The 115,343-nt window shown below is 49.4% G+C and carries 97 protein-coding genes, 2 tRNA genes, 3 pseudogenes and 1 riboswitch (1 of these 103 running past the window's edge); of the genes and pseudogenes, 52 read left to right on the top strand and 50 right to left on the bottom strand.

What is annotated here, in order from left to right:
* On the top strand, positions 1 to 701 hold the 3' portion of the coding sequence (gene ftsZ / locus ACTHTJ_RS02005) for a cell division protein FtsZ (protein WP_070585169.1). It extends 499 nt beyond the left edge of the window; 701 of the gene's 1,200 nt are visible here — the last part of the coding sequence; its start codon lies off the left edge, out of view; its stop codon occupies positions 699 to 701.
* 119 nt (positions 702 to 820) lie between these two features.
* On the opposite strand, the gene ispH is transcribed toward ftsZ, so the two are convergent.
* The 16 genes from ispH to carA all read right to left on the bottom strand — a co-directional run bounded on the left by ispH (position 821) and on the right by carA (position 17,332).
* Entirely contained in the window at positions 821 to 1,789 is a 969-nt protein-coding gene (gene ispH, locus ACTHTJ_RS02000) for a 4-hydroxy-3-methylbut-2-enyl diphosphate reductase (RefSeq protein WP_070585166.1), read from the bottom strand.
* A gap of 13 nt (positions 1,790 to 1,802) precedes the next feature.
* Positions 1,803 to 2,309: a signal peptidase II gene (gene lspA / locus ACTHTJ_RS01995; protein ID WP_039861846.1), complete on the bottom strand. Its 507-nt coding sequence runs from the start codon at positions 2,307 to 2,309 to the stop codon at positions 1,803 to 1,805.
* 148 nt (positions 2,310 to 2,457) lie between these two features.
* Positions 2,458 to 3,357 (bottom strand): glycine--tRNA ligase subunit alpha, encoded by a 900-nt coding sequence (glyQ, locus tag ACTHTJ_RS01990; protein WP_003685919.1) that lies wholly within the window; start codon positions 3,355 to 3,357, stop codon positions 2,458 to 2,460.
* 81 nt (positions 3,358 to 3,438) lie between these two features.
* A complete protein-coding gene (gene yacG / locus ACTHTJ_RS01985) occupies positions 3,439 to 3,621 on the bottom strand; it encodes a DNA gyrase inhibitor YacG (RefSeq protein WP_070459526.1) in 183 nt (60 codons plus the stop codon).
* Positions 3,618 to 4,238 (bottom strand): dephospho-CoA kinase, encoded by a 621-nt coding sequence (coaE, locus tag ACTHTJ_RS01980; RefSeq protein WP_070585164.1) that lies wholly within the window; start codon positions 4,236 to 4,238, stop codon positions 3,618 to 3,620. Before coaE ends, yacG begins: the two co-directional genes overlap by 4 nt.
* Complete coding sequence (locus ACTHTJ_RS01975) at positions 4,238 to 5,125, bottom strand: prepilin peptidase (RefSeq protein WP_070585163.1); 888 nt, start codon at positions 5,123 to 5,125, stop codon at positions 4,238 to 4,240. The genes coaE and ACTHTJ_RS01975 overlap by 1 nt, the downstream gene beginning before the upstream one ends.
* Position 5,126: 1 nt before the next feature.
* The gene (locus tag ACTHTJ_RS01970) at positions 5,127 to 6,368 is read right to left on the bottom strand and encodes a type II secretion system F family protein (RefSeq protein ID WP_070585161.1); all 1,242 of its coding nucleotides are present in this window, start codon (positions 6,366 to 6,368) and stop codon (positions 5,127 to 5,129) included.
* Positions 6,369 to 6,446: 78 nt separating this feature from the next.
* A complete protein-coding gene (gene pilB, locus ACTHTJ_RS01965) occupies positions 6,447 to 8,126 on the bottom strand; it encodes a type IV-A pilus assembly ATPase PilB (RefSeq protein ID WP_293203799.1) in 1,680 nt (559 codons plus the stop codon).
* Between the two features lie 392 nt (positions 8,127 to 8,518).
* Complete coding sequence (locus ACTHTJ_RS01960; protein ID WP_070585157.1) at positions 8,519 to 9,580, bottom strand: nucleotidyltransferase domain-containing protein; 1,062 nt, start codon at positions 9,578 to 9,580, stop codon at positions 8,519 to 8,521.
* Between the two features lie 14 nt (positions 9,581 to 9,594).
* On the bottom strand, positions 9,595 to 10,353 hold the full coding sequence (locus ACTHTJ_RS01955; RefSeq protein ID WP_070585155.1) for a nucleotidyltransferase domain-containing protein: 759 nt from the start codon (positions 10,351 to 10,353) through the stop codon (positions 9,595 to 9,597).
* 91 nt (positions 10,354 to 10,444) lie between these two features.
* Positions 10,445 to 13,660 carry a carbamoyl-phosphate synthase large subunit gene (carB, locus tag ACTHTJ_RS01950; protein ID WP_070585153.1) on the bottom strand — a complete coding sequence of 1,072 codons (3,216 nt, stop codon included), beginning with the start codon at positions 13,658 to 13,660 and terminating at the stop codon, positions 10,445 to 10,447.
* 8 nt (positions 13,661 to 13,668) lie between these two features.
* Positions 13,669 to 14,319, bottom strand: a complete 651-nt coding sequence (locus ACTHTJ_RS01945) for a hypothetical protein (RefSeq protein WP_070585150.1) — start codon at positions 14,317 to 14,319, stop codon at positions 13,669 to 13,671.
* 123 nt (positions 14,320 to 14,442) lie between these two features.
* Positions 14,443 to 14,601 carry a hypothetical protein gene (locus tag ACTHTJ_RS01940; protein WP_168162034.1) on the bottom strand — a complete coding sequence of 53 codons (159 nt, stop codon included), beginning with the start codon at positions 14,599 to 14,601 and terminating at the stop codon, positions 14,443 to 14,445.
* A 643-nt stretch (positions 14,602 to 15,244) separates the two neighbouring features.
* Complete coding sequence (locus ACTHTJ_RS01935; RefSeq protein ID WP_070585148.1) at positions 15,245 to 15,634, bottom strand: endonuclease domain-containing protein; 390 nt, start codon at positions 15,632 to 15,634, stop codon at positions 15,245 to 15,247.
* Positions 15,635 to 15,807: 173 nt separating this feature from the next.
* Complete coding sequence (locus ACTHTJ_RS01930) at positions 15,808 to 16,065, bottom strand: SemiSWEET family transporter (protein WP_049331825.1); 258 nt, start codon at positions 16,063 to 16,065, stop codon at positions 15,808 to 15,810.
* Between the two features lie 136 nt (positions 16,066 to 16,201).
* Positions 16,202 to 17,332: a glutamine-hydrolyzing carbamoyl-phosphate synthase small subunit gene (carA, locus tag ACTHTJ_RS01925; RefSeq protein ID WP_070585147.1), complete on the bottom strand. Its 1,131-nt coding sequence runs from the start codon at positions 17,330 to 17,332 to the stop codon at positions 16,202 to 16,204.
* Positions 17,333 to 17,814: 482 nt separating this feature from the next.
* Here carA and pilC point away from each other — a divergent pair, with 482 nt between their 5' ends.
* Positions 17,815 to 21,399 carry a PilC family type IV pilus tip adhesin gene (gene pilC / locus ACTHTJ_RS01920; RefSeq protein WP_440360822.1) on the top strand — a complete coding sequence of 1,195 codons (3,585 nt, stop codon included), beginning with the start codon at positions 17,815 to 17,817 and terminating at the stop codon, positions 21,397 to 21,399.
* 277 nt (positions 21,400 to 21,676) lie between these two features.
* Here pilC and ACTHTJ_RS01915 read toward each other — a convergent pair whose 3' ends face one another.
* The 3 genes from ACTHTJ_RS01915 to tal form a co-directional block, all read right to left on the bottom strand.
* Complete coding sequence (locus ACTHTJ_RS01915; RefSeq protein WP_070459495.1) at positions 21,677 to 22,411, bottom strand: LytR/AlgR family response regulator transcription factor; 735 nt, start codon at positions 22,409 to 22,411, stop codon at positions 21,677 to 21,679.
* 238 nt (positions 22,412 to 22,649) lie between these two features.
* Positions 22,650 to 23,537 (bottom strand): tRNA glutamyl-Q(34) synthetase GluQRS, encoded by an 888-nt coding sequence (gene gluQRS, locus ACTHTJ_RS01910; RefSeq protein ID WP_070712129.1) that lies wholly within the window; start codon positions 23,535 to 23,537, stop codon positions 22,650 to 22,652.
* 152 nt (positions 23,538 to 23,689) lie between these two features.
* Positions 23,690 to 24,745, bottom strand: coding sequence for a transaldolase (tal, locus tag ACTHTJ_RS01905; protein ID WP_440360823.1), 1,056 nt, complete (start codon positions 24,743 to 24,745; stop codon positions 23,690 to 23,692).
* 134 nt (positions 24,746 to 24,879) lie between these two features.
* Here tal and ACTHTJ_RS01900 point away from each other — a divergent pair, with 134 nt between their 5' ends.
* The 7 genes from ACTHTJ_RS01900 to hpf all read left to right on the top strand — a co-directional run bounded on the left by ACTHTJ_RS01900 (position 24,880) and on the right by hpf (position 30,255).
* A complete protein-coding gene (locus ACTHTJ_RS01900; RefSeq protein WP_107723725.1) occupies positions 24,880 to 25,854 on the top strand; it encodes a KpsF/GutQ family sugar-phosphate isomerase in 975 nt (324 codons plus the stop codon).
* A gap of 66 nt (positions 25,855 to 25,920) precedes the next feature.
* A complete protein-coding gene (locus ACTHTJ_RS01895) occupies positions 25,921 to 26,457 on the top strand; it encodes a KdsC family phosphatase (RefSeq protein WP_308882103.1) in 537 nt (178 codons plus the stop codon).
* Positions 26,454 to 27,035 carry an LPS export ABC transporter periplasmic protein LptC gene (gene lptC, locus ACTHTJ_RS01890; protein WP_004518853.1) on the top strand — a complete coding sequence of 194 codons (582 nt, stop codon included), beginning with the start codon at positions 26,454 to 26,456 and terminating at the stop codon, positions 27,033 to 27,035. Before ACTHTJ_RS01895 ends, lptC begins: the two co-directional genes overlap by 4 nt.
* Complete coding sequence (gene lptA / locus ACTHTJ_RS01885) at positions 27,016 to 27,546, top strand: lipopolysaccharide transport periplasmic protein LptA (RefSeq protein WP_049328829.1); 531 nt, start codon at positions 27,016 to 27,018, stop codon at positions 27,544 to 27,546. Before lptC ends, lptA begins: the two co-directional genes overlap by 20 nt.
* A gap of 70 nt (positions 27,547 to 27,616) precedes the next feature.
* Positions 27,617 to 28,351, top strand: coding sequence for an LPS export ABC transporter ATP-binding protein (gene lptB / locus ACTHTJ_RS01880; protein ID WP_003679854.1), 735 nt, complete (start codon positions 27,617 to 27,619; stop codon positions 28,349 to 28,351).
* 184 nt (positions 28,352 to 28,535) lie between these two features.
* A complete protein-coding gene (gene rpoN / locus ACTHTJ_RS01875) occupies positions 28,536 to 29,891 on the top strand; it encodes an RNA polymerase factor sigma-54 (protein ID WP_440360824.1) in 1,356 nt (451 codons plus the stop codon).
* A 49-nt stretch (positions 29,892 to 29,940) separates the two neighbouring features.
* On the top strand, positions 29,941 to 30,255 hold the full coding sequence (hpf, locus tag ACTHTJ_RS01870; protein ID WP_285071246.1) for a ribosome hibernation-promoting factor, HPF/YfiA family: 315 nt from the start codon (positions 29,941 to 29,943) through the stop codon (positions 30,253 to 30,255).
* Positions 30,256 to 30,315: 60 nt separating this feature from the next.
* Here hpf and ACTHTJ_RS01865 read toward each other — a convergent pair whose 3' ends face one another.
* Together ACTHTJ_RS01865 and pgi are read right to left on the bottom strand one after the other, a co-directional pair.
* Entirely contained in the window at positions 30,316 to 31,605 is a 1,290-nt protein-coding gene (locus ACTHTJ_RS01865; protein WP_283122339.1) for an AmpG family muropeptide MFS transporter, read from the bottom strand.
* Between the two features lie 205 nt (positions 31,606 to 31,810).
* Complete coding sequence (gene pgi, locus ACTHTJ_RS01860; RefSeq protein WP_440360825.1) at positions 31,811 to 33,451, bottom strand: glucose-6-phosphate isomerase; 1,641 nt, start codon at positions 33,449 to 33,451, stop codon at positions 31,811 to 31,813.
* Between the two features lie 251 nt (positions 33,452 to 33,702).
* Between pgi and ACTHTJ_RS01855 the strand changes: the two genes are divergently transcribed.
* The 7 genes from ACTHTJ_RS01855 to ACTHTJ_RS01825 all read left to right on the top strand — a co-directional run bounded on the left by ACTHTJ_RS01855 (position 33,703) and on the right by ACTHTJ_RS01825 (position 43,641).
* Entirely contained in the window at positions 33,703 to 34,746 is a 1,044-nt protein-coding gene (locus ACTHTJ_RS01855; protein ID WP_070645886.1) for a LacI family DNA-binding transcriptional regulator, read from the top strand.
* Positions 34,747 to 34,941: 195 nt separating this feature from the next.
* Positions 34,942 to 36,264, top strand: coding sequence for an MFS transporter (locus ACTHTJ_RS01850; protein WP_070712138.1), 1,323 nt, complete (start codon positions 34,942 to 34,944; stop codon positions 36,262 to 36,264).
* A 208-nt stretch (positions 36,265 to 36,472) separates the two neighbouring features.
* A complete protein-coding gene (gene parC / locus ACTHTJ_RS01845; protein WP_440360826.1) occupies positions 36,473 to 38,776 on the top strand; it encodes a DNA topoisomerase IV subunit A in 2,304 nt (767 codons plus the stop codon).
* 70 nt (positions 38,777 to 38,846) lie between these two features.
* Complete coding sequence (locus tag ACTHTJ_RS01840) at positions 38,847 to 40,433, top strand: two-component system sensor histidine kinase NtrB (protein ID WP_070712140.1); 1,587 nt, start codon at positions 38,847 to 38,849, stop codon at positions 40,431 to 40,433.
* A complete protein-coding gene (locus tag ACTHTJ_RS01835) occupies positions 40,426 to 42,054 on the top strand; it encodes a sigma-54-dependent transcriptional regulator (protein WP_440360827.1) in 1,629 nt (542 codons plus the stop codon). The genes ACTHTJ_RS01840 and ACTHTJ_RS01835 overlap by 8 nt, the downstream gene beginning before the upstream one ends.
* Positions 42,055 to 42,102: 48 nt before the next feature.
* Positions 42,103 to 42,855, top strand: a complete 753-nt coding sequence (locus tag ACTHTJ_RS01830) for a class I SAM-dependent methyltransferase (RefSeq protein ID WP_070585113.1) — start codon at positions 42,103 to 42,105, stop codon at positions 42,853 to 42,855.
* Between the two features lie 102 nt (positions 42,856 to 42,957).
* A complete protein-coding gene (locus tag ACTHTJ_RS01825; RefSeq protein WP_003679823.1) occupies positions 42,958 to 43,641 on the top strand; it encodes a 2,3-diphosphoglycerate-dependent phosphoglycerate mutase in 684 nt (227 codons plus the stop codon).
* 141 nt (positions 43,642 to 43,782) lie between these two features.
* Here ACTHTJ_RS01825 and ACTHTJ_RS01820 read toward each other — a convergent pair whose 3' ends face one another.
* A complete protein-coding gene (locus ACTHTJ_RS01820) occupies positions 43,783 to 44,574 on the bottom strand; it encodes a DsbC family protein (RefSeq protein WP_070585111.1) in 792 nt (263 codons plus the stop codon).
* 134 nt (positions 44,575 to 44,708) lie between these two features.
* On the opposite strand from ACTHTJ_RS01820, the gene ACTHTJ_RS01815 reads away from it, so the two are divergent.
* A complete protein-coding gene (locus ACTHTJ_RS01815) occupies positions 44,709 to 46,898 on the top strand; it encodes a primosomal protein N' (RefSeq protein ID WP_440360828.1) in 2,190 nt (729 codons plus the stop codon).
* A gap of 79 nt (positions 46,899 to 46,977) precedes the next feature.
* Here ACTHTJ_RS01815 and ACTHTJ_RS01810 read toward each other — a convergent pair whose 3' ends face one another.
* The 3 genes from ACTHTJ_RS01810 to ACTHTJ_RS01800 all read right to left on the bottom strand — a co-directional run bounded on the left by ACTHTJ_RS01810 (position 46,978) and on the right by ACTHTJ_RS01800 (position 49,145).
* The gene (locus ACTHTJ_RS01810) at positions 46,978 to 47,652 is read right to left on the bottom strand and encodes a hypothetical protein (protein WP_070585107.1); all 675 of its coding nucleotides are present in this window, start codon (positions 47,650 to 47,652) and stop codon (positions 46,978 to 46,980) included.
* 335 nt (positions 47,653 to 47,987) lie between these two features.
* A complete protein-coding gene (erpA, locus tag ACTHTJ_RS01805; RefSeq protein ID WP_003680162.1) occupies positions 47,988 to 48,326 on the bottom strand; it encodes an iron-sulfur cluster insertion protein ErpA in 339 nt (112 codons plus the stop codon).
* Between the two features lie 132 nt (positions 48,327 to 48,458).
* Positions 48,459 to 49,145, bottom strand: a complete 687-nt coding sequence (locus ACTHTJ_RS01800) for a S24 family peptidase (RefSeq protein ID WP_003680158.1) — start codon at positions 49,143 to 49,145, stop codon at positions 48,459 to 48,461.
* Positions 49,146 to 49,406: 261 nt separating this feature from the next.
* Between ACTHTJ_RS01800 and ACTHTJ_RS01795 the strand changes: the two genes are divergently transcribed.
* Positions 49,407 to 49,682: a hypothetical protein gene (locus ACTHTJ_RS01795; protein ID WP_003748371.1), complete on the top strand. Its 276-nt coding sequence runs from the start codon at positions 49,407 to 49,409 to the stop codon at positions 49,680 to 49,682.
* 76 nt (positions 49,683 to 49,758) lie between these two features.
* Here ACTHTJ_RS01795 and argC read toward each other — a convergent pair whose 3' ends face one another.
* The gene (gene argC / locus ACTHTJ_RS01790; protein WP_070585105.1) at positions 49,759 to 50,805 is read right to left on the bottom strand and encodes an N-acetyl-gamma-glutamyl-phosphate reductase; all 1,047 of its coding nucleotides are present in this window, start codon (positions 50,803 to 50,805) and stop codon (positions 49,759 to 49,761) included.
* A gap of 383 nt (positions 50,806 to 51,188) precedes the next feature.
* Positions 51,189 to 52,892, bottom strand: a complete 1,704-nt coding sequence (locus ACTHTJ_RS01785) for an ABC transporter ATP-binding protein/permease (RefSeq protein ID WP_070585102.1) — start codon at positions 52,890 to 52,892, stop codon at positions 51,189 to 51,191.
* A gap of 59 nt (positions 52,893 to 52,951) precedes the next feature.
* Here ACTHTJ_RS01785 and ACTHTJ_RS01780 point away from each other — a divergent pair.
* Positions 52,952 to 53,074, top strand: a pseudogene (locus tag ACTHTJ_RS01780) (IS5/IS1182 family transposase); the annotation flags it as partial.
* A 160-nt stretch (positions 53,075 to 53,234) separates the two neighbouring features.
* On the opposite strand, the gene ACTHTJ_RS01775 reads toward ACTHTJ_RS01780, so the two are convergent.
* A complete protein-coding gene (locus ACTHTJ_RS01775) occupies positions 53,235 to 55,454 on the bottom strand; it encodes a TonB-dependent siderophore receptor (protein ID WP_440360829.1) in 2,220 nt (739 codons plus the stop codon).
* Between the two features lie 193 nt (positions 55,455 to 55,647).
* Positions 55,648 to 57,855 (bottom strand): TonB-dependent siderophore receptor, encoded by a 2,208-nt coding sequence (locus ACTHTJ_RS01770; RefSeq protein WP_440360830.1) that lies wholly within the window; start codon positions 57,853 to 57,855, stop codon positions 55,648 to 55,650.
* Between the two features lie 557 nt (positions 57,856 to 58,412).
* Here ACTHTJ_RS01770 and serB point away from each other — a divergent pair.
* Positions 58,413 to 59,243, top strand: a complete 831-nt coding sequence (serB, locus tag ACTHTJ_RS01765) for a phosphoserine phosphatase SerB (RefSeq protein ID WP_070585243.1) — start codon at positions 58,413 to 58,415, stop codon at positions 59,241 to 59,243.
* A 71-nt stretch (positions 59,244 to 59,314) separates the two neighbouring features.
* Here the strand turns inward: serB and lpxH are convergent, their stop codons facing one another.
* From lpxH to rpsT, 6 genes are all read right to left on the bottom strand, one after another.
* Positions 59,315 to 60,025: a UDP-2,3-diacylglucosamine diphosphatase gene (gene lpxH, locus ACTHTJ_RS01760; RefSeq protein WP_440360847.1), complete on the bottom strand. Its 711-nt coding sequence runs from the start codon at positions 60,023 to 60,025 to the stop codon at positions 59,315 to 59,317.
* A gap of 153 nt (positions 60,026 to 60,178) precedes the next feature.
* Positions 60,179 to 61,564, bottom strand: a complete 1,386-nt coding sequence (locus ACTHTJ_RS01755; protein ID WP_440360831.1) for a PIG-L deacetylase family protein — start codon at positions 61,562 to 61,564, stop codon at positions 60,179 to 60,181.
* 239 nt (positions 61,565 to 61,803) lie between these two features.
* Positions 61,804 to 63,612 carry an aspartate--tRNA ligase gene (gene aspS, locus ACTHTJ_RS01750; RefSeq protein ID WP_070585093.1) on the bottom strand — a complete coding sequence of 603 codons (1,809 nt, stop codon included), beginning with the start codon at positions 63,610 to 63,612 and terminating at the stop codon, positions 61,804 to 61,806.
* Between the two features lie 66 nt (positions 63,613 to 63,678).
* On the bottom strand, positions 63,679 to 64,380 hold the full coding sequence (locus ACTHTJ_RS01745; protein ID WP_070585241.1) for a DUF502 domain-containing protein: 702 nt from the start codon (positions 64,378 to 64,380) through the stop codon (positions 63,679 to 63,681).
* Between the two features lie 150 nt (positions 64,381 to 64,530).
* Positions 64,531 to 65,670: a phospholipase A gene (locus ACTHTJ_RS01740; RefSeq protein WP_070585091.1), complete on the bottom strand. Its 1,140-nt coding sequence runs from the start codon at positions 65,668 to 65,670 to the stop codon at positions 64,531 to 64,533.
* A 169-nt stretch (positions 65,671 to 65,839) separates the two neighbouring features.
* Positions 65,840 to 66,103 (bottom strand): 30S ribosomal protein S20, encoded by a 264-nt coding sequence (gene rpsT, locus ACTHTJ_RS01735; RefSeq protein ID WP_002212556.1) that lies wholly within the window; start codon positions 66,101 to 66,103, stop codon positions 65,840 to 65,842.
* A 308-nt stretch (positions 66,104 to 66,411) separates the two neighbouring features.
* On the opposite strand from rpsT, the gene ACTHTJ_RS01730 reads away from it, so the two are divergent.
* Positions 66,412 to 67,554, top strand: a complete 1,143-nt coding sequence (locus ACTHTJ_RS01730; protein WP_070585088.1) for an extracellular solute-binding protein — start codon at positions 66,412 to 66,414, stop codon at positions 67,552 to 67,554.
* A 74-nt stretch (positions 67,555 to 67,628) separates the two neighbouring features.
* Here the strand turns inward: ACTHTJ_RS01730 and ACTHTJ_RS01725 are convergent, their stop codons facing one another.
* The 3 genes from ACTHTJ_RS01725 to ACTHTJ_RS01715 all read right to left on the bottom strand — a co-directional run bounded on the left by ACTHTJ_RS01725 (position 67,629) and on the right by ACTHTJ_RS01715 (position 69,622).
* Positions 67,629 to 68,222, bottom strand: coding sequence for a hypothetical protein (locus ACTHTJ_RS01725; protein WP_070585087.1), 594 nt, complete (start codon positions 68,220 to 68,222; stop codon positions 67,629 to 67,631).
* A gap of 34 nt (positions 68,223 to 68,256) precedes the next feature.
* A complete protein-coding gene (locus tag ACTHTJ_RS01720) occupies positions 68,257 to 69,060 on the bottom strand; it encodes a hypothetical protein (RefSeq protein ID WP_070585085.1) in 804 nt (267 codons plus the stop codon).
* A 130-nt stretch (positions 69,061 to 69,190) separates the two neighbouring features.
* Complete coding sequence (locus ACTHTJ_RS01715; RefSeq protein ID WP_003680126.1) at positions 69,191 to 69,622, bottom strand: EamA family transporter; 432 nt, start codon at positions 69,620 to 69,622, stop codon at positions 69,191 to 69,193.
* 178 nt (positions 69,623 to 69,800) lie between these two features.
* On the opposite strand from ACTHTJ_RS01715, the gene ACTHTJ_RS01710 reads away from it, so the two are divergent.
* A complete protein-coding gene (locus tag ACTHTJ_RS01710) occupies positions 69,801 to 71,477 on the top strand; it encodes a formate--tetrahydrofolate ligase (RefSeq protein ID WP_070585084.1) in 1,677 nt (558 codons plus the stop codon).
* Between the two features lie 65 nt (positions 71,478 to 71,542).
* Here ACTHTJ_RS01710 and ACTHTJ_RS01705 read toward each other — a convergent pair whose 3' ends face one another.
* Positions 71,543 to 72,472 carry a glycosyltransferase family 2 protein gene (locus ACTHTJ_RS01705; RefSeq protein ID WP_440360832.1) on the bottom strand — a complete coding sequence of 310 codons (930 nt, stop codon included), beginning with the start codon at positions 72,470 to 72,472 and terminating at the stop codon, positions 71,543 to 71,545.
* A 127-nt stretch (positions 72,473 to 72,599) separates the two neighbouring features.
* Positions 72,600 to 73,664 carry a class II fructose-bisphosphate aldolase gene (fba, locus tag ACTHTJ_RS01700; protein WP_070608533.1) on the bottom strand — a complete coding sequence of 355 codons (1,065 nt, stop codon included), beginning with the start codon at positions 73,662 to 73,664 and terminating at the stop codon, positions 72,600 to 72,602.
* 150 nt (positions 73,665 to 73,814) lie between these two features.
* Here fba and ACTHTJ_RS01695 point away from each other — a divergent pair, with 150 nt between their 5' ends.
* The 8 genes from ACTHTJ_RS01695 (at position 73,815) to ACTHTJ_RS01660 (ending at position 80,522) form a co-directional block, all read left to right on the top strand.
* Complete coding sequence (locus ACTHTJ_RS01695) at positions 73,815 to 74,243, top strand: acyl-CoA thioesterase (protein WP_440360833.1); 429 nt, start codon at positions 73,815 to 73,817, stop codon at positions 74,241 to 74,243.
* 1 nt (position 74,244) lies between these two features.
* Entirely contained in the window at positions 74,245 to 75,141 is an 897-nt protein-coding gene (locus tag ACTHTJ_RS01690) for a tyrosine recombinase XerC (protein ID WP_377072512.1), read from the top strand.
* A 352-nt stretch (positions 75,142 to 75,493) separates the two neighbouring features.
* Positions 75,494 to 76,423, top strand: a complete 930-nt coding sequence (locus tag ACTHTJ_RS01685; protein WP_070588025.1) for an energy transducer TonB — start codon at positions 75,494 to 75,496, stop codon at positions 76,421 to 76,423.
* A 102-nt stretch (positions 76,424 to 76,525) separates the two neighbouring features.
* Positions 76,526 to 77,185 (top strand): MotA/TolQ/ExbB proton channel family protein, encoded by a 660-nt coding sequence (locus ACTHTJ_RS01680; protein WP_440360834.1) that lies wholly within the window; start codon positions 76,526 to 76,528, stop codon positions 77,183 to 77,185.
* Positions 77,186 to 77,188: 3 nt separating this feature from the next.
* Positions 77,189 to 77,623, top strand: a complete 435-nt coding sequence (locus tag ACTHTJ_RS01675; RefSeq protein ID WP_049328855.1) for an ExbD/TolR family protein — start codon at positions 77,189 to 77,191, stop codon at positions 77,621 to 77,623.
* Between the two features lie 132 nt (positions 77,624 to 77,755).
* Positions 77,756 to 79,417 carry an electron transfer flavoprotein-ubiquinone oxidoreductase gene (locus tag ACTHTJ_RS01670; protein ID WP_440360835.1) on the top strand — a complete coding sequence of 554 codons (1,662 nt, stop codon included), beginning with the start codon at positions 77,756 to 77,758 and terminating at the stop codon, positions 79,415 to 79,417.
* Between the two features lie 84 nt (positions 79,418 to 79,501).
* Positions 79,502 to 80,353: a dihydropteroate synthase gene (folP, locus tag ACTHTJ_RS01665; RefSeq protein WP_440360836.1), complete on the top strand. Its 852-nt coding sequence runs from the start codon at positions 79,502 to 79,504 to the stop codon at positions 80,351 to 80,353.
* A 93-nt stretch (positions 80,354 to 80,446) separates the two neighbouring features.
* A tRNA-Ile gene (locus ACTHTJ_RS01660) sits at positions 80,447 to 80,522 on the top strand.
* A 465-nt stretch (positions 80,523 to 80,987) separates the two neighbouring features.
* On the opposite strand, the gene ACTHTJ_RS01655 is transcribed toward ACTHTJ_RS01660, so the two are convergent.
* A complete protein-coding gene (locus tag ACTHTJ_RS01655; protein ID WP_296186551.1) occupies positions 80,988 to 81,446 on the bottom strand; it encodes an RrF2 family transcriptional regulator in 459 nt (152 codons plus the stop codon).
* Positions 81,447 to 81,592: 146 nt separating this feature from the next.
* Between ACTHTJ_RS01655 and ACTHTJ_RS01650 the strand changes: the two genes are divergently transcribed.
* Both ACTHTJ_RS01650 and ACTHTJ_RS01645 read left to right on the top strand, forming a co-directional pair.
* Positions 81,593 to 81,973, top strand: coding sequence for a hemerythrin domain-containing protein (locus ACTHTJ_RS01650; protein ID WP_070459407.1), 381 nt, complete (start codon positions 81,593 to 81,595; stop codon positions 81,971 to 81,973).
* Positions 81,974 to 82,059: 86 nt separating this feature from the next.
* On the top strand, positions 82,060 to 83,217 hold the full coding sequence (locus ACTHTJ_RS01645) for an NnrS family protein (protein WP_440360837.1): 1,158 nt from the start codon (positions 82,060 to 82,062) through the stop codon (positions 83,215 to 83,217).
* Between the two features lie 101 nt (positions 83,218 to 83,318).
* Here ACTHTJ_RS01645 and ACTHTJ_RS01640 read toward each other — a convergent pair.
* From ACTHTJ_RS01640 to ispB, 3 genes are all read right to left on the bottom strand, one after another.
* Positions 83,319 to 83,393 (bottom strand) — tRNA-Arg (locus ACTHTJ_RS01640).
* An 18-nt stretch (positions 83,394 to 83,411) separates the two neighbouring features.
* Complete coding sequence (locus ACTHTJ_RS01635; RefSeq protein ID WP_377072503.1) at positions 83,412 to 83,858, bottom strand: DUF441 domain-containing protein; 447 nt, start codon at positions 83,856 to 83,858, stop codon at positions 83,412 to 83,414.
* A 4-nt stretch (positions 83,859 to 83,862) separates the two neighbouring features.
* Positions 83,863 to 84,837, bottom strand: coding sequence for an octaprenyl diphosphate synthase (gene ispB / locus ACTHTJ_RS01630; RefSeq protein ID WP_440360838.1), 975 nt, complete (start codon positions 84,835 to 84,837; stop codon positions 83,863 to 83,865).
* A 262-nt stretch (positions 84,838 to 85,099) separates the two neighbouring features.
* Between ispB and rplU the strand changes: the two genes are divergently transcribed.
* The 3 genes from rplU to ubiM all read left to right on the top strand — a co-directional run bounded on the left by rplU (position 85,100) and on the right by ubiM (position 87,167).
* Positions 85,100 to 85,408: a 50S ribosomal protein L21 gene (gene rplU, locus ACTHTJ_RS01625; RefSeq protein ID WP_002216394.1), complete on the top strand. Its 309-nt coding sequence runs from the start codon at positions 85,100 to 85,102 to the stop codon at positions 85,406 to 85,408.
* Positions 85,409 to 85,435: 27 nt separating this feature from the next.
* On the top strand, positions 85,436 to 85,708 hold the full coding sequence (gene rpmA / locus ACTHTJ_RS01620) for a 50S ribosomal protein L27 (RefSeq protein WP_002212328.1): 273 nt from the start codon (positions 85,436 to 85,438) through the stop codon (positions 85,706 to 85,708).
* Positions 85,709 to 85,982: 274 nt separating this feature from the next.
* Positions 85,983 to 87,167 carry a 5-demethoxyubiquinol-8 5-hydroxylase UbiM gene (ubiM, locus tag ACTHTJ_RS01615; RefSeq protein WP_070829906.1) on the top strand — a complete coding sequence of 395 codons (1,185 nt, stop codon included), beginning with the start codon at positions 85,983 to 85,985 and terminating at the stop codon, positions 87,165 to 87,167.
* 67 nt (positions 87,168 to 87,234) lie between these two features.
* On the opposite strand, the gene ACTHTJ_RS01610 is transcribed toward ubiM, so the two are convergent.
* Both ACTHTJ_RS01610 and queF read right to left on the bottom strand, forming a co-directional pair.
* Positions 87,235 to 87,912: a 7-cyano-7-deazaguanine/7-aminomethyl-7-deazaguanine transporter gene (locus ACTHTJ_RS01610; RefSeq protein ID WP_070829908.1), complete on the bottom strand. Its 678-nt coding sequence runs from the start codon at positions 87,910 to 87,912 to the stop codon at positions 87,235 to 87,237.
* A gap of 101 nt (positions 87,913 to 88,013) precedes the next feature.
* On the bottom strand, positions 88,014 to 88,487 hold the full coding sequence (queF, locus tag ACTHTJ_RS01605; protein WP_070829910.1) for a preQ(1) synthase: 474 nt from the start codon (positions 88,485 to 88,487) through the stop codon (positions 88,014 to 88,016).
* 3 nt (positions 88,488 to 88,490) lie between these two features.
* Positions 88,491 to 88,535: riboswitch (PreQ1 riboswitch) on the bottom strand.
* Between the two features lie 147 nt (positions 88,536 to 88,682).
* On the opposite strand from queF, the gene rfaQ reads away from it, so the two are divergent.
* Complete coding sequence (gene rfaQ, locus ACTHTJ_RS01600; RefSeq protein WP_440360839.1) at positions 88,683 to 89,765, top strand: putative lipopolysaccharide heptosyltransferase III; 1,083 nt, start codon at positions 88,683 to 88,685, stop codon at positions 89,763 to 89,765.
* Positions 89,766 to 89,771: 6 nt separating this feature from the next.
* Here the strand turns inward: rfaQ and ACTHTJ_RS01595 are convergent, their stop codons facing one another.
* Complete coding sequence (locus ACTHTJ_RS01595) at positions 89,772 to 90,752, bottom strand: hypothetical protein (protein WP_440360840.1); 981 nt, start codon at positions 90,750 to 90,752, stop codon at positions 89,772 to 89,774.
* Between the two features lie 363 nt (positions 90,753 to 91,115).
* Between ACTHTJ_RS01595 and ACTHTJ_RS01590 the strand changes: the two genes are divergently transcribed.
* Together ACTHTJ_RS01590 and pncB are read left to right on the top strand one after the other, a co-directional pair.
* Positions 91,116 to 92,411: a M23 family metallopeptidase gene (locus tag ACTHTJ_RS01590; RefSeq protein ID WP_440360841.1), complete on the top strand. Its 1,296-nt coding sequence runs from the start codon at positions 91,116 to 91,118 to the stop codon at positions 92,409 to 92,411.
* Positions 92,412 to 92,503: 92 nt separating this feature from the next.
* Positions 92,504 to 93,724, top strand: coding sequence for a nicotinate phosphoribosyltransferase (gene pncB, locus ACTHTJ_RS01585; protein ID WP_070585041.1), 1,221 nt, complete (start codon positions 92,504 to 92,506; stop codon positions 93,722 to 93,724).
* 39 nt (positions 93,725 to 93,763) lie between these two features.
* Here the strand turns inward: pncB and mtgA are convergent, their stop codons facing one another.
* A complete protein-coding gene (mtgA, locus tag ACTHTJ_RS01580) occupies positions 93,764 to 94,465 on the bottom strand; it encodes a monofunctional biosynthetic peptidoglycan transglycosylase (RefSeq protein ID WP_003684244.1) in 702 nt (233 codons plus the stop codon).
* Positions 94,466 to 94,467: 2 nt separating this feature from the next.
* Positions 94,468 to 95,277 (bottom strand): shikimate dehydrogenase, encoded by an 810-nt coding sequence (aroE, locus tag ACTHTJ_RS01575; RefSeq protein WP_070585039.1) that lies wholly within the window; start codon positions 95,275 to 95,277, stop codon positions 94,468 to 94,470.
* Between the two features lie 198 nt (positions 95,278 to 95,475).
* On the opposite strand from aroE, the gene glnA reads away from it, so the two are divergent.
* The 10 genes from glnA (at position 95,476) to ACTHTJ_RS01525 (ending at position 109,507) form a co-directional block, all read left to right on the top strand.
* On the top strand, positions 95,476 to 96,894 hold the full coding sequence (glnA, locus tag ACTHTJ_RS01570; RefSeq protein WP_049328869.1) for a type I glutamate--ammonia ligase: 1,419 nt from the start codon (positions 95,476 to 95,478) through the stop codon (positions 96,892 to 96,894).
* 210 nt (positions 96,895 to 97,104) lie between these two features.
* Entirely contained in the window at positions 97,105 to 98,349 is a 1,245-nt protein-coding gene (locus ACTHTJ_RS01565) for a hypothetical protein (RefSeq protein WP_070585037.1), read from the top strand.
* Between the two features lie 71 nt (positions 98,350 to 98,420).
* Positions 98,421 to 99,071, top strand: a complete 651-nt coding sequence (locus ACTHTJ_RS01560) for a site-2 protease family protein (protein WP_070585035.1) — start codon at positions 98,421 to 98,423, stop codon at positions 99,069 to 99,071.
* 131 nt (positions 99,072 to 99,202) lie between these two features.
* Positions 99,203 to 100,207 carry a tRNA dihydrouridine synthase DusB gene (dusB, locus tag ACTHTJ_RS01555; protein WP_440360842.1) on the top strand — a complete coding sequence of 335 codons (1,005 nt, stop codon included), beginning with the start codon at positions 99,203 to 99,205 and terminating at the stop codon, positions 100,205 to 100,207.
* Between the two features lie 70 nt (positions 100,208 to 100,277).
* On the top strand, positions 100,278 to 100,517 hold the full coding sequence (locus ACTHTJ_RS01550) for a Fis family transcriptional regulator (RefSeq protein ID WP_070459344.1): 240 nt from the start codon (positions 100,278 to 100,280) through the stop codon (positions 100,515 to 100,517).
* A gap of 180 nt (positions 100,518 to 100,697) precedes the next feature.
* Positions 100,698 to 101,573 carry a DMT family transporter gene (locus ACTHTJ_RS01545; RefSeq protein WP_219089427.1) on the top strand — a complete coding sequence of 292 codons (876 nt, stop codon included), beginning with the start codon at positions 100,698 to 100,700 and terminating at the stop codon, positions 101,571 to 101,573.
* A 65-nt stretch (positions 101,574 to 101,638) separates the two neighbouring features.
* On the top strand, positions 101,639 to 101,809 hold the full coding sequence (locus ACTHTJ_RS01540) for a hypothetical protein (RefSeq protein WP_219089735.1): 171 nt from the start codon (positions 101,639 to 101,641) through the stop codon (positions 101,807 to 101,809).
* Between the two features lie 217 nt (positions 101,810 to 102,026).
* Complete coding sequence (gene purH / locus ACTHTJ_RS01535) at positions 102,027 to 103,607, top strand: bifunctional phosphoribosylaminoimidazolecarboxamide formyltransferase/IMP cyclohydrolase (RefSeq protein ID WP_440360843.1); 1,581 nt, start codon at positions 102,027 to 102,029, stop codon at positions 103,605 to 103,607.
* Between the two features lie 201 nt (positions 103,608 to 103,808).
* Positions 103,809 to 103,937: a hypothetical protein gene (locus ACTHTJ_RS01530; protein ID WP_273620690.1), complete on the top strand. Its 129-nt coding sequence runs from the start codon at positions 103,809 to 103,811 to the stop codon at positions 103,935 to 103,937.
* Positions 103,938 to 104,704: 767 nt separating this feature from the next.
* Positions 104,705 to 109,507 (top strand): collagen-flanked surface repeat-containing protein, encoded by a 4,803-nt coding sequence (locus ACTHTJ_RS01525; protein ID WP_440362658.1) that lies wholly within the window; start codon positions 104,705 to 104,707, stop codon positions 109,505 to 109,507.
* Between the two features lie 237 nt (positions 109,508 to 109,744).
* Here ACTHTJ_RS01525 and dusA read toward each other — a convergent pair whose 3' ends face one another.
* Positions 109,745 to 110,749, bottom strand: a complete 1,005-nt coding sequence (gene dusA, locus ACTHTJ_RS01520) for a tRNA dihydrouridine(20/20a) synthase DusA (RefSeq protein ID WP_070460248.1) — start codon at positions 110,747 to 110,749, stop codon at positions 109,745 to 109,747.
* A gap of 215 nt (positions 110,750 to 110,964) precedes the next feature.
* Here dusA and ACTHTJ_RS01515 point away from each other — a divergent pair, with 215 nt between their 5' ends.
* The 4 genes and pseudogenes from ACTHTJ_RS01515 to ACTHTJ_RS01500 all read left to right on the top strand — a co-directional run.
* Complete coding sequence (locus ACTHTJ_RS01515; protein WP_070583532.1) at positions 110,965 to 111,585, top strand: L-threonylcarbamoyladenylate synthase; 621 nt, start codon at positions 110,965 to 110,967, stop codon at positions 111,583 to 111,585.
* Positions 111,586 to 112,144: 559 nt separating this feature from the next.
* Positions 112,145 to 113,326 carry an ESPR-type extended signal peptide-containing protein gene (locus ACTHTJ_RS01510; RefSeq protein ID WP_440360846.1) on the top strand — a complete coding sequence of 394 codons (1,182 nt, stop codon included), beginning with the start codon at positions 112,145 to 112,147 and terminating at the stop codon, positions 113,324 to 113,326.
* Positions 113,248 to 113,619 (top strand): annotated as a pseudogene (locus ACTHTJ_RS01505) (hypothetical protein); the annotation flags it as partial. The gene ACTHTJ_RS01510 and the pseudogene ACTHTJ_RS01505, both read left to right, overlap by 79 nt.
* Before the next feature lie 81 nt (positions 113,620 to 113,700).
* Positions 113,701 to 115,343 (top strand): annotated as a pseudogene (locus tag ACTHTJ_RS01500) (hypothetical protein); the annotation flags it as partial.

The raw sequence follows: 115,343 nt of genomic DNA, 5'->3' as shown, positions 1-115,343 counted from the left end.
CGAACGACAAATTGATGACTGCCTTGGGCGAAGACGTGACCATGCGTGAAGCTTTCCGTGCGGCAGACAATGTACTGCGTGACGCGGTTGCCGGTATTTCCGAAGTGGTTACTTGCCCGAGCGACATGATCAACTTGGACTTCGCCGACGTGAAAACCGTGATGAGCAATCGCGGTATCGCCATGATGGGTTCAGGTTTCGCGCAAGGTATCGACCGTGCCCGTTTGGCTACCGATCAAGCTATCTCCAGCCCGCTCTTGGATAACGTTACTTTAGATGGCGCACGCGGTGTATTGGTAAACATTACCACTGCTCCTGGCTGCCTGAAAATGTCTGAGTTTAACGAGATTATGCGTATCGTCAACCAAAATGCACACCCTGAAGTGGAATGCAAATTTGGTGCTGCCGAAGACGAGAGTATGAGCGAAGATGCTATCCGTATTACCATCATTGCTACCGGCTTGAAAGAAAACGGTACTGACAACCAACTGCGTGCTGCTGCCCGTACCCAACAATTGGTACGCGGTGCGGAAGAAGCGCCCCAAGCTCAAAGCCAAAGCAATGCTGAAAGCCTGGTTCGTACTAACCGCAATATCCGTTCTATGAACCTGACTGCGGCTGATTTCAGCAACCAGTCTGTGCTGGATGACTTTGAAATTCCTGCTATCTTGCGCCGTCAGCAACATACTTCTGATAAATAATCAGGATCATGTATGAAAAGACCTGCCTTTAAGGCGGGTCTTTTTTATTAGTAAAATATACTTAAGGCCGTCTGAAAATTTTCAGACGGCCTTAAGTTCAAATAAAGCAAATAACAAACTTACCCTTTATTGAGAATTTGTTTGTTTTCGCCCTCACGACGCAATTCTTTGGGCAAGACAAATACAATGCTTTCTTCTGCGCCTTCACCTTCGCGTATGGTCTCGTGTCCCCAGTCTTGAATAGTTTGTAATACTTCTCTGACCAAGACTTCAGGCGCAGATGCCCCGGCAGTGACACCGACCTTGGTTTTGTTTTCAAACCATTCTTTTTTCAGATAGGTAGCATTATCGACCATATAGGCATCAACTCCGCGCAATGCGGCTACTTCACGCAAGCGGTTGCTGTTGGAAGAATTGGGCGAGCCGACAACAATCACGAGATCGCATTCTTCGGCTAATTCTTTAACAGCAGTTTGGCGATTGGTTGTAGCGTAGCAAATGTCTTCTTTGTGCGGATTGCGGATATTGGGGAAGCGTTGATTCAAAGCTGCAATAATGTCTTTGGTTTCGTCTACCGATAAAGTGGTTTGGCTGACGTAGGCCAGTTTGTCAGGATTTTTGACGTTCAGTCCGGCTACATCTTCCACTGTCTCAACCAGAAACATTTTGCCCGGAGGCAATTGTCCCATCGTACCTTCCACTTCGACGTGGCCTTTGTGGCCGATCATAATGATTTCGTAATCTTGCTCATCGAGGCGGGCTACTTCTTTATGGACTTTGGTTACCAAAGGGCAGGTGGCATCAAAAACGCGGAAACCACGTTGTGCCGCTTCTTCCTGTACGGCTTTGGATACGCCGTGAGCCGAGTAAATCAGCGTTGCACCCTTTGGGACATCTGCCAAATTATCGACAAATACGGCACCTTTTGCCCGAAGATTGTCCACGACGAATTTGTTGTGAACAACCTCATGGCGGACGTAAATGGGCGCACCGAATTCTTCGAGTGCACGTTCAACAATGCTGATGGCACGGTCAACACCGGCACAGAAGCCGCGTGGATTGGCAAGGATAATGGTTTTTTGAGTCATGTGTGTTCCGTTTTCAGACGGCCTTTGTATCGTTTGAAGGTGTTTTTTTGTGCAGCAAACCATCTATTACCAAGCAAACTGCACCAACGCAGATAAAGCTGTCGGCAATGTTAAATGCGGGGTAAAACCAGTTTTGCCAATAGAAAAGCAGAAAATCGACAACGTGGCCGTGAATCAGACGGTCAACCACATTGCCAATCGCGCCGCCGATAATCATGGCAGCCCCCAGTTTACCCCAGCGGCCAAACTCATCGCGCCAGATGGCACGGGCCAAATACAGGCTGATAACGACGGCCAGACCTAAAAAGAAGAATTTTTGCCAGCCGCCTTGGTCGGCCAAAAAGCTGAAAGCCGCGCCTGGATTATAGGCAAGCGTCAGGTCAAAAAAGTCTGGAATGATATTGAGGCGTTCGCCTTCGGTAAAGTGTTTCAAGATTTCCCATTTGCTCAGTTGGTCAAGAATGATGGCAACGAGGGAAAGTAAGAAAAAGGGCGTTTTTGCAGAAGAGGATGAACTCATGTTTTCAGACGGTTTATGTAATAAAGGGCTTATTTTACCTGAAAGCAGGCAGGAAGTGTTTGCGATGGCATCGACGTTAAGGCCGTCTGAAAATAGAAACGCCGCCACTTGAATGTATCAAAGGGCGGCGTGGTAAGTATATGCAGGCTTATTGGTTTTTAAGCAATGGGAAGCCCAGTTTCTCGCGGCTTTCAACGAATTTTTGAGCAACGATACGGCTCAGTGCACGAATGCGGCCGATGTAGGTTGCGCGTTCGGTAACGGAAATGGCGCCGCGTGCATCCAATAGGTTGAACGTGTGGCCGGCTTTGAGTACAAGTTCGTAAGCAGGCAGGGCAAGACTGGTGTCTTCAACGGCAAGCAGGCGTTTGGCTTGTTCTTCATAGTCGTTGAATTGGCGCAAGAGCCAATCGGCATCGCTGTATTCGAAGTTGTAGGTGGATTGTTCGACTTCGTTTTGATGATAAACGTCGCCGTAAGTGACGATGTTGCCATCAAGGGTTTTTGCCCAAACGAGATCATACACATTTTCCACGCCTTGCAGATACATGGCGAGACGCTCGATACCGTAGGTGATTTCACCAAGTACAGGGGAGCAGTCGATACCGCCGACTTGTTGGAAGTAGGTGAATTGGGTTACTTCCATGCCGTTGAGCCAAACTTCCCAACCCAAACCCCAAGCGCCGAGAGTAGGGTTTTCCCAGTCGTCTTCGACAAAACGGATGTCGTGTACTTTAGGGTCGATACCCAATTCGCGCAGTGAGTCGAGGTAGAGGTCTTGAATATTGGCGGGAGCTGGTTTGAGCGCAACTTGGAATTGATAGTAGTGTTGCAAGCGGTTGGGGTTGTCGCCGTAGCGGCCGTCTTTGGGGCGGCGGCTGGGTTGAACGTAAGCGGCAAACCAAGGCTCTGGGCCTAACGCGCGCAGACAAGTGGCAGGATGGGAAGTACCGGCACCGACTTCCATATCGAAAGGTTGGATAACGGTGCAGCCTTTGTCTGCCCAGTAGTTTTGTAATTTGAAAATAATTTGTTGGAAGGTGAGCATGGTGGATGGAATAGGTTGGAATAAAGAGGGTATTTTACTGTTTTGAGCTTGTTTTGGATAGGCTGAAGGAAGCGGCGTAGGTTATTTACCGTTCAATAGGTCTGAAAAAGGGTCGTCTTCTGAAGAAACAGTGTATTTTTCTTGTGCCCATTCGCCTAAATCAATGAGTTTACACCGTTTGCTGCAGAAAGGGCGGTAGGGGCTGTCGGTGTTCCAAACGACTTCTTTGTGGCAGGTCGGACATTTTACAACAGGAGCAGTCATGCAGTTTCTTTCAGAGTTTGTGCAATGGATTGATAGTATTGATGCAAGCGGGCAACCTTGATTTTTGCTTCTTCCATGCTATGCGCATTGTCCAATACATCGTTGGCATGAAGCAGTCTGTCAGATCGAGAAGCTTGAGTGGCCATGATTTGACGCGTTTGTTCTTCTGAAAAACCATTGCGTTGGTGTACGCGTTCGATTTGGACGGACTCCGGAACATCTACAACCAAAATGCGGTCAGTCTCCGCTTTAAATGCCGGATTCTCAATTAAAAGCGGTACATCGACAATGCCGTAGGCAGAGGAAGCAAGTTTTTGTTTCTGCTGTTGGATTTTGTTTAAGATTAACGGCAGAAGCAGATTTTCCAGTTGTTTTTTTGATTGAGGCCGTCTGAAAACTTCTTCCCGTAAAGCCATACGATTCAGACGGCCTTCACTGTCAAAAACCTCATCGCCGAAAAGTTGGCGGATGGCTGGAAGGGCTTCGCCGTTTTCAGCAGTCAGTGAACGGCTGATGGCATCGGCATCAATAATGGGTACGCCAAGCTCGGCAAACATTTGGGCAATAGATGATTTGCCGCTGCCAATACCGCCGGTCAAGCCTATCCATAATGTCATTATCGGAATCCTGATTGTATGAGCCACCATTGTACCAGTTGGGTAATAGGTGTATTGGCAACCAAAATAATCCATCCTGCCACAGCAAGGCTGGGACCAAAAGCAAAATATTGACCTTTGCCGACGCGGGCAATGAGTGCGCCCACCAGTCCGACCAAGGCAGCCATGAAGATCAGAACAGGCAAGATACCTACGCCCAGCCATGCACCGAGCGCGGCCAAAAGTTTGAAGTCGCCATTGCCCATGCCGATTTTACCGGTCAGAAGTTTATAGACGGCGCATAAAGTATAAAGGCTCATATAGCCTGCGATTGCGCCTAAAACGGCTGAATGCAGGGGAACGAATGTGTCATTCAGATTAAACAGCAGGCCGATCCAGATTAGGGGCTGAGTCAGGCTGTCGGGCAAATATTGCGTATCGGCATCGATAAAGGTCAGTGCAATCAGTATGGCAGTCAGAATTAATCCGCCAATAGTTGCCCATGACCAGCCGTATTGCCACGCGACAATACCGAATAAGACGCCTGTCAGCAGCTCAATCAGTGGATAGCGTATGCCGATAGCGGTTTTGCAGGAGTGGCATTTCCCACCCAGTAAAACATAGCTGAGGATAGGGATGTTTTGCCAAAATTTAACTGGGCTTTTGCATTTTGGGCAGCGTGAATCCGGTTTGCGCAGATTAAATGGCTGTTTTTCTTCGTCTGTCAGCTCGATGCCCAAATGCTCTTTAGAAAATTGTGTCCATTCGCGTTCCATCATTATCGGCGTGCGATAAATGACAACGTTCAGAAAGCTGCCAATCAGTAATCCCAAAATAACGGCTAAAGGAATGGCGAATGGCGCAAGAACGGAGAGGGTGTCAATGGCAGAGTAAATACTATTAAGCATATCAACCTACGACATTACCCAAGTTAAACAACGGCAGATACATGGCAATCAGCAAGATACCGATGAGCGAACCCAATACCACCATGATGATAGGCTCCATCAAGTGAGACAATCGGGAGACGGAGTTGTCTACTTCATCTTCATAGAATTCGGCTGCTTTGTTCAGCATATCGTCCAAAGAGCCTGACTCTTCGCCGATGGCCGCCATTTGGATCACCATATTGGGGAACATATCTGTACTTTGCATACTGGATGTCAGCGACAGACCTTGGGTTACCTTGGCGCGGATGTCTTGAGTGGCTTCTTCATAGAGAATATTGCCGGATGCGCCTGCAACTGAATCTAATACTTCCACCAAAGGAACGCCGGCGGCGAAGAGTGTGGAAGTCGTACGCGCCCAACGGGCGATGGTCGCTTTTCGGACAATGGTGCCAAAAACAGGCAGTCTCAAAATCAAAGCATCGATTCGTTTTTGGAAGGTAGGCGATTTTTCATGGAGTTTGTACAGGCCGAAGGCGGAAACAATCAAGAGGATGATCATAATCCAGCCGTAGTCGACGAATAAATCAGACAAGTTCATGACAAGTTGGGTGAGACGTGGCAGCTCTGCACCCATATTGGCATAAACTTCTTTAAAGGCAGGCAGTACAAACATCATCATGATGAAGATAAGAGCAATCGCCACCACGATAATGGCAATCGGGTAGGTTAGTGCGGTTTTAACTTTTTTCTTAATGGCCTGGGTTTTTTCTTTATAGACAGCCAGTTTGTCCAATAGGCTTTCCAATACGCCTCCGGACTCGCCTGCGCTGACCAGATTGCAATAGAAACGGTCGAAATATTTTGGATATTTGGAGAACGATTTACCCAATGCGCTGCCTTGTTCGACATCGGAGCGAACCTGCATTAGCATTTCAGTCATGCTCGGATTGGAGTGGCCGCGCGCAACGATTTCAAAAGCCTGCATCAGCGGTAAGCCTGCCTTCATCATTGTTGCTAGTTGGCGGGTGAACACTGTAATGTCTTCTTGGGTAATACGGCGTTTTCGTGCGGTTTTGACTTTGCTGATACGCAAAGGGCGAATGCCTCTGCGTTGGAGTTTTTTGCGTGCTTCTTCTTCGTCTTTGGCAACTACTTCACCACGGACAAGACGTTCGGTCTCGGTATTTTTTCCTTCAAATGTAAAACGCTTGCCTTTGCTTCTTGAGCCGAACAGACTTCTTTTTTGCTCTGCTTGAGCCATGAGTTATCCCTTGTTAGTAAGAAATAAAGCGGACTGTTTCCCCGTGCCGCTTTATTTTAATTTTGAAAATATGGCAGTTTAGTCATTGGTATGAGCAGTTACTTCTTCCAACGAGGTCAGACCTTGCATGACTTTCATGAGACCGGCACGACGCAAGTCTACCATGCCTTCCTGATAGGCCATGTTCATGATATCAACTTCTGTACCGTTGTTCATAATGACTTTTTGCATTTCATCGCTGACCGGCATGACTTCATAAATACCGACGCGGCCTTTAAATCCTTTACCGCGGCAGCTGTCGCAACCAACCGGGCGGTAGAGCTTCCAATCTTGAGCCAAGTCCGAATCGGTAAAGCCGGCTTTTTTCAATGCCGGAACCGGAGGGCGTTCAACTTCGCGTTTGCAGTTTGGACACAGTCTGCGCAACAGCCTTTGCGCCATAATCAGGCTGACCGAGCTGGCGATGTTGAAAGGCGCTACGCCCATGTTCAAAAGGCGGGACAGCGTGGCCGGTGCATTATTGGTATGCAGGGTTGAGAAAACCATGTGGCCGGTTTGGGCAGCTTTAATGGCGATGTCGGCGGTTTCTAAGTCACGAATCTCACCGACCATAATAATATCAGGATCTTGACGTAAGAAGGATCGGAGTGCGGCAGCAAACGTCAGGCCTTGTTTTTCATTGACGTTGACTTGGTTGACGCCCGGCAAGTTAATCTCAGCCGGGTCCTCTGCCGTTGAAATATTCACATCTTCCGTGTTCAAAATACTCAGGCAGGTATAGAGTGAAACAGTTTTGCCCGAACCTGTCGGACCGGTAACCAATACCATGCCGTAAGGGCGGTTGATGGCTTCCAACAGCATTTCTTTTTGGAAAGGCTCTAAACCGAGCTGGTCGATATTGAGCGATGTACCATCGGAATTTAGGATACGCATCACCACTTTTTCGCCAAACAATGTCGGCAAAGTGCTGACACGGAAGTCAATCGGACGGCCGTGTTTATGGAAGGCAATTTGAATTCTGCCGTCTTGCGGAATACGTTTTTCAGAAATATCCAAACGCGCCATCACTTTGATACGCGATGCCAACTGGCCGCGTACGGCGACAGGCGGCTGTACGACTTCACGCAATTGTCCGTCCACGCGGAAACGGACGCGCGCCATTTGCTCGTAGAATTCAAAGTGGATGTCCGATGCGCCAGCGTTCAGGGCATCGGATAAGGTTTTATGGATGAAGCGGGGGATAGGGCCGTCTTCAGCTTCTTCGTTATCGATATAAAGCGACTGAGATTGCTGCGTTGCTTCATGTTCGTCGTTGATTTCTTTCAGAATGGTGGTCGAACGTTGACCCAGCCATTCCAGCAATGAGCTGAGCTGGTCGTCGGGAACCACTACCAAGTCGACACTTAAACCTGAAGCAAAAGCGATTTTTTGAAAGTTTTGGATTTGGGTCGGATCAGATACGGCGAAATAAACCTTGCGTCCGCGTTTGAAAATCGGAATGCAACGGTTTTGCACCATTTGCTCTTCCGTCAGGATGTCGCTGACTACATTATTGCGTGGGTAGTAGCGCAAATCCAAAAGAGGATAGCTGAATACGCGCGCGACTAATTCTCCCAAAGCTTTAGGGGAGATGATGCCGTCTGAAAACAGGTTGGGCAGGATTTCTTTGCCCGATTGTAAAAGGTTGTTGTAATGTTCCGCTTGTTGATTTGAGATGGTCTGGCTTTGAACCAAAACACGCAATAATCCGACACTCATTTTATTTTCCGTTTCTTGTGCAGTTTTCCCTTTAATTTAGAGGAAAGCCGTATTATTTTATCATTATTAGATTAAAGCATATATTCAATTATGCAAATCTGCTTAAGTTGCAAAGACAATGCTTTTGCTTTAATTGTATTTTTATTTTGGACGGCCATTATAAAGCAAGGAGAATAGGCGTTAAACTCGATATTTTTAGATTATGATGAAAAAACAACAATTTTGTCGTATGAATCCGATCAATAACGAAATTATATTTCATGTTGTTATTGCTTGTTTGGAGATGGCAGAAAAGGTTGTTTTGATGGACAGACGGTTAGAATTTGAAATATGAAAAGGCCGTCTGAAAAGAGGAAACACATAATTTCAGACGGCCTCTGTTTTTGATTCTCTTATCCGTAAATCTTGGTTCGGATTTCAACGAGGGCATTGATTGCCAAACTGCCGTTTACAGCTTCCGGTAAATCGGACTGGGCAAACAAATTTTCTACTTCGTTAATCAAGGTTTCTGCACGCACCAACAGTTCATCGTAAGGAAAAGAGCCGCGCTTGATGGCCAGCAATTCGTCACGATTGGGACGGCGTGGACGGATTTCGCCATGAAGGGCAATATCGCGCGCGGTTTCAAGCAGGCGGAAAGTGTGCATCATATTTTTTGCATCGTAACCGTGACCGTGCGCCTGCGTGCCTTGATAGCGTGTTTCGTTGCGTTCTGCCAGCCATTGTTGATAAGAGGCATATTCGCGGCAGTAGCTGCTGTATCCGTCTTGGTTGAAGGACAGATGGGCAAGCGGTGATTCGCCTTCTGGAATGGTGCTGAGTGAAAGCGTTGAGGCTTCGGGTTTGGGTGCAATACCATGGTAGCCAAGTGTGCCGTCGGCATCGTAAAACAGCGCATAAAGTTCTCGGGCGTGGGCTATTTTGATTAAGCCTACACGCCTTTGCTCCATTCCGCGTTGTGCAAGCCAGTACTGTAACGGTACGGTTTGCCTGCCTTCTATGATGTGGCAGAAATCAAGGATGCTTTTCTTTTCAGACGGCATCGGATTGCTGATTTTTTTATTCAATCCCCGTGCTTTTTTAATTTGTCCGTAGGCATAGCCTGCAAAACTTTGCTGGCAGGTTTTGGAGATAAACCATTCGGTTTTGAACGCATCCATCAATGGCGAACGGTATCGTACACAGTCGGAAGGGGAAGCCAGCAGCTCCAGCGTGTTCGGATTGCTTTGCAGCAGCAATTTGATAAACCGTCCCAGTTCGTAATACACAATATCGTTGGTTTCATTGCTGATTTGCGGGATGTATTCCATGCCGTAAAACATGGATTTGGGCAGGTAAAACACGCCTTTGATGTCGGTATCGGACTCGGGCGTTGCCAAACCGTAGGCACGGCTGCCGGACACGGCTTCGAGCAGAATCAGGTTTTGCGTATGCAAGTCTTCGAGGGTCAGCATATTCAGACGGCCTTTTACGGATAAATGGTTGCCAAGGTGGAACGGAACAATTCGTTCAAAGGCTCGTTATCGGCAGGTTCGGCAGAAGGGGCAGACAAGGCAGAAACTTCGTTATATAGGTCAATAGTCAGCTTTTGCAGCTCTGGCGATAATGTGTGCAGATAACTTTCGTTCTGCTCCGCTTTTAATGCAACCAGATCAGTAATTTGGGTAGCACAATCTGTCTGCCACTCATTCATCAACTCAACCAAAGTCATTGGCGGAATACCGCCTTGTTTCACTGCCCAGCGTGCCGCCAATAAAGGGCGTAAGACGTAAAACCATTTCTTCAATTTAATCGGCTGCGCCAAATCCATGGCTTTCAAAGCATTGCCGGCGATACCGCGATAATGGTGCAACAACGCGGCGGCTTGGACGTATTGGGGCGCAAGTTCGTTCAGACGGCCTATGAATGCCTCATCTTGTGTATAAACAATCGGAGAACGCAACCATTCCAGCAATACGGCATTGCTTTTTCTCAATAGGCGCAAAGCCTTGCGGATGTCCCAGCCGCCTACGTCAAACCATTGGTTTTCAATAAATTCAAACGTATCTTTTGTTTCATCAATTTGCAGATAATGTTCCTGCGGACGGATATAAATGGCGCGAACATCATAATCGCTGTCGGGCGAAGCAAAGCCCCATGCGCGGCTTCCGCTCTCCGCCGCCAGCAGAAAATGCAGTGGTTCGGCAAGTGAAATTTGAGTCAGTTTTTCTTGAATAGTTTGTTTCATTACGTTTTCCTTATTTTTGCAGAAAGGCCGTCTGAAACTGAGCAATCAGGTTTCAGACGGCCTTTTAACTATTTAAATCCGATAGGACTGATTAGGCTTTGTTTTTCAGACGGCCATGCAATTCCTGTACGCTGTATACGCCCAAGTGTTCGCGGCTTTTTGCGCCTTCGCTCATGGCTTCGCCGCCGGCGATGGTGGTGTATTGCGGTACGCGTTGGGTGAGGGAGGTGCGGCGGATGCTGTGGCTGTCGGTAACAGATTGTACTGTGCTGCCGACGGTGTTGACCACCAGTGCGATTTCGCCGTTTTTAATGGCGTCCACGATGTGTGGGCGGCCTTCCTGCACTTTGTTGACCGCTTGCACGATGATGCCGTGTTCTTTCAAGTATTCGGCGGTACCGCGAGTAGCGCAGACACCGTAGCCGAGTGCTTGGAAGTTTTGTGCGGTTTTGACGATGAGCGGTTTGTCTTCGTCGCGTACGGCGAGGAACACTTTGCCTGTTGTGCTCAAGCGTTCGCCTGCGCCGAGTTGGGCTTTGAAGTAGGCTTCGCCGAAGCTTGCGCCTACGCCCATGACTTCGCCGGTAGAGCGCATTTCAGGGCCGAGAATGGTGTCCACACCCGGGAATTTGATGAATGGGAACACGGCTTCTTTAACGGCGTAGAAGTCCGGGATGACTTCTTTTTCTACGGCTTGCTCTTTCAGTGAAATGCCTGCCATCACGCGTGCGCCGACTTTTGCGAGCGGTACGCCGGTGGCTTTGGATACGAACGGTACGGTACGGCTGGCGCGTGGGTTCACTTCCAGTACGAAGACCACGCCGTCTTGTACGGCAAACTGTACGTTCATCAAGCCGACCACGCCCAGTGCGTATGCCATGGCTTTGGTTTGACGGCGGATTTCGTCTTGAATTTCTTCGTCCAATGAGTATGGAGGCAATGAGCAGCCGGAGTCGCCGGAGTGGATACCTGCTTGTTCGACGTGTTGCATGATGCCGCCGATCACGACATCTTGGCCGTCTGAAACGCAGTCTACGTCCACTTCGATGGCGTTGTTCAAGAAGAAGTCGAGCAATACGGGGCTGTCTTCGGAAACTTGTACGGCTTCGCGCATGTATTTTTGCAACTCTTCGGCAGAGTGAACAATCTGCATGGCGCGGCCGCCGAGTACGTAAGAAGGACGTACAACCAACGGATAACCGATTTCTTCGGCTTTAACGAGGGCTTCTTCTTCGTTGTGGGCGATGCGGTTGGGCGGTTGACGCAGGCCTAAGTCGTTCAATACTTTTTGGAAGCGTTCGCGGTCTTCGGCAGCGTCGATGCTGTCGGCAGATGTGCCGATGATGTTCACGCCGTTTGCCACCAAGGCATTGGCCAATTTGAGCGGGGTTTGGCCGCCGTAATGCACAATCACGCCCCATGGGTTTTCGGTGCGGACGATTTCCAATACGTCTTCCAATGTCAGCGGCTCGAAGTACAGGCGGTCGCTGGTGTCGAAGTCGGTGGATACGGTTTCAGGGTTGCAGTTGACCATGATGGTTTCAAAACCGGATTCGCGCAGGGCAAGCGCGGCGTGAACGCAGCAGTAGTCAAATTCGATACCTTGGCCGATACGGTTTGGACCACCGCCGAGAATCATCACTTTTTTACGGTCGGAAGGACGGGATTCGCATTCTTCTTCGTAAGTAGAGTAGAGGTAGGCGGTTTCGGTGGCAAACTCGGCGGCACAGGTGTCGACGCGTTTGTAAACCGGATGCAGTTTCAGCGCGTAGCGGTGTTCGCGGACTTCTTTTTCGCTTACGTTCAATAATTGTGCCAAACGTTTGTCAGAGAAGCCTTTGCGTTTCAGACGGCGTAAAGCGGCATAATCCAAGTCTTGCAACTGGCCGTCTGAAACCGATTTTTCTTCTTTCACCAAGTCTTCGATTTGTGCCAAGAACCAAGGGTCGATGGCGCAGATTTCGTGGATTTCTTCCAGCGTGAAGCCTGCACGGAACGCGTCTGCCACAAACAGCATACGCTCAGGGCCCGGGTTGGCCAGTTCGCGACGGATTTCCGCTTTATCTTCACTGCGAGGGTTGAAGCCGCACAAGCCGGTTTCCAAACCGCGCAAGGCTTTTTGGAAGCTTTCTTGAATGGTACGGCCCATCGCCATTACTTCGCCTACTGATTTCATCTGCGTGGTCAGGCGGTCGTCTGCGGCGGGGAATTTTTCAAACGCGAAACGCGGGATTTTGGTCACGACATAGTCGATGGAAGGCTCGAACGACGCAGGCGTGCGGCCGCCGGTGATGTCGTTGCGCAACTCGTCCAGCGTAAAGCCGACCGCTAGTTTCGCCGCCACCTTCGCAATCGGGAAACCCGTCGCTTTGGAAGCCAGCGCGGAAGAGCGGCTCACGCGCGGGTTCATCTCAATCACAATCATCTCGCCGTTTTCAGGGTTTACCGCAAACTGAACGTTTGAGCCGCCCGTGTCCACGCCGATTTCGCGCAATACTGCCAACGAAGCATTACGCATGATTTGGTATTCTTTGTCGGTCAATGTTTGTGCAGGCGCAACAGTGATGGAGTCGCCGGTATGCACGCCCATTGGGTCGAAGTTTTCAATCGAGCAAATGATGATGCAGTTGTCGTTTTTATCGCGTACAACTTCCATCTCGTACTCTTTCCAGCCGAGAACAGACTGCTCAATCAGCAGCTCATGCGTAGGCGACGCATCAAAACCGCGTTCGCAAATAGCCAAGAACTCATCTTTGTTGTAGGCAATACCGCCACCCGAACCGCCCATCGTGAAAGACGGACGAATCAGGGTAGGGAAGCCAACCTGTTCTTGCGCTGCCAAAGCTTCGTTCATGGTATGGCAGACAAAAGATTTCGGGCAAGACAAGCCGATTTTTTCCATCGCTTCTTTAAAGCGACCGCGGTCTTCTGCCTTGTCGATCGCGTCTTCCGTCGCACCGATCAGCTCGACGTTGTATTTCGCCAGCACGCCATTGCGCGCCAAATCCAGCGCACAGTTCAGCGCAGTCTGACCGCCCATGGTAGGCAGAATCGCGTCAGGACGCTCTTTGGCAATAATTTTTTCCACTGTCTGCCACATAATAGGCTCGATGTAGGTAACATCGGCCATTTCAGGGTCGGTCATGATCGTGGCAGGGTTGGAATTCACCAGAATGACTTTATAGCCTTCTTCACGCAAGGCTTTGCAGGCCTGTGCGCCCGAATAGTCAAATTCGCAGGCCTGACCGATAACGATAGGGCCGGCGCCGATGATAAGGATAGATTTTAGGTCGGTACGTTTGGGCATGGTTCTTCCTAGCTGGATGATTTATAAAATAAATGTTTGATGCGTAATAACCAATGATTAAATTTAGCTGCCAAAGTTTTTGTGGAGTCGTTTTCATTTAAAACAGCATAGTAAGCAGTAAAATGAAAAGTGAAATAACCAAATACACCTAAATAACCCATTATTGGAATAATTTCAGGTACTATGTTTTTAATCAGTTGAATTGTTGGAATATCTTCCAAAGATAATATTTTATTTAGAGTTGGTATCCAATTTGCAATAAAAAATATTAAAATAAAACCTGATATAATTAAATAAAAAAGTATTGTATGAATTAAAATAAATAACCGTGAAATTAATTTTATATATTTTTTGATTTTCTCAATAAGATTTATGTTGTTGCTTGTTTTTATTTCTTTTAGTTTTTTGTAATCTTCTCCTATATAAGAGCCAAACATTTCGGTAATTAACAAGAATGCCATTCCGCCCATTATTTTGACAGCAGCTCCTCCAATAAATGTATCAGGCGTAAGATATTTCCCAGTAAGCATGGGATATAGAAAAAGCATAATAAAGCAAAATAATCCAAATAGAACAATTACTATTGATGCGGAATCAAGAAATAGTAGTACTTTTCCTTTTTTAAAACAATTGTAGTATTTTAATTTAATAAATTTCATAAATTTTAGCCTCTAAGTAATATATGATAAACTGTAGCTTCATGACTCAGCACAAAATCGCCAAATCATCCGCTAAACCTACCTGAGGCATGCCTCGTTTTCAAATCTCCTGTAACCCAAAACTTAGCAAGCTGTAGCCTGCATGTAGGGCGTGTGCGGTACGCACGCACGCGTTCTCCATTTTCCTTGTAACTCCAACCCACCGCGTGCGTGCCTTGCGGCACACATCCTGCCGATGGGTTCAAAGGCCGTCTGAAAAAACGCTCGCGGCGTTTGTTCCATCTACCTTGCGATAAAGGCTACCTGAAAAATTTCTGCCGTTGATATTTCGGGCATTCTTTTTCAGACGACCTGTAACGCCTGAATCTGCTGCAACCTGCTCCCTCTCCCGTGGGAGAGGGCATTCTCCGAATTGCGGAACCTTTCCCAACACACTACCGCCCAAATACAAGCCTTGCGGCTTGTTGCCCTCTCTCTAACTCTCTCTCACGGGAGAGAGGACTAGGCGGACTGTTCGGGTTAAGGGTTCTGCAAGGAAACAGGTTGTGTAGGCTGCTTTTTGCTTTTCAGACGGCCTGCAATCAACGGCTGGAAACCCAATCTGCTTTTTAAACTGCCTGAAACCGCAAAATCTGCTGCAACCTTCTCCCTCCCCTCGTGGGGGAGGGCTGGGGAGAGGGTATTCTCCCAATTGCAGCAATCTTTCCCAACACCTAAATCTCCCAAATACAAGCCTTGCGGCTTGTCGCCCTCTCTCTAGCTCTCTCCCACGGGAGAGAGGACGGGGTGGCTGTTGGAATTAAGGGTTCTATAAGGAAAATGGGTTGAGCATACTGTTTTTTGTTTTTCAGACGGCCTTTAAAACGTCTAATCTAGGTAGCCTGCACCCTATAATTTTTAAAATCTAATCAAAATCAGCCATCTGCTACCGTGCAGGCTGCTTTTCTAATTCCTGTAACACGCGCAGGATTTCCGCGAGCACATCGTTTGTCTGCTGCAAAATTTCGTGATTCCAAAAACGCAGCACGGTAAAGCCCAGGCTGTTGAGATATGCCGTCCGCGCGTGGTCGTATGCGGCTTGTTCCGCGTGCTGCCCGCCGTCTGCTTCGATAATCAGCTTGGGCGTTACGCACATGAAATCAACAATATAATTTCCCATCGGTTGCTGGCGGCGGAATTTATAGCCGTTCAGACGACCTGCCCGCAGGTGCTGCCACAATTTTGCTTCCGCCTCGCTCATTTCTCGACGCATGGCTTTGGCGCGTTGGCGCAGGGCGGGGTTGTCGGCGGTCAATAGTTTTTCGGGCGTACTCATTTTTGTTGTCGGGTTGCTGTTTGTGCAAGCCTTGCGGCTTGTTGCCCTCTCTCTAACTCTCTCCCAGGGGAGAGGGGATGGGGTTGCTGATTGAATTAAATGTTGCGGCAAGACAATCTTTTTTTAGACGACCTTTTGCGTTTTTATGTTGCACAGGCCGTCTGAAAACTTCCTTAAAAACTAGTGACAAATGTAATCAAACCTAAAATGATACCCGGGGCGTTTGCCAGCATGACGGGGTAGTCGCGTTTTTCTTTTAAAAAGCCGTAGGCAACCCATAATGTGCAGTTGATGGCGGCGACGAGGGGTTGCAATGGCGAGCCGGGGTTGCCGGCGAGGTTGTTTTGGATTTGTGGGATATAGGAAACGTACATACCGACGGCGGTCAGGGTGGCTACGACGGAAAGAATGCGCATTTGCTTTTCTGTCATGGGTTTTCCTTTCTGATTAGAGGGTTGGATTTCAGACTGTGTAGATGTTGAGAGTGTGCCTGAATTTATATTTTTGAAGTTTGGTTTTCAGACGGCCTGTTGTTGAGTTGAGTGTGGCCGTCTGAAAAAATCAGCTTTATTGTTTTGCTGCTTTGATATTGTCAATGAATTTGTCGAACAGATAACCGACATCTTGCGGGCCTGGGCTGGCTTCGGGGTGGCCTTGGAAGCAGAATACGGGTTTGTCGGTCAGCTCGATGCCTTGCAAGGTATTGTCAAACAAGGATTTGTGGGTAATGCGTGCGTTGGTAGGCAAAGTGTCGGCATCGACGGCGAAACCGTGGTTTTGACTGGTGATGACGACTTTGCCGCTGTCCAAATCTTGTACAGGGTGGTTGGCACCGTGATGGCTGAAGCGCATTTTCAGGGTTTTTGCGCCGATGGCGAGGCTGATGAGCTGGTGTCCCAAGCAAATGCCGAAAATCGGTTTGCCGCTTTCCATCAGTTTTTGTACGGCTTTGATGGCGTAGTCGCAAGGCTCGGGATCGCCGGGGCCGTTGGACAGGAATACGCCGTCAGGATTGAGTGCCAAGACGTCTTCCGCGCTAGTTTGAGCAGGAACGACGGTCAGGCGGCAGCCGCGTGAGGCGAGCATGCGCAGGATGTTGGTTTTAACGCCGAAATCGTAGGCGACAACGTGGTAAGGCTGTTCGGAAGGGGTAACGAAACCTTTGCCTAATTCCCATTCGCCTTCGGTCCATTCGTAAGTTTCTGTGCAGGAAACTTCTTTTGCCAAATCTTTGCCGACCATGCTGCCGAATGCGGCGATGAGTTCTTGTGCTTTTTCAACGGTAGCATCTGCACCGGTCAAGATTGCACCGCCTTGTGAGCCTTTTTCACGCAACAGGGTGGTCAGGCGGCGGGTATCGATATCGGCTATGGCGACGGTTTGGTTGCGCACCAAATAGTCGTGCAGGCTTTCGGATGCGCGGAAGTTGCTGTGCAAGAGCGGTAGGTCACGGATAATCAAACCGGCGGCGTAAACGCTGCGGCTTTCTTCATCTTCGGCGTTGGTGCCGGTGTTACCGATGTGTGGATAGGTGAGGGTAACGATTTGTTTGCAGTAGGAAGGGTCGGTCAGGATTTCCTGATAGCCGGTCATGGAAGTGTTGAACACGACTTCGCCGGAAGTCGAACCTTCGTAACCGATTGATGTGCCGTGAAATACGCTGCCGTCAGCGAGAACGAGAAGAGCCGGAGTGGTCATGATGGAATCCTGTTTGCCTGATGATGGTCGGTTCGAAAAAAATGGGTCAGGCCGTCTGAAAAATAAAAATTGTTTACAAAAAAGACAGCCTTCGGAAATCTCGGCTAAAAAAAAACACGCTCCGCAGCTTTGATTTTGCTGTGTAACGTGCTTTTTCAGACATAGCGGTCTATGCCGTAGAAGCAGTGTATTTTAAGTCAAAGTAATAGGAATTTCAAGCGTAGAGCCAATAATCGATAATTTAAAAACGTTTTATCTTTACGGTACAGTCCCTTGCTTTTGGAATGCCTGATGAATAAGGTTGAACTAAATATTCAGTCAGGCCGTCTTAAAACTGAGCAGGCGGATTGTTTCATTTTTGTTGTGCTTGAAATGCGCGCTTAGGGAAATTCAGCCGAATCAAACATGAAACAGGCTGTTTATGCTAAAATCGTAGCCCCATAAAAAATAAAAACAACGTCATTTTTAACTGAGATTATCCGATGAAAAAAGAACACATTATGCAAAACGCTCCATCAGGCCGCCATCGCCTCATTCATGCAAGCATCGCTTCCGCTTTAGCCCTCATTAGCTTTTCCGTTCAGGCAAATCCCCAGCAATCTAAAGAAAAGAATGGTTTTGCCGAAATTCCGTTTTATCTGAAAAACGTAAACGAGCCTATTGGCCAGCCCAGAGTCAAACACAATATTATGTTTTTGATTGATGACTCGGGCAGTATGTTGGCTGATGCTAAGGGTGAATATCATGTAGATGATAAGAATAGAAAAATCAATATTGCAAAATCGGCATTAAAGAAGATTTTGGAGCGGTATAAAGATCAGTTTAACTGGGGCTTGCAGACTTTACATAATAATCCTCGGTATTGGAAATGGGATGAGGAAAAAAGGAAAAAGGATAATGCTCTTTACGCATATGCAGAATTGTCTAGCCCCGACGATGACAAAGGCGATATGAAGGATTCTGATGGCTTTACGGATGGTTCTGCCGGTCGAAACTGGGAATATGTCAGGAAAAAGGTAGACGAGATGTTGGCTTACCAAGCTACGCCGACAACGCGCCGTTATTATGAAGTTGTCAAAAATTTCGTTATTCCAAATATTAAATACCGTTGTCAAAAATCCTATGTTGTCGTGGTTTCTGATGGCGATGCCAATATGAGTTGTAGCAATCAGGCCTCTGGAGAAGACCCACGTAAATCTCCCAATACTAACTTCAATTATGACCGAAAATATTATTATTCAAACTATTACCGTGCTATTGATCGTAGCTCGGATGAGGTCTATGAATATTTTGGGCCGTCTGAAGTAAAAGCTTATGAAAATAAACATGGGCAAGGTAAGGAATTTTCAGGAATCGGCCTTAAAGGTGAAGTATATTTTGATCTGCCAAATTATGATCCGAGATTGGATACTCCTGAAGGGAAGAAAAAGTTTCAATGCCAATATACTGATTATGCAAAAGATGATGATTCAGGGGATTGGGTGCTTTTAGGTGAAAAAGATGGTAAACGAGAAGTCAAAGGCATTGGCGAAATTATTGTTCCTTATTGGGATAGGAACTATGAGGATGAAAAACGCGGTATGCGTTTCTTTAGCCAGACTTTGGCAGAAAAAGATATTAAACCTGCGATTAAGTCAGAAAATCGTCTAGATGCTGCGATTAAGCCAGAGGATCGTCGAGATGCTGCAGGCAAGAGCTGGGATGGTGATCCAAGCGATCCTAAGGGCGTAGATTATAGCAAGCAATTGGTTCAGACTTTTACCGTGGGCTTTGGTGAGGGAATCTCTAAAGTCGGGAGAGATTATCTGGAAAAGGGTGCCAGTCGCCCAGACTGGTATTTTAATGCCGCAAAACCTGAAAAGTTGCTTGAGGCCTTTAAAACCATTATCGACAATATTGAAACTGACAGCAAAATAATGAAATTTGAAGGGGCAGCTTCAACTGCGCCGGTGACGACCAGTACAGGTATTCCCAATATGGCTGCAACGGTTCATTTGAATACCGGCTCTTGGAGCAGTCAGTTGCGGTTTTATAAATTAAACCGCAATGGTACGCCTATCAATACGACAGAGTTTGACCAGCCATCATTTAATAACCGCCTCACTTTGGTTAATGATGGCAGGAAAACCTATTTCATCGATAGCGTTGCAGATAATGAGGCTGAAAATTCTGATTTTGGCATTTCAGACGGCAGTGCAGAAGATAAGTTGGAATGGAAAAATGCATTGCTGAAATGGACTGGCCGAGTAGGTACTGATGAAGCCATTAAAGCGGATGCAGGAGCAAAAGATTATAGCCAGTCTTATCGTGTCCGTCCGACTGACCCTAATGATCCAAATAAAGATGAACGTAATTTGGGCGATATTTTAGACGGTTCGGTTGCAGCTATTGGGAATAAGGATAAAGGCCGTCAAGAGTTTTTGGTCGCCGCTGCCAATGATGGCATGGTACATATTTTCCGTCGTAATGATACGTCAAGCAATCCTTATGACCTGAAACTCAGCTATATCCCGGCAAGCATGGAGCGCGAGGACGAGAAAGGTCAAGCGACAACTTTGGGTAAAGTCCTGAAGGATATTGCTCGTGAGGGCTATGGTTCCACAAAAGGACAACCACACCGCTATATGGTCAATGGTGGTTTTGTTCTCCGTCAAACGCCTGATAAGAAGCAAACCTTTATGTTTGGTGCGATGGGTCAGGGTGGACGCGGTGCGTATGCGTTGAATATTGGTGCAGTGGCTGACAGTGTTCGTAGTAGTAGTTGGAATACGACTGTACCTTTGTTTGAAACTGCAAAAGGCACTGGCAATAAGCTGGGTTATACCATTGGTTCGACACAAATCGGCCGTGTTTCCATCAAGCGCGATACTACTCCGGTTAATCTGGAATCGAATGTGCGTTATGCGGGCTTTTTGGCCAGCGGTTATCGTACTGAAGACGTGAATAGTGAGGATAATGACACGGCTTTATATGTCTATGATATGACAGGGAAAGAGGCAGGGACGAAAAATACTGGCACTAATGTTTCTTTTTCTAAAGAAGCCGGCAAGCTCTTGCGCAGAATTCCTGTTCACAATGGCAAAGGGGGCCTCTCTACCCCCACTTTGGTAGACACCGATTTTGACGGTATTGTCGATATTGCTTATGCAGGTGACCGTTACGGTAATATGTTCCGCTTCGACTTGAGTGGTGAAACACCGTCTGAATGGTCGGCACAAATGATTTTCCAAGGCTCGGGTAATCAACCGATTACGTCTGCGCCTGCGGTCTCCCGTCGCGGTAAAGACAAGTATGTCGTTATTTTTGGTACGGGTAGCGAGATTTATCAGAATGAACTAGAAGGTACCAACGGACAAATCAATGCCGTTTATGGTATTTACGACGATGTGTCTACTGATGAATCTAAAAAAGCGGTTTTGGCAAACAGCAGTGAGTTGGAACAGCAAACCAGAGAAAGTGACGGCGAACACATTTATGTCAGCAATAATAAGGTTGGTGAAGGCAAAAAAGGCTGGAGTCTGACTTTAGGTCCGAATGAACGTGTGACTGTCAAACCGACGATGATTTTGCGTACAGCTGTTCTGACCATCCGTAAGTATGAAACCAAAACAATTCATCCCGATTCTTCCGGTACCGATGTTTGTTTGCCGGACAGTAAGTCCGAACAAACGACTGCGAAAACGATTATTCTGGGCGTAAATGCCGAAAACGGCGGACGTTTAGGCTTGCGTGATGCGCGTATCTCCAGTAAGGATAAGGATCGCACATTTTTCAAACGTGAAAATAATGGTCAGATTTATTACGCCAACGGTATGACTTTTGATGGCGTTATCAATTTTACTTATCTGAATTCCAGCAAAGCCGACGATTCTCCGGTAACTGCCGATGGCGATAGCGGCGGCACGGGTACGGATAAGGAGCTGAACGCTACGCCGAGCGTGCCAAACAATAAATGTTTCGCAACCAAGGGTGATCGCAGTCTCTTGTCTAACCAACTGGTCAGCCTGAAAGTAGAAGGCCGTACATGCGGACTCAAACGCATCAGCTGGCGTGAATTGTTCTTTTAATTGGTAAGGCTTAAGCATCGAGGCCGTCTGAATTTTTTCAGACGGCCTTTTCTGTTGAGTAGTAGTAATTCAAAAATGTTGGATTGGTGGATAGAAAAGCTTGTTTGAGGGCAAAACAAGCTTTGATCAAATTGAAAGCTTGGATAGAGCTAAACGACAGATTTGGACTATTCTTTTTTTAAATTTCTACCATTTGGCTGATAAGTTAAAAGGCCGTCTGAAAAGTATCTTTTCAGACGGCCTTTGATTTAAAGAGAACGAGTCAAGGAGCGCATTGTTAGATGCTGTTTTTAATGATTTTCCGCAGGGTGGAGAGTTGCCGGCGGCTGACGGGCAACGGGGTCGGAATATCGAGAATTTTAGCGCTCCACGTGGATGCGGATTCATCGTTTTCGTCATCGTCCAGTCGAATCAGACTGTCTAGGGTGTGGCGGAAGACGAGGGCATTGCGGTGGATGCGGATGACTTTATCGCCCAGCAATTCTTCCCAGTAAACCAATGTTTTCGGTAATTCGTAGCTTTGGCCGTCACCGGTAAACAGATAGACGGTTTTGTGTTCCGCCATCAGGTAGCGCGCCTGTTGCCATGGGATTTCAACCATGCGTTCGCGGTTGTACACTTTGAAATGGGTGAAACTGTCTGCTTTTTCGCGGTTTTTCTCGATGATGCGGTCAAGCGCGGTTTGCAGGCGGGTCATTTTGATTGGTTTGAGCAGATAGTCTGCGGCAGCCAGCTCAAACGCGCGCAGGGCGTGTTCTTCGTAGGCTGTGGTGAATACAATTTCCGGCTGGCGTTTGGCGGTACGCTTAATGCGTTCGACAAACTCGAGACCGTCGATTTCCGGCATGCCGATGTCGGCAAAGACGATGTCGACTTCGTGGACGCTCAGCCACTCCAATGCTGGCATGGCATGGTGAAAGACGTTGAGCAGTACGACATTGCACTCTTCCAATAATACACGTAAGCGTTCTGCTGCTAATACTTCGTCTTCTACAATAATGGCACTTGGCATAGCGGTATTCTTTTTGTTGTATCGTGGGAGAACTGCCGCGCTTTATCGTCCTTAATAACGCGTCAGCCGTATGTTGTTGTAAGCTTGAAATTATCAGTTTGTGACAATTTTAGGAAATTTTTAAAATATACATGATTTTTCGCTTCTTGGGCATGGTTTGGGATGAATCGGAAGATTACTTACATAATTTTATGAAATATTGTAATACCTAGAGTAATTTTGTTGTAATCATGCTAATTCAGTCCGTGATAATGGACGATTTTGGGATTTTGTCCATTTGCCAGTGCACCACCGCCCAATCGAGCAATTCTTGAGGACGGTTCACTGTAGGTGCATCGGGTAGGTTGAGGTAGGTTAGGACTTGGCGGAGAAGCTGTTCTTTTTGATTCAAATCCAAAGCCGGAGCAAGGGTTTGTTTCGACCATTTTTGCCCTTGGTTGTTGGTCAGTAGGGGAAGGTGGGCGTAGGCCGGGGTGGGAACGCCTAGGCATTGTTGCAGATAGATTTGGCGCGGCGTGGAAACGAGCAAGTCCTGACCGCGGACAATATGGGTTATTCCTTGATCGGCATCGTCGGCAACCACTGCAAGCTGATATGCCCAATAGCCGTCGGCACGAAGCAGGACAAAATCGCCGATGTCGTGTACCAGATTTTGTGCGTAATATCCGACAATGCCGTCTGAAAAACCGATTACGCGATCGGGAACTTGAATGCGCCATGCCGGAGTTTTGTTTTGCGTGTCGGGTCTTTGCTGAGGATTGCGGCAACGGCCGTTATATACAAATCCGTCTGCGCCATGTGTTGCCGCCGCCTGCCAGTCTTTTCGGCTGCAATAGCAGGGATACACCAGCCCGGCCGCTTTGAGGCGGTCGAGGGTGTCTTGATACAGGTCGTAACGGCGGCTTTGATAGGCGACTTCGCCATCCCACTCAAAACCGAAAGCTTCGAGCGTGCGCAAAATATCGGCAGCGGCGCCGGGCATTTCGCGCGGTGGGTCAAGGTCTTCAATGCGGACCAGCCATTTGCCCTGATGAGCGCGCGCGTCGGCATAGGAGGCGACGGCAGTCAGTAGGGAGCCGACATGAAGCAGGCCGGTAGGGCTGGGGGCGAAACGTCCTATATACATGGCAGGGTGGTTTTGTAGGGCAGGGGCAGTATGCCTGCACGGTATTCAAATCGTGATAGAAAAGGGCGTGCCGTACACGCCCGAATTTGGGTTTCAGACGGCCTGAGACTTTTCAAAATGATTTAAGTTTCTCGGCCGTCCGTTCAATCCGCTTAAGCCAAGGGAGCAAGCAGTTTGGCGAAAGCGTCTTCAAATTGTTTCAAACCGTCTTCCTGCAAACGCGTTGCCAAAGTTTCGACATCAATGCCGAGTTTGGCGGTTTCGGCAAGCTGCGCTTGGGCTTCGTCCACACCTTCGGTCAAAGTGGCTTTAGCGGTACCGTGGTCGATAAAGGCTTTGAGTGTGGCATCGGGAACGGTGTTGACGGTATGGGCGCCAATCAGGCTGTCAACGTACAAAGTGTCAGGATAGGCAGGGTTTTTCACGCCGGTAGATGCCCACAGAAGTTGGACGCGGTTGGCACCTTTTTCGGCAAGTGCGGCAAATTCGTTGCTGCCGAAGTATTGCGCCCAATCTTGATAGGCGGCTTTGGCCAGTGCAATGGCGATTTTGCCTTTGAGGTGGTCGGGCAGGGTAGCGTCCAATGCGGCATCGACACGGGAAATAAAGAAGCTGGCGACAACTTGGATATGGGAAACGTCGTGTCCTGCTTCCAAACGTTTGGCAATGCCGCGCGTGTAGGCCGCATAGGCTTTGAGGGTTTGGGCGCGGGAGAAAAGCAGAGTCAGGTTGACGCTGATGCCGTCTGAAACAAGGGTTTCGAGTGCTTCGATGCCTTCGTCGGTTGCCGGTACTTTAATCATGGCATTTTTGCGGCCGATGGCGGCGTGCAGGCGGCGCGCTTCTTCAACCGTGCCTTGTGCGTCTTTCGATAATTCAGGTGAAACTTCGAGGCTGACGAAGCCGGTTTTACCGCCGGTGGATTCGTGTTCTTCAAGGCACACGTCGCAAGCGGCTTGCACATCAGCAACCGCCATGGTTTCGTAGCGTTGTTTCGGGGTCAGGTCCTGCTGTTTGAGCGCGGCTACTTCATCGGCGTACAGGGCATCTCCGGCAAAGGCTTTTTGGAAAATGGCAGGATTGGAAGTTACGCCACATACACCTTGCTTCAGCATTTCTGCCAATTCGCCGCTTTGTACCAGCGAACGTGAGAGATTGTCCAACCAGATTTGTTGTCCTAATGCTTTAACGTCCGATAAAATAGTCATCTCTGATTCCTTTTACATAATAGGTTTGTTTGTGAAGTGGTGGTAATGCTACGCCGATTCGATGAATTTGAACAGTTTACGGCTGATTAAGTTGGGCAAAACAAACCTAAATTCAAGCACGAAAGGTAGCTTTGATGGCGGAAAACACACTTTATCTCGACTGGGCGCGCGATGTATTAGATACGGAAGCCGAAGGTTTGCGTGAAATTGCGGCGGCTTTGGATCATGATTTTGTCCGTGCGGCGGAAGCGTTGTTGCACTGCAAGGGCAGGGTCGTCATTACCGGCATGGGCAAGTCCGGACACATCGGCCGCAAAATGGCGGCAACCATGGCTTCTACCGGCACACCTGCGTTTTTCGTCCATCCTGCCGAAGCGGCGCACGGCGATTTGGGCATGATTGTGGACCACGATGTCGTGGTTGCCATTTCCAATTCCGGCGAAAGTGATGAAATTGCGGCGATTATTCCGGCGTTGAAACGTAAAAACATCACGCTTATTTGTATCACTGCCCATCCGACTTCGACCATGGCGCGTCATGCCGATATCCATATTACCGCGGCGGTTTCCAAAGAAGCCTGCCCGCTCGGCCTTGCGCCGACTTCCAGTACGACCGCCGTGATGGCGTTGGGTGATGCGCTGGCAGTGGTATTGCTGCAGGCGCGTGCGTTTACGCCGGATGATTTTGCTTTAAGCCATCCAGCCGGCAGCTTGGGCAAACGCCTGTTGCTGCGCGTGGCGGATATCATGCACAAAGAAGAAGCTCTGCCTGCCGTTTTGTTGGGCACGCCGTTGAAAGAGGCCATTGTCCGCATGAGTGAAAAAGGCTTGGGTATGTTGGCGGTAACCGATGCCGAAGGCCGTCTGAAAGGCGTATTTACCGATGGCGATTTGCGCCGTCTGTTTCAAGAACGCGACAGCTTTGCCGGGTTGAAAGTGGACGACATCATGCACGCTTCGCCGAAAACCATTTCAGCCGACCGCCTTGCCACTGAAGCTTTGAAAGCCATGCAAAGCGGCCATGTGAACGGTTTGCTGGTGGTCGAAGAAAACGGCGTACTGATTGGCGCACTGAACATGCACGATTTATTGATGGCACGAATTGTCTGAAACGACGGCAAAAACGTTTTCAGACGGCCTTATGCTAGAATAGGCCGTCTGAAATAAGGAAACCTTATGCAAAACCTCTCTTCCGACCTGCAACAACGCGCTTCAGGCATCAAACTGCTGATACTGGATGTGGACGGCGTTTTGACCGACGGCCGCATTTTTATCCGTGATAATGGAGAAGAAATCAAATCGTTCCACACTTTGGACGGACACGGTTTGAAAATGCTTCAGGCCAGCGGCGTGCAAACGGCGATTATTACCGGCCGCGATGCGCCTTCCGTCGGTATCCGCGTGAAGCAGCTCGGTATCAGCTATTACTTCAAAGGCATTCACGACAAACGTGCCGCCTACGCCCAATTGTGCGAACAGGCAGGTGTGGAGGAGCATGAGTGCGCCTTTGTCGGCGACGATGTTGTCGATTTGCCCGTGATGGTGCGTTGCGGATTGGCGGTTGCCGTCCCCGAAGCGCATTGGTTTACTTTGCAATACGCCCATTATGTAACCCGACGATCCGGCGGCGCAGGCGCGGTGCGTGAAGTGTGCGATTTGATTATGCAGGCGCAAGGTACGCTTGAACCTGCTTTGAAAGAGTATGTACGATGAAAATCAGATGGCGTTACGGAATCGCCTTTCCGCTGGTGTTGGCCGTTTCACTCGGCGCATTGGCAGCGTGGCTCGGCCGCATCAGCGAAGTGCAGGTCGAAGAAGTCGTCCTCAATCCGAATGAGCCGCAATATTCGATGAAAGGCATCAACGGCAAACGTTTTGACCAAGAAGGCCGTCTGAAAGAAAACCTGAGCGCGGTCGATGCCGTCCAATATCCGAATAGCGCAGATGTGCATTTGGATAAACCGCATCTTTCGTTTTACCGTGACGGCAGCCTGCTGTACGAAGTCGGCAGCGACAAGGCCGCGTACAATATTCAAAATAAGAAAGTCGTTTTTGAACAGAATGTCGTCTTAAACAAAGCGGCAGATGCCAAGCGTTTGGCCGGCATCGTCAAAACCGAACGTTTGAATGTCGATACTGAAGCGCAATACGCCCATACCGACAGCCCTGTTACTTTCCAATACGGACAGTCCAGCGGTCAGGCAAACGGCATGACTTATGACCACAAAACCGGTTTGCTGAATTTCCCTTCCAAAGTGAAAGCCACAATTTATGATACAAAAAATTTGTAAAACCTTAGCCCTTGTTGCCGTTTTTGCCGCCAGCCCGGCCTTTGCCCTGCAAAGCGACAGCAAGCAGCCGATTCAAATCGAAGCCGACCAAGGCTCGCTTGACCAAAACAACCAAAGCACCACCTTTTCCGGCAACGTCATCATCAAACAAGGCACGCTCAATATCCGTGCCGGCAGCGTGACCGTTTCGCGCAACGACAAAAGCGAGCAGTTGATGAAAGCCACCGGCTCTCCCGTCAAATTCAGCCAAGAGTTGGACGGCGGTAAAGGCGTGGTCAACGGCCAAGCCAATACCGTCACGTATTCTTCCGCAGCCAGTCTGGTTACCCTGACCGGCAATGCCAAAGTACAGCGAGGCGGCGATGTAGCCGAAGGTGCGGTCATCACTTACAACACCAAAACCGAGGTTTACACCATTAACGGCAGTGCCAAATCCGGTGTGAAATCCGCTGCGAAATCCGGCCGCGTCAGCGTTGTCATCCAGCCGTCCAGCACGCAGAAAAACAAATAAGAAAACACACAAAAAGGCCGTCTGAAAAAGGTTCAGACGGCCTGAGGTCAATATCGAAAGTCAATAGAATATGAGCGCAAACAACAGCCGTCTTGTGGTTCAAAACCTGCAAAAAAGTTTCAAAAAACGCCAAGTCGTCAAAAGCTTCTCCCTTGAAATCGAAAGCGGCGAAGTCATCGGCCTGCTCGGCCCCAACGGCGCGGGTAAGACCACCAGCTTTTACATGATAGTCGGCCTGATTGCCGCCGATGCAGGCAGCGTGATGCTGGACGGCCAAGAGTTGCGCCACCTGCCTATCCACGAACGCGCCCGCCTCGGCGTCGGCTATCTGCCGCAGGAGGCCTCGATTTTCCGCAAAATGACCGTGGAACAAAATATCCGCGCCATTTTGGAAATCAGCATGAAGGACAAAAGCCGCATCGATGCTGAACTTGAAAAACTGTTGGCAGATTTGAATATCGAGCGCCTGCGCAACAACCCTGCGCCGTCCTTGTCCGGTGGCGAACGCCGCCGTGTCGAAATCGCACGCGTGCTGGCCATGCAGCCGCGTTTCATTTTGTTGGACGAACCTTTTGCCGGCGTTGACCCGATTGCCGTCATCGATATTCAGAAAATCATCGAGTTCCTCAAATCACGCGGTATCGGCGTATTGATTACCGACCACAACGTGCGCGAAACCCTCAGCATCTGCGACCGTGCCTACATCATCAGTGACGGCACGGTATTGGCTTCTGGCAAGCCGGATGATTTGGTCAATAATGAACAAGTCCGTTCGGTTTACTTGGGTGAAAATTTCAAATATTGAATGCATATTTGACGGCAATCGTAAAACCGGTTTCACACGAGGCTCTCATTTCAATTGAGGGTATCTGTAAATATTGAAATAATTACTAAGAATACAAATATAATACCGATAACCTAGTTTTTCAGACGGCCCTCCGTACAAAGGCCGTCTGAAAAACTATCTATACACTTCGAAAAAAAACACTATGTCTTCACTCGTCCTTAAACTCAAACAGACCCAGCAGCTCAACCAGCGGCTGCAGCAGTCTTTGCGCATCTTGCAGATGTCGGGTCTTGAGCTTGAGCGCGAAGTGGAAGACTGGTTGTCAGACAATCCTCTGCTTGAGCGTCCGGAAACCGATGAGTTTGCCGATAGCGGGCTCAACCGTGCGGTAACCATGCCGCGCGCAGGTCAGCAGTTGAGTGGCGACGATGCCGAAGATATTTGGAGCAACATCGCCGAAGAAGAGGATTTCAAACACTATCTGCATGCCCAAGTGTGCGAGCATCCGCTTTCGCAAGTGGAAGCAGCCTATGTTCACGTCTTGATTGATTTTTTGGACGAACAAGGCTACCTCACCGACAGTCTCGAAGAAATCATCGACCACACGCCGTTAGAATGGATGCTGGACGAAGAGGCCCTGCAAAACGCGCTGGATGTATTGCAAACCTTTGAGCCGCCCGGCGTGGCGGCGGCCGACTTGACCGAGTCGCTCATGCTGCAGCTGATGCGTTTGCCGGCTTCTCCGGCTAGACAAATGGCCGCGCATTTGGTGCAAAGTTCGCTTCAAGAGTTAGGCAAAAACCGCAAACAAAACGTTCTGCGTTTCCGCAAACTCTATCCCGATACCGACAGCGAAACCATAGAAGCTGCGCTCGATATGATTGCCGAGCTCAATCCCTATCCGGCCTACGGCTTCGCCTCTGCCACGCCTACGCCTTATATTCAGCCTGACGTTTGGGTCAAAGAGGGCAAGGATGGCTGGGAAGTCATCAGCAACGAGGCGGCTTGGCCGAAGCTGCAGCTCAATCAGGAATATTGCGACCTGATGAAATCAGCGGAAGAGGGCGCACCGGAGTGGAAGGAAAAAATCAGCGAAGCCAAGCAGCGCATTGATTCTTTGGAGCTGCGTAAAAGCACGGTCCTCCGCCTTGCCGAGTATATCGTCAAAAATCAGGAAGATTTTTTCATTTTCGGAGAAATCGGCCTGTCGCCCATGCTGATGAAAGATGCCGCCGCCGAATTGGGTTTGGCGGAAAGCACCATTTCGCGCGCCGCCAACCAGAAATATTTGTCTTGCCCGCGCGGCCTGTTTGCGTTACGCTATTTCTTCACACAGGCAGTCAATGCCGACGATGATGGCGAAGGGTTCAGCCAAGGCGCAATCAAAGCCGTATTAAGCCAGCTGATTGAAAGCGAAGACAGCAGCAAACCCTATTCGGACGAGACCCTCGTCAAATTATTAAAACAACGCGGCATTGAAATCGCCAGACGTACAGTTGCTAAATATAGAGAATCATTAGACATACCACCGGCACACAAACGAAAATTTACCGAGTAGATATATTCCGATCCGTTTTGACGGACTAATCAACCGAAGGAGCTGTATCATGAATCTGAAAATCACCGGTCTGAATTTTGATGTTACCGAAGCCATCAAAAACTATGTTTCCGACAAGTTGGCACGAATCAGTCGCCACGCCGACAACATCATTTCCGTGACCATCACGCTCTCGGTGGAAAAAGTCAATCAAAAAGCCGAAGCCGATGCGCATCTGGCAGGCAAAGATTTGCACGTTGAAGCGATTGAGCAGGATATGTACGCCGCGATTGATGTTTTGATGGATAAGCTCGACCGCGCTGTTTTGAAACATAAAGAAAAAAGCGGCGATGTCCGCAGTACTGTCAAACCTGAAGCAGAATAAAATTTTTGTATGATAAAGGCCGTCTGAACATTCAGACGGCCTTTTGTTTGTTAAGGAGATTTAGCCTTGCAAACGGGTATTCGCTTTGTCGCCATTCCATGGTGCCACTTTAAACAGCAGCAACATGCCGGGTATGCCCAAAGCAAAACACAGCCAGTAGAAATTGAAGTAACCCATCGCTTCAATCAGATAGCCTGCCGAAGCATTGATAAATGTACGGGGAACAGCTGACAGGCTGGTAAAGAGGGCCAATTGTGTGGCCGTGAAAGCAGGATTGGTTTCACGGGCCATATAGGCGACAAATGCCGCTGTACCCAGACCTACGCCCGCTGCTTCTGCACCAATCACGGCCGCAAGCATCATTTGCTCTGTCAGTGTGATGGTTTCAAACTTGCCAAAATTTGCCAACCAGGCAAAGCCTAGAATCGTTACCCATTGGGCTACGCCGAAAACCCACAAAGCCCTGTTGATACCGAGCTTTATCATCCAAATACCGCCTACAATACCGGCAATGACAGCAGGCCATAAGCCGGCATTTTTGGCAATGAGGCCGATGTCGGTTTTGCTGAAGCCTATGTCCAGATAAAACGGTGTAGCCAAAGAAGTGGCCATGCTGTCGCCCAGTTTGTAGAGAAAGATAAACAGCAATACCAATATGGCCTGTTTGATTCCTTTGCGGGAGAAGAACTCACTAAAAGGGTCGGAAACCGTTTGGGCAAATGTACGCGACACAGATGGTGGAATGTCAGGCTCTTTGGCTAAAAACAGGGTCATCAGCAGACCGGGCAGCATAAATAGTGCAGTAATGATGAATACGTTGTGCCAAGGCATCAAGTCGGCCAAGATCAAGCTGAGCGAGCCGGGTACCAAAGCGGCGATACGGTAGGCATTGACGTGGATAGAGTTGCCTAAGCCTAATTCTTCATCTGACAAAATTTCGCGGCGAAATGCATCCAATACAATATCTTGGCTGGCAGAAAAAAAGGCGACCACCAACGATAAGCCCATAATTACATATAAATGCTGAGCAGGATTTAGGAAGGCGTAAACGAGCAAGGTCAGCAGCAAACCAACTTGCGTAACCAGCATCCAACCGCGTCGCCGTCCTAAAAAAGGTAATCTGACCAAATCAATGACGGGAGACCAGATAAATTTCCAAGTGAAAGGCAGTCCGATAAGTGCCATCAGGCCGATGGTTTTCAAATCAACATGTTCGCTGCGCAACCATGCCGGAATCAGGTTGATCAGAAAATAAAGCGGCAACCCCGAAGTGAAGCCTGTAAAGATACAAATCAGCATTTTGCGCGAAAAAATCTTGCGCCAAGTGCTGGGTTGGGGTGCGGTTGTCATAGTGGAATCAATAAAAAAGAAAAGGGATATTGTAGCAAAGATGGGGGATATGGCGAATCAACTTCTGCTATCTTTATTGAATAATAAAAGGTCGTCTGAAACTGAATGGATAAAGTTTCAGACGGCCTTTTGTTGGAACAAGCCGATAGGGTTTTGAAATGTCCGTAAGACAAGCAGATATGTTTGTTTTACGGATATTTTATTTTCAGACGGCCTTCGATGCTGCGTTGCAGTTGCGGTAGAAGGCAATCAGACCGTTGGTGGAGTTGTCGTGTGCCGGCGTGCCGCGTTCGAGTTCGGGCTCGATGGTTTTGGCCAGTTCTTTACCGTATTCCACGCCCCATTGGTCGAAGGGGTTGATACGCCAAATCACGCCCTGAACAAAGGTGCGATGTTCGTAGGCTGCCATCAGCATGCCGAGGTTGAAAGGCGTCAGGCTGTCGATGAGCAGGCTGTTGCTCGGACGGTTGCCGGGGAATTCTTTTTGCGGCGCAAGACGGTCGCGTTCGTCTTGGGGCAGGGCGGCTAATTCGACTTGTACTTCGTCTAAGGTCTTGCCTTTCATCAGCGCTTCGGCTTGGGCAAAGGCGTTGGCAACGGTAAAGCGGTGTTGGCGGTGGTTGCCGTAGATTGTGGTCATGGGGACGATAAAGTCGACGGGGATCAGACGCGTACCTTGGTGTAGAAGCTGGAAGTAGGCATGTTGGCAGTTGACACCTTCATCACCAAAGACAATGCCGCCGGTGGTGCAGGAAACGGGTTGGCCGTCTGATGTACGCTGTTTGCCGAGGCTTTCCATATCGAGTTGGTTGAGCCATGGGGTAAAGAGGCGCATGTTGTGGCTGTATGGGACAACGGTTTGGCCGTCTGAATATTGGAAGTTGTTGTACCAAACATTGATGAGCGCCATCAGGAAGGGAATGTTGCGGCGGAATGGTGTTTCGAAGAAATGGGTATCCATCGCGTGTGCGCCGGCCAGCATTTTGCGGAACGCTTTTTCGCCGACGGCAACCATCAGAGGCAGGCCGATGGGCGACCAGACGGAATAGCGGCCGCCGACCCAGTCGGACATGGCGAAGACTTTGTCGGGGGAGATACCGAAGTTTTGGGCAGCGGCCACATCGGCGGAAATGGCGCAGAAGTGGCGGTAGATGCCGGAATCAGGCAAACCTGCATCGCGGTACCAAGTACGCGCCGCATAGGCATTGAGCAGGGTTTCCGGTGTGCGGAACGATTTGCTGGCAATGCTGAATACGGTGGTTTCGGGGTTGAGGCCGAGAAGGGTTTGGGTCAGGTCGGCATCATCGGAGTTGCTGACAAAGTGGACACGGATGTTTTGCCAATAAGGTTGCAGCGCCTGTGTGGCCATGCGCGGACCCAAATCGGAGCCGCCGATACCGATGTGAACCAAGTCGGTAATGGGTTTGCCGGTAATGCCTGCGTGGGTGCCGTCTAGGAGTTGGCGTGCGAATTCGAGGGTGCGGTTGAGTTCGTGATGAACTTTGGACACGATGTTTTCGCCGTCGACGTAAATGGGTTGGGCATTGGCCGGCAGGCGCAGGGCGGTGTGGAGGACGGCGCGGTGTTCGCTGGTGTTGATTTTTTCGCCGCTGCTCATGGCCTGCATATATTGTGGCAAATCGGCTGCTTCGGCCAGTTGGCACAATAAATCAAGGGTATTTTCATCTAGGCGGTTTTTACTGTAATCAAATAACAAACCATACAGAATTTCGTGCATATTATTGAAACGTTCGGCATCTGCGGCGAAGCGTTCGCGCAGGGTAATGTGTTGCGTATCGGCATGATGGGTTTCCAAGGCCTGCCATGCGTCTGAGTATGAGGACATCTCGTTTCCTTAGTATGTAACGGTAAACAAGCAGGGTATCTATTTTCTGCTTTTTATAGTTGTTTGTAGTTTAACAAATTTGCACAACTTTTGGGAGGTGGTAGGGTCGGTTTTGCTTAAGAAATGTATGCAAAATGCAATAGAAATGGTTGATTATCATCAAGTTTCTGTAAAAAAGGGGGTATGACACCGATGTCTGCTGTGTTATCCTATGTAACATTATTGAAATCCTGTCGGGGCGGGTTCGTAAGATGGCTACAATTTATGATGTCGCTGCTTATGCCGGGGTGTCTCCCAAGACGGTCAGCCGGGTAATTAACGGCGATGCGCCGGTCAGCGATAAAACCCGTTCCAAAGTAGAAACAGCGATTGCCGCTTTGGGCTATATCCCGTCTTCTGTGGCGCGGATTATGCGGTCCCACCGTTCTGGCTTGGTCGGCCTGATTACCGGCGCCATTTCGCGGACGGGTGAGAATACGGGCGGACACGGCATTCCGGATATGTTCTTGATTAAGGGCATTCAGCAGCAGATTCGCGCACAAGGCAAGATTTTGATGATTGCCGACATCGACAACAAGTCGGGGCAGCCCGGTCAGATGGAGCCGCTGATTCGTACCTTTATGGAGCATCGTGCCGAGGGGATTTTATATGTGGCAGGTTTCCATCAGGAAGTATTGCTACCGGAAGTGCCCAACCGTTGTCCGATGGTGTTGGTCAACTGTTTTGATTTGGCAGGTACGCCGTCGGTTTTGCCGGATGACGAAGCAGGGCAGTATGGCTTGGTGCGCCGAATTATTCAAAGCGGACACAAACGGATTGCTTATGTGACTTTGCAGCCGGGCGTAGAAGCAACGAGATTGAGATTGGCCGGATACCACCGGGCTTTGGCAGATGCGGATATTGTCTTCGATCCTGATTTGGTGCAAACTGGTTATCCTGACTTCAGCAACGACAGCGGGTCTTTGATTTCGGCTATTTTGAAGCTGCTGTCTTTGCCGCTTCCGCCGACGGTAATTTGCTGCGGTAACGATGAAATGGCAGTGCGCGTGTACGGGATTTTGAGGACGCGCGGCGTGCGGGTTCCCGAGCAAGTTTCGGTTGCCGGATATGATAACCACAGCGCGATTGCGGAAACGCTGTTTCCGCCGTTGACCAGCACCGAGCTGCCTTATCTGCGTATGGGTGAAATGGCGGCGGATTTGCTGTTCCAATACATCGAACATCCGGCCGGTACGGCTCAGCCCGTCAAGGTTGTTGGGGAAACCATCTGGCGTCAGTCTGTGATGAATAAATAGTTTCAGACGGCCTAAAAATAAGCTTCAAACAACACAAACACACATCAAAACAAGATTATATAAACGGTCAAAATAAAGGCCGTCTGAAAACAGGGTTGCCTCATTGAAAAAGGCGGCCCAATACAATAAGAGCGTCATACCGCTGAAATTGGAGTTTGTTGTTTCCATAGTTTATTATCCAGGAGTAGCCTTCCTATGAAAATCTCCCCACAAGTGGCGATGACACTTCGCCAGATTATGCTGATGAACTTCGGTTTCTTCGGCATTCAATACAGCTTCGGGTTGCAGCAGACTGCGATTAACCCGATTTTCAGCTTTCTTCATGCCGACCCGAGCCAATTGCCGATTTTGAATATGGCAGGCCCGATTACCGGTTTGCTGGTGCAGCCGATGATTGGTGCGATGAGTGACCGCACTTGGGTGCCGGGATTGGGTCGCCGCCGTCCGTATTTCTTGATCGGCGCCATCGGTTGCAGCCTCTGCCTCTTTATTTATCCGCACGTTACCGCCTTGTGGGTGGCCGTATTGCTGCTGTGGCTCTTGGACATCAGCAACAACACGGCAATGGAACCTTTCCGTGCCTTTATTGCCGATACCGTTCCTGAACAACAGCAATCCACCGGTTTCTTGATGCAGTCCGTGTTTACCGGCTTGGGCATTACCCTGGCCAACGTTTCCCTCTACATCTTCCAACAAATCGGCTGGTTGCAACAAACTTCCGAAGCAGGCATTCCGTATTGGGTATTCGGTTCGTTTTATATTGGTGCGGTCTGCTCCATCGGTTCGGTTTTGGTTACCGTTTTATCAACAGCCGAACGCGAGCCCAGCCCTGAAGAAATGGCGGCCATTAAAGCCCAGCCGAGCGGTCCGGCCCATGCTGTTAAAGATATTGTCGTTGCCGTGCGCGAAATGCCGACTGCCCTGTGGCAACTGGCTTTGGTGTATCTCTTTCAATGGTACGCGCTCTTCATCTACTGGCAATATATTTCCCACAGTATCGTCCAATCTGTCTGGGACTCGACCGTTGAAAATACCGAAGCGTATAGCCAAGCGGTTGCATGGACCGGCCTGGTAAACGGTTTCTACAACGTGGTAACCTTTATCTCCGCCTTCGGCCTGATGTGGATGGCGCGCAAATACGCCGCCAAATATGTTCACGCCTTTGCCGTAACCCTTGCCGCGCTGGCCTTGCTCACCATTCCGCACATCGGCAACAAATACCTGATGTTTGCGCCGATGATTGGTTTCGGTGTCGGTTGGGCAAGTATGATGGGCGTGCCGTTTATGATTGTGGTCGGTTCTATTCCGAAAGAACGTTACGGCGTGTACATGGGTATTGTGAACATGATGATTGTGATTCCAATGCTGATTGAAACCGTATCTTTCGGCTGGGTGTACAAAACCTTCTTGGGTTCAAACCCTGCCAACGCGATGACTTTTGCCGGTGTTTCCCTGGCCATCGCCGCCGCGTTGACCTTAACCATTAAAACTGCGGCCAAATCGGCTACTGCAGAATAACGAAGTTTTGATTTAAAACCAAAATAAAAAGGCCGTCTGAAACATGAAATGGTTTCAGACGGCCTTTTTTGTCGAAACAGATTTCATTTGCTGACCTGATTCGGGAAGCCTTATTGTCGCTGCGCTACCGTTCATCACTCAAATTGGCTATGACTACCGATTTTGCTTTACAATATCCTTCTTTAATTTATTTCGTTTTACCATCCTGATGACAGAACACATTTCCGCTCCAAGTCCATCTCCTATCGGCGAAGACTACCTGCTGTTAGGTCAATATGCCGAACGCGCCTATCTCGAATACGCCATGAGCGTGGTCAAAGGCCGCGCGCTGCCTGAAGTTTCAGACGGTCAAAAGCCTGTACAACGACGTATTTTGTTTGCCATGCGCGATATGGGTTTGACGGCGGGGGCGAAGCCGGTGAAATCGGCGCGCGTGGTCGGCGAAATTTTGGGTAAATACCATCCGCACGGCGATAGTTCCGCCTATGAGGCGATGGTGCGCATGGCGCAGGATTTTACCTTGCGCTACCCCTTAATCGACGGCATCGGCAACTTCGGTTCGCGCGACGGCGACGGGGCGGCGGCGATGCGTTACACCGAAGCGCGGCTGACGCCGATTGCGGAATTGCTGTTGTCCGAAATCAATCAGGGTACGGTAGATTTTGTGCCGAACTACGACGGTGCGTTTGACGAACCTGTACACCTGCCAGCCCGTCTGCCTATGGTCTTGCTCAACGGCGCATCAGGCATTGCGGTGGGCATGGCGACTGAAATCCCATCACACAATTTAAACGAAGTCACGCAGGCGGCGATTGCGCTGTTGAAAAAGCCGACGCTGGAAACCGCCGACCTGATGCAATACATTCCTGCGCCCGATTTTGCCGGCGGTGGTCAAATCATCACGCCGGCGGATGAATTACGCCGCATTTACGAAACCGGCAAAGGCAGCGTGCGCGTGCGTGCGCGTTATGAAATCGAGAAGCTGGCGCGCGGACAGTGGCGCGTGATTGTGACCGAGCTGCCGCCGAACGCCAATTCCGCCAAAATCCTTGCTGAAATCGAAGAACAAACCAACCCGAAACCGAAAGCAGGCAAGAAGCAGCTCAACCAAGACCAGCTCAACACCAAAAAGCTGATGCTGGATTTAATCGACCGCGTGCGCGACGAATCAGACGGCGAACATCCTGTGCGCCTTGTATTTGAACCAAAATCCAGCCGCATCGATACCGATACATTCATCAACACGCTGATGGCGCAGACTTCGCTGGAAGGCAATGTCTCCATGAACTTGGTGATGATGGGTTTGGACAACCGTCCCGCGCAGAAAAACCTGAAAACGATTTTGCAGGAATGGCTAGATTTCCGCATCGTAACCGTAACACGCCGTCTGAAATTCCGTTTGAACCAAGTGGAAAAACGGCTGCACATCCTTGAAGGCCGTCTGAAAGTCTTTCTGCACATTGACGAAGTGATTAAAGTCATCCGCGAATCAGACGATCCGAAAGCCGACCTGATGGCGGCGTTCGGATTGACCGAAATCCAAACCGAAGACATTTTGGAAATCCGCCTGCGCCAGTTGGCGCGTTTGGAAGGTTTCAAACTCGAAAAAGAATTGAACGAATTGCGCGAAGAACAAGGTCGTCTGAATATCCTTTTGGGCGACGAAAACGAAAAACGCAAGCTGATTATCAAAGAGATGCAGGCGGACATGAAGCAGTTTGGCGACGCGCGCCGCACGCTGGTGGAAGAAGCCGGACGCGCCGTGCTGACGCAAACCACCGCCGACGAACCCATCACGCTGATCCTGTCGGAAAAAGGCTGGATACGCAGCCGCGCCGGACACAACCTCGATTTGAGCCAAACCGCGTTCAAAGAAGGCGATCGTCTCAAACAAACCCTTGAAGGCCGCACTGTTTTACCCGTCGTCATCCTGGATTCATTGGGCAGAACCTACACGCTCGATGCCGCCGAAATCCCCGGAGGACGCGGCGACGGCGTACCGGTTTCATCCTTAATCGAGCTGCAAAACGGCGCGAAACCCGTCGCCATGCTCACCGGCCAGCCCGAACAGCATTACTTGCTTTCAGGCAGCGGCGGCTACGGCTTTATCACCAAGTTGGCCGATATGGTCGGACGCGTGAAAGCGGGTAAAGTGGTGATGACCGTGGACAGCGGCGAAACCGTCCTGCCGCCGGTTGCCGTCTATGCTTCTTCGCTGATCAATCCCGACTGCAAAGTCGTACTGGCCAGCAGCGACCACCGCCTCTTGGCGTTTTCCATCGGCGAGCTTAAAGTCATGCCTAAAGGCCGCGGTTTGCAGCTGATGTCGTTGGCTGATGGTGCATCTTTGGAACACATTATGGTGACGACTTCTCCTGAATTTACCGTTGTATCGGTCGGCCGACGCGGTGCAGAACATCAGGAAAAACTGCGTATTGCCGATATTGACGGCAAACGCGGTAAAAAAGGCAAGGTATTGGAAATATCAGGCCGTCTGAAAAGTTTGTCCTGAAACAAGAACAAATATATCTAAATAAATTAAATTTATACGACATTGCATGATAATAAAAAAAGGTTCATTTATGAACAGAGCCAATCTTCAAGAACTGGGTAATCTGAGGGAGCGGATTCCCGGTGTAATCAACATTGCCCGAATAGCCATCGTCTTACCGCTTTTGGTTTTGCACGCTTTCGGCAGCTACACGGGTGGCAACCTGATTGGCATTTCGTTGCCGGACGTTGAGTTTTATATCTGGGTAACGCTGTATTTCCTCCTGATTATGCTCTCCGTGTTCCGCCCGGGCTGGCAGTGGCAGTCTTTGGATTTGCCCAATGCCAGTGCCGTGGTCGACATCACCATGATGATGGTTTTGGTGTATATCTCCGGCGGTACGGCTTCCGGTTTCGGGATTTTGGTTTTGCCGTTTGTTGCTACGTCGTGTCTGCTCAGTTATGGCCACTACCCTATGCTGTATGCAGGCTATACGGCCATGCTGTTTATTTTGAACCTGTTTTTAGACGGCAGCATGCGTTTCGATTCGTTTAATTGGGACGCGAAATCAATGGTGAATTCTTCGATGCTGATCGGCGCAGGCTATCTGGTGGCGATGCTGACATCGTTTGCTGCCCGTTATCTGGAGCAGGCCACAGAGTCCGCCAGCCGTCATCAACTGGCCTACCGCCGTATTAGCGGCTTGAACCATTTGGTTTTGAACCGCGTACAGGAAGCGGTTGTGGTGATTGATGCGACCCAACGCGTGTGGCTGTTTAACAAACAGGCAAAAATCTATTTCCCCAGCCTGATTATCGATCAGCAGGAAATCGTGTTTGGCGAACTGGTGGCACGTTGGCAGCGCCAACCCGACAAACCTTTTGAAACCGATATCCATATTTTCCAACACGCCATGCACGTTCGAGCCGTTCCGCTGATTCAGGAGCAGACCGAGCTGCTGATGCTGTATGTCCGCTCATTGCGTGAAGTGGCTGCGGAGGCCATGTCCACCAAGCTGACTTCGCTCGGACAGTTGACTGCCAACCTTGCCCACGAAATCCGCAACCCGATGTCCGCCATCCGTCATGCCAGCGATTTGTTGCAAGAGGGTGATGAGGCAGATCCGCTCAAGGCCAAGCTCTACAACATCATCGACAGCAATATCCAACGCATCGACAAGATGTTGGAAGACGTATCCCTGCTTAACAAACGAGACAACATCAGCCGCCAGCCGATTAATCTGATGAAATTTTGGTTGGAATTCAAGCAGGAATTTACCTTAAACAATCCCGATGCCATCGGCTGTCTGCGTATGAATATGGACGGCAACAACCTGACCGTATTGGTTGACTCCATGCACTTGCAGCAAGTGATGTGGAACTTGTGCAACAACGCTTGGCGACACAGCCGTCAGGACGAAAACGCCATTACCGTTCTTATCCGCTCTAGCGGCAGGATGCATATTTCCATCGTAGTGGCGGACAACGGCAAAGGCGTGCCGCCCGATGTACGAAATCATCTGTTCGAGCCGTTTTACACCACCGAAAAACAAGGTACCGGTTTGGGGCTTTACGTCGCACGCGAGTTGGCACACGCCAATATGGGGCAGCTGCATTATCACCCTGAAATGAACGGGTTTGAACTGATTTTACCGAAGGAGCAAGCGCAGGATGAATAAATTGCAAGAGCCGGTTTTGGTTGTCGATGACGAGGCAGACATCCGCGACCTGATGGAAATGACCCTGATGAAAATGGGTCTGCGCGTCGATACTGCGGCTGGTGTTGAAGAAGCCAAAGACAGGCTAGACAACAACGATTATTCGCTGGTGTTGACCGATATGCGTATGCCCGACGGCTCCGGCCTCGAGGTGGTTCAATACATCGACGAATTGATGCTCGACACGCCCGTCGCCGTGATTACGGCTTTCGGCAATGCCGACCAAGCCGTTGAAGCCTTGAAAGCGGGGGCGTTTGATTATCTGCAAAAACCGATTACGCTGTCGCAGTTGCGTTCATTGGTTAAATCGGCAGTATCGGTTTCCGATAATACTGCCGAACCCACGCCGTCTGAAAAAGTCAAATTGCAGCCTGCGCCTGTTTCTGCCGCCCTGTATAAACCCGAACCTCAGCCGGCCAAGCCTGTCGTTACGCCGCCTAAGAGCGTACAGAGCGAATTTAACCGGCCTTTGACTGTTCCGGAAGGGCTCAATTCCTTAAAAGAGCGTTTTTCGGCCGGTAACATCAATCCTGCTTTGCAACAAGACGCACCTATATTGGAAGGCGACGACGATATGCCGCGCCTGTTGGGTACTTCGCCGCAAATGGTCGAAGTACGCCACCTGATTCGCAGATTGGCCCGCAGCCTTGTTCCCGTTTATATCTCCGGCGAGTCCGGTACGGGTAAAGAGCAAGCGGCACGTACCATTCATGAGTTGTCCGACCGCGCCGACAAACCGTTTATTGCTGTCAACTGCGGAGCTATTCCTGAAAACCTGATGGAAAGCGAATTTTTCGGTTACAAAAAAGGCAGCTTTACCGGCGCAGATCAAGACCGTTTAGGTTTTTTCCAACACGCCGACGGCGGCACTTTGTTCCTTGATGAAGTTGCCGATTTGCCGCTTGCCATGCAGGTCAAACTCCTGCGCGCCATTCAAGAAAAAGCCGTGCGCCGTATCGGCGATGCGCGGGAAACCTCTGTGGATGTGCGCATTATTTGTGCAACCCATAAAAACCTCGAAGCTTTGATTGAAAGCGGTGCATTCCGTCAGGACTTGTATTACCGCCTCAACGTAGTCTCCCTGCACATGCCGCCTTTGCGCGAAATGCGCGAAGACTTGGGCGCACTGATTCTGTATCTGTTGTATAAACACCGTCACGGCAATCAAACCTACAAACTCAGCCCGAAAGCCCAAGAAGCCCTGTTGCATTACAGCTACCCCGGCAACTTCCGCGAGTTGGAAAATATCCTTGAACGCGCCGTTGCGTTGACGGTAGGCCAAGTGATACAAGTGGACGACTTGCAGATTCAAAACGCCCCACAGGTTAAGGCTGAACGCAGCGGCTTTTCCTTTGACGATATTGCCGAACCTGACGCGCGCGAAACCACGCTCAATCACAGCCCCATTCCGCCGTTTGATCCGCGTACCATGCAGATACAGGATTACCTCGACCAAGTGGAACGCAGTATCATCGAGCAGGCTTTGCAGCAAACCCGTTACAACCGTACCCAAGCCGCCAAACTTTTGGGCATCAGCTTCCGCTCTATGCGCTACCGCATGGAACGCTTGGACATCAATTAAAACGTTCAGACGGCCTGAGTTTTCAAGGCCGTCTGAAACATAAGCCTTATGTACAAGATTTATTTTGACGAAACCGCATCTGCCGAACTTCGCAGCCTTACCGAGCCGTTCGGGTTGACCGTTATCGACCGGCAGCCTGAAGAAGGCAGTTTCCTTATCGCTGACGAAAGCGGCATCAGTTTGTGCCGCGCCGGTGAAAAAGGCCGTGTCCGCGTTGATTTTGATGGCGGTGCCGCCCATTATCGGCGCACTAAAGGCGGAGGCGAGTTGATTGCCAAAGCAGTCAACCACACTGTACAACCGACTGTCTGGGACGCTACCGGCGGACTGGGGCGCGACAGTTTTGTGCTTGCCTCGTTGGGTTTGAATGTACACACTTTTGAACAAAATCCTGCGGTTGCCTGTCTACTTTCAGACGGCCTCAATAGGGTGGGGCAAAGTGAAGAGACACGGGAGATTGCCCAACGCATTACTTTGCATTTCGGCAATTCCGTTGATTTAATGCAGGAATTGGCAATGGAAAACGGTATGCCCGATGTAGTGTACCTCGACCCGATGTATCCGGAGCGTCGCAAAACCGCAGCTGTGAAAAAAGAAATGGCTTACTTTCACGACTTGGTCGGCTCGGCACAAGATGAAGCCGAGTTATTGGATGCGGCATTGAATACCGCCAAAAAACGCATTGTCGTCAAACGCCCGCGCTTGGGCGAATTTCTCGACGGGCGCAAACCTGCTTATCAATACACAGGCAAAAGCACGCGGTTTGATGTTTACCTTCCGACAAGGCCGTCTGAAGACTAGAAGCAAACTTGCAACATATCAAAAGAAACCGCCGACGTTATCAGCGCGGCGGCAAAGTGTGCTATAAATACCTTTTCCCAAACTTCATTGGAGCAAACTATCATGGAATTAGTATTCATCCGTCACGGACAAAGCGAATGGAACGCGAAAAACCTTTTCACCGGCTGGCGCGACGTTAAGCTGAGCGAGCAAGGTTTGGCAGAAGCCGCAGCAGCAGGTAAAAAGCTGAAAGAGAAGGGCTACGAGTTCGACATCGCCTTTACCTCCGTTCTGACCCGTGCCATCAAAACCTGTAACATCGTTTTGGAAGAATCCGACCAACTGTTTGTTCCACAAATCAAATCATGGCGTTTGAACGAGCGCCACTACGGCCAGCTGCAAGGTATGGATAAAAAACAAACCGCAGAAAAATACGGCGACGAGCAAGTCCACATCTGGCGCCGCAGCTACGACACCCTGCCTCCGCTGCTCGATCCTAAAGACCCTCACTCCGCCCACAACGACCGCCGCTATGCTAACCTGCCTAGCGATGTCGTACCTGATGGCGAAAACCTCAAAGTGACCCTCGAGCGCGTTCTGCCTTTCTGGGAAGATCAAATCGCTCCGGCCATCTTGAGCGGCAAACGTGTATTGGTTGCGGCACACGGCAATTCCCTGCGCGCGTTGGCCAAACACATCGAAGGCATTTCCGACGAAGACATCATGGGTTTGGAAATCCCAACCGGTCAGCCGCTGGTGTACAAATTGGATGAAAACCTGAAAGTAATTGAAAAATTCTACCTGTAAGGTAAAGGGAAAAAAGGACGTGTTGGACACGTCCTTTTTTATATTTGTCTGTATTGAGGCCGTCTGAAGGCAGTTGATGGCGGGCGACATGAAAAAAGGACGCGTAAAGCGTCCTTTATGGAGATTAAAACCTGAAAAGTATTACTGGTTTTTCTCGATGATTTCTTTGAGGTGAGGCATAGGGCTGTAACCGCTTTGGCTGCGGCCGTTAGGGAAGACTACGGTCGGCGTGCCGTTGAAGCCGAATTGTTCGCCCAATGAAGTGGTTTCTGCAACAGGGTTTTCGCAGTTTGCTTTGCCGCTTGGGAATTTGCCTTTGCGCATCCAGTCGATCCATGCCTGGGTCGGATTAGGTTGACACCACAACAGCTCGGCTTTGCGCGCGGCATCAGGGTGCAGGCTTGGAATCGGCATCATGAAGGTATAAATCGTGATGTCGGTCATTTTTTCAAACTCATGCTCCAAGCGTTTGCAGTACGGGCAGTCCGGATCGGAGAAAACAGCGACTTTCAGTTTGCCGTTGCCGCGTACTTCTTTGATGGCTTTATCCAAAGGCAGGGAAGCGAAGTCGATTTTGTTCAAATCGGCGGCGCGTTCTTCAGTCATGCTTTGGCGCGTATTGACGTTGATGAGGTCGCCAACGAGCATATAGTCGCCTTTAGCATCGGTATAGATGATTTGTTTGCCGCTGACGACAACTTCATAAATGCCTTTAATCGGTGTTTCACTGACGCTCAAAACTTTCAAATCCTGGGCGGCATAGACTTTTTCCAGACGCGCTTTCAAAGAAGTGGCAACGGATTTGTCGGCAGGCGCTTCCGCTTTGGCAGCCGGTGCAGGCGCCGCGTTGGCATTGGATACGGCAGGTTGACCGCATGCCAACAAAGGAAGAACGGCAAACGGCGTTAAGATTTTGATTAACTTGGTTTTCATGCGAGAGACTTGCGTGTGTTGAAATAAAGCATTGTATCAAACCTCCGTCATGTCTGCATTGTACTCAGGCTCAAATTATCGTCTGAAAATAGCTTTCGGCTGTTAAAATACGAAAAAATGATTTGATTGTTTGTATGTTCTACCACCGTATTGCCGTAAACGTGCCGCTTTCAGACGGCCTTTTGACGTATTCCCATTCCGAGCCGCTTCCTCTGGGAACGCGGGTGCTTGTGCCTTTTCGTAATAAAACCGTTGTCGGGGTTGTGTGGGAAACGGATATCGCGCCCGATATGGATGCGGCGCGGATTTTGAGCGTTCAGACGGCCTTTATGGAAGAAAAGCCGTTGCCTCAAAGCTGGCGTGATTTGTTGGCATTTACGTCGCGTTATTACCACTATCCGATGGGGCAGGCGGTGTTTGCCGCACTGCCGCAGGGTTTGAAGGAAACGCGCGCGGTGGAAATGCCGCAGCCGCCGTTGTTTTACGCGCTGAACGAAGCGGGCAGGGCGCAAATGCCGCCGCCGGCACGGTTCAACAAAAAAGCCGCTTTGTGGGACGCGCTGCTGTCGGGCGGGATGACGATGGCGGCGTTGAAGCAGGTGAATGCGCAGGCGGCGAAGTTAATCGAAGATTGGGCGGAACAGGGTTGGATTGAAACAACGGAAGCGGCGAAGCCCGTTTTAAGGTCGTGCAATGGCCAGGCTTCGCACTCTGAATTTGTATTAAATGCCGACCAGCAGAAGGCTTCCGATGAAATTCAGACGGCCTTTGGTAAATTTCAACCGTTTTTGCTGTACGGCATCACCGGCAGCGGCAAGACCGAAGTGTATTTCGATGCGATGGCGAAAGTGTTGGCGCAGGGGCGGCAAGTGTTGTTTTTGTTGCCGGAAATCAACCTCACGCCGCAGCTTTTGAAGCGGGTGGAAAACCGTTTTGCCGATGTGCCGACCGCCGTGTTGCACAGCCAGATGGCTGCAGGCAAGCGCACGCAGGATTATTTGCGCGCTATGTTGGGGCAGGCGAAGCTGGTGATTGGCACACGGTTGGCGGTGTTCACACCTTTGCCTGATGTCGGGCTAATTGTGGTCGATGAGGAACACGACGGCTCGTTCAAACAAGACAACGAATTGCGCTACCACGCCCGCGATTTGGCGGTGTGGCGGGCGAAGCAGAGCGGCTGTCCCGTCGTGTTGGGCAGTGCCACGCCCAGCTTGGAGAGCTGGCACAAGGCGCAAAGCGGCGCGTACCGCCTGCTGCAACTGACCGAGCGCGCCCATGCCGCCGCGCAACTGCCGCAAGTAGAAATTCTCAACGTAGGCCGTCTGAAACTTGACAACGGCTTCTCGCCGCAAGCCTTGCAGCTTTTAAAACAGAATTTTGAAGCAGGTGGCATGTCGCTGGTGTACCTCAACCGGCGCGGTTTCGCGCCCGCGCTGTTTTGCGGCGACTGCGGCCATACCTTCGGCTGTCCAAACTGCTCCGCTAAAATGGTGCTGCACCAACGCGCCCGCCAACTGCGCTGCCACCATTGCGACCACCGCGAACCCATCCCATTCAAATGCCCCGACTGCGGCAACCAAGACCTGACCGCCGTCGGCCACGGCACGCAGCGCGTCGAAGAAACCCTGCGCGCCTTCCTGCCCAAGGCTGCCGTCGTCCGTGTTGACAGGGACAGCACTGCGCACAAAAACGACTGGGCAGATTTGTACCGCCGCATCGCCGACAACGAAATCGACATTCTGGTCGGTACGCAGATGCTCGCCAAAGGTCATGATTTCGCGCGGCTTAACCTCGTTATCGTATTGAACGCCGACGGCAGCCTGTATAGCGCGGACTTTCGTGCGCCGGAAAGGCTGTTTGCAGAGCTGATGCAGGTGTCCGGAAGGGCGGGGCGCGCCGACAAACCCGGCAAGGTGTTGATACAAACCCAACTGCCCGAACATCCCGTCTTCGCCGCCGTCAAAGCGCAGGACTACGCCGTGTTTGCCGAAAACGAATTGAACGAGCGGCAAATGTTCGCCATGCCGCCTTTCGGTTTCCAGACCGCCGTCCGTGCCGATGCGCCGCATGTTGCCGATGCGATGGAATTTCTCAACGCCGCCAAAGAAACCCTTGCCCCGCTTTTGCCCGAAAGCGTCTCCCAGTTTGGTGCCGCTCCGATGCTGATGGTGCGCCTCGCTGAACGCGAACGCGCGCAAATCTTCCTTGAATCAACATCCCGACAGGATTTGCACCGCGCCGTAAGTTTGTGGGTGCAGGTGTTGCAGCAAAACCGCGACGGCAAAATCAGATGGTCGGTGGACGTTGATGTGCAAGAGGCTTGATTGAAATGGCTCAATCAATAAGGAAATAAAAGGCCGTCTGAAAATCTGTTTTCAGACGGCCTTAAGTTTTTGAATCGGTTTAGAAGAATTTTGCAGCTATATAGCCGAGTGCAAGCAGGCTCAAAACGGCGAATACGATAGCCATTGTAAGCAGGAACTGTGTTTTCTTCCTCGCTGCAAGTGCTGCCAGCTCAGGATTTTGGTCTAACTCTTCGCGTAGTTGGGATTCCAACTCGGCACGGATTTTCTTGCGCAGCTTTTTCTCTTCCTGCTCGCGCTCGTATTTGAGCTTGTGGGCGATTTCGGTTTGTTTTTTATGCTCGAAAGAGATTTTTTCCTGCCATTCAATGCGCTTACGCTGGATGGCCAGCTCATTTTTTTCTGTCAAATCAAAGTGGCAGGTTTTACATTCCTGTGCATCTAGTTCGTCAATAATCGTCATGCAGACGGGGCATTGGATAGGGTCGGGAGTATTGGCTGCCGACATAGTTTCTTCTTCAACTGCTTCCAATTCCATAGACTGACGGACGATCACGTCCAAACCCAAATAGCTGAAGTAATGCTGCGCATTTTCGCGCTCATCTTGGGTACATTTTTCGGCCACAATCGCTTGCGGACGCTCAGCCAAGGCTTGAATCAGGCTCTCGACTTCGTTTTCGGGCAGGTTCTCATACAGGCAGGCGTGGATGAGCTCCCTATCCGTGTTCGGCGGATAGGAAACGTATACGTCGAAAAATTTTTCTTGTTTGCTCATTGATATCCCATGAGTATTTCGACTGCGTCAACCAAATGGGTTTAGCCTAAGGTTTTGTTATTGTGTTTGAGCTGTTTTGGCTTATGATACGAGCCAAAACAGAGGCTGCAGTCTCAGGCAGACCAGGTACGGTTTGCCTTTGTGTCGTTAATCGGCTGGACAATAATTTTTTATTTATATGGAAACATACATGTCCAATGTTATGTCTATTGTAGAGTAAATATTTACGCCCGATATTATTATTATAAAGTAAATCTAAAATTGTTTAAAATAAATTCACACAAAAGGCCGTCTGAAGATACAGACGGCCTGTTTTTGTGGCAAAAACGGATTGTTTATACGGAGAAGGACGAACCGCAACCGCAAGTTGTCTCTGCATTCGGATTGCGGATGACGAATTGAGAACCTTGCAGGCTTTCGGTGTAGTCGATTTCCGCACCAACCAAATATTGGTAGCTCATCGGGTCAACCAAGAACGTCAGGCCGTTTTTCTGGATTTCAAAATCGTCGTCATTTTTGATTTCGTCAAAGGTAAAACCGTATTGGAAGCCGGAGCAACCGCCGCCGTTGACGAATACGCGCAATTTCAGGTCGGGATTGTTCTCTTCGGCAATCAGGTCGGCAACTTTGGTGCAGCAGCTGTCAGTAAAGATAATAGGGCTTTCGTCTGACATGATGTGATTCCTTTTATATGAATATTTTTACTATTGTCGCGCAAACCGTTAGTCAAGGCAAGTTTGTGCAGACAGGGTCTGCCAGCTTACATGGAGGGCATGGCAGAAATTTCAAGCACCAGTATGTCAGATTTAGATGCTTCTGCCAAACCATTCTACACGGCCGATGATGGCAACGTCGTCGGTCGGGTTTTTCAAGTCGATTTCAAAAGTAGGGTAGGCCTCGTTGGCAGAAATGACGTTGACGATGCCGCCGGGTATCAGTTGCAAGCGTTTGACCAAAAGGTTTTCGTTAAGGCGTAAAACATAGAGGCCGTCGCGCGGCGTGGTTTGGCCGTGGTTGATGAGGATGGTGTCGCCATCATTCAGCACGCCTTCCATCGAGTCGCCTTTGACTGAGATAACGGAAAGGTTTTTGATGTCGCGCGTCACATAATTTTCTATCCAATAGCGTCGGAACGCCATGGCGAACATGGGCTGTTCATCGCCGACGAGCTGGCCGTGTCCGGCCGCTGCTTGGATGTCGTAACGCGGTACGAAGACAAATTCGTCTATATCGACAGGGTTGCCCAGTGTGTCGGTTGCTGTGGCTTTTGGGGCTTCGGAATCGGGGAAGGGAGAACCTTCGCCTGTCAAAAGCCAGTCTATGCTACAGCCTTTAAGTTGTTTGATTTTTTTTAGCGTTTCCGATTTCGGCAGGCCGCCTTCGTTCCAGATACGGCTGAATCCGGCGATGGTCATATCAATGTCGGCGGCGATCTTGGCTTGGCGGGCTTCATCTTTCCATAAGAAAGCCAGGCGGTCTTTAAAGGTATCCATGTTTATGCCTTTATGGAGGTATGTTTTTTATATGGTTTGGACGATTTGAGTGTATTTTACCTTAGTTTTTATAAAATTGTAAGAAAAAAATTACCTAACCTAAGAAAAAGTATTGCACATTCTATTTTTTCTTAGTATTATTCGTTTTGTCTTAGATGAATCGATATTTCTAATTTTTTGTTCGATTTTTCTTAGTTTAGTTTTATTTGGTTTAGTTTTTCTGACTTAAACCTGCTATGTGATTATGATGAGAGGTGTGAAATGACTCGTTCGCGTAAAAATATTTTTTGGGTGCTACTGGCGTTGGTACTGGGTTTTTTTGCCCTGCCTTTCGGATCTTCGGAAGCACATGAAGCGGACGGTAATTTGACGGCTTCGGAATGCGAACGTTTGGGCAGCTTGAGTTTGGATCAGATGGACGGCAGGCTGCTTGCCTTCGCCAAAGAATGTGATATGGTGGAGGCCACCCACGATTGGGAGCAACAGTACGGTAACTTGAATGAAGAAGAAATGCTTGCCGGCGTGGTGTATGAGTGATGTTTGCGTATGAATTAATAAAGGCCGTCTGAAAACCATTGTTTCAGACGGCCTTGTATTTTTAATAAGAATGATATTAAGGCATTAATGGTGCATTAGTCAGGCCGGTGGTTTCGGGCAGGCCGAACATAATGTTCATATTCTGCACGGCTTGACCGGCTGCGCCTTTAACCAAGTTGTCGATGACGGAAAGAACAATCCACACATCGTCTTGATTGGGCGCTCTTTGAACGCTGATACGGCAAAGGTTGGCGCCGCGCACGCTGCGGGTTTCAGGTGTCGAACCTGAAGGCAAAATATCAACAAAAGGACTGTCGCGGTAGTATTCGTGCAGCAAGGCTTCAGGATCGGTATGTTCTTGCAGGTGCAGATACAGAGTGGCATGCATACCGCGTATCATCGGAACAAGGTGTGGCACGAAAATCAGGCCGTCTGAAACATGGTCTTGCAGTCTGGACAGGGTTTGTTGGATTTCAGGCAAATGGCGGTGGCCGCTGACTCCGTAGGCTTTGAAGTTTTCACCTGCTTCGCACAATAGGGCGTGGGTGCTGGCTTTGCGACCCGCACCGGAAACACCGGATTTACAGTCGGCAATCAGCGGCGCATTGGCCTTCAGACGGCCAGCTTGAAGCAGTGGCAATAAGGGCAGAGAAACGCAGGTAGGGTAGCAACCCGGATTGGCCACCAGCATGGCTTTGGCGATGTCGTCTTTGTGAAGTTCGCACAAACCATACACTGCTTGGGAAACGAGTTGCGGCGCGGCATGGGTCATTTTGTACCATTGTTCCCATGTTGGGATGTCGCGGATGCGGAAGTCGGCAGACAGGTCAATCACGCGTACGCCTTTTTCGATAAGGGACGGTGCTTCTTTCATGGCTACGCCGTTGGGCGTAGCGAAGAATACGAGGTCGCAGAGGTCAAGCCCGGCCTCTTCGGGCGTTTGGAATGCAAGGTCGTAAATGCCGCGCAGGCTGGGGAAGTAGTCGGCAACCGCAATACCGGCTTCGCTTCGGCTGGTGACGGCAGTAACCTCTGCGTTGGGGTGGCTGCTGAGCAGGCGCAACAATTCAACGCCTGTGTAACCGGTTGCACCGACGATACCAATTTTAATTTTTGTGGTCATGGTGTGGCTCCTTTGTAGGGGTAACAATGCGTTTGATTATATAGTAATTAATTGCCGTCAGTCAGCGCTGCTTGTGCCAAGCTTTGCAATAGAGGGTTAAACAGGCCGTCTGAAATATGGGATTAACGATATTGGAGAGAGGATTTCAGACGGCCTGAGCGTTTGGAAAACGCAGTTTGCGGTTTGATTTGCCTGTTGATTTGTGGTGGGTGTTTCGTCTTTATCCTATCCATACGAACACAAAATAAAAACGCAAAAAAATGCCCCCGGGTTGGAGAACCGGAGGCAAGTATCCAAGGAGTAGCTCTCATCAATAAGAACTAGTTACTTAGTACTATATCTCTTGTTAGGATTGAAAGCAAGCGTTTTGCACATTTTAACATTTAAATAATTTTTTCATTCAAATTCAGAGAGCTATCAAACAGGGCTTGAATTTTGGGTTGGTGGCTGATGCCGATGACCAAAGTATCGGGCAAATGTTGCTTGAGGGTCTGCATCAACATCAGGGCGGATTCATCATCGAGCTGGTTGGTGGCTTCATCTAGGAACAGGATTTGCGGTTTGTGCAGCAGTGCGCGTGCAAGGCTGAGGCGTTGTTGTTCGCCGCCGGAAAGGATGCCGTGCCATTCGTGTGAGGTGTCCAAATCGTTCATCAACGTGTGCAACCTACCCGTGGGGCTGCTTAAGCCGACTTGTTCCAAAACAGTTTGAATCAAATGGTCGTCTTGGCAGGCAGTATAGGGATAGCTGACAGTTTGACGCAATGTGTCCGCAGGCAGGTAAGGGCGTTGCGGGAAAAACAGGCGGCTGCCTTCAAGGGAAAAACTGCCGTGATAATACGGCCATAAACCGGCAAGCACGCGAAGCAGCGTAGATTTGCCGATGCCGCTTCGTCCTTCAAGCAATACCCATTCCGGAGAACGGGCTTGGAGGTGAATATCAGTAAGCAGGGGGCTGCCGGTTTGGGTGTGGATGGTAAGGTTTTGCAAGACGACCTTGCCGCTATGATGCGGCAAATCTGTTTGGTGTGACTGAAGGGAGGGGCTTTTTTGTTCTGCTTGTTCCAAGGCCGTCTGAAAACCGGAAAGCCGTTCGATGACTGCCGCCCATTCAATCAGGCGGCGGTATGCGTCAGTAAACCAGCCGAAGCTGTCTTGGATGCGGGCAAACGATGTGCGGGTCTGCATCATGTCGCCGAAGGTCATGGTTTTGGCGAGGTACATGGGCAGGGTGGCGAGGATGGGGATGAAGATGCTGATGCGCACGTAGGTCGCCCAAAAGGTTTCTTGGCGGAATTCGCAGTTGGTGAGCCGCCGCCAGTTGTCGCGGATGCGGAGGTAGCGTTGTTTCAGACGGCCTGTTTCGGCTTCGCCTCCGTTGTAGAAGGCGATTTGTTCGGCGTGGTCGCGCACGCGCAGGAGGGCGGCGCGGTAGTCGGCTTCGCGGTGCTGGCGGTCGATGTTGAGATTTTTGAGTTTGCGGCCGACGAGGTGGGCAATCAGGGTGCTGATGACGGAATAAATCAGGGCAACCCAGACGAGGTAGCCGTGTATGGTGATGTCGCGTCCGCCGATGTTGAAGGTCTGCACGCCGGAGAGCTTCCACAATACGGCGACGAACGCGCTGAATTTGGCAATATTATTGATGAAGGAACGGAACAGCCCGATGCTTTGGTCGGCGAGCAGGTAGACGTCTTCGGCGATGCGCTGGTCGGGGTTGTCGGGTTCGCCGGTCAGGCGCAGGCGGTAGTGTTTGTGGCCTTCGAGCCAGTTTTGCTGGAATTGTTCGGTCAGGTGGGTGCGCCAGCGGAAGATGAGGCGTTTTTGCAGCCAGTCGCCGCAGACGATGCAGCCGATAATCATCGCCATGTAGCCGAGGTATTCGACGATGAGCGCGGGCATGGACGCGCCGTCAAACGCGGCGAGCGCATCGTAGAAGCGTTTGTCCCATGCGGCAATCCAAACGCTGATGGTAATAGAGAATAGGGTAAACCCTATCAAAACGGCAAGCATCAGCCATTGGAGGCGACCGTGTACCCCCGTCCAGAAAGGGCGGGCGAGTCGGGAGAATTTTTTGAGGATGTTCATGGGGGTGTGTTGGTACAAATAACGGGAGGTCGTCTGAAAATTTGCATCGGCTGGGGTAGCTGTATCAGACACACTATAGTGGATTAAATTTAAATCAGGACAAGGCGACGAAGCCGCAGACAGTACAGATAGTACGACAAGGCGAGGCAACGCCGTACTGGTTTAAAGTTAATCCACTATATCCGACGCTTTTGTTTCCTGCTGGGTTTCAGACGACTGCTTGCAGATGTTCAAATAAAAATACCGATGCCGTCATGTCGGTATGAACGGGCATGACGGCAGGGGCAAGAGGTCGTCTGAAAGCCGGCTTGTGTTTTCAGACGACCTCACTTCATACAACGGCTACATCTTCCACTTGAAGTTCAAGGTTACATTGCGCGGCTGTCCGTAGTAATGTCCTTGATTGGTATCGCGGTGGGCATAGCTTTCGTAATAGCGTTTGTCGGTCAGGTTGTCGACTTTCAGGCTGAGCTTGGTGTGTTTGGAGGGCTCGTATTGTACAGCTGCATGCCAAACGGCGTAACCGCCCAAATATTGTTTCTCTCCGTTCACCATAATCGGGCTGGATTTGCTTTGGACGTTCACACCGCCGCCCACCGTCCATTTGCGCGCCACACCGGGCACGCGGTACATGGTATTAAGGCGGAAGATATGTCGGGGCGTGTGCTGGCTGAAATCGACCCCTCGACCGTTGCGCTCTGCGGTACGTTCGGCAGCGGTGGAGGTATAACGCCTTTTGTTGAAGGTATAGCCCGCAAAAATCTGCCAGTCGTCGGTGATGTTGCCGGCAATTTCGGCATCAATGCCGCGGCTTTCCATGCGGACAGGCGTGTAGATGGCGCGGTCGCCGCGTACGAATGGTCGGACATTGCCTGTTGCGGGGTCTCTACCCAACCATGTGTATGTGGGCTGGTTGTGTTTTTCGGTTTGGAACAGGGCGATGCTGGTGTTCAGCCTGTTGTTGTTCCACGCGCCTTTCCAGCCGATTTCATAGCTGTTGCCCATCACAGGCGACATAGACTTGCCGTTGATGTCGTAATACTCACCCGGATAAAGGAAAATGCTGGTGTAGCTGGCATATAGGTTTTGTTGCGGGGTGAGGTCGTAGGTAATGCCTGCGTAGGGGATGAAGCGACCTTTTTTATAGTTTCTGTCAGGGTTGTTCATCCATGACAAGTGTTGGGACATCCGCCAGCGGCTGTAACTCGTACCAAGCAGGATGTGCCATTTGTCGGTAAGGTTCAGGCGGGTGGCGATGGTCGCCGTGTGCGTATTCGGGACGGTTTGACGCGTTTCGAGCATGCGTGAATTGTTCCAATCGGGTTTGGCGATTTCATCTCCCTTCCACGACAAGACAGAGTAGTTGCCATTATCAAAGCGCGTACCGCGCCAAATATTGTCAAATTTCTCTTTGGAGTATCTGTAGCCTGCGTACAAATCGTGTTCGCGGCCGAACAAGTCGAATTTACCTTTTAAGTTGCTTTGGAATGTCCATTGGCGGTTGTTTCGGTCGCTTCTGCCGGTAAAGCTGTCGCTCACCGTGCCTGCGGGCGAGAGGTCTTGCCTATGCGGGACATAGGCGTATTCGGTAACAGATTTGTTGCGGCGGTAATCAGCGGAAGTAGTCAAATTCCAACGATCGCTGAAATCATGCTTCCATTCGGCAAATACATTGGCCTTTTTGTAATCCGTACGGTTCCAGTTTGCGCCCAAATAGGTATCGCGCGGTAAGCGAGAGTCGCTGCCATCGGCGTTGATGGGCAGACCATACAGGATGGGAACATCTTTCTCACGGTGATACATCGCCCCCAATGTCAGCATATCGTTTTGCCCGATTTGCTTGTCGATAACGCCGTAAATGATCCCTTTATTGCCGTCGCTGTTTTTACGCCAGCTTTTGTTTTTTTCAAGTACGGCAACCGCGCGCCCGCGCAAGCCATTGTCGCGGCTGAGGAATCCCGATACATCGGCAGACGTACGCAGCGTGCCGAAGCGGTTGGCAGTTGCATCAAGTTCGAGCAGGGGCGTGGCGGTCGGGCGTTTGCGGATGGCGTTGATGGTGCCGCCCGGCTCGCTTTGCGCCTTATGCATACCTGTCGCTCCGCGCACGACTTCGATGCGGTCGTAAAGTGCGGTATCGGTCAGTTGCTTGGTATCGTGCGGATTGTTGCCGCACATGGTGCAGACGGTCGAATTGACGCCGTCTTCGCTGATTTGAGCGATACTGAAGCCCCTGGATTGAAAGCGGGTTTGGAAACCCTGTTTGTACATGTGCAGTCCTGTGGTGGTTTTCAATGCTTCTTCCAGCGTGGTCGCGCCCGAATCATCCATCTGTTTGCGTGTGATAACGCTGACGGATTGCGGTGTGTCTTTGGGCGCAAGCGGCAGGCCGGTAGCAGTCGACATGGTAGGTACGGTGTAGCCGTCGCGCGAGGCGATACTGCTTTGCTCGGTTACGGTAACGGCAGACTGTTCGACATGTTCCGTCTGATCGGCGGTTTGGGCGGAAAGTTGCAGCGGGACGGCGGCAAGCAGATAGGCATAACGAATCGGATGGTTCATCGCAGCTCCTTTAGGTGGGGGTTAAGAGGTTTTTATGTAAAAAAGGGGTCGTCTGAAAACTCAAACGGCAGTTTTCAGACGACCCCTTACTTTTACAACAACGGCAATTGTTCCCTGACTGTCAGGAGCAGGTCGGGTAGATTGCCGAATATGACTTAATTATTGTTTTTTTAATTTTGCTACCGCAGACGGACTACATCTTCCACTTCAGGCTGAACACGGCATTGCGCGGTTCGCCGTAGAAGTTGCCGCTGTTGGCGGCACGGCTGTATTGGTTTTCGTAGTAGCGTTTGTCGGTCAGGTTGTTGACCGCCAGCCCCAGTTGCAGGTTTTTGCTCGGGCGGTATTGGACGTTGGTGTTCCAAACCGTGTAGCCGCCTTGCTTGATGGAGCCGTAGGAATTGGCGGTTTTGCTGCTGCTCTTTAAGCCCAGTCCGACCGTCCATTTGCCGTCATCCACCGGCAGGATATAGCTGGTGTAGAGGCGGAACATATGTTTCGGCGTATGGCTGCTGAAGTTGTAGCCTTTTCGGCGCGATTCAACATTGTCACCGACGCTGTTGCGGTTGGTGCTGCGGTTGAAGGTGTAGCCTGCGTAAACCTGCCAACGGTCGGTCAGGCTGCCGGAGATTTCGGCATCCAAGCCGCGGCTGCTTTGGTTGAGCGGTTCCCAGTAGGCGTGCGGTTTCGCATTAACGCGTTGGTTGTTGTTGTCTTTGTCGGTGCGGTAGAGGGCGACGGAAGTATTCAGACGGCCTTCGTTCCATTCGCCTTTCCAACCGAGTTCGTAGTTGCGACCCATAATCGGCGGCAGTAGGTTGTCGTTGTAGTCGCGGTTCATCGTTTGTTTGAAGATGGACGTATAGGCGGCGTAAATACTTTGTTTAGGCGTGATGTCGTAAGTGATGCCGGCATAAGGAACGAAGCGGTTGCGTTTGAGCGAGTCTGATGAACCTGCTGCCCCGTCTTTGAGGTCGCGATCCCAATAGTAGTCGCGTTTCCAGCTGGTGTAGCGTCCGCCTGCGATGATGTGTAGTTTGTCGGTAGGATTGATGCGCGCGCCCAAACCGAAGGCATGGGTAGTATAACGGCCGTCGCCGCCACGGGCTTTGGCTGTGGCAGAATCCCAATCGGGTTTGGCTTTCTCGCTGCCGTTAAAGGCATCTGCGTCATAGTTGCTGCTGTCGTTGAGCCAGCGGTTGCTTGAATTCACGTTCTCTTTGGAATAACTGTGCATGAAGAAGAGGTCGTGATTTTGGCCGAAAGCGAAGATGCGGCCGGTCAGGTTGTTTTGGAAAGTGAACTGGCGGTTGCCTGCATCGTAACGGTCGAAGCTGTATGTGGTTCCCAGGCCGTCTGTACCGATACCGTTACCTGTGCCGCCCAGCGTGTAATATTCTTTTGAACTGGTGTTTTTACGCCAGTCCAACTTGCTGCTCAGTTTCCAGTTGTCGTTGAAATAATGTTCAAACTCGGCAAAAAGATTGTATTTTTTCAGGCGAGCTTCGTTCCAATCCGCACCTAGATAGCGGCTGCGTTTCCACTCTTTGCCGTCTGCACGCATAGGCAGGCCGTCAGGATCAGGTGTTTCAGTTTGGTTGAGATAGCTTGCGCCCCAGGTAAGTTTGCTGTTGTCGCCGATGTCTTTGTCCATCACGCCATACAGAAGGGTGTCACGGCCGCCGGATTGGTCTTTGAAGGTTTTGTTGCTGCCAACCGAGCCGACAAAGCGTCCGCGCAGGCCGTGTTCTTGGCTTAAAGTGCCGGATGCATCAAAGACGCTGTTTACTTTACCCCATGAGTTTGCCATCAAATCGGCGGAAAGCTGGCGTTTTGCAGTCGGCTTTTTGCGGACGGCGTTTACCGTGCCGCCGGGTTCGTTGTTTGCCTGTGTCAAACCTGCCGCACCGCGCACTACTTCAATGTGGTCGTACATTGCCATATCGGTTGCACTGGTCGGGTCGCCGGCCGGGCCGCCTAAGCCGAATCCTCCGGGAGAGCCGAGTTGCGTGGCAATGCCGTCTTCTTCAAATTGTTCGATAAAATAGCCGCGCGACATGAAATGCGTGCGTCCGCCGCTTTTGAAAACATTGATGCCGGTAGCGTTTTGCAACGCACCTTCTAAGTCGGTGATGCCTTGGTCTTCAATTTGTTTTTTAGTAATGACGCTGACGGATTGGGGGATTTCCCGCGGAGAGAGGACCAGCCCCGTGGTTGAGCGCAGGGCGGATACTGTGTAGCTGTTTTGACTTTCAGTGCGCAAGCTTTTGTTTTTGCCGACAACGGTAACTTGTTCCACTTCAGCCTGCCGTACCTCTTCGGCAGCTTGTGCGGCTTGGGGCAATGCGGCAAGGCAGAGGGCAAGTGTGCTCAGTTTGAATAGTTTTTCAGAATGATGCATTTGATGAGGTCCTTGATAAAGAAAGATCTGTTTGTTTTTAAATATTGGCGGCAATATCTGTTTAAATTGAGCAGTTATTTTTTATAATCCATTTTGTTTTAAAAATTAAATTTAAATCTCCGAATCATTTTATTTGATTCAATTTCGATTTTGCCAAACCATCGGGTCAAAAAAAGTTGCCGCCGGAAAGGGAGCCGTTGGCAACGAATGGAGGTGGTAATGCAATGAAAACTAGATACAAAGGGTGGTATCAAACTAGCCATAAAGAACTATATCGAAATTGTAAGAAAAATCAACAGAAGTTGCCTGTTACTGGCAAAAATTTTAGTCGGCTTGCCTAAAATCAAATTTTTGAGTAATTGCTTGGTTAGTTGATGCAGGGATTGGCATTGGTAGCTCTAGCTGAATTGTTTACAGGCCGTCTGAAAATTGCCGGGGTTGTTCGGCTATAATGTTGTTTTGGTTTTTTAAGGCCTTTGCAAAAATACGGTTTGGGGTTTTAAGCTGAATGTGTACCCGATATGTTTGTAAAGGTTTTGGGGTATGAGGAGAATGAGATGAAGAAAGTTTTGGTGTTGCAGCATGGGGATTTAGGCGTTTGCGACTGGTCGGCGTTTGGCGGTTTGGTGTCTGCGCCATCAGGGAAGTCAGTGTTGCGTGTGCCGGTTGATGATGATTTTGAATTGACGGACGAGATGCGTGCGGCGTTGATTGCGCAGCAGATAGATGGTGCGGTATTGCCGGATGTGGCTTTTGCTGATTTGGGACTGATTGTCAGCGATATGGATTCGACGCTGATTACGATTGAGTGCGTGGATGAGATTGCGGCCGGTGTTGGGCTGAAGGATGAGGTGGCTGCAATTACGGAGCAGTCGATGCGTGGCGAGCTGGACTTTGAGCAGTCTTTGCGTAAGCGTGTGGCTTTGCTGTCCGGTTTGGACGAGCACGTGTTGGAAGAGGTGTACGAGAATGTGTTGCAGCTCTCGCCGGGCGCGGAATTTTTGTTGGAAGAGTGCAAACGGAATGATGTGAAGTTTATGCTGGTGTCGGGCGGGTTTACGTTCTTTACGGAACGCCTGCAACAGCGTTTAGGCTTGGATTTCCATTTTGCGAATGTGTTGGAAGTGGAAAACGGCAAGCTGACAGGCCGTCTGAAAGGGCGGATTATCGATGCGCAGGCTAAGACGGATTTGCTGCGTGAATACCGTGAGCTTCTGGGTTTGGCTCCGTGGCAGGTAGTGGCGATGGGTGATGGTGCGAACGATATTCCGATGATACGGGAGGCGGGATTCGGCATTGCTTATCGGGCGAAACCGAAAACTGAAGCGAATGCGGATGCGTGCGTGCGCTTTGGTGGTTTGGAACGGATACGCGGTTGGTTTGCGTAAACGGTTTGAGGATGTTTGTCAGTCAGGCCGTCTGAATAATCGGGAAACCGGTTTTCAGACGGCCTGATGTTTTATAAGGCGATAAAACGGTAGCCTTCGGCATTGACTTCGAGAATGGAGGCGTAATTGTCGCGCCAGTCGCCGAGTACGATGCGGGTGTAATCGGCGTTGCGGTGGATATTTTCGCGGTGGGTATGGCCGTGAATGAGCAGGGGCGTGTGGAAGCGTTGGACGGTTTCGTGGGTAAAGGCCGGATTGACGTCCATGATGTCGGCGGTTTTGTGTTGTTTGTCCTGTTTGCTCTGCTTGCGGATTTTGGTGGCGATGTTTAGCCGGAGTGTGAGCGGCAGGAGCAGGAACAGGCGTTGCAGCCATTTTTGATGGACGGTACGGCGGAATTTTTGATAAGAATGGTCGTCGGTGCAGAGAGTGTCGCCGTGACAGAGCAGGGTGGGTGTGCCGAACAGGTCGATAACGGCGTACTCGGGTAGTAAGGTCATGCCGGTGTCGCGGGCAAAGGTTTTGCCGATGAGGAAGTCGCGGTTGCCGTGGATAAAATAGCAGGCAATGCCGCGCTCGGTCAGGCTGCGGATGGTTTGTTTGATGGTTTGAACCAAAGGGCTGTTTTCGTCATCGCCGATCCAAAAATCGAAAAGGTCGCCAAGAATGTATACGGCTTGGGCGTGGACGGCTTTTTCTTGCATAAATTTCTGGAAGAGTGCGGTCAGTTGAGGATGGGATTCGCTCAGGTGTAAATCGGCGATGAAGTAAATTGGCATGATGATGTGGGACGTGTGGGAAGGGTTTTATTATAACTTGGGTTGTCGCGTTTGGATTTGGGCTTGGTGTTTTTCGTTTGTAATGCGGTGATTTTATTGTTTTGATTAGGTGTGATAAAGGCCGTCTGAAACATTTTTTCAGACGGCCTTTCCGGTTTATTGGGCTTTGCCCTGATAGGTGATTTGTTTCAGCGTCTCTTCTTGGTACAAATCGCTGATGGGGACGGTATAGAAGAATTCGTTGCTGCGGACAAAGCGGTTGACCAAGTCTTTGTCGAGATGGAGGACGTGGTGCCGTAGTTTGTTTAAACCTTTGAATATCATGGTGCTCCAACGCATATAGCCGTCTGAATTGGGGCGGATGTCGTTCATGGCGTCCAGGGCGAGAAGTTTGCGGTTTTGCTCTTCTTTATCCAAAGGATGGGAATAGATGCTTTGGAAGTAAAACGGTTGTTCGGAGGATGGCGGCAGGCTGAGGGAAGACCCTACTTTGCCGATAGGGAAGTCGTCACTCAGATAATGGATGGTGTGCAAAAACAGATTGCCGCGGCGGTAATCGATTTTACGCAGGGCTTCGATGGCGGCCAGCGCAGTATGCTGGTGGTCGGGATGCGTGTCAATATTGGGGGACGGCGTCACGATAATATCCGGCTGGAACGTTTCTATCAGATAGCCGAGGTTGTCTACCAAGCTGTTCCAAGTCGAGCCGGGTTTGAGGTGTTTCGCCAATGGGGAGGTATTGGCACTGCGGAAAATATCGACATCGGTCGTATCGATTTTGGTCGATTTAATCTCTTTTTCCGGATTTTGGCGCATGGCGGTCAATGTGCTGTCGAAGTAGCCCAGTTGCAGGATGTTTTCAGACGGCACGCCGGCCAAAAGGGGAACGGCTAGGCTGTTCCAAACGCGCATCCGGCCTTTTTGCAGATATTGTGCCTGGGTGTCGAAGTCGCATGTGCTGTAAAGATTACCATAGTGGAAGCTGCCGCCTTCGCTGGCGGTTAAAGTGCAGATCATTGAATTGGCGGCGTGTTTTTCGTACAAACCGTATGCGCCGAGTTCAGCATCGTCAGCATGAGGCGCGAGGACAAGGATTTTTTTGCCGTCGAGGTTTTCACGCGGATAAACAGAGAGTTCGATTTCTTGATCTGGTAAGGACAGGTATTTGCCTTCCAGGCGGATGGTTTTGTCGCTGTCGGAGAAGGTGTCGCTCAGATTGATATAGCGCACGCCTTTTGCGCCGTATTCGAAATATTGCTTCCATCTGCCTTTAGATGAAATGGTTTCAACAAAAGGCAGTATCAGCAATCCTGCCCAAGTCGATTTGATGCGGATTTTGGCAATAACGGTATCTTGCCCGCTGATAGTGGCGAGCAAAGTCAGGCTGCCACCTTTGAGGATGGCATGCGCGGTAGAGGGAAGGGAGGGATAGTTATAATCTTGGTGTGTGTCGTAGGCGAACTGTTTTTTATGAATAATAGAAGTAATAATAAACAAAGTAACAAAAAAAATCAGTATCAGCCCAATTAGTATCAGAAACATTGTCAGGTTCCTTTATTGTTATAACAGCTATGATATTGCTTGCGAAGTCTATTTGTTTGTTTTTCTTACAAACGGTTGTTTTTTGTACTCTAACGTCATTAAAGAAAACGTTTAAAATAAAACAGTTTGCGGGTTGATTATATATAAACGACCAAAATGTAGAAAGGCCGTCTGAAAGATTTGAAAGAAATTTCAAAAATTTCAGACGGCCTTGATATTTTAAAGGTTAAGCCGGTAAATTATGCTTCTTTTGTTTCAACTGCTTTCTGACGCAGACGCAGGCTCAACTCTCGAAGTTGTTTGTCGTCGACCACATTAGGTGCATTGGTCAGCAGACATTGTGCACGTTGTGTTTTCGGGAAGGCAATCACGTCGCGGATAGATTCGGCACCGGTCATCAGGGTAACCAGACGGTCGAGACCGAATGCAAGGCCGCCGTGAGGAGGCGCGCCGAATTTCAGGTTGTCCAAGAGGAAACCGAATTTCTCTTGTTGCTCTTCAGGGCTGATTTTCAGCGCGGCAAACACTTTCTCTTGTACGTCTGCACGGTGGATACGGATAGAGCCACCGCCGATTTCCCAGCCGTTCAATACCATGTCGTAGGCACGGGCCAAGCAGTTTGCAGGGTCGGAAACCATCAGGTCTTCATGACCTTCTTTTGGCGCGGTAAACGGATGGTGTACGGCAACGTAGCGGTCGGCTTCTTCGTCGTATTCAAACATTGGGAAATCGACAACCCACAAAGGTTTCCATTCGTCTACGAAGTAGCCGTTGTCTTTGCCGTGTTCCAAGCCGACTTTAATACGCAATGCGCCGATGGCTTCGTTCACGACTTTGGTTTTGTCCGCGCCGAAGAAAATGATGTCGCCGTTTTGTGCGCCGGTACGCTCGATGATTTCTTTCAGAGCGTTTTCGGACAGGAATTTCACGATTGGAGATTGCAGGCCGCTGTCTTCGCCGTTGGAAAGGTTGCTGATATCGTTTACTTTGATGTATGCCAGACCTTTCGCGCCGTAGATGCCGACAAATTTAGTATATTCGTCGATTTCTTTGCGGCTGAATTTCGCGCCGTTCGGTACACGCAGAGCGACTACGCGGCCGCCTTTCATGTCGGCTGCACCACGGAAGACTTTGAATTCTTCCGTTTTCATCAGATCGGTCAATTCGGTAAATTTCAAGTTGATGCGCATGTCCGGTTTGTCAGAGCCGTAGTAGAACATGGCTTCAGAGTAAGGCATGCGTGGGAAGTCGCCCAAATCTACATTCAAGGCATCTTTGAAGACTTGTTTGGCCATGCCTTCAGTGATGTCCATGATTTCATCCTCGTTTAAGAACGAGGTTTCCAAGTCGATTTGAGTGAATTCAGGTTGACGGTCGGCACGCAAGTCTTCGTCACGGAAACATTTGGTGATTTGGTAGTAACGGTCGAAACCAGCAACCATCAACAGTTGTTTGAACAATTGTGGAGATTGCGGCAGAGCGAAGAATTCGCCCGGATGAACGCGGCTTGGTACGAGGTAGTCGCGTGCGCCTTCCGGAGTGGAGCGGGTCAGCATCGGTGTTTCGATGTCGATGAAGCCTTGCGCGTCCAAGTAGCGGCGAACGCCCATGGCGACTTGGTAACGCAGACGCAGGTTGCGTTGCATGGCAGGACGGCGCAAGTCGATAACGCGGTTGGTCAGGCGAACGTTTTCGCTGATGTTTTCGTCGTCGATTTGGAACGGAGGCGTAGCGGCAGCGTTCAAAACTTCGATTTCTTTGGCAAGGATTTCGATTTTGCCGGAAATCATTTTGTCGTTGGTTGTGCCTTCAGGACGGTTGCGTACGCGGCCGGTAATGCTCAAAACATATTCGTTGCGGGAAGAGTCGGCAGCGGCAAATGCTTCCGGAGTGTCAGGGTCGATAACGACTTGAACGATGCCTTCGCGGTCGCGCAGGTCGATAAAAATCACACCGCCGTGGTCGCGTCGGCGGTGTACCCAGCCTTTGACGGTAACGGTTTGGTCTAAGTATTGCTCGCTGATAAGGCCGCAATAGTTGGTACGCATAAAATCACCTTTTTATATTGTTCAATTTAAAAAAGAAGGAAAGGCCGTCTGAAAAAAAAGAAGACCTTAATTGTTATGTTCGGTATCACCGTCTTCTGACGGTTTTTGGGCAGATAGGGCTTTAACCGGTAAGTCGTCCGGCATGACCATGCCCAGTGAAATTACATATTTCAATGCCTGATCCACGCTCATGTCCAGCTCGCGAACGTCGTTTTTTTTAACCATGATGTAATAGCCGCCGGTCGGGTTGGGTGTGGTTGGGACGTAAACGGAAATATAGTCGTCATCTTGCGGCAGGCTGCCTTTGAGTTTGTCGGGGATATGGCCGGAAACAAAGGCTATCGTCCAAATGCCCGGTTGTGGAAAGGGAACCAGTACGGGGGTTTTGAACGAGCGGCTGCTGTCGGAGAGCAGGGATTCGGAAACTTTTTTAACGCTGGAGTAGATGGATTTGACGACGGGAATGCGTCCCAAAAGGCTGTCCCATGCGCCGAGAATCCGTCTGCCTAAAACGTTGGCGGCGAATACGCCGGTAACAAACAAGACAACGGTGGCGGCAACAATGCCCAAACCGGGTATGTTGAATCCCCAGAAATGCTGGGGCTGCCAGCTTTCCGGCAATAGGCTGATCAGCCTGTCGGCGGCGGATATGATGTAGGTCATCGCCCAGATGGTTACGGCAATCGGCAACCAAACCAGTACGCCTGTAATCAGGTATTTCTTTAAAGCCTTGGCGATTTTTCCGCTTTCGGCTGCGGCTTCTGTCATCTTTGTTTCATTCCGGCAAGTTTTGCCCAAACTTTGCATTATACGCGTTTGGGAGCTAGGAAACGAGTATTTTAAACGAATGGCTTGTTTTGTTTTATTGTTTCAGACGGCCGCTTTGATTGCACAGGCCGTCTGAAACAATATGGGGAATCAGATACCGTCCCAGTCGTTGAACATCAGGCCGAAGCCGATGCCGTTTTGTTTGTGGTTGTAGTCAATCAGGCTTTCGCCGTAGCCGTGGAAACCGCGGACAACGCCTTTGAGTTTGCCTTTGAGCGGGAAGGTATAAGCAGCTTCAACGGCACCGCGTCCGCTTTTCGGGTTGTAACGCAGGACGGAATAAACATTTTGTTTGTCATTGAAGCGGTATTGGACTTTCAAGTCACCGTATCCCATGTATTTGTTGATGTCAGGATTGTCGTCGTCATCTCCTTTTTGGTCGAAGGCGCGCATCCAAACTCTAGGAATAACGGTCAGCTTGCCCCATTCCATGCCGGCCATGGCATAAACGCGGTTCCATGATCGCGATTCCGGGCGGCTTTGACCGTTGGATTGGTGAACAAAACCTGCGCCGACCATACGCAGCTTGCCGCCGAAAGGCAGGTCTGCTTTAACGGGTTGGGTAATGAAGATTTCAGGCTCGTAGTCGGTGTTGCGGAACGGTGCGGATTTGCGGCCTTGGTTGAAGATTTGCCAGTCGGATTTTTGGGTGTAGCCAAACCATACGTCGGCACGGGTTTTGAATAAATCTTCGGCAATCTTGCTTTTGAAGGAAACCTGCATTTTGGTTTCGAGGCGTTTCTGCTCGCTGAATTTTTCCTGCGTGGTTACACCGCGACTGGGGGATTCCGGGTGGTAGTTGGGGCTGCTGTTGTACCAAACAGGCATGAGGTACATAGGGTTGTGTTCGCGTACGCTCAACAGGCCGCGTGTGTCGTTTTTATCCAAATCGTACATCAGGCTTAAAGGTGTGTAGCTGTCGGCAGTTTCGCTTAATACGTCGTCTGAAATATTCGGATGGGTAGGGTTGTCGAATACGATGGCCGCTTCTTTTTTCTCGATGCTCTTGCGCACGCTTTTTTCGAGGTCAACTGGTGTTTTGACGGTTTCGGTTTGCGCTTGCGGCAGTGGGGATTGAGGGGGAAGTTGCGCCGAGTAGATGTTGTCGTAACACGCCAAACGGGTGGCGTTGTCTTGAATGGTGGTGCAGTGTAGGGCGGTATCGGCGGCAGCCAGTGGGGCGGCGACAATGAATCCGATACTTAGGGAATGTTTCAACATCTTGTTCATGAGAGTTTCCGTTGTTTTTCAGACGGCCTGATGAAAGGGTAAATGGTTTTATTCAGTCGGTTTGGGCGGTGAATACGGCAATGCCCCTGAAAGGCAGGACCTCAGGGGCATCGTATCAGCTCGATTCATCCTGTTTTGATTGTCAGGATTTCCGGCATCTGCGTCAGTATTAAGCCAAAGCTTTTACTTTAGCAGACAGACGGCTTTTATGACGGGCTGCTTTGTTTTTGTGGAATACGCCTTTGTCAGCGATACGGTCGATGACTTTAACGGATTCTTGGTAAACTGCTTGAGCAGCAGCTTTGTCGCCGGCTTCAACTGCTTTCAACACTTTTTTCACAGCGGTACGGAATGCAGTACGCAGGCTGGCGTTGTGGGCGCGTTGTTTAACCGACTGGCGGGCACGTTTGCGGGCTTGTGCGCTGTTTGCCATATTGAATATCTCCTGAAAAATAAATTCTGTAAACGCGCAATTTTAAAGACAGATTTCCTTGTATGCAAGCTTTTTCTCTATAAACGCGCGCAAATCAGCCGTATTTTGCCCAAAAACGACAGCTGGTGCAACGCTTTTGGTAAAAAGATGGTGTTGCTTTGCCTTATTTCAATAAAAATCAGATGGATATTGCTTTGCGTTTGCTTACGTTTCCATTACAATAGCCTAACTCTGCGCCGGGGTGTTTATGGGGTGCAGGGTTTCTTATTTATTGACATTAACCACTCTTTCATCAGGAATCTGCCCGTATGAAAAAATCTGTATTAGCCGTATTGGCCGCATTGTCTTTGGCCGCGTGCGGCGGTGGCGAGAAAAAAGCCGAGCAACCTCAAGCAGGCAGCGCGCCTGCTGCCAATGCCGAAGCAGCCGCCACCGATACTTTGAATATCTACAACTGGTCAAACTACGTTGACGAAAGTACAGTCGAAGACTTCAAAAAAGCCAACAATTTGAAGCTGACTTATGATTTGTATGAAAACAACGAAACGCTGGAAGCCAAAATGCTTACCGGCAAATCCGGCTATGACTTGGTTGTCCCCGGTATTGCCTTCCTGCCGCGCCAAATTGAGGCAGGTGCATACCAAAAAATCAATAAGGATCTGATTCCGAACTACAAAAACATCGACCCTGAATTGCTGAAGATGTTGGAAACCGCCGACCCGGGCAATCAATACGCCGTTCCATACTTCTCAGGTGTGAATACGATTGCGATTACGGCGAAGGGCAAGGAGCTTTTAGGCGGAAAATTGCCTGAAAACGGCTGGGATTTGCTGTTCAAACCCGAATACACCAACAAGCTGAAATCTTGCGGCATCGCGTTGTGGGATACCCCGAGCGAAATGTTCCCAATCTTGTTGAATTACTTGGGTAAAGATCCTAAAGGCTCGAATCCTGAAGATTTGAAAGCGGCGGCGGAAGTGTTGAAGTCTATCCGTCCTGATGTAAAACGTTTCAGCCCTTCCATCATTGACGAACTGGCGCGCGGCGATATCTGCTTGGCGGCAGGTAACGGCGGCGACTTGAACTTGGCCAAAGCGCGTTCTGAAGAAGTGAAAAACAATGTCGGCGTTGAAGTGTTGACTCCGAAAGGCATGGGCTTCTGGATTGAATCTTGGTTGATTCCGGCCGATGCGAAAAACATCGCCAATGCCCATAAATACATCAACTACACGCTTGATCCCGAAGTGGCTGCGAAAAACGGTATCGCCGTAACCTTCGCACCGGCCAGCAAACCTGCACGCGAAAAAATGCCTGCCGAGCTGGTGAACACACGTTCTATTTTCCCGAACGAGCAAGACATGAAAGACGGTTTCGTCATGCCTCAAATGAGCGCGGATGCGAAAAAACTGTCCGTCAACTTGTGGCAAAAAATCAAAGTCGGTTCAAATTAATTGTGAGCTGATTGTTTGAAGCAAAGCAAAGGCCGTCTGAAATTTTTCAGACAGCCTTTTTTGTTGTTGGCGGGTTATTTATTCCAGTCTTTTACAAAAATCAAGACACTAGGGAAAGTATAATTACTGGAAAGACCTTGTACTTCACCTTCAGAATAAGCTAGTGTGGCAACAACTTTTCCATTTTTGGTGCAACTATAGGCATCGCTAAGTTCGTAATACATTCCTGATGATGGGGTATTTTTACTTACCATTACCTGGTTTATATAATTTTCTTGGTAGGTGTTAGGTGTGCCAATTTCACCCGAATGATGTGTACACCATGCCTGAAAGGTGTCTTTTGCTTTTTGAATGATATGTCGGTCATTTCCATAACTATCTGTTGCGGCATAGTTCTCTAGCCGCTCTCCATTTTTTACTCCCAGGGTTTCTCTGCTTGTGGATAGGTATGATAAAGCTTTCGAGATTTGCTGTGCGGTTTGGTTTACAGCACCAATCGGCAGCCATTTATTGCTAAATTCGCCAAATGGTAAATGCAGATTATCGTGAAGTTCACTGTGTTCAAGCGTTAAAGGTTGGTTTGTTTTAAATAATCCAGGATCCGTAGCCGAGCAAGCACTAAGCATAATGATAAAAATAGATAGGGAAACAAATTTAATGGTTCTCATTATGTGCCTCTAAAAGAATTATAGAAGAATAGGGTTAGTAGAGATTTTTCTTGCAATCAGCAATTGCGTTTTTGAAAGGTAGGGTTAGTTTGTCTATTTCATTTTGTATTTGTCTTGATGGATGTATCTCAGTTCGTTTAAACCAGTAATTTTTACCACTAGAGCGATTTTGTATCTCAACTAAATCCTTACCTTTTGTATTGATGATTAAGTTGATACCGTTGATAGTATCACCAATCTTAAGGTTTTTCCTCCATGAGGATATTAACCGCTCTTGAAGTTTTTCAATTTTTAGCTGGGGTTCTCTGATGCACTCTTCCCTTGCTTGATAAATACGCTGCTGTTCTTTTTCTTTTTGTAACTTTAGATTCTTTCTGGCTTCTAGCAAATTATTTCCTTGTTCGGTCATATGGATTTCTTGAGTGTTAAAAGAAATAGTTATAGAGGTATTATCTATGCCTGAGCAAGAAACATTTACGAAAGAGTTATATCCTGTAAAAGTTAAAGATGGGAAAACCACTGCTTCAGAGTTTGGGTAGGTCTCTATATTTGGGAGGTCAGATGACCAAACTCCGTGGTTTTGTTCACACCAATTTCGTAAATGGTAGTGGAGAAGTCGATAACTCTTGTTGTCCCTATCAAAAAACGCATTTATTTTGTAAGTATATGTATCTACTCTAATGTTGTTTAGATCTGTAGATTTTTTAAATTGAATATCAAGTTTATCAAATAGTTCTTGAATATTGAGTCCGTTATGTTTGGCATTGCTTCTATCAGGTAGTGCAGCATGGGTGAAATAAGGAATACACATCAAGACTAATAGTATAATTTTTTTCATATTAATTCTCTCCGAGATGCTGGAAAGTTAGGAACCTGCTTAGTTTTTGTTAGGCTAATGTTGCCATCGTATCAGATCATCTGTATGCGTTTGGGTAGTTGTTTTAAATTTTTTATTAAATATCAATATATTATCGCTTCAAAGCCAAAGTCAATACGCCTGCGGTTACCAAGCCTAAGCCTATCCACTCCTGCGTGCTTGGGCGCTCGTCTAAGAAAACGACGGCCATCAGGGCGACCAAGACCAGGCTGAATTTGTCGACGGGCGCGACTTGTGAGGCGTTGCCCAGTTGCAGGGCTTTGAAGTAGGCAAGCCAAGATGCGCCGGTAGCGAGGCCGGATAGGATGAGGAATGTCCAGTTGCGGCCGGTAAAGCCGTTCACGCCCTGCCATTTGCCGGTGTAGGTTAAAAACAATACCAAGGCGGCGAGGATGACCAAGGTGCGGATAAATGTGGCGAAATCCGAATCTATGCCCTGTAAACCCATTTTGGCGAAAATGGCGGTCAATGAGGCGAAGCCTGCCGATGCCAATGCCCAAAATAGCCATGCGTTGCTGCTCATATTTTATTCCTTTGTTTCAAATTGTTGACAATATGAATCCGCTTGTTGATGAAATATCGAAATTTTCACTGCGGTTTGTCTTTGGAAAACGCTATAATAGAACTAATATTCTTTTTCTTCCAGCCGTCTTTATTATATTGTTTCAGACGGCCTTTCCCTCTCTCAATAAAGGAAAATCATGAGCTTCAAAACCGATGCTGAAATTGCCCAGTCTTCCACCATGCGCCCGATTGGTGAAATTGCCGCCAAGCTGGGTTTGAACGTTGACAACATCGAGCCCTATGGTCATTACAAAGCCAAAATCAATCCTGCCGAGGCATTCAAGCTGCCGCAAAAACAAGGCCGTCTGATTTTGGTGACCGCCATTAATCCGACTCCTGCGGGCGAGGGCAAAACCACTGTAACCATCGGTTTGGCGGATGCGTTGCGCCACATCGGCAAAGATGCCGTGATTGCCCTGCGCGAGCCTTCTTTGGGTCCGGTGTTCGGCGTCAAAGGCGGCGCGGCAGGCGGCGGCTATGCCCAAGTTTTGCCGATGGAAGACATCAACCTGCACTTCACCGGCGACTTTCACGCTATCGGTGCGGCGAATAACTTGCTTGCCGCCATGCTCGACAACCATATCTATCAAGGTAATGAGTTGAACATCGATCCGAAACGTGTGCTGTGGCGTCGCGTGGTCGATATGAACGACCGCCAGTTGCGCAACATCATCGACGGCATGGGTAAACCTGTTGACGGCGTGATGCGCCCCGATGGTTTTGACATTACCGTTGCCTCCGAAGTGATGGCGGTATTCTGTCTTGCCAAAGACATCAGCGATTTGAAAGAGCGTTTGGGCAACATCCTTGTCGCTTACGCTAAAGACGGCAGCCCTGTTTACGCCAAAGATTTGAAAGCGAATGGCGCGATGGCGGCATTGCTCAAAGATGCGATTAAGCCTAACTTGGTACAAACCATCGAAGGTACTCCGGCTTTTGTACACGGCGGTCCGTTCGCCAACATCGCCCACGGCTGTAACTCTGTAACGGCTACCCGTTTGGCGAAACACCTTGCCGATTACGCCGTTACCGAAGCAGGCTTTGGCGCGGATTTGGGCGCGGAAAAATTCTGCGACATCAAATGCCGTCTGGCAGATTTGAAACCTGATGCGGCTGTTGTCGTGGCCACTGTCCGCGCTTTGAAATATAACGGCGGCGTGGAGCGTGCCAACCTCGGAGAAGAAAACCTCGAAGCGTTGGCAAAAGGCCTGCCTAATCTGCTGAAACACATTTCCAACCTGAAAAACGTATTTGGCCTGCCTGTGGTGGTTGCCATCAACCGCTTCGTGTCCGACTCCGATGCCGAGTTGGCCATGATTGAAAAAGCCTGTGCGGAACACGGCGTTGAAGTTTCTCTGACCGAAGTATGGGGCAAAGGCGGCGCGGGTGGTGCAGACTTGGCGCACAAAGTCGTCAATGCCATCGAAAACCAACCGAATAACTTCAAGTTTGCCTACGATGTTGAGTTGAGCATTAAAGACAAAATCCGTGCGATTGCCCAAAAAGTGTATGGTGCGGAAGATGTTGATTTCAGCGCGGAAGCGTCTGCCGAAATCGCTTCACTGGAAAAACTGGGCTTGGACAAAATGCCGGTCTGCATGGCGAAAACCCAATATTCTTTGAGCGACAACGCCAAACTTTTGGGCTGCCCTGAAGGCTTCCGCATTACCGTGCGCGGTATCACTGTTTCCGCAGGCGCAGGCTTTATTGTTGCGTTGTGCGGCAATATGATGAAAATGCCGGGTCTGCCGAAAGTTCCGGCTGCCGAGAAAATCGATGTGGACGCAGAAGGCGTGATTCACGGCTTGTTCTGATTTAGATTGATTTTGAAATAGATAAAGGCCGTCTGAAACCGAGGTTTCAGACGGCCTTTTATGATTTAAGTGAATTTCAACCGGCTTTTTAAGAAATTGAAGAAATTGTCTATCATGTCGAACATCGTATTGCGGTCTTCGCCAAACAATGAAATGCTGCGGTCTTTACTGATTCTGTCATACGCGGCAAAAATGGTTTTCAGCTCTTCAGTGGTTAAACGCAGTTGCTTTTCATGCAAGATTCGACTTAAGAGGGTTACTTCTACTGGGTTCAATTCAGGGAAAAGGTAGCTGAACCACAATTCCATGGTGTATTGGACGGATCTGTTGATTTTGTCTCTTTTTTTGCTTTCTTGAGTTGTGTGTATCCTGTATGACAACAAAGGCTCGGGCAGGTTGGCAAAGGTTTTGCCATGTAGGGCGCATTGCACCCACATATGGAAATCGGGAGCGGTTTCTGTCGCAGTGTAGTTTATCCCGAGGTTTTTAATGCTGTCGTGCCGCCACATGGTGGTGGGGTTGAACATGTTTTGAGCGGCAAAGGAGAGAAAGGCTTTAATGTCTTTGTCGAGCAGGGGGAGGTCGCTTAAAACGGGTTCTCTTCCAGATTGGTCATCGAAAAAGATGGTGGCTTGGCTGCCGACAATATCGATTTCGGGATTGCTGTCTAAGAATTGAATTTGTTTTTCAAAACGATCCAAGGCGCAAATATCGTCCGCGTCCATTCGTGCCACATATTCGACCTTTACGTCTTTGAGCATATCCATGGCAAATTGGCAGGCAAACGGCTCGCCCTTGTTTTCCGGAAGATGGAAAACCTGCAAACGTGAATCTTTGGCTGCGTAAGCCTCGAGGATTTCACCGGTTTTGTCTATTGAAGCATCGTTGATGGCGATGACGAAAAAGTCGCGGAATGTTTGATTCAATACCGAATCCAAGCATTCAGGCAAATAAGCTTCGGCACAATAGGCCGGCAAAATAACGGCGAGTTTCATGTTTGTTTTCGATGTGTTTGATGTGTGGTCGGTGGAAGATTTTACTATAAATTTCCCAAAAGCTAAGGCCGTCTGAAACCTTATTTTCAAGTTTTCAGACGGCCTTAGTGTTAATCCGATATACGGATTATTTAACGATTTGGTTCAATTCGCCTTTGGCGTATTTGGTTGCCATTTTTTCCAAAGAAATCGGTTTGATTTTGTCGGCTTGGCCTTCGCAACCGAATGCGAGGTAGCGGTCAAGACAGATTTGTTTCATGGCTTCGACGGTTTTGCTCAAGTATTTGCGCGGGTCGAATTCGGCTGGGTTTTCTGCCATGAAGCGGCGGATGGCGCCGGTAGAGGCGAGGCGCAAGTCGGTATCGATGTTGACTTTGCGCACGCCGTGTTTGATGCCTTCGACGATTTCTTCAACCGGTACGCCGTAGGTTTCACCGATTTTGCCGCCGTGTTCGTTGATGACTTTCAACCATTCCTGCGGAACGGAGCTGGAGCCGTGCATCACGATGTGGGTATTAGGCAGGGCTTGGTGGATTTCTTTGATGCGGTCGATACGCAATACGTCGCCTGTGGGCGGACGGGTGAATTTGTATGCGCCGTGGCTGGTACCGACGGCAATCGCCAGTGCATCCACGCCGGTATCTTTAACGAAACGTACGGCATCTTCGACGCTGGTCAGCATTTGGTCGTGGGAAAGTTTGCCCACTGCGCCTACGCCGTCTTCTTCGCCGGCTTCACCGGTTTCGAGGTTGCCCAATACGCCGATTTCGCCTTCAACGGACACGCCGCAAGCGTGGGAGAAGTTAACGACGGTACGGGTGGCGTTGACGTTGTATTCGTAAGAAGAAGGGGTTTTGCCGTCTTCCATCAGCGAGCCGTCCATCATCACGGAGGAGAAGCCCAGTTGAATGGAGCGTTGGCATACATCAGGAGATGCGCCGTGGTCTTGGTGCATTACCACAGGGATGTGTGGAAATTCTTCGACTGCGGCCAAAATCAGATGGCGCAGGAATGGGGCACCTGCGTATTTGCGTGCGCCTGCGGATGCTTGAACGATAACGGGGGCGTTGACTTGGTCGGCCGCCTCCATGATTGCGCGCATTTGTTCGAGGTTGTTAACGTTGAATGCGGGCAGACCGTAGCTGTTTTCGGCAGCATGGTCCAATAATTGGCGCATGGATACGAGTGCCATGAGAAGCTCCTGAAGTAGTGAAGGGTAAATTTATCCGATAAATTATAATGTTTTTTGAAATGAAAAACTACAAGCTGTTACATTGTTTTTATATATTAACGAACAGGGTCTCGGTTTATAATGGCGTGGTATTGAAAACGGGTGTGCAAAATGGATAGGATTTCGGTGGCCGAGTGTGATAAGCCTTTGTTTCAGACGGCCTTGACGGTGCAGGTGGGCGATGTGAACTATGGCAGCCATCTGGCGAACGATGCTGTGTTGCGTTTGTGCCATGAAGTGCGGATGCGTTGGCTGGCGACGCTGGGTTGGAGCGAAATGGATGCCGGAGGTGCTGGCCTAATTATGGCGGATGCGGCGGTGCAGTATTTGGCGCAAGGTCATCATGGCGATGATCTGTCGGTAGAAATGGGGGCGGCAGGCGTGGCCGGTGTGGGCTTTTCTTTACTGTACCGTATCTGCAGGATTTCAGACGGCCTTGTGCTGGCGAAAGTGCAGACAGGCATGGTGTGTTTCGATTATGGCAAGCAGCGTGTCTGTCGTCTGCCTTCAGCCTTGAAAGCAGCATTGGAGGCCGTCTGAAATGGCAGAATCAAACAATTTTGCGCTTCATCTTGAACGCTATCTGAAAACCTTGCTGCAACAAGGCAAGTCGGAGCATACCGTTTCCGCTTATCGGCGCGATTTGAGTGAGTTGATGCGCCTGTTGCCCGATAACCTGGGAAACGGCCTGCCGACGCGCCGTGATTTCGTGGCGGTATTGAAAAAACTGTCGCAAAAGGGCTTGAGCGAAAGCAGCTTGGCGCGGAAATTGTCGGTATGGCGGCAGTATTGCAGTTGGCTGGTGCAGATAGAAGTTATGGAAAGCGACCCGACATTTAATATGAAAGCGCCGCGCCTGCCCGAACGCCTGCCTAAAGCACTACCGCAAGAACCTTTAAACCATATCCTTGACCATGCGCCTGTTGATGACGAATTGGACGTGCGCGATAAGGCCATGTTTGAATTGATGTATGGTAGCGGTTTGCGCCTGAGCGAGATACAAGGTTTGAATCTGGATGGTATTGTCTTGGACGAAGGCTGGGTCAGTGTGAAGGGTAAAGGGGGCAAGCAGCGGCAAGTGCCTTTGGTGGGCAAAAGCATTGCGGCATTGCGTGATTATCTGGCGGTGCGTATTGCCAAAGAGGGAGAGCAGGCCTTGTTCACCAATAAGAACGGTAGCAGGCTGGGGCAGCGTCAAATCCAAAAACGCCTGCAGGCGTGGGCAGTGCGCGTGGGCAGCGCCAGCCATATCTCGCCGCACATGATGCGACACAGCTATGCAACCCATCTTTTGCAGGCATCGGGCGATATCCGCGCCGTACAGGAATTGTTGGGTCACAGCAACCTTTCCGCTACGCAAGTTTATACAAAGCTGGACTTTGACCATTTGGCGCGCGTTTATGATGAGGCGCACCCAAGGGCAAAACGGAAAAAATGATTTTGTTTGAATCAGGCCGTCTGAAAGAATGTTTTCAGACGGCCTGATGTTTTATGGATAAAAAATACAGATGGTTTGAAACCATTTGAATTTTTATCGGTCTGATGAGGTTTAAATATTGGCCTGATGTGCGGATGGCATAAAAATTGTAAGAGTCGATGGCTTTTTTAATACCGTTTATCTTTTCAGATGGCCGCTTGTTTGATAATATTAGTAATGAGAGCTAATATCATATTATGATATACAGCCTTTAAAACAGCAGGTCTATAAACTTTCTCTATAAGCATTAATGCTTATTTTGACTGTAAAACGACTTGCAAACGGGAATTGTTGCTATTAACATAACGGAATTATGGATAAAAAACGAATTTTAACTCCAGCCGTCGTGACTTCCGTTGCGTTGATTCACGTCGGTTTGGTTGCACTTTTATGGCACGCGCACAAACCGCCTCCTGTCGAAATGGCGAATATTGAATTTGTCGATTTAGGCGATTTCGGCGGTGGCGACGGTAGTCCTGAGGGCGAAGGCGCACCTGCAGCCCCCGAGCCAACCCCCGAACAACCGAAACCCAAGCCGAAACCCAAACCTAAGCCTGTTGAGCCGCCCAAACCTGTTATCAAACCTGTGGTAACGAAAAAAGAAAAAGCGGATATCGTACAGCAAAAGGAAAAACCGAAACCTATCGAGAAACCTAAGCCCGAGCCTAAGCCGGAACCCAAACCTGAGCCGAAGCCCGAGCCAAAACCTGAACCAAAACCAGAGCCGAAGGCAGAACCTAAACCATCTCCCAAAGCATCTGAATACTCAGGCAGCAAAACCGGGCCGAACACTGCTGAAAACGGTAAAGGCAACGGAGAAGGCAAAGCCTTGGGCGGAGAAGGAAAAGGCAACGGCGGCGGTACGAAAGGTACAGGCAGCGGCCGTGGCGAAGGCAGCGGATCCGGCAGCGGCGGTGCGAAAGGCGAACATGGCTCCGGTACCGGTGGCGGAGGTGGTGGCAGCGGTACAGGTGCCGGCAGCAGTAAAGGCAATCCTGCAAAAGGAACCTGCCATATTCCAAGACCTCCGTATCCTTCACTGTCCACTGAAAATGGTGAAGAGGGCTTGGTTGTTTTGAAAGTCTTGGTTGGTCCCGGCGGTAAAGTGGATTCAATTAGTGTGAATAAATCAAGTGGTTATAGTCGTCTGGATAACGCAGCGCGTAAAGCCGTTAAGGATGGTAGCTGTCATGCAAGCGTTTGGACTGAATTTAAAGTACCTGTCAAATTCACGCTCGAATAAGTATCTAGGCCTAAGCTGATTGATTAGAAAATATATGCTGTTGGGAAATGATTTTAAATGACCCGATAGAAATTTTAATTTTATTTTTAACTTGGAAAAATTATGGATTTAAGTTTAGTTTTCAAATCAGGTGATGCGGTACTGATTGGTGTATTTGTCCTGATGTTGTTGATGAGCGTGGTAACATGGAGCGTTATCGTGATCCGCTGCATCAAATACTGCAAAGCGAAAAAAGGCAATGCTCAGGTAAAAGAGGTGATGCTGAATGCGTTTACTCTGGCCGATGCTGTACAGAAAGCCAAAGCGGTAGAAGCACCGATGAGCAATGTTGCCGATGAGTCTCTGCGCGCATACCAAAACTACCGTCAAACGACGAGCAAATCGCTGATTGACGAATTGCCTTTGAACGAATATTTGGTCGTTCATATCCGTAACAGTTTGGCCCAAACCATGCGCCAGTTTGACTACGGTATGACCGCTTTGGCCTCTATCGGCGCAACCGCTCCGTTTATCGGTCTGTTGGGTACTGTTTGGGGTATTTACCATGCCCTGATCGGCATCAGCGAAAGCGGTCAAATGAGCATTGCTGCGGTAGCCGGTCCGATTGGTGAGGCTTTGGTATCGACTGCTGTCGGCCTGTTTGTGGCGATTCCGGCCGTATTGGCGTACAACTTCCTCAATCGCGGTACAAAAACCATCGCGCAAGATATGGACGCATTTGCACATGACCTGCATGTCCGCCTGCTGAACCAAAAGGATTAAACCATGGCTTTCGGATCAATGAATTCCGGCGATGATGCGCCGATGTCGGATATCAACGTTACGCCTTTGGTGGACGTGATGCTGGTGTTGCTGATTGTATTTATGATTACCATGCCGGTGCTGACCCACTCGATTCCTTTGGAGTTGCCGACTGCTTCGGAAAAAGCGGCGAAAGAGGATAAGCAGCCTAAAGATCCTTTGCGTTTGAGCATTGATGCCAGTGGTGCTTATATCGTTGGTGGCGATTCCGATACCAAAGTGGATTTGGCAACGGTAACTGCCAAGCTGAAAGAAGCCAAAGCGAAAAACGAAGATGTGATTGTGGCGATTGCGGCGGATAAAGCGGTTGAATACGATTATGTTAACCAAGCCCTGCAAGCGGCACGCGAAGCCGGTATCAGCAAAATTGGTTTTGTAACGGAAACCAAAGCGCAATAATCTTTTGAATACAGTAAAGGCCGTCTGAAATTTGAGTAAAGTTTCAGACGGTCTTTTGTTGTATTTGGTAACTATATGTCCAGGCTGTATAATTAGCGGATTAAATTTAATAACGACAATACAGGAACCGCCATGACAGAAACCATCGAACGCGACAGTATGCAATACGATGTCGTGATTGTCGGCGCAGGCCCGTCGGGTTTGTCTGCCGCCATCAAACTCAAGCAGCTTGCCGAAAAGAATGGACGTGAAATCAGCGTTTGCGTGGTGGAGAAGGGTTCGGAGGCCGGTGCGCACTCGCTTGCCGGTGCCATCATCGATCCGATTTCTTTGAGTGAGCTGATTCCCGATTGGAAAGAAAAAGGCGCGCCGCTGACGCGTACAGTGACGAAGGACAGGGTTTTGTTCCTGACCGAGAAAAAAGCCTTCAACTTGCCAGTTACCCCGAATTTCGACAACCATGCGAACTACATCGCCAGCTTGGGCGAAGTTGTCCGCTGGTTGGCAGAGCAGGCGGAAAATTTGGGCGTGGAAATTTATCCGGGCTTTGCCGCCGCCGAAGTGCTTTATCACGAAGACGGTTCGGTCAAAGGCATTGCGACCGGCAATATGGGTGTGGGCAAAGACGGCGAACCGACCGATTCATTCCAGCCCGGCATGGAGCTTTGGGCGCAGCAAACCCTGTTTGCCGAAGGCTGTCGCGGTTCGCTTTCCAAGCAAGTCATTGAACAATTTAAACTCGACCAAAACAGCGAGCCGCAAACTTACGGCTTGGGCATTAAAGAAATTTGGGAAGTGCCGTCTGAAAAACATCAGCCCGGTTTGGTCATGCACAGCGCAGGCTGGCCGTTGGACAGCAAAACCTACGGCGGATCGTTTATTTATCATTTTGACGAAAACAAAGTCGCTGTCGGCTTTGTGGTCGGCTTGGATTATCAAAACCCTTATCTGTCGCCGTTTGAAGAGTTCCAACGTTTCAAAACCCATCCCGAAATCCGCAAAACCTTTGAAGGCGGCCGCCGTATTGCTTATGGCGCGCGTTCGTTGATTGAAGGCGGTTTGCAAAGCCTGCCGAAACTCTCGTTCAAAGGCGGTGTTTTGGTCGGCGATGCGGCTGGTTTCCTGAATATGCCGCGCATCAAAGGCATCCATACGGCCATGAAATCCGCCATGCTTGCTGCAGAAGCCGTGTTCCCTTTGTTGGAAAACCTCGAAGAAGTGGAGGGTTTCGACAGCGGCAAAGAGGCGGCGGATTATCAGCAACGCTTTGAACAAAGCTGGCTGTATCAAGAGCTTTACGCCGCGCGCAATGTCCGTCCGTCATTCAAATGGGGCGTTTACCTCGGCTCAATCTATACCGGTATCGACCAAATGATTTTCAGAGGCAAAGCCCCGTGGACTTTGAAACATCACGGCAAAGACAACGAGCAGCTCAAAAAAGCAGCCGAATGCAAGCCGATTGATTATCCGAAACCCGACGGCGTTTTGACCTTCGACCGTTTGAGCAGCGTTTTTCTTGCCAACCTTGCGCACGAAGAAAACCAGCCCGACCATTTGGTACTGAAAAATCCGCAGGTCATGATAGACGTAAACTACAAAGAATACGCCTCGCCCGAAACCCGCTATTGTCCGGCCGGCGTGTATGAAATCGTCGAAGAAAACGGCAGTCCGCGTATGCAAATCAACGCCGCCAACTGCGTTCACTGCAAAACGTGCGACATCAAAGACCCGACGCAAAACATCACTTGGATTTGTCCTGAGGGCGCGAGCGGACCGAATTACGGCGGAATGTAATTTACTGTTTTGAAGTCAAAACCTAAAGGCCGTCTGAAAAGTTTCAGACGGCCTCTATCCTATTATTTCATCAATGGAAGCATTATGAACACGCACATTTGGCAGGCAGGCCGATTTGAAATCGCCTTAGACAAACCGAAAATCATGGGCATCGTCAATCTAACCCCCGATTCATTTTCTGATGGTGGCACCTATTCGCAAAATGTCCAAATAGCATTGGCACATGCCGAGCAGCTACTGAAAGACGGTGCGGATATTCTCGATATCGGCGGCGAATCTACACGTCCGGGTTCGGATGATGTTTCTCTTGAAGAAGAATGGGCCAGGGTGCAGCCGGTTTTAGCGGAAATGGCCAAGTGGAATGTTCCCGTCAGCTTGGACACGCGCCGTACGGCGATTATGGAAAAAGCCTTGGCACAAGGCGGCGTCGATATTATCAACGATGTTGCCGCATTGACTGATGAAGGCGCAGTCGCATTGTTGGCGCAACAGCCGAAGACGGGCGTGTGTCTCATGCACATGCAGGGTTTGCCCAAAACCATGCAGCTTAATCCGCAATATCAAGATGTCGTCGAAGAAGTCGCGCGTTATTTAAAAGCACGCGCGGCAGAATGCGTTCAAGCAGGCATTGCCCCTGAACGCATCACACTAGACCCCGGCTTCGGTTTCGGCAAAAACCTGCAACACAACATCACACTGATACAACATTTGCCTGAGTTGATGGACGCAACCGGATTCCCCCTTCTGATCGGCGTATCGCGCAAACGTATGATTGGCGAACTGACAGGCGAACAAGATGCCGCCAAACGCGTACACGGCAGCGTCGCAGCCGCATTGGCAACAGTCGCCCGAGGCGCGCAAATTATCCGTGTTCACGATGTCAAAGCAACGGCAGATGCTTTGAAAGTTTGGGAAGCATTGGGCGTATCGGCATAATGCCCGAATAGAAAACCGACAGGCCGTCTGAAACATTTGCCCGGCATCTTGAACAAGCAACAAGTTATGCTATAATCCGCATCTACTCTTGACGGGTCTGTAGCTCAGGGGTTAGAGCAGGGGACTCATAATCCCTTGGTCGTGGGTTCGAAACCCACCGGACCCACCAAATATTAAAAATGCCCGAGGCTTTTGGCTTCGGGCATTTTTGTATTTATTGATTTTTGAAGGGTTGGAATATAATGTGAACAACAGCATAAAAATCAACCTATAAAATGAATACAAAAGGTTAAAGCACATTTAGGTAATGCTTTTTTAGGCTGAAAAGGGCTTATCACATTGACACCCTTATAGTCGTTGAGGGTAAATTTGATTTTGATTATCAGCCGCCTGAGCCGGGATTGGTATATAACGTTCCCAATTTTGTATTGGAAAAAGACCGTTACGTTGATTGGGAAGATACTTGGCGTACTTTTTGACTAGGGAATAAGTAAATGGAGAGCAGTTACTTTTTGCTTGCTCTGGTCGATATCTTTCTACTATTAATTTTTCCGAGTAATACTACATGCCCCTATATTGAGAGGCTGATGATTATTTCGATATAGCTGGACTATTTTTCAGACGGCCTGAAAGTTTAATCAACCATTCTGCGTATTTCGTTGATCGGGATACGCGGGGTATAGAGTATGTCGTAGGTTGGTTTGTCCAGAAGATCTTGCAGGGAGTATTGATCTAAATGGTTGAAGAAGGCTTTGATGGCGCCGGTAATGATGCCGGTCAGTCGGCAGGAGGGGGTGATAAGGCATTCGTTGTTATCGCCCATGCATTCGACAACCTGCATCGGCTCAAGATGACGTACGACTGCACCGATATTGATGTTTTCAGGATTGTCTGCCAAGCGCAAACCGCCGCCTTTGCCGCGCACGCTGACCAGAAAACCGCCTTTGACTAATGAGGTAACCACTTTCATCAAATGGCTTTTGGAAATATTGTAAGTCTCGGCAATGGTGCTGATATTGACGAGGGTGTCATCATTGATGGCGGTATAAACCAATACGCGCAATCCGTAATCGGTATGTTGGGTCAGATACATGGCTGGCTCTTTAGATATTTTTATTATATGTCAAAAGCATAGTACTTGGAGAGAGGCTGTTTGACTTTATGTGGGGTTGGGTTTCATAATATCTGAAACATTTGAATTAATCCAGTTTGACAGACTGTTGCCATTATAACGAACTTATGAAACCCTTGAAACGCCACCCTGCCTTAATAGAACTTTCCCGTGAGCATCATGGCTCGCTGTCGTTGTGTGTCCGCCTCCTGCGTACGCCGGAGCAAAGCCATCAAGCGGAGCTGGATCCTCATTTTGTGGAACTTGAGCCACATTTTTTGGAGGAGGAAACCATGTTTGCGCCGTATTGGGATAAGGTTGATCCGGCGTTGAGACAGCGTTTTGAAGGTGATCATGCCAAGTTGCGTGCGATGATGGCTCATCCTGAATATATGAATGAATCATGGAATAAGGATTTTGCGGTGACTTTGCGCGATCATGCGCGTTTTGAGGAACGCGAGCTTTTTCCTGCGATTGAACCTTTTTTGCCTTTGCCTGAGAATGTGTAATAGGAAAGGGAATCGATGGCCGTCTGAAAAGTTTCAGACGGCCTCTGTTGCTGTTTTATGATGATATAAAAATTGAAGGAACCACCATGAACGATTTGTTCAAACATCCTGTGTGGGCAATGGCCTTCCGCCCGTTTTACTCGTTGGCGGCTTTGTATGGTGCATTGTCTATATTGCTTTGGGGCTTCGGCTATCAGGGTACGCCTGAGTTGCCGGGTTTATATTGGCATGCTCATGAAATGATTTGGGGCTACGCCGGATTGGTTGTCATTGCATTCTTGCTGACAGCCGTGGCAACTTGGACTGGCCAGCCGCCTACACGCGGTAAGGCGTTGGCAGGTTTGACCGCATTTTGGCTGTTGGCCCGCATTTGTATGTTTATTCCCGGCTGGGGTGCGACGGCAAGCGGTATATTTGGTACGATCTTTTTCTGGTATGGCGCGGTATGCATGGCTTTGCCGGTAATCCGTTCTCAAAACAAGCGCAACTATGTTGCCGTGTTCGCTATTTTTGTTTTGGGCGGCACCCATTTCGCCTTCCATCTGAAAATGCAGCCGTTTGATGCCATTGCGCTGATGACCGGTTTGCAATCCGGTTTGATTATGGTGGCTGGATTTATCGGTTTGATCGGTATGCGGATTATCTCGTTCTTTACGTCCAAACGCCTGAACGTGCCGCAAATCCCCAGCCCTCAATGGGTAGCGCACGCATCGCTTTGGCTGCCTATGCTGGCTGCCATGATGATGGCGCATAACATTTTGCCGGGACTGGCCGCGTTGTTTGCTCTGGCTGCCGGTGTGATTTTTACCGTGCAGGTGTACCGCTGGTGGTATAAAGCCGTACTGAAAGAGCCTATGCTTTGGATTTTGTTTGCCGGCTATCTGTTTACCGGCTTGGGTTTGATTGCGGTCGGTCTTTCCTATTGGATTTCAAACTTCCTGAATTTGGGCGTGCACCTTATCGGCGTTGGCGGTATCGGCGTGCTGACTTTGGGCATGATGGCGCGAACTGCGCTTGGCCATACCGGCAACTCCATTTATCCGCCGCCTAAAGTGGTTCCTGTTGCCTTTTGGTTGATGATAGCCGCAACGGTTATCCGTGTTTTGGCTACCTTTGTGAGCGGTACGGCATACACGCACAGTATCCGTTGCTCCGCCGCTTTGTTTGCCGCTTCTTTGCTGTTGTACGCATGGAAATATATTCCTTGGTTGATCCGTCCGCGTTCGGATGGTCGTCCGGGTTAACGGTTTGGCAAAATGAAAAGGCCGTCTGAAAAGTTTCAGACGGCCTTTATTATTGATAATAAAAAAGCCTTTCAGAATATGAAAGGCTTTTATTGAAACTGTGGCCTCGCCAACAGGAATCGAACCTGTATTTTACGCTTAGGAGGCATACGTTCTATCCGTTGAACTATGGCGAGGCGGTAAAGGAGGGGATTTTAAACCTTTCCGGCAAAAAAAGACAATAAGCCGGCGGCAATCAAAGGGCCGACCGGAATGCCGCCGATAAAGGCAACGCCGATGACCGTGCCGATTAATAATCCGGTTACCAAAACAGGCTGTTCGCTCATCAATGGAACGCCGCGTCCGGCAAGCCAGGCAACCAAAATGCCGATAAGGACGGCGGCAATCATTTTGAAATTGATAAACTCGGACAGCGGCGGAATCTGGATTTTACCGGAAACCAGCGGGCTCAATACACCGATGGTCAGCAGGATGATGCCCAGATGCAAACCGTGTTTTTCCACGAAGGGAATGTATTGCGACAAGGCCGTCTGCTGCATGAGCAGCAATACCGCTGCCGAAATCGTAATCGAGTTGTTGTTGCTGACAACGCCCAAAAAAATCAGCGTAACCAGAAACAAAGGGACAAAGCTGAAATTCATCGGATTAAGATACTCGGGCCAAAGATTCTTTTGCCAGTTGGATCATGGCTTCTTTGACTTCGCTATCAGGCAACACGTTCAATGAAGCGATGGCTTTGTTGACGGCTTTTTTCGCCTCGGAAATCGAATATGGCAAAGCGTCGGAGTTGACGACATAGTCGTGGATTTTTTCAAAATAGCTGCGGTCGGCATTTTCCAAAGCGTGGCGCACATCGTTTGCAGCCTGCTCGGAGCCGTTTCGCATCAGGTAAATCAATGGCAGGGTAGGTTTGCCTTCTGCCAAGTCGTCGCCGACGTTTTTGCCGATTTCTTCGGTTTCGCCTGAATAGTCCAATACATCGTCAATGATTTGGAAAGCCGTACCGACGTACATGCCGTAGTCTTTCAAGGCTTGCTCGTGTTCAGGGGAAGCCTTGCCCAAAATTGCGCCGACTTGCGCGGCCGCTTCAAACAGTTTTGCTGTTTTGTATTGGATAACTTGGACGTATTGCTCTTCGGTAATATCCGTATTGCCGATGTTCATCAGCTGCATGACTTCGCCTTCGGCGATGATGTTGGTCGCATCTGCCATCACTTCCAAGATACGCATGCTGCCCGAATCAACCATCAGTTGGAAGGCGCGTGTATAGAGGAAGTCGCCGACCAAAACAGCCGCCGCGTTGCCGAAGAGGTTGTTTGCGGTTTTACGGCCGCGGCGCAAATCGCTTTCATCGACGACATCGTCGTGCAGGAGGGTGGAGGTGTGGATGAATTCCACCATCGCTGCCAGTGAGTACAATTTTTCATCGTCATGCCCGACTGCTTTGCCTGCCAAAATGGTAATAATCGGACGCAGGCGCTTACCGCCTGCGCTGATGATGTATGTGCCGATTTGCGAAATCAGCGCAACATCGGATTGAACAGCTTGGTTGATGACCGCATTAACTTTGGCAAGGTCATCGGGCAGGTGGCGTTGGAAGTAAGGCAGGTTTTCGAGCATAAAACATTCTCTGTTGACAAAACGGAGCGGGGCTCCAATGAATCTGTTTAAACCCGTACATTCGGTCGGGGTAATAACGTTGCATAAAGATATCAGCAATCCAGCGCATGATTATATCAGTTAAAAAGCATGCAACATATCTTTCAGACGGCCTTTTCACTTGTAAATAAAATAAATTTTGACAAAACAGGTAAATAGAAATAGAATGACTCGTTTCGCACATGGTGTGCGGAATGTTAACCTAATTCTCATGGAGTTGAGTATGTACGCGGTCGTAAAAACCGGCGGTAAACAATATAAAGTTTCCGTTGGCGAAAAATTGAAAGTAGAACAGATACCAGCCGAACTCGACAGCCAAATCGAACTGACTGAAGTTTTGATGATTGCTGACGGCGAATCTGTAAAAGTAGGCGCACCTTTTATCGAAGGCGCAAAAGTAACAGCTAAAGTCGTTGCTCATGGTCGTGGCGAGAAAGTACGCATTTTCAAAATGCGTCGTCGCAAACACTACCAAAAACGCCAAGGCCATCGCCAAAATTTCACCCAAATCGAAATCGTGGCAATCGCCTAATTTCAAGTAAGTTCAGGAGTATTACAAATGGCAAGTAAAAAAGCAGGCGGTAGCACCCGCAACGGTCGCGATTCAGAAGCCAAACGCTTGGGCGTTAAAGCCTACGGCAACGAGCTGATTCCGGCAGGCTCTATCATCGTTCGTCAACGTGGTACTAAATTCCACGCAGGTGACAACGTAGGCATGGGCAAAGACCACACTTTGTTTGCTAAAGTCGACGGTTACGTTGAATTCAAAACCAAAGGCGCGCTGAACCGTAAAACTGTCAGCATCCGTCCTTACACCGGTTCTGAAGAATAATCGTTTTACGATTGAAAGCCGCATTCCTTTTCGGAATGCGGTTTTTATTTGTCAGACTGTTTTGTCTGTTTGATAAAATCCGTATGTCGTGAGGCTTGATTTATATTAAGGCCAAAGTAAAAACGTGCTTACAATCGATGGCCTTTGTTTTATTCTATCGACTCTTTCTATATAATCTATCAAATGCCTTTGATTTACCCTCATGTAGCTAAACACAGTAAACTTAAGGCCGTCTGAAAAAATCCGTATCAGTTGAATACAAGGAATTCCTCCCATGAGCTTACACAGTGATATTCTCGTCGTCGGCGCAGGCCCTGCCGGATTAAGTTTTGCCGCAGAGTTGGCCGGAAGCGGTTTGAACATAACCCTGATTGAAAGAAGTCCTTTAGAAGTGTTGCAAAATCCGCCGTATGATGGCCGTGAAATCGCACTGACACACCTGTCGCGCGAAATCATGCAGCGATTGGGTATGTGGGATTTGATTCCAAAAGACGAAATTTATCCTTTGCGCGATGCCAAAGTGTTGAACGGTCATTCCGATTACCAGCTCCACTTCCCGCAACCGACTCAGGCGCGCGGCGAGCCTGCAGACTGCTTGGGCTATTTGATTTCCAATCACAATATCCGTAAAGCCGCTTATGAAGTTGTGTCCAAATTGGACAACGTGAAAATTCTGACCGGCACCAATGTTAAAGAAGTCAAAACTTCTGACGATGAGGCGCAAGTTATTTTGGAAAGCGGCGAAGTATTGACCGGCCGTCTGTTGTTGGCCGCCGATAGCCGCTTCTCACAAACGCGCCGTCAATTGGGCATTTCTTCCGATATGCACGATTATAGCCGTACCATGTTTGTGTGCCGCATGAAGCATACTCTGTCCAACCTGCATACTGCATATGAATGCTTCCACTACGGCCGTACCATTGCGTTGCTGCCTTTGGAAGAACACTTGACCAATACAGTGATTACGGTGGACAGCGATAAAGCCGAAACGATTAAAAATATGTCGCCGGAAGAGTTGGCAGCCAGCGTGAAAGAGCAACTCAAAGGCCGTTTGGGCGATATGGAATTGGCCAGCACCATTCACAATTATCCTTTGGTCGGCATGATTGCCCAACGTTTCTATGGCAAACGCAGCGCGTTGATCGGCGATGCCGCAGTCGGTATGCATCCAGTTACTGCGCACGGTTTCAACTTGGGTCTGGCAAGTGCTGATCTTTTAGCTAAATTGGTTCTCGAAGCCGAGCAACGCGGTCAGGATATTGGTGCGAAGAGCCTGCTGGAAAAATACAGCACCAAGCATATGTTCCATGCCCATCCGATTTACCACGGCACCAATATGCTGCTGAAACTCTTCACCAATGAAACTGCTCCGGCGAAACTGCTGCGCGGTTTGGTATTGCGTGCAAGCAATAACTTCCCGCCGCTGAAAAAACTGATTACCAAACAATTGACCGGTTAATTGCTTAAAACATAAAAGGCCGTCTGAACGATTACAGTTTCAGACGGCCTTGTTTTTTATCTACTGCTTATTCGGCTAAAACCGATTCGGGCATTTCTTGACGGACGTTTAAGGAAGTCAGTTTTTTGGTCAAGATGCTCAATACTATGCCGTAGGCAGGCAGGAAGAAGAGGGTGCAGATGGCGAGTTTGAACAGATAATCGACAAATGCGATGCCCTGCCAGTTTGCCGCCATAAATTCATCGTTGCTCGCATAAAAGGCAACGGCGAAAAACACCAGCGTGTCCAAAGCGTTGCCGACCACGGTGGAAGCAGTAGGGGCAATCCACCATGATTTCAGACGGCGTAATTGGTTGAACACGAAAATATCGAGGATTTGCCCGAGCGCATAGGCGGAAAAGCTGGCCAATGCGATACGGCCGACGAAGGTGTTAAATTCGGCTAAAGATGCCCAGCCTGTCCAGTTGCCGTCATGAAAGAGGACGGAGAAGACGTAAGAGAGCAGCAGGGCCGGGAGCATAACCCAAAAAATAATCCGTCTCGCCAACGGCGCGCCGAAAATGCGCACGGTCAGGTCGGTAGCGAGGAAGATAAAGGGGAAGGAAAATGCGCCCCAAGTGGTAAAGATACCGAAAATTTGAAAGGGGAACTGCACCAGATAGTTGCTGGCGGCAATAATAAAAATATGGAAAAGCACCAGCCAGAAGAGCGCTTTCTTCTGCTGTGCGGCGGTAAATTCGTACATGGAAATCTTTCGGAAGTTTTTTCAGGCGGCATGAAGCCTTGCAAGATTGTGCAATAGAGAAAGTCTTGCAATAAAAAGTGCGTTAGGCCGTCTGAATAGGATTATTGTGCATCGTGCTCAAACAGGCGTTTGCGTGCCAAAGCTTCAAACTCTGTGCCTGCTTTGCCGTAGTTGGCAAACGGATGAATGGCGATGCCGCCGCGCGGTGTGAATTCGCCGAATACTTCGATGTATTTCGGATCCATCAGGGCGATGAGGTCTTTCATGATGATGTTGACGCAGTCTTCATGGAAGTCGCCGTGGTTGCGGAAGCTGAAGAGATAGAGTTTCAGTGATTTGCTTTCCACCATTTTGATATGGGGGATGTAGCGGATGTAGATGGTGGCAAAGTCGGGCTGGCCGGTCATCGGGCAGAGGCTGGTGAACTCGGGGCAGACGAATTTGACGAAATAGTCGTTGTCAGGATGTTTGTTGTCGAACACTTCCAAAATTTCAGGCGCGTATTCGCTCGGGTATTGGGTTTTCTGGTTGCCCAAAAGGGAGATGCCTTGCAGCTCTTCGTTGTTGCGGGACATGAGGTTTCCTTAGTTTTTTAATGTGGGAGGTTTTCGAACCACGGGGTGCGGATTGTAATATAAATTGCATGGCTTGTGCGGATTTTATAGCGATGAATCAGCAGGATAGCTTTCAGACGGCCTGTTTTGTATTTTATGAAACCTGTTTTCCGCTTTACAATAGCAGCCAATCAACAGGCCGTCTGAAAGTTTTGTATGTCTTTAGCCCAACCCAAACGTATTCTGATCATCAAATTGCGCCATCATGGCGATGTGCTTTTGAGCACGCCGGTAGTCGATGCGCTGAAAACCCGTTTCCCCGATTGCGAAATCGATATGCTGGTATACGCCGGTACGGAGCAGCTGATTGCCGATAATCCGCAGATTGCGCAGATTTTTACCATTGATCGAAATTGGAAGAAGCTGGGCGTATTCAAGCAGTTGGCGTGTGAGAAAAATCTTTTTTCAAAGCTGAAGGCGCGCGATTATGACTGGGCTTTCAACCTGTCCGACCAATGGCGCGCAGCGGTAATTGCCAAACTGTGCGCCCGTTGCAGCGTGGGTTTGGACTGCATCAAGCGCGACGGTTTCTGGTGGCGTTTCTGTCATGATTTTATCAACCATGAGCTGGATACCAGCCATCATATCGTTGAAAACCAATTGAATATCCTTGCGCCGCTTATCCAGCCGGAAGACGTGGCCGATGCGAAGGTACGTCTTTGGGTGGCACAAGATGCAAGGGAAAGCATGCAGCAGAAATTGCGTGAGCAGGGGTGGAGCGGCGAAGATTATGTGTTACTGCACCCGGGTGCGCGCTGGCATTTCAAATGTTGGGAAGACGGCAAGAATGCCGCCATCGTACAGCTTCTGCTCAACAGCGGACAGAATGTCGTATTGACTGCTTCTCCCGACACTGTCGAACAATACATGCTTCAGGAAATTATAGGCCGTCTGAATATTCCTGAAGGCAGAAAAGTATATGTGTTGTCCGGATGCTTGAGCCTGCGTGAATTGGCGGCGGCCATTGAGGGCGCCAAGCTGTTTGTCGGTGTCGATTCCGCACCGATGCACATCGCCGCTGCTTTGGATAAACCGCAAATTGCTTTGTTTGGCGCGTCATGGGTGGACAAATGGCGTCCGTATTCCGAGCAGGCGGAAGTCATTTATGCCGGCGATTATGCAGAACTGCCCAACCCCGACAGTATCGACACCAACGATCCGACACGTCTGTTGAAAGCGATTCCGTTGCAGGATGTGTGGGATAGAATTTCTGCCAAATTGGAAGCGTTGGAGGCTTAAAACCGTTTACCACGATCCGTTAAACGTTTTAGCTTTGCGCCAAAATGCCCATTTGGAACGGCGGCCGATTTCCAGCGTGCCGCCGTTTTCGCCGTCTGTGGCAATGCACACGGTTTTCAGACGACTTGAAGCAAGAGCATTCCATAAAGGCGCAAACCAACGAGTTTCCCAGCTTTCCAAAATATCTTTGTATGCCCAAACATCGCCTGTCTGTAAGGTGGAAACCAAGTCGTCCAAAAAGATAAGGCCGTCTGAAACCATGTTGCCTGTTTCTTGAACCATCTCAAACCAAGCCTTTAAATCATACGGCGCATCGAGTTTGGGCGTATCTGAAAAACGCGCCCATGCGCTGTCTGAGGCGACAATATCCGCAGACTGTGTACCGTCCGCATCATTCCATAGCCACAAACCGTTGATTTCCGGCAATCCTTGTTGCTCACGCGCTTGGTTAATTGGATGCGTGTGGAGAAACATTTGGATTTCCGTCTGCATGGCCAACCAAGACACCGCATCTTGGCCGTGCGCCTGACCGTCCATTTCCGGCTGTCCGCACACATCCAAAACACATTCTGCGCCCCAATCTTCAATCTTCGGCATATTGAGCAGCCACATGCTTTCGCAAAGCGGCTCGAACTGCCAATCTTTATCTTGATAAAACGCCGACAAATCCGCACATAACTGCTGCGCCTCCTCTTTTTGGATGCCGATGAACTCGCCGCTGATAATGTTGACATGGTGCATGCCCATTTGTTGCCAAACCGGAGAGGCAAAAGCGGCCGCGCGTTTTTGGCTTGTGTGGCGTAAACGTTGCATTTGGGTAATGAGGCTGCCGTTCCACAAATGGCGTCCGTAAAATTCAGACGGCTTGAGTGTTTCTTTGCGTAATATGCCGTAACGCAAAAGACGGTTAAAAGCAGGTAAGGCAAGCGCAGGCACGGATTCGTCGGCAAAACGGTTGAGCGAGGGGAGGGTGAGGGTCAGCTTCATAAGCGTAAATAGATAGAAAAACCGTTATTTTACGCGACAAATGATGCGTTTCGGAACCTTGCCATTACGCCCTGAAAAAGAGCTGTTCAGACGGCCGGTTTGGAAAAAACGGGCTGTCATGCTAGAATACGTGGCGTAAATTTCAGAAAAACAGGGTGTAAATCAACACAATAGCCCTGATAATAACGTCAATCTCAAACACGACCTCATTCATTCCGAATGAAAACTTGATTTTCAGATCGGAAAAAAGACTCAAAGTCCTTTATCCCCAAAACTGTTTAAACCAGCAGGCGGTCGCGGCAGGCCGGATGTGCCGGCATTCTGCAAACCTCAAAAAACAGACCGCCCCATTAAGGATAACGCGTGATTAAAAACAAATATTCCACTCGATTCAAAGCAACCCTCTTAGCGTTTCTGCTGCCGGCTTCAGGCAGCATGACCGCATACGCCATTACTGACCCTCAACCAGCACAGACCGATTTCAAAGTCGAGCGTATTTCCGAAGAGCTGCCTGCCGTTTATGTGGAAACCAATACCTATCAATCCAGCTATTGGGCGCAAGAAGCCGTCCAAGCCGGCGACTCTTTGGCAGACGTTTTGACGCGCATGGGTGTCAACCAGGAAGACATCAAGCAAATCATGGCGAAAAACAATGCCAACCTCGACATGAAAAACCTGCGGACCAACCAATCCGTCAATATCCGCATCGATTCTTCAGGCCAAGTGACCGATGTTCAATTCTTTACCGATGAAGAATTGGAACGCAATTTGGTGGCTTTGGAAAAAGTTAAGGGCAAATGGCGCATCTCCAATGCCGAAATCGACATGAAAACCATGCCGACCCTGCGCTCCGTGCAAATCCGCACTTCCGCCATCGGCGATATGCTCCGTGCCGAAATCCCTTCCGAAGTGTATATCCAGCTCAAAGAAATCTTTGCCGATTCGTTCAATATGAGCGACTTGGGCGAAGGCGATACCGTGCGTCTTTTGTACAACAGCATGTATTTCCGCGGCCAGCAAATGGCGGTTGGCGATATTTTGGCGGCTGAAGTGGTTAAAGACGGTAAAACTTATCAAGCCTATTATTACAGCCAAGGCAAAGGCGACGAAGAAAGCGGTAGCTACTACGACCAAAACGGTAAGTCCCTGCAACAAAAAGAAGGCTTTAATACCGAGCCTGTTGCATACACGCGCATTTCTTCTCCGTTCGGCTACCGTGTCCATCCGGTTTTGCATACCGTCCGTATGCACACCGGTATCGACTATGCCGCGCCGACCGGTACGCCTATTAAGGCTGCTGCCGACGGCGAAGTGATTTTCAAAGGTTGGAAAGGCGGCTACGGTAATACCGTGATGATTCGCCATGCCAACGGTGTGGAAACCCTGTACGGCCACATGAGCGCGTTCAGCCCTGCCGACGGCAGAGTCCGTGCCGGCGAAGTAATTGGTTTTGTGGGTACAACCGGCCGTTCGACCGGCCCGCACCTGCACTACGAAGCGCGTGTCAACGGCCAGCCGGTCAACCCGACTACCGTCGCCCTGCCGACGCCGAAATTGACCCCGACCAATATGGCCGCGTTCCGCAAACAGCAAAAAGATGCCAGCACGATGTTGTCTACCATCCGCTCTTTGCCGGTTTCCGTAGCGCAGCTGGATTAATAAGATAAAGGCCGTCTGAATAAGGTTTCTTTCAGACGGCCTTTTCCACTAAAATTGATACCTCAACGCCCACGTTTACTCAGAGAAAGCTTATGTCTGCTCATCAGCCCATTATCCAATCCCTGCTTGATACCGACCTGTACAAATTCACCATGCTGCAAGTCGTGTTGCACCAATTCCCGCAAACCCACAGCCTTTACGAATTCCGCTGCCGCAACAAAGAGATGGTGTATCCGCTGGCCGATATTCAAGAAGACTTGGAACGCGAACTCGACGCCCTGTGCCAGCTGCGCTTTACCCATGACGAACTCGACTATCTGCGCAGCCTGCGCTTTATCAAAAGCGACTTTGTCGATTATCTCGAACTTTTCCAACTCCAACGCCGCTTTGTCCAAGTCAACCCTGACAATCAAGGCCGTCTGAACATCCGCATCGAAGGCCCAATGATACAGGCGATGTTCTTCGAGATTTTCATTCTTGCCATCGTCAACGAACTCTATTTCCGCCGCTTGGAAACGCCTGCCGTCATTGAAGAAGGCGAGCGCCGTTTGCAGGCCAAAGCGCAACAGCTGAAAGAAATTGCGGCTACACAAAATCCGAATGATCCGCCGTTCCTTATTTCCGATTTCGGCACACGCCGCCGCTACACCCTCGCATGGCAGGAACACGTTATCCGTACCTTATTAGAAGCCGCTCCCGATATCGTGCGCGGTACCAGCAATGTTTATCTGGCCAAAAAACTCGGCATCACACCAATCGGCACCATGGCGCATGAGTTCCTCCAAGCCTTCCAAGCCTTGGACGTACGTTTGCGCAATTTCCAAAAAGCCGCGCTGGAAAGCTGGGTACACGAATACCGCGGCGACCTCGGCATTGCACTGACCGACGTAGTCGGCATGGATGCCTTCTTGCGCGATTTTGACCTTTATTTTGCCAAACTCTTCGACGGCCTGCGCCACGATAGCGGCGATCCTTATGTTTGGGGCGACAAAGCCTACGAGCATTACAAAAAACTCAAAATCGACAGCCGCACCAAAATGCTGACCTTTTCAGACGGCCTCGATATTGAGCGTTCATGGGCGTTGCATCAATACTTCAAAGACCGTTTCAAAACCAGTTTCGGTATCGGTACCAACCTGACCAACGACTTGGGACACACGCCTTTGAACATTGTCTTGAAGCTTGTCGAGTGTAACGGCCAATCCGTCGCCAAGCTCTCCGACTCCCCGGGCAAAACCATGACCACCAACAACACCTTCCTCGCTTACCTGCGCCAAGTGTTTGACGTACCTGAGCCGGAAGAGAAAGCCTAAAAACAAAGGCCGTCTGAAATGTTCAGACGGCCTTTTTAATTAATCCATATCGCTTTCGGGCAATTCTGCCGAACCCATGCGGCGCAGGATGATATTGGTTTTGTTGTGCATCCGTTTGCTCTTAGGATGGTCTGCGTAAAACAGCGGAGCCGGAACGCGCGCCGTGAGTTTGGCGGCTTGTTGGCGGGTGAGGGCGGAGGCAGGTTTCTTGTAGAAATACTGGGACGCAGCTTCCGCGCCGAATACGCCGTAGTGCCACTCGATTGAGTTCAGATACAGCTCGAAAATTCGGTCTTTGTCGGTAACCGCTTCCATCATCGCGGTAATTGCCGCTTCTTCGCCTTTGCGGATGTAGCTGCGGCTTTCGTTGAGAAACAGGTTTTTCGCCAGTTGTTGGCTGATGGTCGAGCCGCCGGCTTTGACTTCTCCGCTTTGCTTATTGCGTTTCATGGCGTATTTAATGCCGTTCCAGTCAAAGCCGCTGTGTTCGGCAAAGTTGGCGTCTTCGGAAGCAATCAGGGCTTTTTTGAGGTTGACGGAAATTTGGTCGTAAGGCACCCAGCGGTAATCCAGCTCGACATCGCGGCCTTCTTTTGCAAACTGGCTCATGCGCATGGACATGAAGGCGGTTTTGCTGGGGGCGACGGCGCGGTAGGTAATGATGTTGCCGTACACATAAGCGTTGAAGAAAATGAAGATGCCGATGGGCAGGGCAATCAGCCATTTGATGATGCGGAACATGGTTACAGGGCTTTCATGTATTCGATAACAGGGCGGATATCGGGCGTAAATCCGCGCCAAATATGGTAAGAAGCGGCAGCCTGACCGACCAGCATGCCCAGGCCGTCTGAAACTTCGGCCGCGCCGTTGCTTTGGGCAAAGTTCAAAAACGCCTGCGCCGCTTCGCCGTAAACCATATCGTAGGCAAGGCGGCAGCCGCGGAAAATTTCAGGGCTGACGGCAGGAAGCTGACCGCTCAAGCCGCCGGATGTGCCGTTGATGATGATATCAAAACCGCCGTTCAAATCCGACATCGGGACGGCTTCAATGCCGAAAAGCCGCGCCAATTCCTCGGCTTTGGCATGGGTACGGTTGGCAATGACGATACGGGCAGGGCGGTGTTCTTTCAAAACAGGAATTACGCCGCGCACCGCGCCGCCTGCGCCCAAAAGCAAAATGGTTTTGCCCTCGATGGCAATGTTTTTGACCTGTGTGATGTCGTTGGCCAAACCGATACCGTCGGTATTGTCGCCGCGTATTCTGCCGTCTTCCAACCACACCAGCGTATTGACCGCGCCGGCAGCCAAAGCGCGGTCGGAATGTTCGTCCGCCAGCGCAAAAGCTTCCTGCTTGAACGGAACAGTTACATTCGCACCTTGCCCACCCTCGGCGCGAAACGCCGCAACAGCCTCGGCAAAACCACCGATTTCGGCACAAATGCGCCCATATTCGATAGCCGCGCCTTCTTGCAGCGCAAACTGTTGATGGATTTGCGGCGATTTACTGTGTGCAACGGGATTGCCGAAAACGGCGTAACGCGGGGTATTGTTCATAAAACAGATTCTGCAGAAATAAAAGAAAAGAGTGCTTATTATAGCGGTCTTTATGTTAAGAAAGCGTAATGTAAAATTGTTGACAATTAAACAGTCTGAAACTATATTTCATTGCGTAAAAACGGGTGCCCTGATGTATTTCAGACGGCCTTACCGTGGTAGAATAACAACTTAAACCCATTCCCTCAGGAGCTGAAGATGTCCATCAAAGACGCTGTAAAACTGATTGAAGAAAGCGAAGCCCGCTTCGTAGATTTGCGCTTTACCGATACCAAAGGCAAGCAGCACCACTTTACCATCCCCGCCCGCATCGTCCTCGACGATCCCGAAGAATGGTTCGAAAACGGTCAAGCGTTTGACGGTTCGTCCATTGGCGGTTGGAAAGGTATTCAGGCTTCAGATATGCAGTTGCGTCCCGATGCGTCTACAGCCTTCGTCGATCCTTTCTACGACGATACCACCGTTGTCTTTACCTGCGACGTTATCGACCCGGCCGACGGCCAAGGCTATGACCGCGACCCCCGCTCTATCGCACGCCGCGCCGAAGCCTATTTGAAATCTTCCGGTATCGGCGACACCGCCTATTTCGGCCCCGAGCCTGAATTCTTCGTTTTTGACGGCGTAGAATTTGAAACCGACATGCACAAAACCCGTTACGAAATCACTTCCGAAAGCGGCGCATGGTCAAGCGGCCTGCACATGGACGGTCAAAACACCGGCCACCGTCCGACCGTCAAAGGCGGTTACGCACCTGTTGCGCCGATTGACTGCGGCCAAGACCTGCGTTCTGCCATGGTCAATGTTTTGGAAGAACTCGGCATCGAAGTTGAAGTCCATCACGCCGAAGTCGGTACCGGCAGCCAAATGGAAATCGGTACCCGTTTCGCTACTTTGGTTAAACGCGCCGACCAAACCCAAGACATGAAATACGTGATTCAAAACGTTGCCCACAACTTCGGCAAAACCGCTACATTCATGCCCAAACCGATTATGGGCGACAACGGCAGCGGTATGCACGTTCACCAATCCATTTGGAAAGATGGTCAAAACCTGTTCTCAGGAGACGGCTATGCCGGTTTGTCCGATACCGCCCTTTATTACATCGGCGGCATCATCAAACACGCCAAAGCCCTGAACGCGATTACCAATCCGTCCACCAACTCCTACAAACGCCTCGTGCCGCACTTTGAAGCGCCGACCAAACTGGCATACTCCGCCAAAAACCGTTCCGCTTCCATCCGCATTCCGTCTGTGAACAGCAGCAAAGCACGCCGTATCGAAGCGCGTTTCCCTGATCCGACCGCCAACCCATACTTGGCATTTGCTGCTTTGTTGATGGCCGGTTTGGACGGTATTCAAAACAAAATCCATCCGGGCGACCCTGCCGATAAAAACCTGTATGACCTGCCTCCGGAAGAAGATGCATTGGTGCCAACCGTTTGCGCTTCTTTGGAAGAAGCACTGGCCGCCCTCAAAGCCGACCACGAATTCCTCCTGCGCGGCGGCGTGTTCAGCAAAGACTGGATCGACAGCTACATCGCCTTCAAAGAGGAAGATGTCCGCCGTATCCGCATGGCGCCGCATCCACTGGAATTTGAAATGTATTACAGCCTGTAAAACAGCTGAGGCATTTTAAATAGGAAATCAAAGGCCGTCTGAAACTGGATTTGAAGTTTCAGACGGCCTTTAGGCTTGAAATAGATAGGGCGATTGAATTAGGTATGATAGCGAGAAGCAATGAATCATGCTGTTTGAAAGCCTTTATGGAATCGGTGCCTTGTGTTAAATTGTGCTAACGGAATCATTTAATCAAAAAGGTTGGGCAGAATGAAGAAGATAATTGGTTTGGCCATTGCTGCAGCATTTGGTTTGAGCGCGTGCAGTAATTTGGATCACAAAACCGCGCACGAGGTCATGTCGATTTCCAATGACCGTATTTTAAAAGAAGACCACAGCTTTAACATCACAGGCAGCTCTCAAGTATATATCAGCCCATTGGCTGAAGCTGTATTGGCAGATGAAAAGGTGGAAAAGAAAGCCGAAGCGAAAGCAGAGGATGCCAAAGCCAAAGAGGGGGAGGAGGCAGCCTCTATGGAGGTTGCTCAAGAAGACGACGCTGCTTTGAAGCAGGAGTTTTCTGAACGAGAAGAGGCTGAGTTCCGCAATGCAATGCTTGATGCCTTGCCGGACGGCAATATCGCACAAGTTGCCGTTGATTATCTGGATAAATATCCTGCCATATCCAGTTACATGGAAGGGGTTCATCTGAATTATGAGGTAGCTGTTGACCTATCAACGCGTCAGTTTGAGATGATTCCTGAATTGGCCATCAACAACCACAATGAAAAACTTAGTATCAAACTTCCTATGAAACTGGATGCGGAAAAATGGGAAATTTATATGGATCCGCCTGCCAGTGCTGCTGCCATTATTAGTGTGTACACCGATGAGAAAATCGGTAAACGTTTAATCAAAGAACCTTTAAAATTGAGTTTGAAAGAAATTGGTGATTCGAAAGGCGTGCCTTTTGATCATATTGCAGAGGCGGGAGTACGTGCTTTTTTGAGTGCCAATAAGGCTATGCCTGCCGATGCATATGTATTTAAAGAAATGGATGCCTTTGGTAAGGCAAACCATGCACGCTATCGTGTACGTCATGTCATGAAACCGGAGTATGATTCTGTCGTAATGAAGGCAATGGCTAAGGCTTTTGATGAAGAATTGTCGAAATTACAGAAAACGCCTCAACCAGGGTCAACAGAAGAAGATTATAAAAATGCGCGGGAATTTTTCAGTATGTCTGTCAACATAAGTGATAACCAGCCACTTAGCGTCCAGCGGATATTCGGTAACAATCTTGTTGTCGACTATTATCTCGACCGCAAAGGCCGCATGTTGGCTTCCCGCATGTATATGCAAATCAACGGCACACATAAGGCCATTAATATTATCGGCGACAGTGTGTACAGCAATTACGGCAAACCGGTCTTCAAATTGAATCCGCAAGGTAAGGGCATTACTTGGAAAGAGCTGAAAGAGTTTTTCAGTTCGAATAAAAAAGAAGACGATTAAAGCCTCAGGCCGTCTGAAAGGATATTTAAGGATATTTTTGTTTTCAGACGGCATATTTGATAAGGAAAACCATGTTTGCAAATTTTGATTTAGGCGTATTTTTGCTGGCAGTATTGCCCGTGTTGTTGGCCATTACCGTGCGCGAAGTGGCACGCGGTTATACGGCGCGGTATTGGGGCGACCATACCGGCGAGCAGTTCGGGCGTTTGACCCTCAATCCACTGCCGCACATCGACCCTGTCGGTACGATTGTCGTGCCGCTGGTGTGTCTGATGATTGGCAGTTTTCTGTTCGGCTGGGCGCGTCCTATGCCCATCGATTCGCGCAATTTCCGCGATCCGCGCCGCGCGTGGCGTTGGGTGTCGATTTCAGGTCCGATTGCCAATCTGATTTTGGCGTTCTTTTGGGGTTTTGTCGTCGTACTTGCCGCGTATGTGCCTGAGTCTTATCAAGCGCCGTTGGTGCAGATGGCCGGTTACGGCGTGATGGTGAACTCGATTTGGGTCGCATTCAGCCTGATTCCGATTTTGCCTTGGGACGGCGGTATTTTTCTCGATACCTTCCTTAACGCCAAGCAGTCCATGCAGTTCCGTAAAATCGAGCCATACGGTACATGGATTATCCTGATTCTTTTGTTTACCGGCCTGCTGGCCAAACTGATTTGGCCGATTATTGCCATGATTCAGACAGCAGTGCAGATGGTGGTCATGCTGTTTATTTAAATGTTTTGGCTGAAAAGGCCGTCTGAAATTCAGTTTCAGACGGCCTTTTTCATTGTGCAACATGTAAATACGATTGGAAAAGTTGCTTAAAAATTGTACAATTTCAGCCCTTTCAATTTGGCGCACACATCATGCACATCGGCGGTTATTTCATTGACAACCCCATCGCACTCGCCCCCATGGCAGGCATTACGGACAAACCGTTCCGCCGGATTTGCCGCGAGTTTGGCGCAGGGTGGGCGGTATGCGAAATGCTGACCAGCGATCCGAGCTTGCGCCATACCAAAAAAACCTTGCGCCGCAACGATTTTGAAGGCGAGGGCGGAGTGGTGGCCGTGCAGATTGCCGGCAGCGATCCGCAGCAGATGGCGGAAGCTGCGCGTTACAACGTCGGCTTGGGCGCGCAGGTGATTGACATCAACATGGGCTGTCCGGCCAAAAAAGTCTGCAATGTGCAGGCAGGCAGCGCGTTGATGCAAAACGAGCCTTTGGTTGCCGAAATCTTGAAAGCCGTTGTAAATGCGGTGGACGTACCCGTTACCCTCAAAACCCGTTTGGGCTGGCATGACGAACATCAAAACTTGCCGACCATCGCCAAAATTGCCGAAGAATCAGGCATCGCAGCCCTTGCCATCCATGGCCGCACCCGTACACAGATGTACAAAGGCGAAGCGCGTTACGAACTGATTGCCGAAACCAAAGGCCGTCTGAACATCCCCGTTTGGGTCAACGGCGATATTATTTCGCCGCAAAAAGCCGCTGCCGTCCTCAAGCAAACCGCCGCCGACGGCATCATGATAGGGCGCGGCGCACAAGGCAGGCCGTGGCTTTTCCGTGATTTAAAACATTACGCCGAATACGGCGTTTTGCCGCCGGCCTTGAGCTTGGCAGAATGCAACGCCACCATTTTGAATCACATCCGCGCCATGCATGAATTTTATGGCGAAATTGCCGGCGTGCGTATCGCCCGAAAACACATCGGCTGGTACATCGACGAAATGCCCGACGGCGAACAAACACGCCGGGACATCAACCGCTTGGACAGTGCCGCAGCACAATACGACACCCTTGCCGCCTATCTTGAGACGCTTTCGGAGAAAACCGACCGCTGGGTGTGTCACTATCGGGAAAGCTGAAGAGTTTCAGACGGCCTTATCATCTAAAAAATAAATCTATTTAAAAACAAACTCAAAGAAAGACATCACGATGAATCAAACGACGACTGACATTGCGCAATGTATTGAACAAAACTTACGACAATACTTCAAAGACTTGGATGGTACAGAACCTTGCGGCGTGTACGATATGGTGTTGCACCAAGTTGAAAAGCCGATGCTGATTTGCGTGATGGAACAATGCGGCGGCAACCAATCTAAAGCGGCGGCCATTTTGGGGTTGAACCGCAATACCCTGCGTAAAAAGCTGCAGCAGCATGGTTTGTTGTAATAGGGAGATAGGGCGGATATTTCTGCCTGCCTATAATGAAAGAACCGGCCATGTCATTTATCCATTGCTTAGATATTTTTGGATTCGCTGACACAATCAAAATAAAAACAGCTTGAAAAGGCTTCAGGCCGTCTGAAGACCAGAGAAGAAACGATTAATTTTTTTACCATGAGTTGAACCATGCTTTACCAAATACTCGCACTGTTAATCTGGGGCAGCTCGTTTATCGCTGCCAAATATTCCTACGAGATGCTCGACCCGGCGCTGATGGTTGAGGCGCGGTTGTTGATTGCCGCATTGATGGTGCTGCCGTCGTGCCGTCGTCATTTAGGCAGGATTCCGCGGAGCGAGTGGAAGCCGTTGTTGTGGATTTCCTTTGTCAACTACGTTGTCGTTTTGATGCTCCAGTTTATCGGTTTGAAATATACATCCGCCGCCAGCGCAGTTACCATGGTGGGGTTGGAGCCTTTGCTGGTGGTCTTTGTCGGTCATTTCTTCTTCAACGACAAAGCCAAACTTTACCACTGGATTTGCTGCGCAGTGGCGTTTGCCGGCGTGGGCATGATGGTCATGGGCGGTGCAGAAGAAGGCGGTACGATTGACTGGTTCGGCTGTTTGCTGATTTTACTTGCAGGATTCGGTTTTGCAGGCGTGATACGTCCGAGCCAGCAGATGATTGTCCGTATTGGTGCGCCTGCATTTACCGCGGCTTCCATGGCGGTGGCGGCGGTGTTGTGCCTGCCGTTTTCGCTGGTGTTGGCAGACAGCTATCAAATCAATTGGTCATGGGGCGGTACGCTGTCGGTTTTGTATATGGGGATTGGCTGTAGCTGGCTCGCCTATCTGTTGTGGAACAAAGGCATGAACACAGTCCCTGCCAACGTCTCCGGCCTGCTGATTTCGCTTGAGCCTGTCATCGGCGTTATCATGGCGGTGTTAATTTTGGGCGAACATTTAAGTACCCTGTCTGCGATGGGCATTACCGTCGTTATTGCGTCCACTTTTGTCGCCGGTATGCTGACACGTGTGAGCAACAAACATAAAAAGGCCGTCTGAAAACGGTTTCAGACGGCCTCAAGTCAGCAGTATCATTTTTAATAAAACATTTTGGGAAAATTTCCATGAAACGCATTATTTCCCTACTTGTACTTGCCTGCCCTATCTTGGCGTCGGCTGCCCCCGATAACGACAAAGCCACTGTACAGGCAATCATTGCCAAGTATTACAACCGACCGCTTGCCGCGCACAAATGCCAGCTTACCTACGCCCCCATTGCCTTACTCATGCCATGATGTACAGGCATGGCAGGCGCAGTATGGGTGGCAAAGAAAATGGGATTTAAATAGGCAAAAGCAAAAGGCCGTCTGAAACCAAATTTCAGACGGCCTTTTACAATAAAATTGTTAACAATATTTGCAAAAACCTACTGCTAAAAATGCGAAACTGGAGGATAATACCGCCCTGAAATTTCATCCCATACTGATTAAACCTTCAACAAAGGAAATCCAAATGTCTTCCATCAAACGCGCCCTGATCAGCCTATCCGACAAGACAGGCGCAGTCGAATTTGCCCAAACCCTGACCAAGCTCGGTGTTGAAATCCTCTCTACCGGCGGTACAGCAAAGCTCTTGGCTGATGCAGGCGTTCCCGTTATCGAAGTTGCCGACTATACCGGTTTTCCCGAAATGCTCGACGGCCGCGTGAAAACCCTGCATCCGAAAATCCACGGCGGCATCCTCGGCCGTCGCGATTTGGACGAACACGTCGCCAAGATGGAAGAACACGGCATCGGTAACATCGACCTCGTGTGCGTCAACCTCTACCCCTTCGCCGCCACCATTGCCAAACCAAACTGCACACTGGAAGACGCGATTGAAAACATCGACATCGGCGGCCCGACCATGGTGCGCTCTGCCGCGAAAAACTGGAAACACGTCGCCATCGTTACCGACACAGCCGATTTCCCGGCCATCGCCGCCGAACTCGAAGCCAACAACGGCGCATTGAGCGACAAAACCCGTTTCAACCTCTCACGCAAAGCATTCAGCCACACCGCCCAATACGACGGCATGATTTCCAACTACCTGACCTCGCTTTCAGACGACGTCTTGAGCGGCACGCCCGAAATCGGCGAATTCCCAAGCCAGTTCAACCAAAATTGGATTAAAGTGCAAGACATGCGCTACGGCGAAAACCCGCACCAACGCGCCGCATTCTACCGCGATATTTACCCCGCCGCAGGCAGCCTTTCCGCCTACAAACAGCTGCAAGGCAAAGAATTGTCTTACAACAACATCGCCGATGCCGATGCCGCATGGGAAGCCGTCAAATCCTTTGACGCGCCGGCCTGCGTGATCGTGAAACACGCCAATCCGTGCGGCGTAGCCATCGCCTCCAATACCTTGGATGCATACAAACTCGCTTACGCCACCGACACCACCAGCGCATTCGGTGGCATCATCGCCTTCAACCGCGAAGTCGACGGCGAAACCGTCAAACAAATTACCGACAACCAATTTATGGAAGTCCTCATGGCGCCGAAGTTCACCGCCGAGGCCCTCGAAATCGCCGCAGCCAAGAAAAACGTGCGCGTATTGGAAGTGCCGCTTGAAGCAGGTGCCAACCGCTTTGAACTCAAACGCGTCGGCGGCGGACTGTTGGTACAAACCCCCGACATCCACCGTATTAGCCGTGCCGATTTGAAAGTCGTCTCCAAACGCCAACCGACCGAGCAAGAATGGAACGACCTGATGTTTGTTTGGAACGTCGCAAAATACGTCAAATCCAACGCCATCGTCTTCGGTAAAGGCGGTCAAACCTACGGCATCGGCGCAGGCCAAATGAGCCGCGTGGACAGCACCCGCATCGCCGCCCGCAAAGCGCAAGATGCCAATCTCGACCTCAACGGCGCATGTGCCGCTTCCGATGCCTTCTTCCCATTCCGTGACGGCGTAGATGTCATTGCCGAGCAGGGCATCAAAGCCATCATCCATCCAGCAGGCTCCATGCGCGACCAAGAAGTCTTTGACGCAGCGGACGAACACGGCATCGCCATGGTCGTCACCGGCATCCGTCATTTCCGCCACTAATAAGCTGATATAAAATAAAGGCCGTCTGAAAACAAAGTTTCAATATCATGAAACCCGTTTTCAGACGGCCTTTTTCAATCATCAAACAATTTAGCGGCCTAACTGTAAATCAGGACAAAGCAACCAAACCCCAGCCAGCCCGATTTATGCAGCAACACAACGCCGCCCAAGTCTAAAGCTAACCCCCTCAGAGCAAGAAACATGAAACACATCCTCCTCATCCTTGCCCTCGCCACACTTACCGCCTGCGCTTCCAGTCATACCGGCGGCTACGGCTATGCCGGCAACAACGGCGCCTCCGCAGGCGTAACCCAAACATTCCGTTGGTAAGGCCGTCTGAAATACGACATGGTTTTCTACAATAGGAAACAAACAAATCCCAAACGTAAAGGCAAGTTTTACACTTGCCTTTTTAATGTTATCTATCGGCTTAATAGCGCATAAATTCGTGTCATTTGCGCACTATTTATATGTTAGGAAAGGTCAAGGCCGTCTAAAAACAGGCTATGCAAAGCCATTACACGTTTCAAACCAATTTTCAATACAAATTTCATTAATTACCTAAATAAATCCAATATTCAAATCTATTACAATAGAAACTATCTAAATCATATATTATTTAATAATCATTATTGTTTAAGAATAAAAACGTAAAATCAAATAGCTAGAAAAAGCGTTTAAATAAAGCAACAAGTAAATCTAACGGGGATTACCGTTGAGAGCGAAAAAATAACACTTTATCGGAAGAGTTGATTTGCGAAACCAAACGCATATAAAATTTGGACAAGGATTCCGAATGCATTGAAGGAAGTTGACAAAAAGTGACTTGTTAAGAAACAAGCTGACAAAAAACGGCACATCGTTTCCCAAACTTCACAAGCTTCCCAAAATGTATCAGCATAAAATCCCATAAAACAGGCTTTTAGCTGCTATTCGGCCGAGTGTAGACTTTTGGCACGGGAATTGCATACACGAGATTACGGCATGAAACCGCATCATAAAGGGGAAACTCTGAAATGCGGCAAATGTGTGGACAGGCAGTTTACAGCCGAGCAACACGTCCCAAAAGAAATCAAACCCCTTACAGGAAAATCGATATGAATAAAGTCTTTAAAGTCATTTGGAACCACGCGACCCAGACATGGACCGCGGTTTCCGAAATCAGCCATGCACACGGCAAAAAATCCGCTTCTGACAAGCGTAAAGCCGTAGCTGCTGCAGTTGCAGCGGCAGGTGCTTTGGCGGTGTCAAACGGTGCAATTGCTGGTACGGATCTAGGTACTAATGATGCAGTTAATATTGCGCCAAATAATGTGCCAAACCCTACTGCCGGACGCGAAGCTGTTGCTGTAGGCCCTAACGCAACTGCCTCACATCAACACTCAATTGCGATTGGTAGAAATGCTACTGCCAAGTGGACTAATACTGTTTCTATTGGTAAAGACACTGTAGCAAGCAAAGACCACGCGCTTGCTATGGCTACGTCAGCAAAAGCCATTGGTATTCAATCTGTTGGCATCGGTTCATACTCTAGCGCTAGTGCGGATTCCGCAGTTGCTCTTGGTCAAAATGCAAAAGCTGGTGGTGAAGTACCAGCTGGTGCTGATAAAGGTCCTGGTACCGCAGCAGTAGCTGTTGGTCTTAATGCAAATGCATCTGCAGCCAATACGGTTGCAACAGGTAAGAACGCTGCTGCAAGTGTTGATAATGCCATTGCGGTTGGTGTTCAATCTAATGCTTCTGGTCGTGCGGCAGCTGCATTGGGTGGATATGCAGCAGCCTCTGCTGAACGTGCGACTGCGGTTGGTGCAGCATCTAAAGCAAGCGGTACGGCCTCTTTTGCTGGTGGTACATCGGCTAATGCTGCTGGTGTAAACTCTGTTGCAGTTGGTGGTTCAATGGAGGCAGCTGAAGCTGCTCAAGCAGTTGGTAATAACTCTATTGCAGTAGGTTCTAAGTCAAATGCCCAACAAGCTTCCGACGTTGCAGTAGGCCATGGTGCGAAAGCCAATGGTACTTCTGCCGGTACTAATGCGGAAGGCTCAGTAAACAATGCCGGTTCGGCAATCGCAGTCGGTACAGAAGCTCAAGCAACTGGTATCGTAGCAATTGCTGTCGGTGAGCGCGCCCAAGCCCTGCAAAACGGCGCATTAGCATTGGGTGGCGACGCTCAAGCGAAACAAGGTTCTGACGTAGCTATCGGTCGTGGTTCCGTAGCTGATGGTACTTCTGCGGCTGCATTCGGTCCTGCTGCTAAAGCAGGTGCTCGATACGCGGTAGCATTGGGTGTACAAAGTAACGCTGCTTCTACGCAAGCGATTGCATTAGGCCGTGGTGCTAAAGCCAATGGTGGTGATTATGCAACTGCTCTGGGTAACGATGCTCAAGCAACAGCTAAAAACACTTTGGCTTTGGGTACTGAAGCTAAATCTACTATCGAAAACAGCGTAGCTCTGGGTAACGGTTCTACAACCAGCAACTTCGTACCTACCAACAGTGGTACTGTTGGCGGCTACACTTACGGTGGTTTCGCAGGCGCAACCAGCGGTTTAAATAACGGCGCAGTATTGTCTGTAGGTTCTGCAGGTAAAGAACGTCAAATCCAAAACGTTGCCGCAGGCCGTATTTCTCAAACTTCTACCGATGCAATCAACGGCTCTCAATTGTTCGCCGTAGCAAGCCGCATCGAAAATCTGAATCCATTTGTATTCCAAGGCCACGATGGTAGCGGTAGCTCACCAGCTGCAGGTACATACAGATACGATCCTAAATCAAATGCCAATAACACCCTGAAACTGATCGCTGGTGAAGGTCTGAAAATGACTTCAAACGGCACTAACGAATACACCCTGAGCGTAGTAGGTGGTGGTGCTAAAGGCGAAAAAGGTGATGCTGGTCCTGCTGGCCCTAAAGGCGAAAAAGGTGATGCTGGTCCTGCTGGCCCTAAAGGCGAAAAAGGTGATGCTGGTCCTGCTGGCCCTAAAGGCGAAAAAGGTGATGCTGGTCCTGCTGGCCCTAAAGGCGAAAAAGGCGATACTGGTCCTGCTGGTCCTAAAGGCGATACCGGCGAAAAAGGTGACACTGGAGAAAACGGCACCAACTACAATATTGAAGTTGAAGATAATGACGCTGACGGCACTCATACCATCACTATTACCAATGAAAGTACTGGCTCAGTCACTACTACCATCGTAAAAGACGGTAAAAACGGTAAAGATGGTAAAGACGGCGCTACTGGCGCAGCAGGCGCTAAAGGCGAAAAAGGTGACACTGGCGCCGCTGGCGAAAAAGGCGAAAAAGGTGACACTGGCGCCGCTGGCGAAAAAGGCGAGAAAGGTGACACTGGTGCCGCAGGTGCCGCTGGCGAAAAAGGCGAGAAAGGTGACACTGGCGCCGCTGGCGAAAAAGGCGAAAAAGGTGATACCGGCGCCGCTGGCGAAAAAGGCGAAAAAGGTGACACTGGCGCCGCTGGCGAAAAAGGCGAAAAAGGTGACACTGGCGCCGCTGGCGAAAAAGGCGAGAAAGGTGACACTGGCGCCGCTGGCGAAAAAGGCGAAAAAGGTGACACTGGCGCCGCTGGCGAAAAAGGCGAGAAAGGTGACACTGGTGCCGCAGGTGCCGCTGGCGAAAAAGGCGAAAAAGGTGATACCGGCGCTGCTGGCGAAAAAGGCGAAAAAGGTGACACTGGCGCCGCTGGCGAAAAAGGCGAAAAAGGTGACACTGGCGCCGCTGGCGAAAAAGGCGAAAAAGGTGACACTGGCGCCGCTGGCGAAAAAGGCGAAAAAGGTGATACCGGCGCTGCTGGCGAAAAAGGCGAAAAAGGTGACACTGGCGCCGCTGGCGAAAAAGGCGAAAAAGGTGATACCGGCGCTGCTGGCGAAAAAGGCGAAAAAGGTGATACCGGCGCTGCTGGCGAAAAAGGCGAAAAAGGTGACACTGGCGCCGCTGGCGAAAAAGGCGAGAAAGGTGACACTGGCGCCGCTGGCGAAAAAGGCGAAAAAGGTGACACTGGCGCCGCTGGCGAAAAAGGCGAGAAAGGTGACACTGGTGCCGCAGGTGCCGCTGGCGAAAAAGGCGAAAAAGGTGATACCGGCGCTGCTGGCGAAAAAGGCGAAAAAGGTGACACTGGCGCCGCTGGCGAAAAAGGCGAAAAAGGTGACACTGGCGCCGCTGGCGAAAAAGGCGAAAAAGGTGACACTGGCGCCGCTGGCGAAAAAGGCGAAAAAGGTGATACCGGCGCTGCTGGCGAAAAAGGCGAAAAAGGTGACACTGGTGCCGCTGGCGCTAAAGGTGACACTGGTGAAAAAGGTGGCAGCATCACAGGTGAAGTTGTAGATAATGGTGATGGTACCCATACAATCACTGTTACTGATCTTGATACCGGTTCAGTCACTACTACCATCGTTAAAGACGGTAAAGACGGTGTAGATGGTAAGAATGCTAAAGCCGACGTTAAAGACAACGGCGACGGTACTCACACTGTAACCATCACTGATGGTGAAGGTAATACCACTACTACTATCATTAAAGATGGTAAGAATGCTGAAGCCGACGTTAAAGACAACGGCAACGGTACTCACACTGTAACCATCAAAGACGGTAACGGTAATACCACTACTACCATCCTTAAAGACGGTGCAACTGGTGCCAAAGGCGATACCGGCGCAACTGGTGCAACCGGTGCCGATGGTAAGAACGCTGAAGCCGACGTTAAAGACAACGGCAACGGTACCCACACTGTAACCATTAAAGACGGTAACGGTAACACCACTACTACCATCCTTAAAGACGGTGCTACTGGCGCTACCGGTGCAACTGGTGCCGACGGTAAGAACGCTGAAGCCGACGTTAAAGACAACGGCAATGGCACTCACACTGTAACCATCACTGATGGCGAAGGTAATACCACTACTACTATCGTTAAAGACGGTGCAACTGGCGCTACCGGTGCAACTGGTGCAGACGGTAAGAATGCTAAAGCCGAAGTTAAAGACAACGGCAACGGCACTCACACTGTAACCATCACTGATGGCGAAGGTAATACCACTACTACCATTGTTAAAGATGGTACAGCTGCAGCTAAAGGTGATACCGGTGACAACGGTAAGTCTGCTGAAGGTAAAGTTGAGCGTGATGAAGCTAAAGGTACTTCTACCATCACTATCAACAACTTCGATAAAGACGGTAAAGTCATCTCTACTTCTACTGCAACCGTGAAAGATGGTAAAGACGGTAAAGACGGTAAAGACGGTAAAGACGGTAAAGATGCTGATGGCACCTTCGGTCTGGTTGACGAGACTGGTACTACTGATGGCTCTATCTCCAAACCTCTGAATAACACTATTCAGATTAAAGGTGATGCGGGTACTAAAGTTCAAGTATTCGACAAAGCAACCGGTAAGACTTCAGAGAAAGAAGTTCAAAACATCTTCGTTAAGAAAGACGGCGATGCGCTGAAAGTCAGCATGAACCCTGATCTGACCGTTAACAGTGTTACTACTAACGAACTGAAAGCAGGTCCTGTAACCATCAACCAAGGTGGTATCGATGCCGGCAATACTACTATCCAAAATGTTGCTCCAGGTAAGAAAGGTACCGATGCAGTTAACGTTGACCAGCTGAACCAAAAATTCGGCGATGTGAACAGCAATGTGAACAAGGTTGACAACAACGCCCGCGCAGGTGTGGCTCAAGCTCTGGCTACTGCCGGTCTGCCACAAGCTTACTTGCCAGGTAAGAGCATGCTGGCTATCGGTGGCGGTCACTACCGCGGTGAAACCGGTTACGCTGTCGGCTTCTCTAGCATCTCCGATGGTGGTAACTGGATCATCAAAGGTACTGCTTCCGGCAACTCACGTGGTCACTTCGGTGCTACCGCAGCAGTTGGTTACCAATGGTAATCTGACTTTCAGACGGCCTGAAAAGGCCGTCTGAAAAGACGAAGCAAAGTAAATGCGGCCTATTTAGGCCGCATTTTTTTATGCTTAGATTATGTGTTGGGTTTATTCGATGAATTAATCATCATAGTAGCCAAAGAGAAATGAATATATCTTTAGCAGTCTGTTGTAATTTAAAAGGCCGTCTGAAACATCATTTGATGTTTCAGACGGCCTTTCATTTATTCGAACGATATGGCATTAGTCCCAAATATTTGCGCGTTCGACTTCTTTCCATGCGTCTAGAATCAGGCTGCCGTCGTTGTCTTTCAGCAAAGCGGCATCTGAGAGCATACGGCGCCAAGTGCGGGCATTTTTTAGGCCGTGCATCAAGCCCAGTGCATGGCGGACGATGTGGCGTAGGATGGTGCCGCGCCCTGAGGCGATTTGTTCGCGGCTGTATGCGTATAGCCAAGCTGCTAAATCTGCGTATTGGATTGGTGCGTGTGTGTCGTTGTAAAACAGTACATCCCAATTGCGCATCAGCATTGGATTATGATAAGCCTCGCGCCCGATCATGACCCCATCGACAAATTTCAGATGTTCGGCGATTTCTTCGTTGGTGGTGATGCCGCCGTTAATCAAAATTTCCAAGTCGGGAAAATTTTGTTTTAAGCGATAGACGTATTCATATTTGAGTGGCGGGACTTCGCGGTTTTCTTTCGGGGATAAACCGTCTAACCAAGCATTACGCGCATGGACGATAAATGTGCGGCAGGCTGTTTTTTTGTGTAATGTTCCCACAAAATCTGCTACGACTTGATATTCTGTTTGTCTGTCTACACCGATGCGGTGTTTGACCGTCACCGGAATTTCAACTGCATCCTGCATCGCGTTCAAACAATCTGCCACCAAATCTACATCATTCATCAGGCAAGCGCCGAAAGCGCCTTTTTGAACGCGTGGGCTGGGGCAGCCGCAATTTAGGTTGACTTCATTATAGCCATACGCTTCAGCCGCTTTGGTAGCGATTGCCAAGTCATGCGGATCTGAGCCGCCAAGCTGTAAAGCTACCGGTTGCTCGCCTTCGTTGAAACTCAAAAAGCGGTCTTTATCTCCGTAAACTACTGCGCCTGAATTGACCATTTCGCTATAAAGCCAAGCATTGCGTGTAATTTGTCGCGCCATAAAGCGATAGTGTCTGTCTGTCCAATCAAGCATAGGTGCGACAGACAAGTGGCGGGAAGGTAGGGAAGAAGCAGGCATTGAGATGACTTTCAAACAAAATAATGCATTATATAGTGTATTAAATTGACTTTCGATATCGGCCGGTAAATCAAAATTATATATAAGGATCACTGGGTCAGCCGTGTTGTAGCTAAGGCTAAATCCATTCATTGTGGTGGAAATCCAATATTCAGACGGCCAAATAAGTTTTAAAATGTCAAACAACAAACCATTAGAATGATAAGGAAAAAAACATGGCACAATTTTTCGCCATCCATCCCGATAATCCCCAAGACCGCCTCATCAAGCAAGCCGCCGATATTGTCCGCAGTGGCGGTGTCATCGTTTACCCTACGGATTCCTGCTATGCGCTGGGTTGCAAACTAGGCGACAAAACCGCGATGGAGCGCATTCTCACAATCCGCAAAATCGATCAAAAACACCATCTGACCTTGATGTGTGCCGATTTGAGCGAATTGGGTACTTACGCCAAAGTAGATAATGCCCAATTCCGCCAGCTTAAAGCAGCTACGCCCGGCAGCTACACCTTTATCTTGCAGGCAACCAAAGAAGTACCCAATCGCACGCTTCATCCCAAGCGCAAAACCATCGGCCTGCGTGTTCCCAATAACGCTACTGCCTTGGCGCTTTTGCAAGAATTGGGCGAACCTATTTTAAGTTGCACCCTCATGCTGCCCGAAGACGACGAGCCATTGACCGATCCATACGAAATCCGAGACTGTCTTGAGCATGCTGTTGATTTGGTTATTGATGGTGGCTGGTGCGGTACTGAGCCGACGACGGTTATCGATATGACCGATGGTACCGAGCTGATTCGTCAAGGCAAGGGCGATATTGCCGTATTCGGTTTGTAAAACCACCCGCGTTTGTATAAGTAGGGATATGCGTGTTCTTTCTATTATGTATTAAAAGCATATTGCCGATTTTATTGATAGCTTAAAAACCAAATTATTCAATGTAAGTAGTTGTTCAATATCATTTCATTAAAGGCCGTCTGAAACATTTCAGACGGCCTTTTTCTTTCGTTTTTTAATAAATAATATTTTAAATAATTGGCATATGAGTTGCATGATTACTGTACTTGCTTATGACTTGTCAATGGAATACAACAAACCGCTTATCAATAGAAACATGGCTGGAGCCCTTTTGATAATTGGTTTTTTGGTTGAAAGCCGTAATTTCATTTAGAAATTAAAGATAATCGGTTGATATTTCTGACTAGCGGATATTTAGTAAGTATGAAATACTATTTCATTTCGAGATAGTGAAAGACCTAAATTTCGTCTTAAAGTGACAATAAACGTCAGCTCGAAGCAAGCATTTTGCAGGGAAATCCTCCGCAATAGATTTTTTAAAGTAGCGTCATGCTCACGCCTACGCTTTTACTCATCATAAAAAGAGAAAGACACACTAATGAATAAGATATTTAAAGTCGTTTGGAACCGTACGATTCAATCTTTCGTTGTAACGTCCGAATTAGCCAAAGGCCGTGTGAAATCGTCCGCAGAACAAAACAGTACAGATGTATCTGCCGAATCCGGTAAAAATGGTATTGCGACAGTTTTCAGATTGACAGTAATTTCGGCAGCTCTTTTGGGTGCAGGTAATTCGTATGCGGCAACTGCTCAACAAGGAAAAATTGCGGTTGATCCTCCGACCAGTGCTACTGCGGTTAGTGGTGCAACAGCGACCGGTATTGGTGCCCTGTCAGTAGGAGCATCAGCCAATGCTACGGCTAATGGTGCAGTTGCGGTAGGTACGAGTGCAAATGCAACACATAATAACAGCCTTGCTGTTGGTACAAATGCCAAAGCTACTCAAAATCATGCTGTTGCGATGGGTGCAGATACAAGTGCAAGTAGTTCAAATGCAACAGCGATAGGTAAAAGTGCCAATGCTGTTTCTGCAGATTCAACAGCATTGGGTGCAGATTCCAAAGCAAATGGTACGCAAGCGACAGCGGTAGGTAAGAATGCTCTTGCCAATAATACGAACACAACAGCATTGGGTAATTCGGCGCAAGCATTTGGTATAGGCTCAATGGCTTTGGGCCAATCCAGCACATCAAGAGGTCAAGACGGCATTGCAATTGGCAGCGGCAGTCAGGCTGCAGCCAATGCGCAAAATGCCATTGCAATCGGTACCAATGCAGTGGGTTATCAAAGTGAGTCTATCGCCATAGGTAATTCAGCCCAAGCTCAAACTGGAAATACCATTGCCATCGGTAAAAGTGCAGTGGCAAATTCTCCAGCTTCGGGTAATGCAGCATCAAGTGCTATTGCACTTGGTGCAGACGCGAATGCAACCGGACTTGGTACGATTGCTATTGGACGTGCATCTGGAGTTCTTTCGCAAAATATTATGAATGTGAATGTAACGCACAATAATATTGCTATTGGTAATACGGCTCGAGTAGGCGATTCAAGTAGTTCTAAGATAACCCAGTCTATTGCTATTGGTTCAGGTAACCGTGTTGATCCACAGGGCAGACCTGAGGTGAGGGTGCGTGGGCAAAGGGAGACCAATCTATTGCGGTTGGCGGCAATGTCTTGGCTAATGGTAATTCATCTGTTGCTATTGGTGGTGATGATTTAGATTCGGTAGGTAGTACTCGATATTCTGGCAATGCAACGGATAAATTCATCAAATATAATGAAAAAGGTGCAAAGACCGGTGAATATACGCTGAGCGGTAAAAGTCTGCGTGATATTTATAAAGAGATGACTGGTGATACGATGAATCACGGTTCTTATGGTAATACTATTGCCGGTCAAGGTTCTGTTGCATTAGGTGTGCAGTCTAATTCATCTGCCGATTTGTCTCTGGCTATCGGTACCAAATCTCAGGCCACTGCCTTTGGCGGTGTAGCTTTGGGTACAGGTGCAAAAGCAACTTTGCTGAACTCTGTAGCTTTGGGTACGGCTTCTAAAACCGATAAAGAAGGTCGGGCATACGTTCAACGCGAAATTATGGGTGTAACCTACACTTGGGCAGGCGGTCAAACTACCGATGCCGGTGATGTTGTGTCTGTTGGTTCTCAAGGTTACGAACGCCAAATTATCAATGTATCCCCTGGCGATATTTCTGCTACTTCTACTGATGCCATCAACGGCTCTCAACTTTATGGCGTATTGAATGCGCTTGAACGCGTTCGTTATTTTTCTGTTAAGTCAGAAGAAGGCAAAACTGACGGTACGAAAAACTGGAATAATGATGGCGCAAAAGCAACCAATTCGATTGCCATCGGACCAAATGCAGCAACAAGTACAGGTGCGACGGGTAGTGTTTCCTTGGGCCATAATGCCAACGTACTTGGTTCGTCTTCTGTTGCCGTTGGCCCAAATGCAACTGTAACTTCAGGAACTGTGGGAGCCGTGGCTTTAGGCTCTAATGCCAATTCCCGCGGTACAGGCTCTATTGCCATAGGTTTGAACACAGAAAATGATCGCAATTACTCTATAGTCGTCGGTGCTCACAGTAGAGCCAACTACGAAAATGCAACTGTTGTCGGTGCAAGGGCAGCAGCACAAAATAACGGTACGGCAATGGGCTATTTGTCAAATGCAGTCGGTGATGATTCTGTTGCAATTGGTCATCAGGCGCAGACAATGCAAGCTTATTCTATCGCCATTGGTAAGCAGGCAAACAGTTCAGGCCTTTATTCCACCGCTATTGGTTCCTCAGCCCAAGCTGCCGGGCAGAATAGTTTTGCCGGCGGTAATAATGCAAAAGCGACTGGAAGCGATTCAGTTGCGTTGGGTAATGGTGCGACGACTACGGTTGGTAGCTCTGTTGCATTGGGCAATGGTGCTGTTGGCACTGCCAATAATTTTGATGCAACAGCTAAAAATGCAACATTCAAAAACGATAGCGGTGCGACGACCAATGTCAGCTATTCAGCTTCTTCATCTGCTAAAACAGGCGCGGTTTCTGTAGGCAGCGCAGGCAATGAACGCCAAATTCACAATGTTGCCGCAGGCCGTATTTCCGCCACTTCAACCGATGCAGTTAATGGTAGCCAACTGTACACAGTGATGAACAATGTTGGACACAATATCCAACAAAACGGTACAGACAAATCCCGTATCAATAACAACGGTACCGTCAATTACGCTAATGGCAACTTGACGACCGTTGCAGTTACCGATGGCGAGAATGCGTCAAAAGTCCAAATCAACGTCACTCAAGGCACATTGTCTGTCAATAATAATGGCACAGTGTCCGCACCGACTGCCGGTGTAGCGACTGCCGGCGATGTAGCCAATGCCATCAATAATGCCAAAACCACAACCAATGTAGCGGCAGGCAGCAACACGCACGTTAATAAAACAACTTCAGGCAAAGAAACCACTTATACCGTCAGCGCAGATAAAGCAACGGTACAAGTTTCCAATGCTTTGAATTTGAATTCTAATACCACAACTGCATCCGATGGCGCAGTCACAACTAATTACAGTATCGATCTCGCTCAAAGCACTAAAGATAACATCCAAAAAGGCGTAGATGCCAAAACCGCCGTTGACAGCAAAGGCCTGACCTTCAACGGCGACAGCGGCAGCACCAATATCGAAAAACTCGGCTCCACCGTGACCGTTGCCGGCGACGACAACAT

Source organism: Neisseria sp. P0018.S001, assembly GCF_051957355.1.
Lineage (GTDB): Bacteria > Pseudomonadota > Gammaproteobacteria > Burkholderiales > Neisseriaceae > Neisseria > Neisseria subflava_A.
The sequence above is the reverse complement of the archived record's forward strand: the minus strand, read 5'-3'. Positions and strand labels throughout refer to the sequence as shown.

Excerpts from the sequence above, each read along its gene's own strand:
- rpmA (WP_002212328.1), top strand. The coding sequence starts at position 85,436 with ATGGCAAGTAAAAAAGCAGGCGGTAGCACCCGCAACGGTCGCGATTCA.
- gluQRS (WP_070712129.1), bottom strand. The coding sequence starts at position 23,537 with ATGTATATAGGACGTTTCGCCCCCAGCCCTACCGGCCTGCTTCATGTC.
- dusA (WP_070460248.1), bottom strand. The coding sequence starts at position 110,749 with ATGCCTGCTTCTTCCCTACCTTCCCGCCACTTGTCTGTCGCACCTATG.
- ACTHTJ_RS01680 (WP_440360834.1), top strand. The coding sequence starts at position 76,526 with ATGGATTTAAGTTTAGTTTTCAAATCAGGTGATGCGGTACTGATTGGT.
- rpsT (WP_002212556.1), bottom strand. The coding sequence starts at position 66,103 with ATGGCAAACAGCGCACAAGCCCGCAAACGTGCCCGCCAGTCGGTTAAA.
- ACTHTJ_RS01785 (WP_070585102.1), bottom strand. The coding sequence starts at position 52,892 with ATGAACATCCTCAAAAAATTCTCCCGACTCGCCCGCCCTTTCTGGACG.
- ACTHTJ_RS01725 (WP_070585087.1), bottom strand. The coding sequence starts at position 68,222 with ATGAGAACCATTAAATTTGTTTCCCTATCTATTTTTATCATTATGCTT.
- ACTHTJ_RS01565 (WP_070585037.1), top strand. The coding sequence starts at position 97,105 with ATGAAGAAGATAATTGGTTTGGCCATTGCTGCAGCATTTGGTTTGAGC.
- lspA (WP_039861846.1), bottom strand. The coding sequence starts at position 2,309 with ATGAGTTCATCCTCTTCTGCAAAAACGCCCTTTTTCTTACTTTCCCTC.
- aroE (WP_070585039.1), bottom strand. The coding sequence starts at position 95,277 with ATGAACAATACCCCGCGTTACGCCGTTTTCGGCAATCCCGTTGCACAC.
- pncB (WP_070585041.1), top strand. The coding sequence starts at position 92,504 with ATGTCTGCTCATCAGCCCATTATCCAATCCCTGCTTGATACCGACCTG.
- ACTHTJ_RS01930 (WP_049331825.1), bottom strand. The coding sequence starts at position 16,065 with ATGACAGAAAAGCAAATGCGCATTCTTTCCGTCGTAGCCACCCTGACC.
- glyQ (WP_003685919.1), bottom strand. The coding sequence starts at position 3,357 with ATGCTCACCTTCCAACAAATTATTTTCAAATTACAAAACTACTGGGCA.
- ACTHTJ_RS01650 (WP_070459407.1), top strand. The coding sequence starts at position 81,593 with ATGAAACCCTTGAAACGCCACCCTGCCTTAATAGAACTTTCCCGTGAG.
- coaE (WP_070585164.1), bottom strand. The coding sequence starts at position 4,238 with ATGACATTATGGATAGGCTTGACCGGCGGTATTGGCAGCGGCAAATCA.
- glnA (WP_049328869.1), top strand. The coding sequence starts at position 95,476 with ATGTCCATCAAAGACGCTGTAAAACTGATTGAAGAAAGCGAAGCCCGC.
- lptB (WP_003679854.1), top strand. The coding sequence starts at position 27,617 with ATGAGCGCAAACAACAGCCGTCTTGTGGTTCAAAACCTGCAAAAAAGT.
- ACTHTJ_RS01530 (WP_273620690.1), top strand. The coding sequence starts at position 103,809 with ATGAAACACATCCTCCTCATCCTTGCCCTCGCCACACTTACCGCCTGC.
- ispB (WP_440360838.1), bottom strand. The coding sequence starts at position 84,837 with ATGCTCGAAAACCTGCCTTACTTCCAACGCCACCTGCCCGATGACCTT.
- ACTHTJ_RS01755 (WP_440360831.1), bottom strand. The coding sequence starts at position 61,564 with ATGTTTCTGATACTAATTGGGCTGATACTGATTTTTTTTGTTACTTTG.
- ACTHTJ_RS01970 (WP_070585161.1), bottom strand. The coding sequence starts at position 6,368 with ATGGCTCAAGCAGAGCAAAAAAGAAGTCTGTTCGGCTCAAGAAGCAAA.
- ACTHTJ_RS01740 (WP_070585091.1), bottom strand. The coding sequence starts at position 65,670 with ATGAACAAGATGTTGAAACATTCCCTAAGTATCGGATTCATTGTCGCC.
- ACTHTJ_RS01525 (WP_440362658.1), top strand. The coding sequence starts at position 104,705 with ATGAATAAAGTCTTTAAAGTCATTTGGAACCACGCGACCCAGACATGG.
- ACTHTJ_RS01690 (WP_377072512.1), top strand. The coding sequence starts at position 74,245 with ATGGCAGAATCAAACAATTTTGCGCTTCATCTTGAACGCTATCTGAAA.
- ACTHTJ_RS01720 (WP_070585085.1), bottom strand. The coding sequence starts at position 69,060 with ATGAAAAAAATTATACTATTAGTCTTGATGTGTATTCCTTATTTCACC.
- ACTHTJ_RS01915 (WP_070459495.1), bottom strand. The coding sequence starts at position 22,411 with ATGCCAAGTGCCATTATTGTAGAAGACGAAGTATTAGCAGCAGAACGC.
- ACTHTJ_RS01830 (WP_070585113.1), top strand. The coding sequence starts at position 42,103 with ATGTACAAGATTTATTTTGACGAAACCGCATCTGCCGAACTTCGCAGC.
- folP (WP_440360836.1), top strand. The coding sequence starts at position 79,502 with ATGAACACGCACATTTGGCAGGCAGGCCGATTTGAAATCGCCTTAGAC.
- erpA (WP_003680162.1), bottom strand. The coding sequence starts at position 48,326 with ATGTCAGACGAAAGCCCTATTATCTTTACTGACAGCTGCTGCACCAAA.
- ACTHTJ_RS01695 (WP_440360833.1), top strand. The coding sequence starts at position 73,815 with ATGGATAGGATTTCGGTGGCCGAGTGTGATAAGCCTTTGTTTCAGACG.
- queF (WP_070829910.1), bottom strand. The coding sequence starts at position 88,487 with ATGTCCCGCAACAACGAAGAGCTGCAAGGCATCTCCCTTTTGGGCAAC.
- ACTHTJ_RS01545 (WP_219089427.1), top strand. The coding sequence starts at position 100,698 with ATGCTTTACCAAATACTCGCACTGTTAATCTGGGGCAGCTCGTTTATC.
- ACTHTJ_RS01835 (WP_440360827.1), top strand. The coding sequence starts at position 40,426 with ATGAATAAATTGCAAGAGCCGGTTTTGGTTGTCGATGACGAGGCAGAC.
- ACTHTJ_RS01595 (WP_440360840.1), bottom strand. The coding sequence starts at position 90,752 with ATGAAGCTGACCCTCACCCTCCCCTCGCTCAACCGTTTTGCCGACGAA.
- ACTHTJ_RS01960 (WP_070585157.1), bottom strand. The coding sequence starts at position 9,580 with ATGCTGACCCTCGAAGACTTGCATACGCAAAACCTGATTCTGCTCGAA.
- ACTHTJ_RS01645 (WP_440360837.1), top strand. The coding sequence starts at position 82,060 with ATGAACGATTTGTTCAAACATCCTGTGTGGGCAATGGCCTTCCGCCCG.
- ACTHTJ_RS01935 (WP_070585148.1), bottom strand. The coding sequence starts at position 15,634 with ATGAGTACGCCCGAAAAACTATTGACCGCCGACAACCCCGCCCTGCGC.
- ACTHTJ_RS01895 (WP_308882103.1), top strand. The coding sequence starts at position 25,921 with ATGCAAAACCTCTCTTCCGACCTGCAACAACGCGCTTCAGGCATCAAA.
- lptC (WP_004518853.1), top strand. The coding sequence starts at position 26,454 with ATGAAAATCAGATGGCGTTACGGAATCGCCTTTCCGCTGGTGTTGGCC.
- aspS (WP_070585093.1), bottom strand. The coding sequence starts at position 63,612 with ATGCGTACCAACTATTGCGGCCTTATCAGCGAGCAATACTTAGACCAA.
- ACTHTJ_RS01855 (WP_070645886.1), top strand. The coding sequence starts at position 33,703 with ATGGCTACAATTTATGATGTCGCTGCTTATGCCGGGGTGTCTCCCAAG.
- ACTHTJ_RS01685 (WP_070588025.1), top strand. The coding sequence starts at position 75,494 with ATGGATAAAAAACGAATTTTAACTCCAGCCGTCGTGACTTCCGTTGCG.
- ACTHTJ_RS01850 (WP_070712138.1), top strand. The coding sequence starts at position 34,942 with ATGAAAATCTCCCCACAAGTGGCGATGACACTTCGCCAGATTATGCTG.
- ACTHTJ_RS01800 (WP_003680158.1), bottom strand. The coding sequence starts at position 49,145 with ATGGATACCTTTAAAGACCGCCTGGCTTTCTTATGGAAAGATGAAGCC.
- pilB (WP_293203799.1), bottom strand. The coding sequence starts at position 8,126 with ATGAGTGTCGGATTATTGCGTGTTTTGGTTCAAAGCCAGACCATCTCA.
- lptA (WP_049328829.1), top strand. The coding sequence starts at position 27,016 with ATGATACAAAAAATTTGTAAAACCTTAGCCCTTGTTGCCGTTTTTGCC.
- ACTHTJ_RS01975 (WP_070585163.1), bottom strand. The coding sequence starts at position 5,125 with ATGCTTAATAGTATTTACTCTGCCATTGACACCCTCTCCGTTCTTGCG.
- ACTHTJ_RS01815 (WP_440360828.1), top strand. The coding sequence starts at position 44,709 with ATGTTCTACCACCGTATTGCCGTAAACGTGCCGCTTTCAGACGGCCTT.
- hpf (WP_285071246.1), top strand. The coding sequence starts at position 29,941 with ATGAATCTGAAAATCACCGGTCTGAATTTTGATGTTACCGAAGCCATC.
- purH (WP_440360843.1), top strand. The coding sequence starts at position 102,027 with ATGTCTTCCATCAAACGCGCCCTGATCAGCCTATCCGACAAGACAGGC.
- ACTHTJ_RS01825 (WP_003679823.1), top strand. The coding sequence starts at position 42,958 with ATGGAATTAGTATTCATCCGTCACGGACAAAGCGAATGGAACGCGAAA.
- ACTHTJ_RS01550 (WP_070459344.1), top strand. The coding sequence starts at position 100,278 with ATGAATCAAACGACGACTGACATTGCGCAATGTATTGAACAAAACTTA.
- ACTHTJ_RS01515 (WP_070583532.1), top strand. The coding sequence starts at position 110,965 with ATGGCACAATTTTTCGCCATCCATCCCGATAATCCCCAAGACCGCCTC.
- ACTHTJ_RS01705 (WP_440360832.1), bottom strand. The coding sequence starts at position 72,472 with ATGAAACTCGCCGTTATTTTGCCGGCCTATTGTGCCGAAGCTTATTTG.
- ACTHTJ_RS01670 (WP_440360835.1), top strand. The coding sequence starts at position 77,756 with ATGACAGAAACCATCGAACGCGACAGTATGCAATACGATGTCGTGATT.
- ACTHTJ_RS01840 (WP_070712140.1), top strand. The coding sequence starts at position 38,847 with ATGAACAGAGCCAATCTTCAAGAACTGGGTAATCTGAGGGAGCGGATT.
- ubiM (WP_070829906.1), top strand. The coding sequence starts at position 85,983 with ATGAGCTTACACAGTGATATTCTCGTCGTCGGCGCAGGCCCTGCCGGA.
- ispH (WP_070585166.1), bottom strand. The coding sequence starts at position 1,789 with ATGACTCAAAAAACCATTATCCTTGCCAATCCACGCGGCTTCTGTGCC.
- ACTHTJ_RS01865 (WP_283122339.1), bottom strand. The coding sequence starts at position 31,605 with ATGACAACCGCACCCCAACCCAGCACTTGGCGCAAGATTTTTTCGCGC.
- ACTHTJ_RS01635 (WP_377072503.1), bottom strand. The coding sequence starts at position 83,858 with ATGAATTTCAGCTTTGTCCCTTTGTTTCTGGTTACGCTGATTTTTTTG.
- ACTHTJ_RS01955 (WP_070585155.1), bottom strand. The coding sequence starts at position 10,353 with ATGAAACAAACTATTCAAGAAAAACTGACTCAAATTTCACTTGCCGAA.
- carB (WP_070585153.1), bottom strand. The coding sequence starts at position 13,660 with ATGCCCAAACGTACCGACCTAAAATCTATCCTTATCATCGGCGCCGGC.
- fba (WP_070608533.1), bottom strand. The coding sequence starts at position 73,664 with ATGGCACTCGTATCCATGCGCCAATTATTGGACCATGCTGCCGAAAAC.
- ACTHTJ_RS01715 (WP_003680126.1), bottom strand. The coding sequence starts at position 69,622 with ATGAGCAGCAACGCATGGCTATTTTGGGCATTGGCATCGGCAGGCTTC.
- ACTHTJ_RS01745 (WP_070585241.1), bottom strand. The coding sequence starts at position 64,380 with ATGACAGAAGCCGCAGCCGAAAGCGGAAAAATCGCCAAGGCTTTAAAG.
- carA (WP_070585147.1), bottom strand. The coding sequence starts at position 17,332 with ATGACCACTCCGGCTCTTCTCGTTCTCGCTGACGGCAGCGTATTTCAC.
- pgi (WP_440360825.1), bottom strand. The coding sequence starts at position 33,451 with ATGTCCTCATACTCAGACGCATGGCAGGCCTTGGAAACCCATCATGCC.
- ACTHTJ_RS01820 (WP_070585111.1), bottom strand. The coding sequence starts at position 44,574 with ATGAAAACCAAGTTAATCAAAATCTTAACGCCGTTTGCCGTTCTTCCT.
- ACTHTJ_RS01710 (WP_070585084.1), top strand. The coding sequence starts at position 69,801 with ATGAGCTTCAAAACCGATGCTGAAATTGCCCAGTCTTCCACCATGCGC.
- ACTHTJ_RS01900 (WP_107723725.1), top strand. The coding sequence starts at position 24,880 with ATGGCGGAAAACACACTTTATCTCGACTGGGCGCGCGATGTATTAGAT.
- dusB (WP_440360842.1), top strand. The coding sequence starts at position 99,203 with ATGCACATCGGCGGTTATTTCATTGACAACCCCATCGCACTCGCCCCC.
- parC (WP_440360826.1), top strand. The coding sequence starts at position 36,473 with ATGACAGAACACATTTCCGCTCCAAGTCCATCTCCTATCGGCGAAGAC.
- ACTHTJ_RS01945 (WP_070585150.1), bottom strand. The coding sequence starts at position 14,319 with ATGAAATTTATTAAATTAAAATACTACAATTGTTTTAAAAAAGGAAAA.
- ACTHTJ_RS01770 (WP_440360830.1), bottom strand. The coding sequence starts at position 57,855 with ATGCATCATTCTGAAAAACTATTCAAACTGAGCACACTTGCCCTCTGC.
- ACTHTJ_RS01610 (WP_070829908.1), bottom strand. The coding sequence starts at position 87,912 with ATGTACGAATTTACCGCCGCACAGCAGAAGAAAGCGCTCTTCTGGCTG.
- yacG (WP_070459526.1), bottom strand. The coding sequence starts at position 3,621 with ATGACTGCTCCTGTTGTAAAATGTCCGACCTGCCACAAAGAAGTCGTT.
- rpoN (WP_440360824.1), top strand. The coding sequence starts at position 28,536 with ATGTCTTCACTCGTCCTTAAACTCAAACAGACCCAGCAGCTCAACCAG.
- ACTHTJ_RS01540 (WP_219089735.1), top strand. The coding sequence starts at position 101,639 with ATGAAACGCATTATTTCCCTACTTGTACTTGCCTGCCCTATCTTGGCG.
- rplU (WP_002216394.1), top strand. The coding sequence starts at position 85,100 with ATGTACGCGGTCGTAAAAACCGGCGGTAAACAATATAAAGTTTCCGTT.
- ACTHTJ_RS01655 (WP_296186551.1), bottom strand. The coding sequence starts at position 81,446 with ATGTATCTGACCCAACATACCGATTACGGATTGCGCGTATTGGTTTAT.
- ACTHTJ_RS01730 (WP_070585088.1), top strand. The coding sequence starts at position 66,412 with ATGAAAAAATCTGTATTAGCCGTATTGGCCGCATTGTCTTTGGCCGCG.
- pilC (WP_440360822.1), top strand. The coding sequence starts at position 17,815 with ATGAAAAAAGAACACATTATGCAAAACGCTCCATCAGGCCGCCATCGC.
- mtgA (WP_003684244.1), bottom strand. The coding sequence starts at position 94,465 with ATGTTCCGCATCATCAAATGGCTGATTGCCCTGCCCATCGGCATCTTC.
- serB (WP_070585243.1), top strand. The coding sequence starts at position 58,413 with ATGAAGAAAGTTTTGGTGTTGCAGCATGGGGATTTAGGCGTTTGCGAC.
- ACTHTJ_RS01510 (WP_440360846.1), top strand. The coding sequence starts at position 112,145 with ATGAATAAGATATTTAAAGTCGTTTGGAACCGTACGATTCAATCTTTC.
- ACTHTJ_RS01810 (WP_070585107.1), bottom strand. The coding sequence starts at position 47,652 with ATGAGCAAACAAGAAAAATTTTTCGACGTATACGTTTCCTATCCGCCG.
- rfaQ (WP_440360839.1), top strand. The coding sequence starts at position 88,683 with ATGTCTTTAGCCCAACCCAAACGTATTCTGATCATCAAATTGCGCCAT.
- ACTHTJ_RS01795 (WP_003748371.1), top strand. The coding sequence starts at position 49,407 with ATGACTCGTTCGCGTAAAAATATTTTTTGGGTGCTACTGGCGTTGGTA.
- ACTHTJ_RS01560 (WP_070585035.1), top strand. The coding sequence starts at position 98,421 with ATGTTTGCAAATTTTGATTTAGGCGTATTTTTGCTGGCAGTATTGCCC.
- tal (WP_440360823.1), bottom strand. The coding sequence starts at position 24,745 with ATGACTATTTTATCGGACGTTAAAGCATTAGGACAACAAATCTGGTTG.
- argC (WP_070585105.1), bottom strand. The coding sequence starts at position 50,805 with ATGACCACAAAAATTAAAATTGGTATCGTCGGTGCAACCGGTTACACA.
- ACTHTJ_RS01675 (WP_049328855.1), top strand. The coding sequence starts at position 77,189 with ATGGCTTTCGGATCAATGAATTCCGGCGATGATGCGCCGATGTCGGAT.
- ACTHTJ_RS01775 (WP_440360829.1), bottom strand. The coding sequence starts at position 55,454 with ATGAACCATCCGATTCGTTATGCCTATCTGCTTGCCGCCGTCCCGCTG.
- ACTHTJ_RS01940 (WP_168162034.1), bottom strand. The coding sequence starts at position 14,601 with ATGGAACAAACGCCGCGAGCGTTTTTTCAGACGGCCTTTGAACCCATC.